Annotated in this window: 90 protein-coding genes, 7 tRNA genes and 1 riboswitch; of the genes, 54 read left to right on the forward strand and 43 right to left on the reverse strand. The window is 68.0% G+C overall.

Features of this window, described 5'->3' with window-relative positions:
* Nucleotides 1–827 precede the first annotated feature (827 nt).
* The 6 genes from pgl to tkt are packed head-to-tail and all read right to left on the reverse strand — an operon-like array spanning nt 828 to nt 9,274.
* Nucleotides 828–1,595: a 6-phosphogluconolactonase gene (gene pgl / locus ABD231_RS06890; protein WP_344146768.1), complete on the reverse strand. Its 768-nt coding sequence runs from the start codon at nt 1,593–1,595 to the stop codon at nt 828–830.
* A complete protein-coding gene (locus ABD231_RS06895) occupies nt 1,592–2,890 on the reverse strand; it encodes a glucose-6-phosphate dehydrogenase assembly protein OpcA (protein WP_344146771.1) in 1,299 nt (432 codons plus the stop codon). The genes pgl and ABD231_RS06895 overlap by 4 nt, the downstream gene beginning before the upstream one ends.
* Nucleotides 2,887–4,437 carry a glucose-6-phosphate dehydrogenase gene (zwf, locus tag ABD231_RS06900; protein WP_344146774.1) on the reverse strand — a complete coding sequence of 517 codons (1,551 nt, stop codon included), beginning with the start codon at nt 4,435–4,437 and terminating at the stop codon, nt 2,887–2,889. The genes ABD231_RS06895 and zwf overlap by 4 nt, the downstream gene beginning before the upstream one ends.
* A 23-nt stretch (nt 4,438–4,460) precedes the next feature.
* Nucleotides 4,461–6,038 (reverse strand): glucose-6-phosphate isomerase, encoded by a 1,578-nt coding sequence (locus ABD231_RS06905; protein WP_344146777.1) that lies wholly within the window; start codon nt 6,036–6,038, stop codon nt 4,461–4,463.
* Entirely contained in the window at nt 6,035–7,144 is a 1,110-nt protein-coding gene (tal, locus tag ABD231_RS06910) for a transaldolase (RefSeq protein ID WP_344146779.1), read from the reverse strand. Before tal ends, ABD231_RS06905 begins: the two co-directional genes overlap by 4 nt.
* A gap of 39 nt (nt 7,145–7,183) precedes the next feature.
* On the reverse strand, nt 7,184–9,274 hold the full coding sequence (gene tkt / locus ABD231_RS06915) for a transketolase (RefSeq protein ID WP_425554157.1): 2,091 nt from the start codon (nt 9,272–9,274) through the stop codon (nt 7,184–7,186).
* Nucleotides 9,275–9,571: 297 nt separating this feature from the next.
* On the opposite strand from tkt, the gene ABD231_RS06920 reads away from it, so the two are divergent.
* From ABD231_RS06920 to ABD231_RS06930, 3 genes are all read left to right on the forward strand, one after another.
* Complete coding sequence (locus tag ABD231_RS06920) at nt 9,572–10,543, forward strand: heme o synthase (protein ID WP_425554152.1); 972 nt, start codon at nt 9,572–9,574, stop codon at nt 10,541–10,543.
* 924 nt (nt 10,544–11,467) lie between these two features.
* Nucleotides 11,468–11,656 (forward strand): hypothetical protein, encoded by a 189-nt coding sequence (locus ABD231_RS06925; protein ID WP_344146785.1) that lies wholly within the window; start codon nt 11,468–11,470, stop codon nt 11,654–11,656.
* A 181-nt stretch (nt 11,657–11,837) separates the two neighbouring features.
* Nucleotides 11,838–12,845 carry a ScyD/ScyE family protein gene (locus ABD231_RS06930; protein WP_344146788.1) on the forward strand — a complete coding sequence of 336 codons (1,008 nt, stop codon included), beginning with the start codon at nt 11,838–11,840 and terminating at the stop codon, nt 12,843–12,845.
* On the opposite strand, the gene ABD231_RS06935 is transcribed toward ABD231_RS06930, so the two are convergent.
* Genes ABD231_RS06935 through ABD231_RS06945 form a run of 3 tightly spaced genes read right to left on the reverse strand, consistent with a single transcriptional unit; the run spans nt 12,838 to nt 15,279 of the window.
* Nucleotides 12,838–13,764, reverse strand: coding sequence for a COX15/CtaA family protein (locus ABD231_RS06935; protein WP_344147833.1), 927 nt, complete (start codon nt 13,762–13,764; stop codon nt 12,838–12,840). The genes ABD231_RS06930 and ABD231_RS06935 overlap by 8 nt on opposite strands.
* A 19-nt stretch (nt 13,765–13,783) precedes the next feature.
* Nucleotides 13,784–14,560, reverse strand: a complete 777-nt coding sequence (locus tag ABD231_RS06940; RefSeq protein ID WP_344146791.1) for an ABC transporter permease — start codon at nt 14,558–14,560, stop codon at nt 13,784–13,786.
* Nucleotides 14,557–15,279 carry an ABC transporter ATP-binding protein gene (locus ABD231_RS06945; RefSeq protein ID WP_344146794.1) on the reverse strand — a complete coding sequence of 241 codons (723 nt, stop codon included), beginning with the start codon at nt 15,277–15,279 and terminating at the stop codon, nt 14,557–14,559. The genes ABD231_RS06940 and ABD231_RS06945 overlap by 4 nt, the downstream gene beginning before the upstream one ends.
* 127 nt (nt 15,280–15,406) lie before the next feature.
* Here ABD231_RS06945 and ABD231_RS06950 point away from each other — a divergent pair, with 127 nt between their 5' ends.
* Genes ABD231_RS06950 through ABD231_RS06990 form a run of 9 tightly spaced genes read left to right on the forward strand, consistent with a single transcriptional unit; the run spans nt 15,407 to nt 22,614 of the window.
* Nucleotides 15,407–16,132: a helix-turn-helix transcriptional regulator gene (locus ABD231_RS06950; RefSeq protein ID WP_344146797.1), complete on the forward strand. Its 726-nt coding sequence runs from the start codon at nt 15,407–15,409 to the stop codon at nt 16,130–16,132.
* Entirely contained in the window at nt 16,129–17,541 is a 1,413-nt protein-coding gene (sufB, locus tag ABD231_RS06955; protein ID WP_344146800.1) for a Fe-S cluster assembly protein SufB, read from the forward strand. The genes ABD231_RS06950 and sufB overlap by 4 nt, the downstream gene beginning before the upstream one ends.
* On the forward strand, nt 17,541–18,740 hold the full coding sequence (gene sufD / locus ABD231_RS06960) for a Fe-S cluster assembly protein SufD (RefSeq protein ID WP_425554153.1): 1,200 nt from the start codon (nt 17,541–17,543) through the stop codon (nt 18,738–18,740). Before sufB ends, sufD begins: the two co-directional genes overlap by 1 nt.
* A complete protein-coding gene (locus ABD231_RS06965; protein WP_344146803.1) occupies nt 18,737–19,075 on the forward strand; it encodes a non-heme iron oxygenase ferredoxin subunit in 339 nt (112 codons plus the stop codon). Before sufD ends, ABD231_RS06965 begins: the two co-directional genes overlap by 4 nt.
* 41 nt (nt 19,076–19,116) lie before the next feature.
* Complete coding sequence (gene sufC, locus ABD231_RS06970; RefSeq protein ID WP_344146806.1) at nt 19,117–19,878, forward strand: Fe-S cluster assembly ATPase SufC; 762 nt, start codon at nt 19,117–19,119, stop codon at nt 19,876–19,878.
* Nucleotides 19,875–21,131: a cysteine desulfurase gene (locus tag ABD231_RS06975; RefSeq protein ID WP_344146809.1), complete on the forward strand. Its 1,257-nt coding sequence runs from the start codon at nt 19,875–19,877 to the stop codon at nt 21,129–21,131. Before sufC ends, ABD231_RS06975 begins: the two co-directional genes overlap by 4 nt.
* Nucleotide 21,132: 1 nt before the next feature.
* Complete coding sequence (sufU, locus tag ABD231_RS06980) at nt 21,133–21,591, forward strand: Fe-S cluster assembly sulfur transfer protein SufU (RefSeq protein WP_344146812.1); 459 nt, start codon at nt 21,133–21,135, stop codon at nt 21,589–21,591.
* Nucleotides 21,584–21,982 (forward strand): metal-sulfur cluster assembly factor, encoded by a 399-nt coding sequence (locus ABD231_RS06985; RefSeq protein WP_344146816.1) that lies wholly within the window; start codon nt 21,584–21,586, stop codon nt 21,980–21,982. Before sufU ends, ABD231_RS06985 begins: the two co-directional genes overlap by 8 nt.
* Complete coding sequence (locus ABD231_RS06990; protein WP_344146819.1) at nt 21,979–22,614, forward strand: acVLRF1 family peptidyl-tRNA hydrolase; 636 nt, start codon at nt 21,979–21,981, stop codon at nt 22,612–22,614. The genes ABD231_RS06985 and ABD231_RS06990 overlap by 4 nt, the downstream gene beginning before the upstream one ends.
* Here ABD231_RS06990 and ABD231_RS06995 read toward each other — a convergent pair.
* Together ABD231_RS06995 and ABD231_RS07000 are read right to left on the reverse strand one after the other, a co-directional pair.
* Nucleotides 22,590–23,156 (reverse strand): hypothetical protein, encoded by a 567-nt coding sequence (locus tag ABD231_RS06995; RefSeq protein WP_344146822.1) that lies wholly within the window; start codon nt 23,154–23,156, stop codon nt 22,590–22,592. The genes ABD231_RS06990 and ABD231_RS06995 overlap by 25 nt on opposite strands.
* 46 nt (nt 23,157–23,202) lie before the next feature.
* Nucleotides 23,203–30,051, reverse strand: coding sequence for a hypothetical protein (locus tag ABD231_RS07000; RefSeq protein WP_344146825.1), 6,849 nt, complete (start codon nt 30,049–30,051; stop codon nt 23,203–23,205).
* A gap of 116 nt (nt 30,052–30,167) precedes the next feature.
* Here ABD231_RS07000 and ABD231_RS07005 point away from each other — a divergent pair, with 116 nt between their 5' ends.
* The 13 genes from ABD231_RS07005 (at nt 30,168) to ABD231_RS07065 (ending at nt 42,010) form a co-directional block, all read left to right on the forward strand.
* The gene (locus ABD231_RS07005; RefSeq protein WP_344146828.1) at nt 30,168–30,620 is read left to right on the forward strand and encodes a hypothetical protein; all 453 of its coding nucleotides are present in this window, start codon (nt 30,168–30,170) and stop codon (nt 30,618–30,620) included.
* A gap of 52 nt (nt 30,621–30,672) precedes the next feature.
* Complete coding sequence (locus ABD231_RS07010; RefSeq protein ID WP_344146831.1) at nt 30,673–31,407, forward strand: hypothetical protein; 735 nt, start codon at nt 30,673–30,675, stop codon at nt 31,405–31,407.
* Nucleotides 31,407–32,201 carry a CpaE/TadZ family protein gene (locus tag ABD231_RS07015; protein WP_344146834.1) on the forward strand — a complete coding sequence of 265 codons (795 nt, stop codon included), beginning with the start codon at nt 31,407–31,409 and terminating at the stop codon, nt 32,199–32,201. The genes ABD231_RS07010 and ABD231_RS07015 overlap by 1 nt, the downstream gene beginning before the upstream one ends.
* Entirely contained in the window at nt 32,198–33,508 is a 1,311-nt protein-coding gene (locus tag ABD231_RS07020; RefSeq protein WP_344146837.1) for a TadA family conjugal transfer-associated ATPase, read from the forward strand. The genes ABD231_RS07015 and ABD231_RS07020 overlap by 4 nt, the downstream gene beginning before the upstream one ends.
* Entirely contained in the window at nt 33,456–34,409 is a 954-nt protein-coding gene (locus ABD231_RS07025) for a type II secretion system F family protein (RefSeq protein ID WP_344146840.1), read from the forward strand. The genes ABD231_RS07020 and ABD231_RS07025 overlap by 53 nt, the downstream gene beginning before the upstream one ends.
* Nucleotides 34,406–35,320, forward strand: coding sequence for a type II secretion system F family protein (locus ABD231_RS07030; protein WP_344146843.1), 915 nt, complete (start codon nt 34,406–34,408; stop codon nt 35,318–35,320). Before ABD231_RS07025 ends, ABD231_RS07030 begins: the two co-directional genes overlap by 4 nt.
* An 88-nt stretch (nt 35,321–35,408) precedes the next feature.
* Nucleotides 35,409–35,627, forward strand: a complete 219-nt coding sequence (locus ABD231_RS07035; protein WP_132405931.1) for a hypothetical protein — start codon at nt 35,409–35,411, stop codon at nt 35,625–35,627.
* Nucleotides 35,628–35,708: 81 nt separating this feature from the next.
* Nucleotides 35,709–36,083 carry a TadE family protein gene (locus ABD231_RS07040; protein ID WP_344146852.1) on the forward strand — a complete coding sequence of 125 codons (375 nt, stop codon included), beginning with the start codon at nt 35,709–35,711 and terminating at the stop codon, nt 36,081–36,083.
* A gap of 32 nt (nt 36,084–36,115) precedes the next feature.
* Nucleotides 36,116–36,511 carry a TadE/TadG family type IV pilus assembly protein gene (locus ABD231_RS07045; RefSeq protein WP_344146855.1) on the forward strand — a complete coding sequence of 132 codons (396 nt, stop codon included), beginning with the start codon at nt 36,116–36,118 and terminating at the stop codon, nt 36,509–36,511.
* A complete protein-coding gene (locus ABD231_RS07050; RefSeq protein WP_344146857.1) occupies nt 36,501–37,250 on the forward strand; it encodes a TadE/TadG family type IV pilus assembly protein in 750 nt (249 codons plus the stop codon). The genes ABD231_RS07045 and ABD231_RS07050 overlap by 11 nt, the downstream gene beginning before the upstream one ends.
* Nucleotides 37,251–37,276: 26 nt before the next feature.
* On the forward strand, nt 37,277–37,921 hold the full coding sequence (locus ABD231_RS07055) for a hypothetical protein (RefSeq protein ID WP_344146860.1): 645 nt from the start codon (nt 37,277–37,279) through the stop codon (nt 37,919–37,921).
* Nucleotides 37,922–38,029: 108 nt separating this feature from the next.
* Nucleotides 38,030–38,983: a hypothetical protein gene (locus ABD231_RS07060; RefSeq protein WP_344146863.1), complete on the forward strand. Its 954-nt coding sequence runs from the start codon at nt 38,030–38,032 to the stop codon at nt 38,981–38,983.
* A gap of 30 nt (nt 38,984–39,013) precedes the next feature.
* Nucleotides 39,014–42,010 (forward strand): AfsR/SARP family transcriptional regulator, encoded by a 2,997-nt coding sequence (locus tag ABD231_RS07065; RefSeq protein WP_344146866.1) that lies wholly within the window; start codon nt 39,014–39,016, stop codon nt 42,008–42,010.
* Between the two features lie 79 nt (nt 42,011–42,089).
* On the opposite strand, the gene ABD231_RS07070 is transcribed toward ABD231_RS07065, so the two are convergent.
* Complete coding sequence (locus tag ABD231_RS07070) at nt 42,090–42,557, reverse strand: hypothetical protein (RefSeq protein WP_344146869.1); 468 nt, start codon at nt 42,555–42,557, stop codon at nt 42,090–42,092.
* Nucleotides 42,557–43,456, reverse strand: a complete 900-nt coding sequence (gene ypfJ, locus ABD231_RS07075) for a KPN_02809 family neutral zinc metallopeptidase (protein ID WP_344146872.1) — start codon at nt 43,454–43,456, stop codon at nt 42,557–42,559. Before ypfJ ends, ABD231_RS07070 begins: the two co-directional genes overlap by 1 nt.
* Before the next feature lie 96 nt (nt 43,457–43,552).
* Between ypfJ and abc-f the strand changes: the two genes are divergently transcribed.
* Complete coding sequence (gene abc-f, locus ABD231_RS07080; RefSeq protein ID WP_344146874.1) at nt 43,553–45,151, forward strand: ribosomal protection-like ABC-F family protein; 1,599 nt, start codon at nt 43,553–43,555, stop codon at nt 45,149–45,151.
* Between the two features lie 24 nt (nt 45,152–45,175).
* Entirely contained in the window at nt 45,176–45,946 is a 771-nt protein-coding gene (locus ABD231_RS07085; RefSeq protein ID WP_344146877.1) for an enoyl-CoA hydratase/isomerase family protein, read from the forward strand.
* Nucleotides 45,947–45,949: 3 nt separating this feature from the next.
* On the opposite strand, the gene ABD231_RS07090 is transcribed toward ABD231_RS07085, so the two are convergent.
* The 3 genes from ABD231_RS07090 to ABD231_RS07100 are packed head-to-tail and all read right to left on the reverse strand — an operon-like array spanning nt 45,950 to nt 47,156.
* On the reverse strand, nt 45,950–46,387 hold the full coding sequence (locus ABD231_RS07090) for an SRPBCC family protein (RefSeq protein WP_344146880.1): 438 nt from the start codon (nt 46,385–46,387) through the stop codon (nt 45,950–45,952).
* A 5-nt stretch (nt 46,388–46,392) separates the two neighbouring features.
* Nucleotides 46,393–46,725 (reverse strand): ArsR/SmtB family transcription factor, encoded by a 333-nt coding sequence (locus tag ABD231_RS07095; protein WP_344146883.1) that lies wholly within the window; start codon nt 46,723–46,725, stop codon nt 46,393–46,395.
* On the reverse strand, nt 46,725–47,156 hold the full coding sequence (locus ABD231_RS07100; protein ID WP_344146885.1) for an SRPBCC domain-containing protein: 432 nt from the start codon (nt 47,154–47,156) through the stop codon (nt 46,725–46,727). Before ABD231_RS07100 ends, ABD231_RS07095 begins: the two co-directional genes overlap by 1 nt.
* 146 nt (nt 47,157–47,302) lie before the next feature.
* On the opposite strand from ABD231_RS07100, the gene ABD231_RS07105 reads away from it, so the two are divergent.
* Together ABD231_RS07105 and ABD231_RS07110 are read left to right on the forward strand one after the other, a co-directional pair.
* Entirely contained in the window at nt 47,303–49,180 is a 1,878-nt protein-coding gene (locus ABD231_RS07105) for an ABC transporter ATP-binding protein (protein ID WP_344147839.1), read from the forward strand.
* Between the two features lie 25 nt (nt 49,181–49,205).
* The gene (locus ABD231_RS07110) at nt 49,206–49,382 is read left to right on the forward strand and encodes a hypothetical protein (RefSeq protein WP_344146888.1); all 177 of its coding nucleotides are present in this window, start codon (nt 49,206–49,208) and stop codon (nt 49,380–49,382) included.
* Here ABD231_RS07110 and ABD231_RS07115 read toward each other — a convergent pair.
* The 4 genes from ABD231_RS07115 to ABD231_RS07130 form a co-directional block, all read right to left on the reverse strand.
* Entirely contained in the window at nt 49,379–49,882 is a 504-nt protein-coding gene (locus ABD231_RS07115) for a hypothetical protein (protein WP_344146891.1), read from the reverse strand. The two genes, ABD231_RS07110 and ABD231_RS07115, sit on opposite strands and share 4 nt — an antisense overlap.
* 64 nt (nt 49,883–49,946) lie before the next feature.
* Nucleotides 49,947–50,330, reverse strand: coding sequence for an undecaprenyl diphosphate synthase family protein (locus tag ABD231_RS07120; protein ID WP_344147842.1), 384 nt, complete (start codon nt 50,328–50,330; stop codon nt 49,947–49,949).
* Entirely contained in the window at nt 50,327–50,458 is a 132-nt protein-coding gene (locus ABD231_RS07125) for a hypothetical protein (RefSeq protein ID WP_344146894.1), read from the reverse strand. The genes ABD231_RS07120 and ABD231_RS07125 overlap by 4 nt, the downstream gene beginning before the upstream one ends.
* Nucleotides 50,458–51,534 carry an ATP-dependent DNA ligase gene (locus ABD231_RS07130; RefSeq protein ID WP_344146897.1) on the reverse strand — a complete coding sequence of 359 codons (1,077 nt, stop codon included), beginning with the start codon at nt 51,532–51,534 and terminating at the stop codon, nt 50,458–50,460. The genes ABD231_RS07125 and ABD231_RS07130 overlap by 1 nt, the downstream gene beginning before the upstream one ends.
* An 89-nt stretch (nt 51,535–51,623) precedes the next feature.
* Between ABD231_RS07130 and ABD231_RS07135 the strand changes: the two genes are divergently transcribed.
* From ABD231_RS07135 to ABD231_RS07145, 3 genes are read left to right on the forward strand one after another with little or no spacing between them, the layout of a single operon-like run.
* Nucleotides 51,624–52,328 (forward strand): hypothetical protein, encoded by a 705-nt coding sequence (locus ABD231_RS07135; RefSeq protein WP_344146900.1) that lies wholly within the window; start codon nt 51,624–51,626, stop codon nt 52,326–52,328.
* 56 nt (nt 52,329–52,384) lie between these two features.
* Entirely contained in the window at nt 52,385–52,972 is a 588-nt protein-coding gene (locus ABD231_RS07140) for an FHA domain-containing protein (RefSeq protein WP_344146903.1), read from the forward strand.
* Between the two features lie 17 nt (nt 52,973–52,989).
* Nucleotides 52,990–53,319, forward strand: a complete 330-nt coding sequence (locus ABD231_RS07145) for a YnfA family protein (RefSeq protein WP_344146906.1) — start codon at nt 52,990–52,992, stop codon at nt 53,317–53,319.
* Here the strand turns inward: ABD231_RS07145 and ABD231_RS07150 are convergent.
* Complete coding sequence (locus ABD231_RS07150; protein WP_344146909.1) at nt 53,316–54,296, reverse strand: LysR family transcriptional regulator; 981 nt, start codon at nt 54,294–54,296, stop codon at nt 53,316–53,318. The two genes, ABD231_RS07145 and ABD231_RS07150, sit on opposite strands and share 4 nt — an antisense overlap.
* A 199-nt stretch (nt 54,297–54,495) precedes the next feature.
* Here ABD231_RS07150 and ABD231_RS07155 point away from each other — a divergent pair, with 199 nt between their 5' ends.
* Nucleotides 54,496–57,810 (forward strand): M28 family peptidase, encoded by a 3,315-nt coding sequence (locus tag ABD231_RS07155; RefSeq protein WP_344146912.1) that lies wholly within the window; start codon nt 54,496–54,498, stop codon nt 57,808–57,810.
* Nucleotides 57,811–57,912: 102 nt separating this feature from the next.
* Here the strand turns inward: ABD231_RS07155 and ABD231_RS07160 are convergent, their stop codons facing one another.
* Nucleotides 57,913–58,947 (reverse strand): zinc-binding dehydrogenase, encoded by a 1,035-nt coding sequence (locus ABD231_RS07160; protein WP_344146915.1) that lies wholly within the window; start codon nt 58,945–58,947, stop codon nt 57,913–57,915.
* A 24-nt stretch (nt 58,948–58,971) separates the two neighbouring features.
* Entirely contained in the window at nt 58,972–59,898 is a 927-nt protein-coding gene (locus ABD231_RS07165; protein ID WP_344146918.1) for an aldo/keto reductase, read from the reverse strand.
* Between the two features lie 158 nt (nt 59,899–60,056).
* On the opposite strand from ABD231_RS07165, the gene ABD231_RS07170 reads away from it, so the two are divergent.
* From ABD231_RS07170 to ABD231_RS07190, 5 genes are all read left to right on the forward strand, one after another.
* Nucleotides 60,057–61,580 carry an HNH endonuclease signature motif containing protein gene (locus ABD231_RS07170; RefSeq protein ID WP_344146921.1) on the forward strand — a complete coding sequence of 508 codons (1,524 nt, stop codon included), beginning with the start codon at nt 60,057–60,059 and terminating at the stop codon, nt 61,578–61,580.
* Between the two features lie 320 nt (nt 61,581–61,900).
* Nucleotides 61,901–62,086, forward strand: a complete 186-nt coding sequence (locus ABD231_RS07175; protein ID WP_344146924.1) for a hypothetical protein — start codon at nt 61,901–61,903, stop codon at nt 62,084–62,086.
* Between the two features lie 1,397 nt (nt 62,087–63,483).
* Nucleotides 63,484–64,494: a cell division protein ZapE gene (zapE, locus tag ABD231_RS07180; protein WP_344146925.1), complete on the forward strand. Its 1,011-nt coding sequence runs from the start codon at nt 63,484–63,486 to the stop codon at nt 64,492–64,494.
* A 34-nt stretch (nt 64,495–64,528) separates the two neighbouring features.
* On the forward strand, nt 64,529–65,152 hold the full coding sequence (locus ABD231_RS07185; RefSeq protein ID WP_344146927.1) for a hypothetical protein: 624 nt from the start codon (nt 64,529–64,531) through the stop codon (nt 65,150–65,152).
* A gap of 14 nt (nt 65,153–65,166) precedes the next feature.
* Nucleotides 65,167–66,036 carry a PPK2 family polyphosphate kinase gene (locus tag ABD231_RS07190; RefSeq protein WP_344146929.1) on the forward strand — a complete coding sequence of 290 codons (870 nt, stop codon included), beginning with the start codon at nt 65,167–65,169 and terminating at the stop codon, nt 66,034–66,036.
* On the opposite strand, the gene ABD231_RS07195 is transcribed toward ABD231_RS07190, so the two are convergent.
* The 8 genes from ABD231_RS07195 to ABD231_RS07230 all read right to left on the reverse strand — a co-directional run bounded on the left by ABD231_RS07195 (nt 66,033) and on the right by ABD231_RS07230 (nt 74,916).
* Nucleotides 66,033–67,031 (reverse strand): Clp protease N-terminal domain-containing protein, encoded by a 999-nt coding sequence (locus tag ABD231_RS07195; RefSeq protein WP_344146933.1) that lies wholly within the window; start codon nt 67,029–67,031, stop codon nt 66,033–66,035. The two genes, ABD231_RS07190 and ABD231_RS07195, sit on opposite strands and share 4 nt — an antisense overlap.
* A complete protein-coding gene (locus ABD231_RS07200; RefSeq protein WP_344146936.1) occupies nt 67,031–67,258 on the reverse strand; it encodes a ribbon-helix-helix protein, CopG family in 228 nt (75 codons plus the stop codon). The genes ABD231_RS07195 and ABD231_RS07200 overlap by 1 nt, the downstream gene beginning before the upstream one ends.
* A 26-nt stretch (nt 67,259–67,284) precedes the next feature.
* Nucleotides 67,285–69,279, reverse strand: a complete 1,995-nt coding sequence (locus ABD231_RS07205) for a hypothetical protein (RefSeq protein ID WP_344146938.1) — start codon at nt 69,277–69,279, stop codon at nt 67,285–67,287.
* A 77-nt stretch (nt 69,280–69,356) separates the two neighbouring features.
* Nucleotides 69,357–70,136 carry a sirohydrochlorin chelatase gene (locus tag ABD231_RS07210; RefSeq protein ID WP_344146941.1) on the reverse strand — a complete coding sequence of 260 codons (780 nt, stop codon included), beginning with the start codon at nt 70,134–70,136 and terminating at the stop codon, nt 69,357–69,359.
* A complete protein-coding gene (locus ABD231_RS07215; RefSeq protein WP_344146944.1) occupies nt 70,133–71,434 on the reverse strand; it encodes a sulfate adenylyltransferase subunit 1 in 1,302 nt (433 codons plus the stop codon). Before ABD231_RS07215 ends, ABD231_RS07210 begins: the two co-directional genes overlap by 4 nt.
* Nucleotides 71,434–72,393 carry a sulfate adenylyltransferase subunit CysD gene (cysD, locus tag ABD231_RS07220; RefSeq protein WP_344146946.1) on the reverse strand — a complete coding sequence of 320 codons (960 nt, stop codon included), beginning with the start codon at nt 72,391–72,393 and terminating at the stop codon, nt 71,434–71,436. The genes ABD231_RS07215 and cysD overlap by 1 nt, the downstream gene beginning before the upstream one ends.
* Entirely contained in the window at nt 72,390–73,076 is a 687-nt protein-coding gene (locus tag ABD231_RS07225; RefSeq protein ID WP_344146949.1) for a phosphoadenylyl-sulfate reductase, read from the reverse strand. The genes cysD and ABD231_RS07225 overlap by 4 nt, the downstream gene beginning before the upstream one ends.
* Before the next feature lie 142 nt (nt 73,077–73,218).
* The gene (locus ABD231_RS07230) at nt 73,219–74,916 is read right to left on the reverse strand and encodes a nitrite/sulfite reductase (protein WP_344146952.1); all 1,698 of its coding nucleotides are present in this window, start codon (nt 74,914–74,916) and stop codon (nt 73,219–73,221) included.
* Nucleotides 74,917–75,298: 382 nt separating this feature from the next.
* On the opposite strand from ABD231_RS07230, the gene ABD231_RS07235 reads away from it, so the two are divergent.
* From ABD231_RS07235 to ABD231_RS07250, 4 genes are all read left to right on the forward strand, one after another.
* Nucleotides 75,299–75,859 (forward strand): winged helix-turn-helix domain-containing protein, encoded by a 561-nt coding sequence (locus tag ABD231_RS07235; protein WP_344146955.1) that lies wholly within the window; start codon nt 75,299–75,301, stop codon nt 75,857–75,859.
* A gap of 61 nt (nt 75,860–75,920) precedes the next feature.
* Entirely contained in the window at nt 75,921–77,765 is a 1,845-nt protein-coding gene (locus ABD231_RS07240; protein WP_344146957.1) for a glycoside hydrolase family 9 protein, read from the forward strand.
* A gap of 28 nt (nt 77,766–77,793) precedes the next feature.
* Nucleotides 77,794–78,150: an ACT domain-containing protein gene (locus tag ABD231_RS07245; protein WP_344146960.1), complete on the forward strand. Its 357-nt coding sequence runs from the start codon at nt 77,794–77,796 to the stop codon at nt 78,148–78,150.
* 253 nt (nt 78,151–78,403) lie between these two features.
* On the forward strand, nt 78,404–79,132 hold the full coding sequence (locus ABD231_RS07250; protein ID WP_344146963.1) for an alpha/beta fold hydrolase: 729 nt from the start codon (nt 78,404–78,406) through the stop codon (nt 79,130–79,132).
* Nucleotides 79,133–79,209: 77 nt separating this feature from the next.
* Here the strand turns inward: ABD231_RS07250 and ABD231_RS07255 are convergent, their stop codons facing one another.
* From ABD231_RS07255 to ABD231_RS07265, 3 genes are all read right to left on the reverse strand, one after another.
* Nucleotides 79,210–79,674, reverse strand: a complete 465-nt coding sequence (locus ABD231_RS07255) for a GbsR/MarR family transcriptional regulator (protein WP_344146966.1) — start codon at nt 79,672–79,674, stop codon at nt 79,210–79,212.
* 39 nt (nt 79,675–79,713) lie between these two features.
* On the reverse strand, nt 79,714–81,162 hold the full coding sequence (locus tag ABD231_RS07260) for a glycine hydroxymethyltransferase (protein WP_344146969.1): 1,449 nt from the start codon (nt 81,160–81,162) through the stop codon (nt 79,714–79,716).
* 26 nt (nt 81,163–81,188) lie between these two features.
* A riboswitch (ZMP/ZTP riboswitch) is annotated at nt 81,189–81,270 on the reverse strand.
* The gene (locus tag ABD231_RS07265; protein WP_344146972.1) at nt 81,268–83,133 is read right to left on the reverse strand and encodes an acyl-CoA dehydrogenase family protein; all 1,866 of its coding nucleotides are present in this window, start codon (nt 83,131–83,133) and stop codon (nt 81,268–81,270) included. Its footprint overlaps the riboswitch before it by 3 nt.
* Before the next feature lie 18 nt (nt 83,134–83,151).
* Here ABD231_RS07265 and ABD231_RS07270 point away from each other — a divergent pair, with 18 nt between their 5' ends.
* From ABD231_RS07270 to ABD231_RS07280, 3 genes are all read left to right on the forward strand, one after another.
* A complete protein-coding gene (locus ABD231_RS07270) occupies nt 83,152–84,396 on the forward strand; it encodes a YihY/virulence factor BrkB family protein (protein WP_344146975.1) in 1,245 nt (414 codons plus the stop codon).
* Between the two features lie 162 nt (nt 84,397–84,558).
* Nucleotides 84,559–85,623, forward strand: a complete 1,065-nt coding sequence (gene rsgA, locus ABD231_RS07275) for a ribosome small subunit-dependent GTPase A (protein ID WP_344146978.1) — start codon at nt 84,559–84,561, stop codon at nt 85,621–85,623.
* A gap of 19 nt (nt 85,624–85,642) precedes the next feature.
* The gene (locus ABD231_RS07280; protein ID WP_344146981.1) at nt 85,643–86,386 is read left to right on the forward strand and encodes an SDR family NAD(P)-dependent oxidoreductase; all 744 of its coding nucleotides are present in this window, start codon (nt 85,643–85,645) and stop codon (nt 86,384–86,386) included.
* 249 nt (nt 86,387–86,635) lie between these two features.
* Here the strand turns inward: ABD231_RS07280 and ABD231_RS07285 are convergent.
* The 6 genes from ABD231_RS07285 to ABD231_RS07310 all read right to left on the reverse strand — a co-directional run bounded on the left by ABD231_RS07285 (nt 86,636) and on the right by ABD231_RS07310 (nt 90,139).
* Nucleotides 86,636–86,707 (reverse strand) — tRNA-Val (locus ABD231_RS07285).
* A gap of 13 nt (nt 86,708–86,720) precedes the next feature.
* Nucleotides 86,721–86,791, reverse strand: a tRNA-Cys gene (locus ABD231_RS07290).
* Nucleotides 86,792–86,822: 31 nt separating this feature from the next.
* A tRNA-Gly gene (locus ABD231_RS07295) sits at nt 86,823–86,895 on the reverse strand.
* A 165-nt stretch (nt 86,896–87,060) separates the two neighbouring features.
* Complete coding sequence (locus tag ABD231_RS07300; RefSeq protein ID WP_344146984.1) at nt 87,061–87,753, reverse strand: ABC transporter permease; 693 nt, start codon at nt 87,751–87,753, stop codon at nt 87,061–87,063.
* Complete coding sequence (locus tag ABD231_RS07305) at nt 87,750–89,219, reverse strand: DUF1349 domain-containing protein (protein ID WP_344146987.1); 1,470 nt, start codon at nt 89,217–89,219, stop codon at nt 87,750–87,752. Before ABD231_RS07305 ends, ABD231_RS07300 begins: the two co-directional genes overlap by 4 nt.
* Nucleotides 89,216–90,139 carry an ATP-binding cassette domain-containing protein gene (locus ABD231_RS07310; protein ID WP_344146990.1) on the reverse strand — a complete coding sequence of 308 codons (924 nt, stop codon included), beginning with the start codon at nt 90,137–90,139 and terminating at the stop codon, nt 89,216–89,218. Before ABD231_RS07310 ends, ABD231_RS07305 begins: the two co-directional genes overlap by 4 nt.
* Before the next feature lie 184 nt (nt 90,140–90,323).
* On the opposite strand from ABD231_RS07310, the gene ABD231_RS07315 reads away from it, so the two are divergent.
* The 3 genes from ABD231_RS07315 to ABD231_RS07325 are packed head-to-tail and all read left to right on the forward strand — an operon-like array spanning nt 90,324 to nt 92,565.
* Nucleotides 90,324–90,986: a response regulator transcription factor gene (locus tag ABD231_RS07315; protein WP_344146993.1), complete on the forward strand. Its 663-nt coding sequence runs from the start codon at nt 90,324–90,326 to the stop codon at nt 90,984–90,986.
* A complete protein-coding gene (locus ABD231_RS07320; protein ID WP_344146996.1) occupies nt 90,983–92,125 on the forward strand; it encodes a sensor histidine kinase in 1,143 nt (380 codons plus the stop codon). The genes ABD231_RS07315 and ABD231_RS07320 overlap by 4 nt, the downstream gene beginning before the upstream one ends.
* Nucleotides 92,122–92,565, forward strand: coding sequence for a pyridoxamine 5'-phosphate oxidase family protein (locus ABD231_RS07325; RefSeq protein WP_344146999.1), 444 nt, complete (start codon nt 92,122–92,124; stop codon nt 92,563–92,565). Before ABD231_RS07320 ends, ABD231_RS07325 begins: the two co-directional genes overlap by 4 nt.
* Before the next feature lie 268 nt (nt 92,566–92,833).
* On the opposite strand, the gene ABD231_RS07330 is transcribed toward ABD231_RS07325, so the two are convergent.
* Nucleotides 92,834–92,905: transfer RNA gene (locus tag ABD231_RS07330), tRNA-Val, on the reverse strand.
* A gap of 130 nt (nt 92,906–93,035) precedes the next feature.
* Between ABD231_RS07330 and ABD231_RS07335 the strand changes: the two genes are divergently transcribed.
* Nucleotides 93,036–93,602, forward strand: coding sequence for a CGNR zinc finger domain-containing protein (locus ABD231_RS07335; RefSeq protein WP_344147002.1), 567 nt, complete (start codon nt 93,036–93,038; stop codon nt 93,600–93,602).
* Between the two features lie 142 nt (nt 93,603–93,744).
* Nucleotides 93,745–94,269 carry a hypothetical protein gene (locus ABD231_RS07340; RefSeq protein WP_344147005.1) on the forward strand — a complete coding sequence of 175 codons (525 nt, stop codon included), beginning with the start codon at nt 93,745–93,747 and terminating at the stop codon, nt 94,267–94,269.
* A gap of 3 nt (nt 94,270–94,272) precedes the next feature.
* On the opposite strand, the gene ABD231_RS07345 is transcribed toward ABD231_RS07340, so the two are convergent.
* A complete protein-coding gene (locus ABD231_RS07345; RefSeq protein ID WP_344147008.1) occupies nt 94,273–94,767 on the reverse strand; it encodes a MarR family winged helix-turn-helix transcriptional regulator in 495 nt (164 codons plus the stop codon).
* 98 nt (nt 94,768–94,865) lie between these two features.
* Here ABD231_RS07345 and ABD231_RS07350 point away from each other — a divergent pair, with 98 nt between their 5' ends.
* The gene (locus ABD231_RS07350) at nt 94,866–95,897 is read left to right on the forward strand and encodes an MBL fold metallo-hydrolase (protein ID WP_344147011.1); all 1,032 of its coding nucleotides are present in this window, start codon (nt 94,866–94,868) and stop codon (nt 95,895–95,897) included.
* On the opposite strand, the gene ABD231_RS07355 is transcribed toward ABD231_RS07350, so the two are convergent.
* A complete protein-coding gene (locus ABD231_RS07355) occupies nt 95,894–96,712 on the reverse strand; it encodes an aminotransferase class IV (RefSeq protein ID WP_344147014.1) in 819 nt (272 codons plus the stop codon). The two genes, ABD231_RS07350 and ABD231_RS07355, sit on opposite strands and share 4 nt — an antisense overlap.
* A 164-nt stretch (nt 96,713–96,876) precedes the next feature.
* On the opposite strand from ABD231_RS07355, the gene ABD231_RS07360 reads away from it, so the two are divergent.
* The 3 genes from ABD231_RS07360 (at nt 96,877) to ABD231_RS07370 (ending at nt 97,149) form a co-directional block, all read left to right on the forward strand.
* Nucleotides 96,877–96,949: transfer RNA gene (locus tag ABD231_RS07360), tRNA-Gly, on the forward strand.
* Nucleotides 96,950–96,983: 34 nt separating this feature from the next.
* Nucleotides 96,984–97,054, forward strand: a tRNA-Cys gene (locus tag ABD231_RS07365).
* Between the two features lie 23 nt (nt 97,055–97,077).
* Nucleotides 97,078–97,149, forward strand: a tRNA-Val gene (locus ABD231_RS07370).
* Nucleotides 97,150–97,859: the final 710 nt, after the last annotated feature.

The raw sequence follows: 97,859 nt of genomic DNA on the forward strand, positions 1-97,859 counted from the left end.
GATCCCATCAAAGACAGCGTCGTCAGTGCTCAAGCGAGTCATCCGCCAAGAGCCACAACCATCATCACTGTGCTCAAGGTGCGCCGGCCGGGGCAACCTTGAGCACGGTTCGACCGTTTGGGTGGGTGCCGGATGGTCGGTGGGTGCTCAAGGTGACTACCGGGCCCCCCGTTCTCGGGTCCTCGGGGATGTCTGGTGCGTTAGTCGGAGGAAAATCGGCGGCGCCTGGACCTCGAAAATCTTCCAGCTAACGCAAAGACTCGAGCCTCACGCACCTGAGCCATAGCCCGTCAGCCCAGGACAACGCGAGCCGCGGTTGCCGACCTCGCCATCCGGCTCAGCCACCCGCGTGGCCCGCTCTCTTGCTTTGTCGGCCGCCTTTGGCGGTCGAGTCGGGGGTACAGACCGAAAGGGACTCGGCCGGGGACGTGCGCTGTGGCTGATCGCCGCTTCCGGCCGACTAAAAAGAAAGCGTCGCTGGGCGCCGCGGTGGCTCGGCTGGATGGCGAGGTCGGTGACCGCGGCTCCAGGTCGTCCGGGGTTTCCGGGCTGTGGTTGCGGTGCGGGAAAGAGACCGGCTCCCGGCTGACCGTCCCCCTCGCGTGCCCGTGCTGTCGATCGCGCGTTGGGCGGTAACTATTTCGCGTATGGCACCCCAAAGTTGCCGGCTAACGCAACCACCGCGCTAACGTCCGAATATCCGGAGACCATGCGTGCGGTCGTTCGGACGTTGGCGGGGAGAGGTGATTAACGTCCGCCGATTCGGAGACCACGCGTGCGGTTCTTCGGACGTTGTGGCGGCGGGACTCTGGAATCCGGTGCGAGGGCTACTGGATTTGGGAGGCGGCTTGTTCGTCCAGGAGCCAGAGGGTGCGGTTGCGGCCTTTGGGGGCTGAGGCGGGGAGGGTGCTGGTTTCCTTGAGGGCTTCGGCTACTGCTTCGGCTTTGTCCTCGCCGGAGACTACGAACCAGACCTCGCGGGAGCGGTTGAGCGCCGGCACGGTGAGTGAGATGCGGGTCGGCGGCGGCTTGGGCGAGTCGTGGACGGCGACGGTGGTGACGTCGACGACCTCTAGCTGGGGGTAGCCGGGGAAGAGTGAGGCGACGTGACCGTCGGGGCCGACGCCTAGCATCAGTACGTCGAAGGCTGGTACTGCGCGGCCTTTGACGTCGCTGAGGGCTGAGATGGTGGCGGCGAGTTCGGTTGCGTAGACCTCGGCGGCAGCTTCGGGGGTTTGGCCGGTGTCCGCGGGCATCGGGTGCACGCGGGCTGGGTCGAAGTTGACGTGGTTCAGGAGTGCGTCGCGGGCCTGGGTCTCGTTGCGCTCGGGGTCGCCGGGCGGCAGGAAGCGCTCATCACCCCACCAGAACTCGACCCGCTGCCAGTCGATCGTCGCACTGGCAGGTGACTCGGCCACCGCACGGTAAATCGCAGCCGCGACCCGACCGCCGGTCAGCACTACCTGAGCCACCCGGCCGTTGCTCTGGGCATCGACCAGCGCGGTAACAAACCGAGCCGCCACCGCATGAGCCAACGCAGTCGCGTCCCGGTGAATCAGCAGCTCCGGGTCAATCACCCGCTCCGGCCCGCTCATGACCGCCCCGCCACACGCTTGCTGGCCGGCTTCTTCGCGACAGCCTTCTTGTACGCGCCCGACTCCGTCTTCTGGCCCGCAGCCGCCTTCTTCGCGGTTGCCTTCTTCGCCGTCGAGCGGGCGGCCGTCGAGCGAGTCGCGGTCGCACGCGCAGCTGACGACTTCGCCGTGCGCTTCGACGTCGCCTTCTTGGCGGCAGGCTTCTTAGCCGCAGCGTTCTTCGACGCGGCTACCTTCTTCGCGGGGGTGGCCTTCTTGCCGGCGGCGTGTGCCTCGAGCTCGGCTGACGCAGCCTTGCCGCCGACCGCAGCAGTCTTCGCGGCCGCCTTGCTCACGGCAGCTTGCGTGGAACGACGGTCGGCTTCGGTGACCTTCTTCGCCGAGGCGGGCATGTTCTCCCGTTCGACCATGCAGGCGAGCGTTTTCGCGTACACGTCGTCCGGGTCGAGCCGGCGCAATTCCTCGCTCAACAGCTCAGACGGCGTACGGCGCTTGAGTGCGACCGGACGATCCGGCGCACCGGGAATCGTGAACGTCGCGACCGAACCATCCGGGCGCGTCAGCGCGATCGGCCCCGACGACGTGAACATCCGTACGGCGGTGATGCCCGGCCCGCGCGAGTTCTTGTGTTCGACCGGGACGCCCAGCCGGCATTGCAGCCAGGCGGCCATCAGGTCGGCCGAGGGGTTGCCCTTGGCTGACACGACCTCGGCGGCCAGCACCTTCGTCGGGTACTGGTCCAGCGCAGCCGCCATCAGCGCGCGCCACGGCGTGAGCCGCGTCCACGCGAAGTCGGTGTCGCCAGGCGCATAGCCCTCGGCGCGCGCGGTGAAGTCAACGGAAGCACGCCGACCCGCGGCCGCGTCGGTGACGCGACGGCGAGCGAGGCGCCCCAGCGGGTCCTCGGCCGGGACCTTCGGTCCGCCACCCGGCCACCAGACGATGACGGGGGAGTCCGGCAGCAGCAGCGGCGTGATGACCGACTCGGGAACCCGGGCCAGCTCGCCGTGCAGCCGCAGCAGCACGGCCTCACCCGGAATGCCCTCGCCGACCCGGACCTCAGCATCCAGCCCGGCAGCCCCGCGCCCCGGCCGCAGGATCGCGACCAGAACTCGGGAGGGGTGCTCGCGCCCGGCTTCGTTCGCGGCCTTCATCGCGTCGTGGTGTGAGGCCTCGTCGACGACGACCACGATGGTGCCGACCATGCCCATGGCCGGGGAACCCGCGCTCCGGCGGGCCTTCAGCAGCGCGGACGCGATCTCGCTCGACGTCGTGCCGGTGAGGTCGATGATCATGGCCTTCTCCAAGCGCGTCCGTCGCGGGCGAGCATCTCGTGCGCAGAATCGGGTCCCCAGTCGCCGGACGCGTACTGCTCGGGCGTTCCGTGCGAGGCCCAGTAGTTGATCACCGGGTCGAGGATCTTCCAGCCCAGTTCGACCTCGGTGTGCTGCGGGAACAACGGCGGATCACCGAGCAGTACGTCGAGGATCAGCCGCTCGTACGCTTCGGGCGACGACTCGGTGAACGAACCGCCGTACTGGAAGTCCATGTTGACGTCGCGGATCTCCATCGACGTACCGGGCACCTTGGCGCCGAAGCGCATCGTGATGCCTTCGTCGGGCTGGATCCGCAGGACCAGGGCGTTCTGCCCCAGCTCCTCGGTTTCGGTCTTGGTGAACGGCAGGTGCGGGGCGCGCTTGAACATCACCGCAACCTCGGTCACGCGACGCCCGAGGCGCTTGCCGGTGCGCAGGTAGAACGGGACGCCGGCCCAGCGCCGGGTGTCCACGTCGACCCGCATCGCGGCGAAGGTCTCGGTCGCGGAGTGCGCCGGGATGCCGTCCTCTTGGAGGTATCCCTTGACCTTCGAACCACCGGCCCAGCCGGCCGCGTACTGACCGCGGGCGGTGTGCAGGTCGAGGCGATCGGGCAGTGTGACCGCCGCGAGCACCTTCTTCTTCTCCTGTCGCAGCGACCATGCGTCGAAGCTGACCGGCTCCTCCATCGCGACCAGTGCGAGCAACTGGAGGAGGTGGTTCTGGATCACGTCGCGGGCTGCGCCGATGCCGTCGTAGTACCCGGCCCGGCCGCCGATGCCGATGTCCTCGGCCATCGTGATCTGGACGTGGTCGACGTAGTGGCTGTTCCACACCGGCTCGAACATCGCGTTGGCGAACCGGAGGGCCAGCATGTTCTGGACGGTTTCCTTGCCCAGGTAGTGGTCGATCCGGAAGACCGCCTCCGGCGGGAAGACCGACTCGACCACACGGTTCAGCTCACGAGCACTCTGCAGGTCGTGACCGAACGGCTTCTCGATGACCACCCGGCGCCAGGAACCCGGCTTCTCCTCGGTCAGGCCGTGCTCGGACAACTGCTGCACGACCTGCGGGAACAGGCCCGGCGGGATGGACAGGTAGAACGCGTGGTTGCCACCCGTCCCACGGCTGATGTCCAGCTCGTCCACGGTCTCGCGCAGCCGCTTGAACGCCTCGTCGTCGGTGAGATCACCGGGCACGAACCGGAAGCCCTCGGCAAGCTGCTGCCAGACCTCCTCGCGGAACGGCGTCCGCGCGTGCTCCTTCACCGAGTCGTGCACGATCTGTGCGAAGTCCTGGTTGGTGAAGTCGCGCCGGGCGAACCCGACCAGTGCGAAACCCGGGGGCAGCAGCCCCCGGTTCGCCAGGTCGTAGACCGCCGGCATCAGCTTCTTGCGGGCCAGGTCGCCGGTGACACCGAAGATCACCAGGCTGCACGGCCCGGCGATCCGCGGCAGCCGCCGATCCTGCGGGTCGCGCAGCGGGTTCACCGGGCCGACCGGCCCTTCGTCGAGCTCAGCGGTCATCAGCCGCAAGCCTCCTGAGTTGCTTACTTCGTGAACAGAGAAAGAAGTTGCTGTACGCCGCTCGCCGGATCGGTCAGGTGGAGCCGCAGCACCGGCCGGCCGCGCTCGGCGAGGACGTTCGCGTCACCGGCTGCCTGAGCCGAGATCAACGTACCGAAGGTGAAGGGGCGATCCGGGATCTCCACGTCGGCCGGGTGCGCCGCCGTGATCTGCAGGAACACGCCTTCGGGGTGACCGCCCTTGTGGTACTGGCCGGTCGAGTGCAGGAACCGCGGTCCCCACCCGAACGTGACCGGGCGACCGGTCTTCCCGGCGATCGCCGGCCGAACACCAATGAGCGAAGCGTCGCGCTCCGAGTCCAGGTAAGCCATGACTGCGACGTACCCGACCTCGTCGAGCTGACCCAGCAGCGCGTCGACCGCGCCCTGCAGCGAGTCGACACCGTCGAGCAGACCCTCGGAACCGCGCACCTCGACGACACCGTCGGTGAAGGCGGCCTCCTCCGGCTCCGGCTGCGCGTCGAGCAGACCGCGAGCGGCCTTCTTCGCGCTCTCGACGTCCGGCTGGTCGAACGGGTCGATGCCCAGCAGGTAGCCGGCCACCGCCGTCGCCACCTCCCAGAGCAGGAACTGCCCGCCGAGCGAACCCGAGGTGAGAGCAGTCGGTACGCCGCTGGTCGGCTTGCCGGCCAGCAACGCGTTGGTCAGGTCGGCCGCCTCGCTGGTCAGCTCCGGAGCGCCAAGCTCGACGGCAACCGGCAGTACGCCGGTCCCGAGCTTGCCGGTGCTCTCGGCAATCAACTGCTCGGCCCAGTCCGGGAAGCCGACGATGTCGGACCCATCGGCCGTGATGATCGCCTTGTCGCGACCCTCGGACGCGGCGAGCACCGCACCCAGCCACAGGGCCGGGTTGTCCGTGGAGTCGGCCTGCAGAGAAGGCGCAGCCTCGGCGGCCTGCTCCAGCAGCTCGGCGATGTCCGCACCGGCGAGACCGGACGGCACCAGGCCGAACGCGGTCAGCGCGCTGTAGCGACCACCGACGTTCGGGTCGGCGAGGAACGTCTTGCGGTACCCCTCGTCGGCCGACAGCTTCTCGAACGGCGAACCGGGGTCCGTGACGACCACGATCCGCGACGCCGCGTCGATCCCGGCGTCGGTGAAGGCCTTCACGAACGTACGGCGGTGGCTGTCGGTCTCGACCGTGCCGCCGGACTTGCTGGACACGACGACGACCGTCTTCGACAGGTCACCGGCCAGCGCCCGAGCGACCACGCTCGGGTCGGTCGAATCCAGGACGACGAGGTCGACTCCCGCCGTACGGGTGATGACCTCAGGGGCCAGCGACGAGCCGCCCATGCCGGACAGGACGACGCGGTCGATGCCCTCGGCCCGCAATGCGGCCTGCAGGGCCTCGATCTCGACCAGCAGCGGCCGCGACGTCTCGTGCAGGTCCACCCAGCCGAGCCGGATCGAGGCCTCGGACTCGGCGTCCGGACCCCAGATCGTCGCGTCCTTCGCGGCGATCCGGGAGGCGATCTTGTCCTCGACGAGCTTGTTGACGACCTCGGTCCAGTCGCCGTTGTGAGTCGTTACACCAGTCACTTGGCCGCACCCTTCAGCGCCGCGGTGACGGTGTCCTGGAGCTCGGACCAGGATGCGTCGAACTTCGCGACGCCCTCGTCCTCGAGGATCTGCACGACCTCGTCGTACGAGATGCCCAGCTTCTCCAGGTCGTCGATCACCTTGCGGTCGCCCGCGTAGTCGCCGCGCACCGTGTCGCCGGTGACCTCGCTGTGCTCCTCGACCGCCTTGATGGTTGCCTCGGGCATCGTGTTGACGACGCCGTTGGTGACCAGGTTGTCGACGTACAGGGTGGGGGAGTACGACGGGTCCTTGACGCCGGTCGACGCCCACAGCGGGCGCTGCGGCTTGGCGCCGGCGGTCTCGATCTCGCGCCAGCGGTCGCTGGAGAAGATCTCCTCGTACGCCTCGAAGGCGAGCCGCGCGTTCGCGACCGCGGCCTTGCCCTTGAGGGCCTTTGCCTCGTCGGTGCCGATCGCTTCGAGCCGCTTGTCGATCTCGGTGTCGACGCGGCTGACGAAGAACGACGCCACGCTGGCCAGCTTGGTCACGTCGTGACCGTTCTCGATCGCCTGCTCGAGGCCGGACAGGAACGCGTCCGCAACGGCCTTGTAGCGCTCGAGGGAGAAGATCAGCGTCACGTTCACGCTGATCCCGGCGGCCAGCGTCGCGGTGATCGCGGGCAGACCCTCCTTGGTGGCGGGGATCTTCACGAACACGTTCTCGCGGCCGACGATCTCCCACAGCAGCTTGGCCTGCTCGATCGTGCCCGCGGTGTCCCGCGCCAGACCCGGCTCGACCTCGATCGAGACCCGGCCGTCCTGGCCGTCGGTGTCGTCGTAGATCGGCTTGAACAGGTCGGCGGCGTCACGGACGTCGCTGGTGGTGATCACCCGGATCGCCTCGTCGGTCGAGACGCCCTGGGCGGCGAGCTTGCCGACGGTCTCGGCGTACGCGTCGGCGTCCGAGATGGCTTTGGCGAAGATGGTCGGGTTCGTCGTCACCCCGACGACGTGCTTGTCCTCGATCAGGGCCCGCAGGCTGCCGCTGTTCAGCCGCTCACGGGACAGGTCGTCGAGCCAGATGGAGACACCCGCGTCGGCGAGTGCTTTCAAGCGATCGTTCATGTCCGATGCCTTCTTCCGGAATCTTCTGTTGTGAGGTTGTCAGGCTGCGTCGGCCGGACCGACCGGGCCGGACGAGGCACGCTTCGGCGGTACGCCGGGACCGGAGATACCGGCCGCCGTCGCGATGCTGTCCTTGGCCGCCTGGACGACAGCCTCGGTCGTGATGCCGAACTCGTCGTACAGGGTCTGGTAGGCGGCGGACGCGCCGTAGTGCTCGATGCTGACGCTGCGGCCGGCGTCGCCGACGACGGCGTGCCAGCTCTGGGCGATCCCGGCCTCGACCGAGACGCGGGCCCGTACGTCGGCTGGGATGACGGTCTCGCGGTAGGCGTCGTCCTGCTCGTCGAACCACTCGCGCGACGGCATCGACACGACCCGTGCGTTGATGCCCTGCTCGGCCAGCTTGGTGCGGGCCTCGACCGCGATCTGCAGCTCGGAGCCGGTGCCGATCAGCACGACGTCCGGCGTACCGTCGGTGTCGAGGAGCGTGTAGGCGCCCTTCTTCACGTTCTCGGTGGTCGCGTAGCCGTCGGTGCCGCGCGGGAAGGTCGGCACGTTCTGCCGGGTCAGCGCGAGGGCCGCCGGGCGGTCGGTGTGCTCGAGGACTGCCTCCCAGGCGGCGGCCGTCTCGTTGGCGTCACCGGGGCGGACGACATCCAGGCCCGGGATCGCGCGCAGCGCCGACAGGTGCTCGATCGGCTGGTGCGTCGGGCCGTCCTCGCCGAGACCGATCGAGTCGTGCGTCCAGACGTAGGTGACCGGCAACTTCATCAGCGCCGCCAGCCGGACGGACGGTCGCATGTAGTCCGAGAAGACGAGGAAGGTGCCGCCGTACGGGCGGGTGCCGCCGTGCTGGGCGATGCCGTTCAGGATGGCGCCCATGCCGTGCTCGCGGATGCCGAAGTGCAGGACGCGGCCGTACTCGTCGCCCTGGAAGGCTTCGGTCGAGTGCACCGCGGGGATGAACGACGGCTGACCCTTCGGGGTCGTGTTGTTCGAACCGGCGAGGTCGGCCGAGCCGCCCCACAGCTCCGGGAGCTCAGGCGCGAGCTTGGACAGGACCTCGCCGGAGGCGGCGCGGGTCGCGACACCCTTGGCGTCGGCGTCCCAGCTCGGCAGGGCGTCCTTCCAGCGGGCCGGAAGCTCACGCCGGCTCAACCGGTCGAACAGCACGGCCTGCTCCGGGGACGCAGCCTTCCACTTCTCGAACTCGGCGTTCCAGACGTCCTCGAGGGCCTGGCCGCGCTCGACGGCCTGGCGAGTGTGCGCGATGACCTCGTCGGCGACCTGGAAGTTCTGCTCCGGGTCCCAGCCGAGAATCTCCTTGGTGGCCGCGACCTCTTCGGCGCCGAGGGCGTTGCCGTGCACCTTGCCGGTGCCCTTCTTGGTCGCCGACGGCCAGCCGATGATCGTGCGCAGCTGGATGAAGCTCGGCTTGTCGGTGACCGCGTTGCCGGCCTCGATCGCGTCGTACAGGGCCTGGACGTCCTCGTCGTACCCGGTGCCGCCGTTGGTCCAGTCGACCGTGCGGACATCCCAGCCGTACGCCGCGTAGCGGGCCGCGACGTCCTCGGAGAACGCGATGTTGGTGTCGTCCTCGATGGAGATCTTGTTGTCGTCCCAGATCACCGTCAGGTTGCCGAGCTGCTGGTGACCGGCCAGCGACGACGCCTCGGACGAGACGCCCTCCTCCAGGTCACCGTCGGACGCGATCACGTAGATGTGGTGGTCGAACAGGCTCTCGCCCTTCGCGCTCTCGCGGTCGAACAGACCGCGCTCGCGGCGGGCCGCCATCGCCATCCCGACCGCGTTGCCGACACCCTGGCCGAGCGGGCCGGTGGTCGTCTCGACGCCGGGGGTGTGCCGGTACTCCGGGTGGCCGGGGGTCTTGCTGCCCCAGGTCCGCAGCGCCTTCAGGTCGTCGAGCTCCAGGCCGAAACCGGCCAGGTAGAGCTGGATGTACAGGGTCAGGCTCGAGTGCCCGGCCGACAGGACGAAGCGGTCGCGACCGGCCCAGTGCGGATCCGCGGGATTGTGCCGCATCACCTTCTGGAACAGCAGATACGCCGCCGGCGCCAGGCTCATCGCCGTACCGGGGTGGCCGTTGCCGACCTTCTCCACGGCGTCCATCGCGAGGACCCGCACGGTGTCAACCGCACGCTGGTCGAGCTCGGTCCATTCAAGCTTGGGGCTGGTCTTCTCCGTCACGCCGGCGGCGCTCCTCTCGATGGCTGTCACCACAGGTGCTGGTTCTCGGTCAGGAGCCTACTCGCCAGCACGTTTCAGGCGTCTCACAGATGAGCAACTCGGAGGTGAACGTCGTTGTTCCCGGACACACCCAGGGGGGTGGTCGGGCCCTCCTACGGGGCGTCGTAGACTGTCGAACCGTCAGCGCCGGTACCCCGGCGTCAACCTTCTGAGTTCGAGGTGTTCGTGACGGCCGTCGACCCGCGTCCAGCCGCGACGACGTCGTACCCGACGCCGCTGCCGGATCCATCTTCTGTGGTGTCTCCGTCGGTGCGCGACGTGGTGAAGGCGTACGTCGGGCTGACCAAGCCACGCATCATCGAGCTGCTGCTGATCACCACCGTGCCGGTGATGTTCCTGGCCGCCGGGGGAGTCCCCGGCCTGGGCGTCGTCGCCGCCACCCTGGTCGGCGGCATCCTCGCCTCCGGCAGCGCGAACACGATCAACTGCGTGCTCGACCGCGACATCGACGAGCAGATGCGCCGCACCCGCCGCCGGCCGTTGCCGCGGCACGCGGTCAGCCCCCGCTCGGCGACCATCTTCGGCGTCGTCCTCGGAGTGCTGGCCACGCTGGAGCTCGGCTTCTTCGTGAACTGGCTCTCGTCGATCCTCGCCCTGGTCGCGAACCTGTTCTACGTCTTCGGCTACACGATGATCCTGAAGCGCCGGACGGTGCAGAACATCGTCTGGGGCGGAATCGCGGGCTGTTTCCCCACCCTGATCGGCTGGACCGCAGTCACCAACTCGCTGGCCTGGACCCCGATCGTCCTGTTCGGCGTCGTCTTCTTCTGGACGCCGCCCCACACCTGGTCCCTCGCCATGCGGTACCGCGAGGACTACGCCTCGGTAGACGTCCCGATGCTCCCCGTCGTCGCCACCCCGGTCCAAACCGCCCGCCAGATCATGGCCTACTCGGTAGTGATGGTCCTCACCTCCATCGCCCTCTGGCCCGTAGCCGACACCGGCTTCGTCTACCCCGCAGCCGCCGTCGTTCTGGGCATCGTCTTCCTCCGCGAAGCCCGCAACCTCCTCCGGAGAGCCCACACCGGCGCCGACGGAGCAGCGCTCCGCCCCATGCGCCTCTTCCACTTCTCCAACATCTACCTAGCCCTCCTCTTCATCGCCGCCGCCATCGACCCGCTGCTGCGCTAAAGGACACCGCCTCCGGCGGCGACAGACCTTCTGGCGCCTCCGGCGCGGCGGCCCCAGGTGGTTCCGCCGACATGTGGTCGGGCGGACGTGCATCACCCACCAACCGGTGTTTTCGGCGCTCGCGTGTGATCAGGTGAGCGTGTGCCGCCGACATGCGGCGAGTTACTGGGTGATGGCGGTCCACCAGACCAGCCCGCCGGGTGACCACCCCGGCCTGGTCGGGACCACCCCCTTCCGGAGAGCGCCCCCCAACCCTGTCGATCGGGCTCACGGCGCCCCCACCCCCACAACCACGTGTCAGCTAGCCGCGTTGCACGCGACGCAGGAGCGGGCTGGAGCGGCAGCTGCCTGCGGATCAACGGTTGGGCGCAACTGCTTTTGCGGGGAAGCGGCGGCAGCCGCGTGAACGGGTGGGTGGGGCGCACGGGCGGAGTACGCGACGGAGGAGCGCGCGTGCCCGGAGCGAGGGGGTAATCGCGTGGGGCGGACCACCAGACCCCGGGCGACCCCAGCCCCCGGTGATCGGCCCCAGCACGCCCCCCACCTCCACAAGGACGTGTCAGCTAGCCGCGTTGCACGCGACGTAGGAGCGGGCTGGAGCGGCGGCTGCCTGCGAATGGACGGTTGGGCGCAACTGCTTTCGAGGGGAAGCGGCGGTAGCCGCGTGAATGGGCGGGTGGGGCGCACGGGCGGGAGCGCGCGTGCCCGGAGCGACGGGGCGGACCGCCCCCACTCACTTACTTGGGGGCGGTTGCGGGGTTCACGCTCAGCGGATCGTTCGGGCAGGGCTTGGGCGGGGGTTAGTGAGTGGGGCAGGTCCGCGATCGAGGCGAGGCGTCGGGGCAGGCGGAAGTTGAGGATGGTGACTTCGGGGTGTAACGCGGAGTAACACTGCTGACAACTGCGGGCGATAGCGTCCGGCGCGTGAGTTTTCTACCTCGCCGACGGGTGCGGCTGTGGTTCGGTCCGCATGTGCTTGCGGACTTCATCGGAGAGCCGGCTTCCGCTGACCGCCATGAGGCCGCGATGCGCCGCCGCTTCCCTGGCGTGCACATCACCAACGAGCCGTTGCGGACGGCGGATTGCAGTCCGACTGAGGTGAATCGCGTCTGAGTCGGCAGGCGACGGCGCAGAGTTATGCCCTTGTGGGCCTTGACCCCTGGGAGGTGTGGTGTTGCGATGTTGGGGTCTGTGGAGGGGCTCCGCGTCTGGGGAGACACAGATCTCAGGGGGTTACACAGTGGGGGCACGAACACGAATAGCCGCGATTGCGGCGCTTGCGTTGGCTGGGTCCATGCTGGTGGCGGGGCCGGCTGAGGCGGGCGGGGTACTGAAGCCTGTGGCAACGAATTTGAATGGTCCACGGGGTGTGGCGACGTATGGGCACAAGGTGATCTACGGCGTCACGGACGGTTCGGTGTATGCGACCGATGGTCACAAGACGTGGAAGCTGGGGCAGGTGCCGGGTGGGTTCCCGCCGGCGGTCGACACCAACCGGTGGGGTACGACGTATGCGCTGACCAGCGCGGGTGGTGAGCCGGGTCAGCCGATCCCGCCAGGTGGGGCGAGCCTGTTCCGGTTGCGGCCGGGGAAGTCGCCGGTCGTGGTGGCGAATATTGCGAAGTACCAGGCCAAGGACCCGGATCCGTACAACCTGGCCGATCCGCCGACCGAGTCGAACCCGTTCGGGGTGGCGGCGTTGAAGGACGGCACGGTTCTCGTGGCGGATGCTGCGGGCAACGACCTGTTGCGGGTGTGGCCGAATGGGAAGATCAAGACCGTGGCGCGGTTGAAGCCGCGAGTCGTGACGGTGCCGACTGGTCTGGGACCGGATGCGCCGCCGGCTGGGACGAAGATGCCGAGCGAGGCGGTCGCGACCTCGGTGACTGTCGGGTCGGACGGCTACTGGTACGTCGGTGAGCTCCGCGGCTTCCCGGCGACCAAGGGGACGTCGCAGATCTGGCGGATCAAGCCTGGCTCGGTGAACGCAGTATGCGACCCGGCGAAGCCGTGGAAGGGCAACTGCAAGCGGTACGCCGATGGGTACACGTCGATCGTGGATCTCGCCGGTGGGCCGCATGGCAAACTCGCCGTGGTCCAACTGGCTCGCGACAGCTGGTTGAAGTTCGAGATGGGTGGTTCGCCGATCGGGTCGCTCATCGTGCAGGACAAGTGGGGCCACCGGAAGGAACTTGCCCGCGGCAAGCTCAACCTGCCGGGTGGGGTCGCCTACAACCGTTGGGGCCAGCTCTTCGTGTCGTCGCCGGTCTTCGGACCAGGGGCGGTCTACAGGGTTAAGTAGCCGGCGTACCGCGTTCGCCGTACACAGCTGTGACGAGCGCGATCAGTAGTGCCGCGAAGAACATGTGAATGAGGACCAGCACCCAGGGCAGGTGGGTGAAGTACTGCGTGAAGCCCACCACGCCCTGGAGTAGCTCGGCCGCGAGAAGCCAGGACGCGAGCTTGCGCAGGGTGCGTGAGGTCGCCGTCACCCGGGTGGCGATCACGAGAGCGATCGTGATGCCGAGCAGCCCGAAGACCACGTCGGCGTGGAGCTGACTGATCAGCTCTTCGTCGAACCCGTTCCGGCCGGTGTCCGGATCGCCTGAGTGCGGCCCGGCGCCGGTGACGAGGGTGCCGACGGCAACGGCCAGCCAGACGGCCACCACGGATGCCGTGGCGAGCGCCCGGACGACCGGGGGAGTGTGCGGGTAAGGACTGGTTCGCGACCGGCGCATCATCGACACGGTCAGCGTGATGATGACCGGCGAGACCAGGAAGTGCGCCGACACGATCCACGGGTTCAGACCCGTGAGGACGCTCACACCGCCGATAACAGCCTGCAGCGGTACGCCGAGCGCCGCCGCCGTCGCCAGTCTCCGCAAGTCCCGGCGGATCGGCCGGTAGCGCATCACCGCGAGCCAGGTGCCGATCGCAACAATCGCGACCACGAACCCGAGCATCCGGTTGCCGAACTCGATCGCGCCATGCATCCCGAGCGCGGCATGCGGCACGTACGACGAGTCCGTGCACGACGGCCAGGTCGGGCAGCCGAGTCCGGAGCCGGTCAGCCGGACGAGACCGCCGGTGACCACGATGCCGATGTTGACGATCACCGAAGCCCAGCCCCAGCGCCGGACTGCGTCCAGGCTCGGCTCGGGCACCAGGCGCCAGAACCGGCCGACTGGTTCAGTCTGTTGGGGCGGAAGATCGGTCGTCATCACCGGCACACTCTAAAGGTCAGTCCCATCGGAAGGTTCGGGAGACCAGGTAGCCCAGGACTCCGGCCCATAGCGCGAGTGACAACGCGGCGGCCCAGGGGATGATCCCTTCGACCGTCGAGTTCGACAGACCGCTCGCCAGTGCCGCACTCGGCAGCAGCCGGACCACGCCCTGCATGGCCTCCGGATACTCGTCGACCGGCGTCATCACCGCGCCACCAGCGAGCAGCAACAGATAGAGCAGGTTCGCAGCTGCCAGCGTCGCCTCGGCCCGCAGCACACCGGCCATCAACAGACCGAGCGACGCGAACGCCGCCGTACCGCACAGAACAGTCAGTACGACGCCAACCACCGCATTAGCGCCACCCACCGGCTTCCAGCCCAGTGCGAACCCAGTCCCGATCAAAACGGCGAATTGGATCACCTGCACGATCAGCACCGCACCGATCTTCCCGGCAAGCAATCCGCCGCGTGAAAGCGGAGACGCCCCCAGCCGCTTGATCACGCCGTACCGGCGCTCAAAACCAGTAGCGATCGCCAGCGACGTGAACGACGACGACAGCACCGCAAGAGCAAGCACCCGCGGTACGGCGTCATCGATCGGCCGGCCGTCTCCGAGCGGCAGCCGGTTGCCCAGCCCCGTCGCGCCCAGCAACAGCAGCAGCCCAAGCGGAATGACCAGTGCGAGCAACAGTTGCTCACCGTTGCGAATCAGCAGCCGGAACTCCATCCGCGTGTGCGCCAGCACCTTGCGCGACCAGGGTGCGCTGCCCGGCTGGGGCGCATACGTCGTCATGAGTTCTCTCGCTTCGGTGCGGTCAGTTCGAGGTACACGTCCTCCAGCGACTTCGTGCCGTGCTCAGTCAGCGTGTCCGGCGTGCCAGAGGCGATCAGCTTCCCGGCCGCCATCACATGCACCTGGTCGGACAGCTGCTCGGCCTCGTCCATCGCATGCGTCGTCAGTACGACGGTCACCCCGTCATCCCGCAGGTCGCGGATCAGCTGCCAGATCTCGCGGCGCCCGTGCGGGTCGAGCCCGGTCGTCGGTTCGTCGAGGAACGCGATCTCCGGCCGCCCGACGATCGCCAGCGCGAGCGACAGCCGCTGCTTCTGCCCGCCTGACAACCGCCGGTACGGCGTCTTGCCGCAGGTACCGAGGTCCAGTCGCTCGACGAGCGTCGGCAGGTCCAGCGGGTGCGTGTGCAAAGCAGCGACGTACGTGAGCATCTCGAGCGCGCGGACGCCGGACCAGGCGCCGCCCTCCTGCAGCATCACGCCGATCCGCGGCATCAATTCGTCGTGGTCGGCGATCGGGTCCAGCCCGAGCACCCGGACGCGGCCGGAATCCGGTCGCCGGAACCCCTCGCAGCTCTCCACGGTCGTGGTCTTGCCCGCCCCGTTGGGGCCGAGCACAGACGTGACGGCGCCGCCGGTTACGGTGAGAGTGAGTCCGTCGACCGCGGCCTTCTCGCCGTACCGCACGACGAGGTTGTCGATCTCCACCGCGACTGGCACAACCGCAGCATAGAGAACAGGTAGACGTGACCTCGCTCACGCCCACCCCTGAACTTCAGCGGAGCGGCGTGAACCGGTTAGGGCAGCCTTATTTGAAGGGCACCCTGAATTACGCGACACTGATGTTGTGAAAACTTCCGCGACATCCGGAGCGGCGCCTGCCGGCACCGGCAGCGCGCGGGACGAGTCCACCCGGGACCGGGTCGCCCGGTCCATCTTGACCAACGGCCCGTCCAGCGCGGCAGTGCTGGCCGAGCGCCTCGAGCTGACGCCTGCCGCCGTCCGGCGGCACCTGGACCACCTGCTCGAGGAGGGTCTGGTCGAGTCCCGCGAGGAGCGCGTCTACGGCCCGCGCGGCCGCGGCCGCCCCGCGAAGGTCTTCGTGCTGACCGACTCCGGCCGGCACGCGTTCCACCAGGCGTACGACGACCTGGCGGCCACCGCGCTGCACTTCATCGCGGAGGCCGGCGGCGACGAGGCGGTGGCGGAGTTCGCCCGCCGTCGCGCCGTCGAGGTGGGACAGCGGTACCGGGAGCTGGTCGACGCGGCTCCCGAGAGTGACAAGGCGGAGGCGCTGGCCCAGGCGCTGACGGCGGACGGGTACGCCGCGTCCACCGCCGAGCGGGGCCACGGCGCTCAGCTCTGCCAGCACCATTGCCCGGTCGCGCACGTGGCCGAGCAGTTCCCCCAGCTGTGTGAGGCCGAGACCGAGGTGTTCGCCACCTTGCTCGGCCGGCACGTCCAGCGGCTGGCCACCATCGCCCACGGCGACGGTGTCTGTACGACGCACATCCCCGGGCCTGCCCCGGTTTCCTCTGTATCCGACGGCGAATCTGCGAGGACTGCACGATGACGCAAACCGCTCACCCCGAACTGGAAGGCCTCGGCAACTACCAGTACGGCTGGTCCGACTCCGACGCCGCCGGTGCGGTCGCCCAGCGCGGCATCAGCGCCGACGTGGTGCGTGGGATCTCGTCCCTGAAGAGCGAGCCCGAGTGGATGCTCGACCTGCGGCTGAAGGGCCTGAAGCTCTTCGACCGCAAGCCGATGCCGTCGTGGGGCGCCGATCTGTCCGGGATCGACTTCGACAACATCAAGTACTTCGTCCGGTCGACCGAGAAGCAGGCGACCAGCTGGGAAGAGCTGCCCGAGGACATCAAGAACACCTACGACAAGCTCGGTATCCCGGAGGCGGAGAAGCAGCGCCTGGTCGCCGGCGTCGCCGCGCAGTACGAGTCCGAGGTCGTCTACCACCAGATCCGTGAGGACCTGGAGGAGCAGGGTGTCATCTTCCTGGACACCGACACCGGCCTGAAGGAGTACCCGGAGCTCTTCCAGGAGTACTTCGGCTCGGTGATCCCGGTCGGCGACAACAAGTTCGCCGCGCTGAACACGGCGGTCTGGTCCGGCGGTTCGTTCATCTACGTGCCCAAGGGCGTCAAGGTGGACATCCCGCTGCAGGCCTACTTCCGGATCAACACCGAGAACATGGGCCAGTTCGAGCGGACGCTGATCATCGTCGACGAGGACGCCTACGTGCACTACGTCGAGGGCTGCACGGCGCCGATCTACAAGTCGGACTCGCTGCACTCCGCGGTCGTCGAGATCATCGTGAAGAAGGGCGCCCGCTGCCGCTACACGACGATCCAGAACTGGTCGAACAACGTCTACAACCTGGTCACCAAGCGCGCCACCTGTGAAGAGGGCGCGACGATGGAGTGGATCGACGGCAACATCGGTTCCAAGGTGACGATGAAGTACCCGGCCGTCTACCTGATGGGTGAGCACGCCAAGGGCGAGACCCTGTCGGTCGCGTTCGCGGGCGAGGGCCAGCACCAGGACGCCGGCTCGAAGATGGTGCACAACGCGCCGTACACGTCGAGCTCGATCGTGTCGAAGTCGGTGGCCCGCGGTGGCGGCCGGACGTCGTACCGGGGTCTGGTCGAGGTCGCGCCGGGTTCGCACCACAGCAAGTCCACGGTGCGCTGTGACGCGCTGCTGGTCGACACCATCAGCCGCTCCGACACCTACCCGTACGTCGACGTCCGCGAGGACGACGTGGCGATGGGGCACGAGGCGACCGTCTCCAAGGTCAGCGACGACCAGCTCTTCTACCTGATGAGCCGGGGGATGGCCGAGGACGAGGCGATGGCGATGATCGTCCGCGGCTTCATCGAGCCGATCGCCCGCGAGCTCCCGATGGAGTACGCGCTGGAACTCAACCGGCTCATCGAGCTGCAGATGGAAGGGGCCGTCGGCTGATGTCGACCGAAACTCTGGTTGCCACTGGCAACAAGGCGCACTCGCACGGGCCGGGCTCCCCGGTCCCGCTGCAGGCCCGGAGCGAACGGCCCACGTCGTACGACGTCGAGACCTTCCCGGCGCCCAATGGGCGCGAGGAGGAGTGGCGCTTCACCCCGGTGAAGGCGATCAAGTCGCTCTTCGAGGACGCCGAGAGCACCGAGACGCCGAAGATCGACGCCTCCGGCCCCGAGCAGGTCGCGATCGAGACCGTCGTCGCCGACGCGCTCAAGGTCCTCACCCCGCAGGACCGGCCGTCCGCGATCGCATGGAAGCGCTCGCCGTCCGCCCTGGCCGTTCGGATCCCGAACGAGGCCGAGCTGACCGAGCCGGTGCACGTGAACGTCGCGAGCCTCGGCGGCCGCGGCTACACGCACCTGATCGTCGAGGCCGGCCGGCACAGCCGCGCCCAGGTCATCATCGATCACACCGGTGCCGGTGAGCTGAGCAGCAACGTCGAGATCAAGGTCGGCGACGGCGCCGAGCTGCGCGTCGTGAGCATCCAGCAGGCCGACCACGAGTCGATCCACCTGGCCCAGCACGACGCGCTGGTCGGCCGGGACGCCCGCCTGCACCACGTCGTGGTGTCGCTCGGCGGCAAGGTCGTCCGGATCAACACCAACGTCCGGTACGCCGGTCCGGGCGGTGACGCCGAGTTGCTCGGGGTGTACTTCGCCGAGGGCGGTCAGCACCACGAGAACCGGCTGTTCGTCGACCACGAGGCCACGCACTGCAAGAGCAACGTGCTCTACAAGGGCGCGCTGGCCGGTGACAACGCCCGCTCGGTGTGGATCGGCGATGTGCTGATCCGGGCCGCGGCCGAGGGCACCGAGACCTTCGAACTGAACCGCAACCTGGTCCTGACCGAGGGCGCCCGCGCCGACTCGGTGCCGAACCTGGAGATCGAGACCGGCGAGATCGAGGGTGCGGGACACGCGTCCGCGACCGGCCGGTTCGACGACGAGCAGCTGTTCTACCTGCAGGCGCGCGGTATCCCCGAGGATGCGGCCCGCCGGCTGGTCGTGTCCGGCTTCTTCAACGACATCATCGGCAAGATCGGTGTCCCCGAGGTCGTCGACCACCTGCACGAGGTGATCGAAACCAAGCTGGCCCGTACGGCGGAACTCAGCGCCACCGCGAAGGCAGCACTCGGCCAGTGAGCGACAGCTTCGAGCGCGCCTGCGCCGCCGCCGACGTACCGGACGAGGGAGTCGTCTCGGTGGAGATCGGTGGCGTCGAGGTTGCGGTCATCAAGAGCGAAGGACAGTACTTCGCGGTGCGGGACGAGTGCTCGCACGCGCAGATCCAGCTGTCCGAGGGTGACGTCGGCGGATGCGAGATCGAGTGCTGGCTGCACGGATCCCGCTTCGACCTGCGCACCGGCGAGCCGACCAGCCTGCCGGCGTACGACCCGGTCCCGGTCTATCCGGTCCGCCTGGACGGCGCCGACGTACTCGTCGACGTGAAGAACCCCCTGAACCAGCCAAGCCTGTAATTGCATGGCCCTGTAGAAAACGACGGAGATAGAGAAACCTCATGGCGACACTCGAGATTCGCGACCTGCACGTGTCGGTCGACACCGAGAACGGCCCGAAGGAGATCCTGCGCGGCGTCGACCTGACCATCGCCGGTGGTCAGACGCACGCGATCATGGGCCCGAACGGTTCCGGCAAGTCCACGCTGGCGTACTCGATCGCCGGTCACCCGAAGTACAACGTCACCGGCGGCACCGTGACGCTGGACGGCGAGGACGTGCTGGACATGGCCGTCGACGAGCGCGCCCGGGCCGGCCTGTTCCTGGCCATGCAGTACCCGGTCGAGGTCCCCGGCGTGTCGGTGTCGAACTTCCTGCGCACCGCCAAGACCGCCATCGACGGCGAGGCCCCGAAGCTGCGCACCTGGGTCAAGGACGTCAACAAGGCGCTGGCCGACCTGGACATGGACGCCGACTTCGGCAACCGCAACGTCAACGAGGGCTTCTCCGGTGGTGAGAAGAAGCGCCACGAGATCGTCCAGCTGGAGCTGCTCGACCCGAAGATCGCGATCCTCGACGAGACCGACTCCGGCCTCGACATCGACGCGCTGAAGATCGTCTCCACCGGCGTCAACCGGTTCGCGGAGAAGGGTGACAAGGGCGTTCTGCTGATCACCCACTACACCCGGATCCTGCGCTACATCAAGCCGGACTTCGTGCACGTGTTCGTCGACGGCAAGGTCGCCGAAGAGGGCGGCGCCGAGCTGGCCGACGAGCTCGAGGCCAACGGCTACGAGCGCTTCCTGAAGGCAGCGGCCAAGTGACCGACGCCCGGACGTTCAGCAGTCCCTTGGACCTGCAGTCGGTCCGGGCGGACTTCCCCATCCTGTCGCGTGAGCTCGCGGGTGGGTTCCCGCTGGTCTACCTGGACTCGGCCAACTCTTCGCAGAAGCCGCGCCAGGTGGTCCAGGCGATCGAGGACCACTACCTGATCCACAACGCGAACGTCGCCCGCGCCATGCACCAACTCGGTGCGGAGGCCACAGCGGCGTACGAAGGTGGCCGGGACAAGGTCGCGGCCTTCATCGGCGCGACCAACCGGGACGAGATCGTCTTCACCAAGAACGCCTCCGAGGCGCTCAACCTGGCCGCGCACACCCTCGGCGCCGGGCTGAAGCCGGGCGATGTCGTGGTGATCTCCGAGATGGAGCACCACAGCAACATCGTCCCGTGGCAGCTGGCCTGTGAGCGCACCGGCGCGACGCTGAAGTGGTTCGGCGTCACCGAGGACGGTCGGCTCGACCTGTCGAATATCGACGAGCTGCTCACTGGGCAGACGAAGGTCGTCGCCCTGACCTGGGTCTCGAACGCGCTCGGCACGATCAACCCGATCGCCGACATCGCGGTCAAGGCGCACGCGGTCGGCGCGACCGTCGTCGTGGACGCCTCGCAGGCGGTGCCGCAGTTCCCGGTCGACGTCTCGACGCTGGGTGTGGACATCCTCGTCTTCACCGGGCACAAGGCGGTCGGCCCGACGGGTATCGGCGTGCTCTGGGGCCGGTACGACCTGCTCGCTGCGTTGCCGCCGTTCCTCGGTGGTGGCGAGATGATCGAGATCGTCCGGATGACCGGTTCGACCTACGCCGCGCCGCCGGCCCGGTTCGAAGCCGGTACGCCGCCGATCGCGCAGGCCGTCGGTCTCGGCGCGGCCCTGGACTACCTGTCCGGGATCGGGATGGACAAGATCGCGGCCCACGAGCACGCGATCGTGGAGTACGCGCTCGAGGGCCTGAAGACGGTCCCCGGGCTGAAGCTGCTCGGTCCGACCGATGCGGTCGACCACGGTGGTGCGATCAGCTTCGAGCTGGACGGCGTCCACCCGCACGATGTGTCGACGGTGCTGGATACGCGAGGCATCGCCGTACGGGCTGGTCACCACTGCGCGCGTCCGGTGCACGAGCGGTTCGGAATGCAATCGTCCACCAGAGCGTCTTTCTACCTGTACACGACTCCCGAGGAGGTCGACGCGCTCGTCGACGGACTCGGATTCGTCCGTAGCTTCTTCAAGGTGGACTGATATGCAGCTCGACAGCTTGTACCAGGAGATCATCCTGGACCACTACCGCACCCCGCATCACGCGGGGCTCGCGGACCCGTACGACGTGGAGGTGCACCACGTGAACCCGTCCTGCGGGGACGAGGTCACGCTTCGCGTCGAGCTCGACGGTGACACCGTCAAGGGCGTCACCCACCACAGCGTCGGCTGCTCGATCAGTCAGGCGGCCACGTCGGTGATGTCGGACCTGGTGATCGGCAAGCCGGTCGCCGAGGGGATGGCGACGTACGAGAAGTTCCTCGAGCTCATGCAGAGCCGGGGGAACATCGAGCCGGACGAAGAGGTTCTGGAGGACGGCGTCGCCTTCGCGGGCGTCGCGCAGTTCCCCGCCCGCGTGAAGTGTGCGTTGCTGGGCTGGTCGGCCTGGCGCGATGCCACCGCCCAGGCGCTGGCGGCCAACCAAGGAGTGAAGAATGTCTGACCAGACCGACGAGAAGATCGAGCTGCCCGAGGTCGACCTCGAAGCAGCCGCCGCGGCCCAGGCCGCCGGCCCCGGTACGACGCCGCCTCCGGTCGAGGACGTCACCGAGGCCCTCAAGGACGTCGTCGACCCCGAACTCGGGATCAACGTCGTCGACCTCGGCCTGATCTACGGCGTCACCGTCGACGACAGCTCCACGGCGATCATCGACATGACCCTGACGTCCGCGGCCTGCCCGCTGACCGACGTCATCGAGGACCAGACCCGGATGGCCCTCGAGGGCCTCGTCAACGACTTCCGCATCAACTGGGTCTGGATGCCCCCGTGGGGCCCGGAGAAGATCACCGACGACGGCCGCGACCAGCTGCGGGCGCTCGGCTTCAACGTGTGAGCAGAGTAGTAACAGTCGCGCCGGAGCGGTTGGATCGGTGGTTGACCGGCTTTGGTGAACGGCACGGCGACGTCTCGTTCGACGTAGCACCGCATCAGGTGACGGTGTCTGCGGCGGACGGGGCGGTTGCCGTGGTGAGTGTGCCCTTCCAGCCTCTCGTGGACTTGAGCCGCGAGGGGCTGGTTGCGCATGTGCTGGGGGAGCACCGGCTCGGGCTACTGCTGGTACGGCGGGGTGGGTACGGCGCGGGGGTTTTCGTCGGGCCGAAGCTGGTGGACTCGAAGGTCGGGTCACGCCATGTGCAGGGGACGACGAAAGCCGGTGGATGGTCGCAGCAGCGGTTCGCGCGGCGGCGTGACAACCAGGCGCGGGAGGCGTTCGCGGCGGCGACTGAGGTCGCCGTACGGATTCTGGCCGGGGCTCGGCTGGACGCGTTGGTGTGTGGGGGAGACCGGCGGGCGATCGAGACCGTGCTCGAGGATCCGCGGCTGAAGGACATCGCGAAGCTGGTGCGGCCGCCGTTTCTCGGGGTGGCGGATCCGAAGCAGAAGGTTCTGGAGGCTGCCGGGGTCGATGCGCGCGCGATCCGGATCGAGCTGACCGAACCTCAGGACGACGACGGGCCGTCGTAGAGCGCGCGGAAGTCCGACAGCGTGCCTTCGTAGTACTGCAGGTCGTCGAAGAGCTTGGCGCGGTGCACCAGCTGCGGGCTGTCGGCGAGCGCCTGCCGGCCGAAGTCCGACCAGATCGCCGAATCCGGCACCTGATCCGCATCCTCGGGCAAGAACTTCAACGCCTCGCGTACGGCGTAAGCGGCGTACTCCCAGTTGAGCTCGACGACCGACCGGTCCTGGCCGGGCTGCCCGGTGTAGGCCATGTCGGCGGTCAGCGCCCGGCGGGCGAACGTCGACGCCAGCACCGCCCACTGAGCCGCGTCGATCAGGGTGGAGACGCCCAGCCCGAACGGCACGCCGATCGTGCGGGAAGCCTCCTCACTCTCGTACGGGATCTCGATGTCGCCCGACGGTGAGGCATAGGTCCAGGCGGTCTCGCCCTGGGTGATGTTGACACCAGGTTGCAGGTCCGGCGGCGGTACCGCAGGCGCGGCCGTGTCGGCTGCGGTCTGCACGCTGGTGTAGACCTGTGCCTCGATCAGGGTCCTGGCAGTCAGCATCAGTTCCCGCGCTCCTGTTCGCTAGTTCGCATGCACACTACCGTGCTCATGGCCCGGAGATCGCCGGTCCCTGACCGGTCGGTGACATCGCCCGTGCGGCTGTCGTGGCGGCAGCCGGCTGGGTGGGCGGCGGTGCCACACCGGGGTTGAACTGCTGGGCCGTCGACCCGTAGTCGAGACCTTTCAACATGCTGGCCGGTACGCCGTTCTGGACCAGAGCGTCGGCGGTCTTCGCGGCGAAGTCGTCGTTCGGGCCCATCGTGTTGTACAGCTCGCGAAGGTCGACGCGCCCCTGAGCCATCAGGGCGATCCGGCCGTCGAGACTGCCGAGTGCCGAACCGAAGCCGCCGTCGCCCACCCCCGCCAGTCGCGCAGTACCGTCGCCCGGGTTGTAGACCGCGAGATAGAGCTGCTCGTTGTCGTCGCGGTCGCGCACCGACACCAGCAGGGTCTGCCGCTGCTGCTGTGCCTGGGCCAGCGCTGTCACCAGTGGTCGATAGGGCTCGTGTACTTCGTTGCCGTTGGCATCTGTCGTCGTCTCGGACGCCTCGATATCGGGCCGGCCGAGTCCCTCCGGGGTGATCATCAGCCGGGCATCGGCGAGTGCGGCGTCGACGCTCGCGCCGGACTCCATCGCCTTCAGGGCGTCGAGGAACTCGTGCTTGAGCATCTTGACGTAGAACTGGCCACGCGCGGCGTCCGGAATCTCCCTGCTCCGCTTGGTTTTCGGCGTGCCTTGTCCGTTGTCGCGCAACTGGTCGATGCCGACGTCGTAGCTCACCGGGATCCGGACCGTGACGACCTCGCCCTCCTCGAACTTGCTCGTCTCCAGCCGGGTGCCATAGGCGTCGGAGGCCTGCTCCTTCACCTGCTCGCCGACTGAGCCGCCGACACTGACCGGACCGCCACCCACGCCCGCATTCACCGTGCCGGGACCGACGTGGCTCCCGGAGCTGCTCGAGCGAGCTGCGGTCTCGCGCCGCGAGACCGCGCCGGTCTGCGCGTCACCGATCGGATCCTCGACCAGCTGGAGGCCGGTCTTGTGGGCCTTGATCGTGACGCCGATCGTGGTCTGGCCGTTGCCGCGAGCAACCATCGGCGGCAGTCGCAGACCGTCGTCGCTGATCAGCTCGTGGAAGTACGCCTTCATGGCCGTGGCCTTGAGATGACCCTCCAGCGCGCCGCGGTGCTCGGCGAACCCGGCCGGGCCGAGCACCCGGGGATCACTCAGCTCCGCGTCCAGGACGTCGTACAACTGGTTGGTCCGCTCGTCGCCCAGGCCATACGGCTGGGTGCTCTCGACGACGGCGCTCTCGGTGATCCTGATCGGCCGGTGCTCGGGCTGGTCGGCGAGTTGCGGACGGGTACCGGGTTCCTTGAGCAGCTTCTTCGGGACGAGCAAGGTGAGCTCGGCCTGCAGTTGCCGCGGGGTGGCGGTGATCGAGACCTGGTCCGGCTTCGTCCGGTCCAGCTTCCAGCGCGCACTCGTGAGGGCGGCGGCACCGGCATTCTGGATGCGGGTGACCCTCGAGGTGTAGACGATCGACCGCTTCACTTCGGCCATGTCGAAGTGCCCGGTGCGGTCGACATTCACGTCCTGCTCGCTGCTGCCGGCCCCGGTGGTGCGGACGCGCTCGACCTTGCCGCCGACGTTGCCCGAGTCCCCGGCTGCCGCGCTACCGCCGACCTCTGCGGAGTACGCCGTACTGTGGCCGATCGACCGATCCTGGCTGTGATGGCGGTAGGCCTGGTCGAGACCGATCGCCTCGACACCGGAGATCTCGGGCGTGCCGTCGACCGTGTACTCACCGATCATCTCGGCGGTGAGCTGGACCTCGTAGAGATCCGGGCGCTGCTGTCCCTCGATCGGCACCTCGATCGTGGCGACGAAGCCACGCGCGCCGAGCATGTTCTCGAGCTCGCCCTGATGGGCGTCCGCGGCCAGGTTGACCCGTAGCGCCGGGGCGAGCAGCTTGCTCTCGGTCAGTACGCCGGGCGCGATCTCCTCGAACTGCGGCCGGACGAGCTCGAAGAGGTCCACCGGTTCGCCGTCCGGACCGAGCACGGTGAGCTGGTCGATCTGCGCCGACGCGATGCTGTCCTGGTACGCCGGTCCTGGGTCGACCGCGCGGCGCTGAGCGGACAGTTTCTCGATGGCGAGCAGGCGCTCCTCGACCGTCGCGGTCTGGTTGGTCGTCGGCATTCCGGCGTTCTCGAACACCTTCGCGGCCAGCTGCTCGTGGTCGTGCTCGGCGGCCAGCCCGGTGGTGACGCCGGCTCGGTCGAGCTCGTACCGGCGGAGGAAGCCCATCGCGGTCTGCGGGTCCATCGTCACGCGGTCGTGCAGGTAGCGCTCGGCGACGTCGGCCACGACCGGCAGCGGCAGATCGAGCTCCCGTTTCGCGTAGAGCGCGAGAGCGCGGCGCTCAGCCATCGCCTTCTGCGCAAGGCCGTCATCGAGCTGGACGGTCTGGACGACGGCGCCGGAGGAGTCGAGGATGTCGGCCTCGAGCTCGTAGCGTTCGAGGAACTCGTAGTGCGTTCCGGTGTTGACCAGCAGCCACTCCTGGCCGGTCGCCCGGCTCACGGTCGTGGACTGCGAAGACCCGGCGTTCCGGCCGATGGAGCCCGAGCCGGCCGCCGACGACGCGTCGGCATCGGTCTGCCCGCCGCCGCCCTCGGCGCCCAGCCCGCCCCCGGTCGACGTACCGGAGGTGAACGACGCGTCGGTCAGGGTGAGGTTGATATTCGCGGTGTTCTGCTGGTTGACCGCCAGGAAGGTCTGGCTGACCGCGCGGCCGCGCAGGACGACCTTGTACTGCTGGGCCAGGGCGCTGCGGTCCGCGATCGCCTCGGCCGGGTTCGCCGGCGGTGGTGTGATCACCATCGGGACCTCGAGGTTGCCGTTCATCCAGTCCGGATTCGCGACGAGGCTGTCCGAGGAGAAGGCGGCGTGCAGTTGCGCGACGGCGCTGGAGTCGGCCCGGAACGCGGCGACCTCGGTGAAGATCTGGTCGGCCGGGTTCGCCGCGTCGACGGCGACGGCGATCGACGCGCGGACCGCGTTCGCGTGCGGCGCTTTCGGCTGCGCCTCGATCACCGGCGCTTCGGCGCGCGTCAGGGACTGCTCGTAGTACAGGTCGACCGAACCGGGGACGTCGGCGATGGGCTTCTCCAGCCCGCGGTCGGTGCGCTCCGCGAACGTGATCCGGACGCCCTGCTCGATCTTGTCGAGCGGCTCGGTGCTCTCGGCGAGCACGACCCGGTTGACCCGGCGGCCGGACGCGGTGGTGATGCTGCGGCCGACTGCGTTCCGGTTGAGCTTGGCCCCGAACCGGCTCGTCAGCCCGCTCTGCCCTTCATCGGGCCCATCGCCGACAGCAGCTCCGGCCGAGAGCGGCAGGGCGGTCGACCTCGTCGTACTGCGACTGGTGGCGTCCGAGGTGATGCCGAGCCGCACCACGTTGCGCGCAGACGTCGTACCGCGTCCGGTCTGGTCGTCGAAGTCCTGCACGACGCCCAGGCGGAAGTGGCGGTAGTGCGGTGCCCGGCCGGTGCTCTGATCGACCAGAGTGACCGGCAGACCGCCTTGGCAGGCTTGGTTGATGCCCGCCTGGATGCGGTGGTCATCCACGTTGTCGATGATCCGCTGGTAGTTCGCGAGCTGACCAGCTCGCCGCAGCGGATCCTTCGGCAGCGCGTCCCACCGCGGTTTGTGCTTCGCGTCGAGGGGCGGCACAAGGCCCATCTCACTCAGCTTCGTCAGGGCCTCCCGCTGAGCCTGCTCGGCGCCTTGCAGGTTCTCGGCGAGCGCCTTGCCTGGGCCGCGCAGCTGGTTCGGTCCGGCGCCCAGCCACGGCGGTACGATCTGCGGGCCGGTCGGGGGTTCGGCATCGCCGCGCAGCAGCAGTCGGTCGTCCTGGTCGAACCGCAGGCTGCCGTCGTCCTCCCGCCGTACGGCGTCTGCTGAGGCAGGCCCCCCGGCCCGCAGCAGGTCGTTCTCGGTGACCCGGATTCGCGCCTCGCAGGTGTCTGCCACCACGATCGGCGCGGCCTCGCGGTCGGAGATCTTCCGCAGGGTCGCCCGGACCTCGAAGTCGACGATGACGCCCTGCGTCGGGCCGCGGTCGCGATGAACCACCGGAGTGATGGCAGTGGAGCTGACGTTCTGGCCGCCGGAGCGGCTGACACTGCGCCCAGCGGACGCATTGGGTACGCCGAACGCCGTCACGCCGGCCGTCGCGGTCATCGACGTGCCGTAGGACTCGGAGGCGTTCACTCCGGAGAAGTCGACCTCGACGCCCTCCTTGCCCACCTCGGTGCTGGGCTCGCCGCTGAGCGTCGCGGTGCTCCACACCGGCTCGATCTCGATGGTCAGCTCGTACTCCGACCGCCCGTCGACCGAGATCGGCCGCGTGAGCCCACCGGGCTTGGTGAATTGGTGCAGCAGCCGGCTGGTGTCACGGGTGACCATCACGTTGAGGTGGTCGTACGCGACCCGGTCTAGGCCGTCCTCTCGATCCCGCAGCTGCTTGGCCAGGCGGTCGCTGATGTCCTGTACGCCGTTGATCCGGGTGACGGTGTGCGGCGGGAACTCCGGACTGCACTCGTCCGCCCGGCCCAGCTGCTCCAGCGTCACGATCTCCGTGGGCGCCTTGACGGTGTAGGCGCTGGAGATCCAGGTGAGGTGCTCACCCGCGTCCACCGCCTCGACCGGCGACCAGTCCGCCATAGGGGAGCTGCGGTACTCGACCAGCCACTTGCCCTGCGACCGGTAGAGCAGGGACTCTCCGTGCGCGTCGTCGACCTCGCCTTCCTGCTCATGCGTCGACAGACCGGACGACTGGGTGAAGGACTGTCCGCGGTTCACGTCCGCCCGGGGTGCGGCGACCTGGCCGGCGGTGTGGACCGCGCTGCCGGGAGTCGCCAGCGCCATCACCGGCTGCAGATTCACACCGAACGACGTACTGCTCGAGTGGGTGTTCGACGTACCGAGGCCTTGGCCGCCGGCGCCGATCCAGCCGTTCATCTGCTGGGCCAGGTCGTGGTCGCGGTCGACGACCTCGGTGAGGTCGGTCCGCTCGAACCGCAGCCGGACCTGACCGACCTTCTTGATGTCGTCGTCAGCGGCGCCACCGCCGACCGGGATCACCAAGCCGTCGTCCGACATCAGCAGCCGGTACTCGGCGGTCGGGATCGGGCGGGGTGCATTCGGGTCGAGCCCGTGCGGTCCGCCGCGCTCCTGGATGATGCGGTTGATGTCAGCGACCGGAGCGAGCAGGGGCTCGCCGGTGGGTACGCCGGTCTCCAGCAGCTCGGGAGCCGGTAGGGCTCGCGCGCTGGCGGCTTCGTAGATCTCGACCCGGTCGGTCGCCTCGTCGGCTAGCGCGGTGAGCTGCGCTTGGGGCGACCCGGCGTCGATCGCGGTGAGCAGGTCGCGGTAGCCGGACAGGGCGTGAGCGGCGTCCTCAGCCACCTGCCGGTATCCGCTCGCGAGCTCGGTGTGTCGAGCTGCTTTGTTGCCTGCAGCAACCGCCTGGACGCGGAAGACACGAGCCCGTTCGGCGGCTCCGAGATCTTTGAGCGCTTGTTCGGTGACGGCCTTGCCTTCGAGATCGGCCGCGTCAGCGGTGGCCGCCACCGCCGTCGACACCTTGGTATCGGCCTGCACTGTGAAGCCGGCGACGGCTGTCTCGAGCTCGTCGATCTGGCGGACGACCTGCTCGCGCAGTGCGGCGGGGGAGTTCGGTGTGGTTGATTCGGTCAGCAGTCGTTCTGCCGCGTGGCCTAGCTCGATCGCATCCGGCGCCGACCGGGCTTCGGTCGACCAGGGCAGCTCAGGCAGCGCACCACCGCGGCGCTTGAGGGCGCCGGCCAGACCTTCGATCTCGGTGCGGATCTCCGCCTTGCTGCGGGTGCCGTTCGGATCGCGCCACTCCTTGGCGAGCAGTTGGTACGTCGCATAGTCCGCGCGGGTCCGGATGTCGCGCTGCTCCACGCCGAAGCGGGCTCGCAGCCGGGCGAACATGCCGGTGGGCTCGGGAGTGGCGAGCTGCTGGGTCAACTGGCTGATTTGGTGCGTCCAGACCTGAGCGAGCTGCCCGTCGGCCACGGTGGGCGAGATCCGCAGTACATGCGGGTCTTCCGCCGTACCGGCTGCTGTGCGGCCTTGAGCGAGCAGGGTGCCGACTGTGCGGTCGACCTCGACGCGCACGTACTGCGAGCCGTCGATCACTGCGAGTCCGGGGCCGGCGAGTGTGGGCGCGTCAGGCAGTTGTCCGAGGGCTGCCAGCGCGGAGTCGGGAGTCAACGCGGGTGCGTCGGCCGGGCGGCTGGTGGTGCCGGTGGCGCGGGTCAGGAAGCGGCGGCGATGGAGGCGGTGCTGCGGCGGTGTCACGGCGGCCGGCGTACCGAGACTGCGTGCGGTCTGGCTGATCGCGGCGGCACCGGAGACAGCCGCAGTGAGCGAGGGCGGCCTGTTGGCGGCGGGGAGCGCGGCTAGTCGGGTAGCGGCTTCGGGGGAGGTCTGGGCGGCACTGCGCAGGGCGACGCGCAGCATGGCGCGGGCCTCGTCGTGACGCGATTGGTCCAGTCCGGGCACTGTGAGCAGCCGGTCGAGCGCAGCGGCAGCGCCGAGGCCGGGCTGCTCGTCACGGTTCCGGGACCGTGCGGCACCGAGCAGCGCTACCGCCTCGGCCAGCATCCGGTCGTCGTGCACCTTGTCACTGGCCCGGCTTGCGAGGTACGTCTGCAGGTCGGCAGTGACCCGCGCCGGGAGGACGTCGTACCGGCTGGTCAGCCAGACGCTGCCGTCACGGAGCGGGACAGCAGTGGGCCAGGCGATTCCCAATGCGGTGGAAATCGCCGTCCGGGCACGGCTCTGCGGGTCGGGCACCACACCTCCGAAGGGTCGTCTGGCCGGGACGCTAGCAAACTTTCGGTTACTCGCCAGCTACTCGAAGCACCCGTTCTGTTAACGATTTACGCCTGTCGGCCTCCTAGGATCGACGCATGACCGAGCAGTTGGGATCCTCCGGGTGGACAGTGACCGAAGCGCGCGGAGTGATCGCGCAACTGCGGCACGTCGCCACCGAAGGCCCTGAGTACGACGGCGTCGAGCTCTTCCTCGCCTTGTCCGAGTACCTGGACCAGCTGTACGGCGGCCACGGCTTCGACGTCCTGCTGGTGGATCCGGAGCGCGCTGCGCTCGCCGGGGCAATTAGTGAGCAACGCTCACGACGCGCCGGAGCTGGAGAGCGGCTGGAACAGCCGGTGAACTCTGCTGTCACGCTGGCTGAGGGCCGTGCGCTCGCAGGTGCACTGGAGAGCGCAGAGGGCTGGCAACACCAGCTAGGACTGGCCTTACACGCGCTCTACACCTACCTAGACCAGTTGTACGGCGGACCGGGCGCATTCACCGAGCTTTTGACCTCTGAGGAGCGCAACCGGGTCGCGAGCGGGTAACAGCCCGCACCAGTTGGCGAGGATGGCACCTGGATGCCATTACGGTAGGCGCGTGAGTCTCTCGTCCTCCACGCGTACTCCTGCCCCCAACGCCCGCGGTACGGGCCGGCCGGCGGGCGGTGGTACGAACCGCCTCCCGAACAGCCGAGAGCGCCGCCCGGCCCTGGCCGCCTTGGCGGTGATCCTGATCCTGCTCGGCGCCGCCGGCTCCGCCCTCATCGCTCTGAACAGCGGCAACCGCGAGGGCTACGTCGCCATCAGCGCGGACAAGCTTCCACCGGGTCACAAGCTCGTCGAGAAGGACCTGTCCAACGGTGACCTGGCCGGTGCGACCGATGCGCTGATCAAGTGGTCCGACCGGAGCAAGTACCTCGGCCAGTACACGACCACCTGGCTGTACCAGGACCAGTACCTCACGCCGAAAAACCTGTCCCCCGATGCGCCGACCCCGAGCGGCGGGGCGCAGGTCGGGGTCGTACTCGACGCCGGTCGGGCCCCCTCCGACGGTCTGGGCGTGGGCGACGTCGTACAGGTGGTGCGGGTGCCGACTGCGAACCAGGACAGCGTCGGTCCGGCCACGCTCGTCTCCGCTGCTGTGGTGACGGCCTCTGCCGGCGGCGTCGTCGCTGAGAAGGGCTCCACGGTCAACACGCTGAACGTCAGCATCCTGGTCCCGACCGGCAAGGCGACCGCAGTCGCCGCTGCGGCGGCCTCGAAGACGCTGGTTCTGGTCAAGCTCAACCCGGCGACCAAGCCCGACGTACCGCGCACCAACGGGGACGGCTGATGGCACTCGTAGCTCTTGCGAGTGCCAAGGGATCTCCCGGTGTCACCACTGCCGCTCTGGTGCTGGGAGCGCTCTGGCCGCGGCAGGTGCTGCTGGCTGAGTGTGACCCATCCGGTAGTGACGTAGCGATCCGAATGACCGCACCTGGTGGTACTCCGCTCAACTCCGACCGCGGTCTGGTCAGTCTGGCCGCTGCGAGCCGCAAGGGCCTTGGTGACGAGGTCATCCACGCTCACAGCCAGCAGCTCGACGGTGGGCTCGACGTACTGCTCGGTGTGCGTTCGCCCGAGCAGGTCGGCGGCATGGGCGGTCTGTGGCATCCCCTGGGCATCACGTTCAACCAGCTGCAGCAAGCCGACGTACTGGCTGACTGTGGACGCATCGGCGCCACCTCGCCGCAGCTGCCGGTCATCCAGTCCGCACGGCTCATCGTGATGGTCTGTACGGCGACTGGTTCGTCCGTGGCGCACCTGCGGGAGCGAATGGGCGCACTGGTGCACCACGTCGACGCACAGCTCGGTGTGATCGTCGTAGCAGACCCGAAGCGTCGTGACGGCGTGAAGCAGGTGTGGTCCGTGCTGGACGCCATGTCGGTGCCGGTGCGGAACAGGTGGCACCTGGCCTACGACCCGGTCGGTGCGGCGTTCTTCGACGGACGCGGACACGGCCGACTCGAGAAGACTCAGCTGATCCGGTCAGCGACCGACATCACCGCCGAGATGGCCGCACTGGTCGCCGCACCGCACGACTTCGACATGGCCCAAGCCGCCTTCCCTTTGCAGGGTGAGCGATGACGGCTGATCAGGAACTGGTCCGCCGCCTGCGTTCTCAGGTGGCCGACCGGCTGAACGAGCAGCGCCGCCGGGACCAGGTGAACGGCGTACCGCCGATGAGCGCCGAGGACGAGCGTGAGTACGCCCGGTCGCTGATCGTGCAGGTGCTGGAGGACCACGCCCGCTACGAGCTGGCCGAGGGCCGGACGCCGCCGACTCCGGATGACGACGCGCAGATCGCCGGTGCCATTCACTCGGCGCTGTTCGGGGTCGGGCGGCTGCAGCCGCTGATCGACGACCCTGAGGTCGAGAACATCGACATCAACGGTTGCGACCAGGTCTTCGTCCAGTACGGCGACGGTCGCGAGGAGATGCCCGGTCCGGTCGCCGAGAGCGATGAGGAACTGGTCGAGCTGATCCAGGTGCTGGCCGCCCACGCGGGTCTGACCAGCCGCCCGTTCGACTCTGCGAACCCGCAGCTCGACCTGCGCCTGCCGGACGGCTCGCGACTGTCCGCCGTGATGGGCGTGACGTCGCGTCCCGCGGTCTCGATCCGGCGTGCACGACTTGGCCGGGTGTTCCTGCGCGACTTGGTGGCCAATGGCACCTTCTCCGATGACGTCGGTCAGTTCCTGCGCGCCGCCGTACTGGCTCGGAAGAACATCATGATCGCCGGAGCGACGAACTCCGGGAAGACCACGATGCTGCGTGCGCTCGCCAACGAGATCGCCCCGCACGAGCGGCTGATCACCGTAGAGCGCTCTCTGGAGCTCGGTCTCGGTGAGTTCAAGGAGCTGCACCCGAACGTGGTCGCGTTCGAGGAGCGGCTGCCGAACTCCGAAGGCGTCGGCGCAGTTCCGATGGCCGACCTGGTTCGCCGTTCGCTGCGCATGAACCCGTCGCGCGTCATCGTCGGTGAGGTGCTCGGTGACGAGATCGTCACGATGCTGAACGCGATGAGCCAGGGCAACGACGGCTCGCTGTCGACGATCCACTCGAACAGCTCGATGGAAGTGTTCAACCGGATCAGCACCTACGCCATCCAGGCGACCGAGCGGCTGCCGATGGAGGCGACCCAGATGCTGATCGCGGGTGCCCTCGACTTCGTGGTCTTCGTACGCAAGCAGAATGACTACCAGCACGGCGGCGGCCTGAGCCGGTACGTCGAGAGCATCCGCGAGGTCACCGGTTGGGACGGCCGGGTGCTGTCCGGCGAAGTCTTCGCTCCCGGACCGGACGGCCGGGCCGCGGCACACGCTCCGATCGCCTGCATGGATGAGCTCGAGTACTACGGGTACCAGCCCGTCGTACACGGAACGTGGGCGTGACGAGATGAGCGACGAGACCCTGTTGGCCCTACTCTGCGGAGCGGTTGTCGGTGGCGCGGTTCTGCTGCTGATCGTCGCGATCCGCGGTACCGAACCGCGCGACGAGACCCCGTCGATGTTCCGCCGTGGCGGGAACGCGGACAGCCGGAAGAACCTGATCCGACTCGGCGTCGGGGTTGGCGTCGGCCTCGTCGTACTGGCGGTGACGCGTTGGCTGGTGCTTGCTGCTGCGCTTGGTCTGCTGGCTGCGTTGGCCGATCGCTTCTTCGGTGGTACCGGTGAGGAGCGGCGAGCCATCGAGCGGCTCGAGGCGTTGGCCACCTGGACCGAGGCGCTGCGCGACACCATCGCAGGCGCGGTCGGTCTGGAGCAGGCCATCCCCGCGACCGCGGTGAACGCGGCCCCCGCGATCAAGCCCGGCCTGAACCTGCTGGTCGACCGGCTGCGGATCCGCGAACCGTTGCCCTCGGCACTTATGCGGTTCGCCGACGACCTGGACGACCCGTCCGCCGACCTGATCGTGGCGGCCCTGGTACTGAACGCGCGGCTGCGTGGTCCCGGTCTGCGCGAGGTGCTCAGTGCGCTGGCCGACTCGGCCCGCGAGGAGCTCGACGTACGGCGAAAGGTCGCAGCCGAACGGCGGTCGACGCGGCGCTCGGTGCAGGTGGTCGTCGCGATCACGCTGCTCGTCGCGGCCGCGCTGGTGTTGTTCAACCCGACGTACGTGGCGCCGTACACGAGCTTCATCGGGCAGTTCGTGCTCTTCATCGTGATCGCGCTCTACGCGGTCGGCCTGGTCTGGCTGCGGCGCCTGGCGAAGATCGAGGTACCGGAGCGGTTCCTGATCGGTGGCACGCAGAAGCGTTCGGGCGAGGAACGGATGGAGGTGGTGGGCGGATGATGTGGGCCTTCTTCACCGGTGCGCTGGTGGGACTCGGCGCGTACCTGTTGGTGCGGATGCTGATCCGGCCGCGGGCCAACGTGCTCTCGACGATCGCGCGGATCGACGCCGGTCGCGGCGGTGGCGGTGCCACCACGAGCGCCGCGGGAGAGCGCGTTCTCGGCGGTCTCGACAAGGCGCGGCACACGCTCGGCCAGCGGCTCGAGGCCGAGGCGAACGCGCGCGGCTGGGCCTTCGGCAAGCTGCGCCGCGACCTCGCGGTGATGAACCAGCCGTTCGCCGCGATGCTGGCCACCAAGGTGTTCTTCGCGCTCGGCGCGATGATCTTCATCCCGTTCGTGCTGTTCGCGTTCACCGCGCTCGGCTTCGGCGCACCCGGTGCGACACCGGCCATCGTCACACTGGCCGCGATGGCCTTCGCGTTCTTCCTGCCGGACCTGGCACTGCGCCAGGAGGCGGAGGCGCGGCGGCGGGACTTCCGGCACGTGGTCGGCAGCTTCCTCGACCTGGTCGCGATGAACCTGGCCGGCGGCCGCGGTCTGCCCGAGGCGCTGATGACGGCCTCCACCATCGGCGACCACTGGGCGATGGCACGGATCCGGCAGGCGCTGGCCAACGCGCGCCTGATCGGCATCACGCCGTGGGACGCGATGGCCCGCCTGGGTGAGGACCTGGGCGTCGAGGAACTGCGGGACCTGGCGTCGGCGCTCGCGCTGGCCGGTGACGAGGGCGCGAAGATCCGCGCCTCGCTGCTGGCCCGGGCCGCGTCGCTGCGCCGCAAAGAGCTTGCCGATGTGGAAGGCAAGGCGGGTGAGCGGTCGCAGTCGATGCTGGTCGCCCAGCTGGTGATGTGCGCGGCGTTCATGCTGTTCCTCGGATTCCCGGCCGGGATCGCGATCCTGGGCAGCTGAAAGCGGGTAGGGATCCGTTCGGCGGAACTGTCCGTCGTACCAGGCATACTGAGGCCAGCCCCGGCCTCATGAGTTGGAAGGCATGCGAATGAACACCGAACTGCAGTTCTGGCGGGCGATGACCGGTTACGCCGTCGCCCGGGCGCACGCCCAGCGGGCGCGGGCCAAGCAGGGCCGCACGGAGCTCGGCGCCTCCGCACTGGAGTGGGCCATCATCTCGGCGATCCTGGTCGCGGCCGCGCTGGCCATCGGCCTCGTGGTGCGGCGTGTCATCGACAAGCGCACCGGCGAGATCGAGAACGGCTGACCCATGGTGCCGGTCCGCCCCCCGACCGCCGCGCGCGCCCGCCGGCGCCTCAGACGCAGGTCCGAGCGTGGGGCGAGCTCGTTGGAGCTCGCCATCCTCGCGCCGACGATCATGGCGCTGATCTTCGTCTCGATCCAGACGGCGCTCTACCTGTACGGCCGCTCGGTCGCGCTGAACGCCGCCCAGGAAGGCGTTTCCCGGCTGCGGCTGGTGCAGCCGCCGGTGTACAGCCCGGCGGTGGGGGAGAAGGTCCGGGTCGACATCGAGTCGTACGTCAACCAGCTGGCCGGCACGACACTGCAGAACGCGACGGTGGCCTCACCGGCGTACAACAACCCTCCTGGCATGGTCTCGTTCACTGTCAGCGGTGACACCGTCTCCCTGGTCCCCGGGCTCGAGTTGCACGTGGAGCGGACGGCGACCGGGCCGATCGAGCAGTTCGAGGCCGACAAGTGAGGCGGCCTCAGGCTCGTGGAGAGCGGGGCACGATGGCGCTCGAGATGGTGGTGCTCGCGCCGATCCTGCTGCTCCTCTTCATGTTCCTGCTCGCCGCCGGCCGCTACTTCCAGACCACAGCCCTGGCCGAGTCCGCCGCCCGCGACGGCGCCCGGGCCGCCAGCATGTCCCGCTCCCAGACCGACGCCCAGGCCCGCGTCAACGACGCCGTCACCCGCACCATGGGCCAGGCCGTCAAGTCCTGCAAGGAGTCCGCCACCGGCGTCATCACCACCACCCTCGCCGCCGGCACCCCCCTGTCCGTCGAGGTCACCTGCACCATCGACTACCGCGACCTGAGCTTCCTGGGCCTGGGCGGCGACACCACCATCACCAAACGCTTCACCTCCAGCGTGGACCCGTACCGAGGAGTCCGCGATGGCTCCTGACAACCACCGCTCCCGCATCGTCGACTTCTTCCGCATCGATGCCCCCGGCAACCATCGTGTCTTCCCCCACGGCGCCCTCAGCCCTGCAGTCGCCATCCTCGCGGTGATGATCTTCACCCTGGCCGGCCTCGTCATCGACGGCGGCCGCCAGCTAGGCGCCCGCTCCCGAGCCGTCGGCTACGCCCAAGAAGCCGCCCGCGTAGGCGCCGCCACCATCCAGCTCAACACCGCCGAAGCCAAGATCGACACGGCCAAAGCCGCCATCGCCATCGCCGACTTCTGCGCCCAGGTCTCCTCCAACGACCCCACCGTCACCTCCTGCGCCCCCACCAAACTCACCACCGACCAGGTCGACATCGCCGTAGGCATAGCCAACAAAACAACCTTCCTGGGCCTCATCGGCAAATCCACCCTAAAATCCACCGGCACCGGCACCGCCCACGCCGAACAGGGTGTCCTGGAGAACGACGACAGCCCGACCATTCCGCCGATCTTCGTCACCCGGACGCCGGGCGGCCCGGGGTGGTCGATCTCGACCACGGCGGTCCCGCCGACGATCGACGTACCGTGTCCGCCGAAGTGGACGATCGGATCGCCGACACCGATCTGGACGCTGGACCCGATCCCGTTCCCGGCCTCTTGCACGCCGAGCATCACGGCGACCCCGAGTCCGACCGACGGCGAGCAGAGCTCGAGGCCTCCGTCCACCACCAAGACGCCGCCCACCACCCAACGATGACTCCCGTGATCCGAAGGAAACCCACCGTGCGAACAGTTGTGTTGCCGACAGCCGTACTGGCTGGTGCTGTGCTGCTGGCGGGGTGCGGCGGTGCCGATAACGATGGCGGCCGTCCGGTGCCGGTCGACGGCGGATCGAGCAGCTCGACGACTGCGGGTACGCCGTCGGCGCCGGCCTCCAACCCGACGAATGCCACCTCGGAGCCGGTCCAGCCCACCAGCGCCCCGCCGAAGAAGGCCCAGGTGATCATGGTTCCAGGGAACTTCGCGGGGAATCCGGCCGTCCAAGGGCTCGTGCAGAGCTACCCGCTGTACTTCCAGGCACTGGTCAGCAAGGACGACACCGTCCTGCGGACCAAGTTCCCGTTGTTCTTCTACTCGGACACATCCCAGGAGATCCTCGACGCGCAGGCTCAGGGATGGGTGATGAAGCCACCGGGCAGCGTGGTGGTGCGCGGCGTACAGAACCAACCGAACGGCACCATCCGGGTGACTACGTGCCGCTCGCAGAGAACTCATTACTGGGACCCGCGAGCGAACAAGTGGACGGTGGTGGCGCCGAACGGGTCACCGCAGGTGATCGACATGATCAAAACGGGACTGGGGTGGCGGCCGTACAAGCTGGCGCCGTCGAAGGGCGTCAAGTGCGCAGGAGTGCAGTATCCGGCCTAGACCAGAACGACTGAATTCACATATCGAACAGGTGACGGCATACCGGACAACGGGCACTATGCACCTGGACGTAGATAATCTGCGGTGAGACTAGCCTGGGGAGTGAGGATGCGTAACCGAGTGAGTCGCGGACTGGTCGCGCTGGGCGGTGTGTTCGCTCTGCTGATGGCCTTTCCCGCCTCGACCGCGACCGCGGACACCATCCAGACCGGCAACAACGTCTGCAGCATGTACGTGAACTCGTTCGGATTCGGTGCTTTCTGCAGCTCCGGCGCGGCGTACTTCCCGACGAACGGCGCGCCGCCGCCCACCTGGCGCCAGAAGCTGAACGGCCAGATCTTCATTCCGTGCCGGGATTTCCCGGTTCCGGACGGGATCAGCCTGCCGAAGGCGCCGCGGGGCAAGCACTGGGTGCTCCGCCTCTCGATCAAGGACTACGACCTGGACACGGTGAACGGTGGCCGGAACGCTCACCTGGAGCGTGCCATTGTCCCGATCAACGACGACGAAGCGAATCAGTGCCCCGAACGCGACTACATGAAGCAGTTCTGGTGGCAGTTCGGTGACAGCTATCCGGATCCCATCCTGCAGGTCAAGCCGACGTACACGCCGCGCGTCAACGTGCCGGCGTACTTCGCTCTGACGCCGGACAGCGCGATCGTCCAGAAGACCGATCCCCGGAAGATCCCCGCGGACCAGATCAACGGTGGACTGTACGACGCGACGCACAACCTGATCATGCGTGGCCTGGTCGTCGAGATGAAGGTCGATCCGGGTGACGGCTCGAAGCCGTTCACGTGCCCGATGGGGATCTCACCGTTCGAGGATCCTGACGGGTATGACGAGACCAGCGACCCGTACACCCAGCTGAGCACGTGCAAACACATCTACAAGAAGTCGAGTGCGAGTCAGCCCGACCAGATGTACACAGTCAAGCTGACCATCACCTGGGAGGTCTCCTACTGGGTGAACCCCGCCACGCAGTGGCAGCCGATCGGCAGGGCGAACGTCGAAGCTGTGCAGCGGTTGCCTGTGCAGGAAGTGCAGGCTATCGGTGGGTGACGTGGTGGGGACGGGGACGGAGGAGCGAGCATGGTGAAGACCGGTGAGCCGGTTCGGTCGGCGCGGTTGCCGCAGCAGCGGTCGGCCAGTCCGGGTGCGGATCGGCTGAAGGGGTTCGTGGCGCTGCTGGCGATCGTGGCGATCGTTGGTGGGGTGCCTTATGTGCTCCTGCGCTTCTTCGGGACGCCGTGGCCGGACCAGATGCCGAAGTGGAACGTGCTGTTCGACGAGCTCGACATCCGGGCGGTGCTCGGGATCTTCGCGTTCATCATCTGGGTGGCGTGGCTGCATTTCGTGGTCTGCCTGCTGGTCGAGGCCGTGTCCGAGATTCGAGGGCATGGGTTGTCACCACGGATCCCCCTCGGCGGTGGTTCGCAGACACTAGCTCGCCGGCTGATCTCCACCGTCGTACTGATCGCCGGCGCGGCCAGCGTGAGCCTTCCGGTTGCCAGCGCCGTCACCACCAGCCCGGGCACGGTTCCGACTTCGGTTTCCGTCGTCCAAGGCGGTGAGCACGAGTCCGGTTCCTCGTTCCGGCAGACCGAGCAGCGGAGCAGCGTGCTCTCCGGTTCTGCGCAGCAGGGGACGAAGACGACTACCGGCGTACGGACGAACAACGACCAGAAGGGTCAGGTCGTCAAGTACACGGAGGTCCGGCCGCCGCATGGGCGGAACTACGACTGCCTGTGGGATATCGCCGAGCGGTATCTGGGTGAGGGTCGGCGGTACAAGGAGATCTACGACCTCAACAAGAACAAGCTGCAGCCGGACGGCCGCCGCCTCACCAACCCGGATCTGATCATGCCGGGCTGGCAGGTGCGCCTGCCCGCGGACGCCAAGGGCGCCGGCGTGCACACGGTTCGGGTGAACATCGACCAGCCCGGCAAGACCCAGGAGGTCAAGCCGACGGTCAAGCCCACCAAGACGGTGACGAAGACGAACCCGGTGGTCAAGCCCACCAAGGTCGCGACCCCTGAGCAGGGTGGTCGTTGGGCCGAGCAGGGGATCGAGCCCGGCTCGGGCGTCACGATCGGCAGCGTCGCGGGCGACCCGGGTGCAAAGAACATCAAGCCGGGCGACCCGAACACGGGGACGCCCGCGCACGACCCGAAGGTGGGGGAGTCCCAGCCGGGCGACCCGGCCGCGGGTGGTACCAAGGTGCCCGAGGTTGTGCCGGTTGCGGCTGACCAGGGCTTCGACCTGACGCAGGCCGGCATCTACGGCTTCGGTGGGACTCTGCTTGCCGCCGGTCTCGCGCTGGCGCTGAAGCGCCGCCGGGGCTGGGCGCAGGGGCCGGGTCCGAAGGCGGCCGGTCACCGGCAGACCGAGGTCGGTCTGCGGCTGGCTTCCGACATCCCGACCGCGCAGTTCGTGGACGCCGCACTGCGTCAGCTCGGCGCGGACATGGCCAAGTCCCAGCGACCGATGCCGAAGGTCGTCGCCGCCCTGGTGACGACGAGCGCGCTCACGCTGGTTCTCGACCCGTACGAGGCGCAGGCTGCGCCTCCTGGCCCCTGGCAGGCGATTGCCGAGGGCACCCGCTGGACGCTGCGCCGCGCCTACGCCCCGACCGGTGAGATCACCGCGCCGGCGCCGTACCCGACGCTCGTCACCATCGGTCAGAACGCCGACGGTGCGACCGTGCTCGTCGACCTCGACACCGCGAACGGCATCGTCAGCTTCGGTGGCGTCAACTCCGCCGCGCGCGACGTGGTCGGTTCGCTGGCCGTCGAGCTCGCGACGAACCTCTGGTCCGAGGGTGCGCACGTGAGTATGGTCGGGTTCGGTGACGACCTGTCGTCGCTGGCTCCCGGCCGCCTGAGCTACTGGGTCCGGCTCGACGCCGCGCTCGCCGAGGTGAGCCGCCGTACCGACGCCCAGGTCCAGGCCTGCGAACGGCGGAACGTCGCCTCGGTCGCCGAGGCCCGGACTGCTCACCCGGACTCGGTGTTGTGGGGTGCGGAGATCATCTTCGTCTCGGCCCCGCCGTCGGCCGAGGAGCAGGACCTGCTGAACCGGCTCGCCGGGGACCAGAAGCGTGGCATCGCGGTCGTCGTGGTCGGCGACGTGATGAACTCGCCGTGGCGGTTCGTCGTCGACGAGAAGAACCAGGCCGTCTGCCGCCTGCTCGGCCTCGAGGTCGAGGCACACACGGTCACGCCGGAGCAGGTCAGCGAGCTGGTCGCCCTCTTCGACGCCGCCGAGTCGGACGCGCTCGACAAGCGCCGTACCGAGCAGAACATGCCGGCGTACGAGTTCTCGACCACCGACCTGAGCCTGCCCGCGCCGGTCGAGGTCGACCTGCTCGGCCCGGTCGAGGTGGACGCCCGCGGCCCCATCGACGACGGCCGTGTCACGCTCTCCACCGAGATCATCGCCTTCCTGGCCAGCCAGGACTACGGCGTCCACCCGAACGTGCTGGCCGGCGCCATCTGGCCCCGTGGCATCAGCGACGAACTGCGTGACTCCGCCCTGGAGCACACCCGCCGCTGGGTCGGCAACGACGCCATGTACGCCGACGAGTCCGGCCGCTGGATGCTGAACCGCAGCATCGTCCGCGTCGACTGGGACGTCTTCCGCACCCTGGCCAAGCAGTCGACGATGCAAGAGGACCCGAGAGCAGCCCTCTCCACCGCCCTCAGCCTCGTCCACGGCCCCGCCTGGGCGGACATCCCAGCCGGCCGCTACTCCTGGCTGGCCGCCTCCGGCATCGAACGCCGCATGGTCGAGGCAGTGGTCGACGCAGCCCTCAAGCTCGCCGAAGCCTCCCTCACCCACAACGACGGCCAAACCGCCCGCACAGCCCTCCAAACCGGCCTCAGCTTCTCCCCGGCCTCCGAGGACCTCTGGCGAGCCACCCTCCGCCTGGCCGCCCACTTCGGCTCCACCCAGGACGTCACCAACGTAGCCACCCAGCTCTACGCCGCCCTCTCCAAACACGGCGGCCCCCGAGGCCCGGAGTCCGAAACCGACGCCCTGGTCGACGAACTCCTCCCCGGCTACCACCGCCCCGCCCAGGTCGCCTGACCCAGCAAACCGAACCGCCCTGCACCACTCGGTGCAGGGCGGTTTCCTTTGCCTGGTACGGCGTCCTGGCGTACCCAGCTCAGATGTGGGCGCGGATCTGACGGACTGGGTGGCCGAGGGCGGTTGCGAGGGTTGCTAGTTCGGTGGAGGTGAAGGATTCGCGGTCGGCGTTCCAGATGGCTAGCTCGAAGCGGGCGAAGCCGCAGGGTTCGTCGAAGTGGAGGGCGTCGAGGGTGGTTGCGGCGGCGCAGCACGGGGTTGTGGTGGCGAGGGTTGTGAAGGTGGGGCCGAGGTTTCGTTCCAGTACGTCGGCCCACCACTGGAGGTCGATCGCGGCCGCGCAGAGTGGGCAGGTGATGGTCTCGAGGCACTCGCCGGGGTCGATCGCGGTGAGGGCGTCGTACCAGGTGGCTTCGACGCGGACGTCGGTGCCGTTCGGGATGCGGGGTGAGAGTTCGGTCGCGAGCGCGGCCAAGCGGTCGGCGGCGGCCTGGTCGGGCTGCCAGTTCGGGTCGGCCGGGATGACCGACAGGATGTCGTCGCTCACTACAGAGTGCTGGCGGACCAGGTGTCGCAGGCGGTCATGTCGCCGGAGTCCAGGCCGGTCTTGAACCAGCGCATGCGTTGTTCGGCGGTGCCGTGGCTGAAGGACTCGGGGTTGACCTGGCCTTGGGTTTTGGACTGGATGCGGTCGTCGCCGACGGAGGCGGCGGCGTCGAGGCCGCGGGTGATGTCGTCCTCGGTGAGTTCGAGGATGAAGGGTTTGCCGTTCTTGTTCGGGACCGTGGTGGCGTGGTTGGTCCAGATGCCGGCCAGACAGTCGGCTTGGAGCTCGGAGCGGACGGAGTCCGAGGTGGGGCCGGTGCGGGTCTTGATGCGGCCGAGGATGCCGTAGAGGTTCTGGATGTGGTGGCCGTACTCGTGGGCGATCACATAGGCCTCGGCGAAGTCGCCGCCTTGGGCGCCGAGCTCGGTCTCGAGGGTCTTGAAGAAGCCGAGCTCCAGGTAGACGCGCTTGTCGGGCGGGCAGTAGAAGGGGCCGACCGCGCTGGTGGCGGGGCCGCAGCCGGTGCTGACCTGGCCTTCGAAGACGCGCATGGGGGCGGGAATGTACTTCTTGCCGCGGCGGGGGAGTTCGGTGGACCAGAAGCCCTCGATGGAGTTCTGGTCGGCCACGAAGCGGCAGTCCTTGCTCGTGGTGACGTTCTTGCAGGCGTTCAGGCTGCCGGGGCCGGTGTTCTGGCTGGTGGGTTCGCCGGTGCCGTCGCTGCCGAGGCCGGGGATACCGCCGTTCAGCAGGACGATGACGACCAGCAGAATCAGGCCGCCGATGCCGCCGCCGACCGGAATCATCCCGCCGGGGAGCCCGCCGCCGCGTCCACCGCCACTGCCGCGGGTGTCCTCGATACCGCTGGTATCGAGATCCGCGTCCGGATTGAATTTCACAGCACATACACTAGTCCTCAGAGCGAGGGTTGTTGCCGTGTCGTGACTCCGCGCCGCCGACCGCTACTTCGACCCCTGAGGACACCTGCCACCGCGATGATTACTGCTTCCAATCTCGAGGTACGCGTTGGTGCTCGTCAGTTGCTCTCCCCGGCGTCGTTCCGGGTGGGGCCGGGCGACAAGGTCGGGCTGGTCGGGCGGAACGGCGCCGGTAAGACGACGTTGACCAAGATCCTGGCCGGTGAGGGGTTGCCGGCGAGTGGGTCGGTGACGAAGTCGGGCGAGATCGGATATCTGCCGCAGGACCCGCGGACGGGCGATCTCGACGTACTGGCGCGGGACCGGATTCTGTCGGCTCGTGGGCTGGACGAGGTCGTCCACCGGATGCGCAGCGCGGAGAAGTCGATGGCCAGCGCGGACGAGAAGACGCGCGCGAAGGGGATGCGGCGCTACGAGCGGGCCGAGGCCGAGCTGCATGCGGCCGGCGGGTACGCCGCTGAGTCGGAGGCCGCTCGGATCGCGGCGAACCTGGGCCTGCCGGATCGCGTACTCGGGCAGCCGCTCGGCACGTTGTCGGGTGGTCAGCGGCGGCGGGTCGAGCTGGCGCGGATCCTGTTCGCGCAGGCGGAGACGCTGCTGCTCGACGAGCCGACCAACCACCTCGACGCGGACTCGATCGTCTGGCTGCGCGACTTCCTGAAGTCGTACGCCGGTGGCGTGATCATGATCAGCCACGATGTGAACCTGCTCGAGGAGACGGTCACCCGGGTCTTCCACCTGGATGCGAACCGGGCCGAGATCGACGTCTACAACGTCGGCTGGAAGGTCTACCTGACGCAGCGCGAGCAGGACGAGCGCCGTCGTAAGCGGGAGCGCTCGAACGCCGAGAAGAAGGCCAGCCAGCTGGTCGACCAGGCGAACAAGATGCGCGCCAAGGCGACCAAGGCCACGGCTGCGCAGCAGATGCTGAAGCGTGCCGAGCAGTTGATGTCGGGGCTCGAGGACGAGCGTCGTTCCGACCGCGTCGCGAAGATCGCGTTCCCGTCGCCGGCGCCGTGCGGCAAGACGCCGTTGATGGCGAAGGAGCTGTCGAAGTCCTACGGCTCGCTGGAGATTTTCACCGACGTCGACCTGGCGATCGACCGCGGTTCGCGCGTCGTCGTACTGGGGCTGAACGGTGCCGGCAAGACCACGCTGCTGCGGGTGCTGTCCGGGATCGAGAAGTCGGACACCGGCGAGGTGATCGACGGCCACGGCCTCAAGCTCGGGTACTACGCCCAGGAGCACGAGACCCTGGACGTGAACCGGACGGTCATCGAGAACATGAAGACCGCCGCCCCGGATCTCAACGAGACCCAGGCGCGCAGCGTGCTCGGCGCGTTCCTGTTCTCGGGCGATGACGCCGACAAGCCGGCCAGTGTGCTGTCCGGTGGTGAGAAGACCCGGCTCGCGCTCGCCACGCTGGTCGTCTCGGCGGCCAACGTCCTGCTCCTCGACGAGCCCACCAACAACCTCGACCCTGCCTCGCGTGAAGAGGTCCTGAACGCGATCCGCTCGTACAAGGGCGCGATCGTGCTGGTCACCCACGACGAGGGCGCGGTCCAGGCGCTGGAGCCGGAGCGGGTGCTGCTGCTCCCGGACGGTGTCGAGGACCTCTGGACCAACGACTACGCCGATCTGGTCTCGCTCGCTTAATTACTATCCAGTAATGTACGGCGCATGACTGATCTCGGACTGCGGTTCTCGGTGGATGGCCCGGTGGCGCGCGTCGTACTGGACCGGCCGGAGGTGCGCAACGCGCAGACCCCGGCGATGTGGCGTGCGCTGGCCGATTTCGGCCGGTCGCTGCCGGACGACGTCCGCGTGGTCGTGCTGTCGGGGGAGGGCCAGTCGTTCTCGGCGGGTCTGGACCGGCGACTCATCATGGGTGAGAACGACCAGGGCGAGGAGCCGCTGCTCAGCCTCGGCGCGAAGCCGACCGAGGAGGTCTACGAGATCGTCGCCGAGTTCCAGGCCGGCTTCTCCTGGCTGCGGAACCCGAACATCATCAGCATCGCGGCCGTCCAGGGCCACGCGGTCGGCGCCGGTTTCCAGCTCGCGCTCGCCTGTGACCTGCGCGTTCTCACGCCGGACGCGAAGTTCAGCATGCGTGAGCCGGCGCTCGGGCTGGTGCCTGACCTCGGTGGCACGCAGCCGCTGGTCCAGCTCGTCGGGTACTCGAGGGCCCTCGAGATTTGCGCGACCACCCGCTGGGTCGAGGCGGCTGAGGCGAAGGAGATCGGCCTCGCGAACATCGTCGTACCGGCTGAGGAGCTCGCCGGGACCGTCAAGGACCTGACCGACGCCGTCCTGACGCCGCTCGCCGGTGCGGTCCGGGAGACGAAGGCACTGCTACTCGGTGCCGCCGATCGCCCGTACGCCGATCAGCTCAAGGCCGAAGGCGCTGCGCAGGAGCGTCGGCTCAAGGAGCTCCTGGCCGCCTTCGGCTAAGCCTCAGTGCCAGTTGCTGACCTGTACGTCGTTCGGCGCGGGCTCGCCCGTGCCGGTCTCGACGAGGTGCTTCAGGCTCATCAGGAACGTCGCCCACTTCGTGCTGCAGTGGTACATGAACGGGACGACCTCCCGCCAACCCTCGTGGCGGAACATGATGATCGCGAAGTCGTCCTCCTGGTGGAGGTCGAAGCGGACGTGCGTGCCGATCCATTCCTCCGGACCGTCGACGACCTCCCAGCGCACCAGCTTGCCGGGCTCGGTTTCCACGACCTTCATGTCGAATCCGCCGGCCTCGCCGAAGCGGAACTGGATGGCGCCGTCGGCGGTGACCTTGGTGTCCAAGGTCCACCAGGCGGCGAGCCCGTCGATGGTGTCGAGGGCCTTGTAGACGTCGTCGACCGAACCGACCACGCCGACTCTGTGCAGGATGTCCACCATGTGCGTTACCTCTTTCGGGTCTGTTGGATGGTTTCCGCCATCCGCTTGATGCGTTGCAGGCGACCGTCCCAGGCATCGCGGACGGTCGAGAGTTGCGCTACCGCGCGGGCCAGTTGGTCTTCGTCGACCGTGTAGACGCGTTCGCGTCCGGCGGTCGTGGCATGCACGAGACCAATACGTTCCAGTACGCCGAGATGCTTCGCGACTGCCTGTCGGGTGACCGGCAATCGGTCGCTGAGCGAGGTCGCCGTACCGCCGCCGGAGGCCAGCAGGAGGTCGAGCATCTCCCGCCGGGTCGGGTCGCCGATGGCGGACCACAGCTCGTTGTCGACGGCCATTACGCGCCGGCAACCCGCGCGGCGTACGGCGTCAGCCGGGGCAGGAAGTAGTCCCAGCCGCTCGTGTGGTCCTTGAACTCGTCGTCGGAGCGACCGGCTTCGTCGAACCCGGTCTCGGCGAACCGCAGCAGCGTGCCGTCGCCGTCCGGGATCAGATCGAAGGTCGCGAGCAGCGAGTTGGCCGCACTGGCCGCCTCGTCCACGGGGTGCGCCCAGCGGAACGAGAACCGCCGCGGCGGGTCGGCCTCGACGACGGTCAGCGGTACGACGTTGTCCGCGCCGAACGAGACGGTGCCGACCGAACCGGGGGAGGCCTTCACGTCGGCCTCGTCCGGCCACCACTCGCGGAGGTGCTCCGGCGTACTGATCACCTCGTAGACGACCTCCGGGGAGGCGTCGATCCGGAGTTCACGTGTAATGCTTCGCGTCATCGGTTCCACCGTTTCTTTCGCAACCTTTTGTTGCATATGACTCTAGGGGAACCGACGGCAATGCGCAACCGTTGGTTGCAGGTCGGAAGAACCGCGCGACCTGAAGTGTTGTGCAGGTTCAACAGGGAGGAGTCCGGATGTCGGGCATGGGCGGCGGGATGCCGATGGGTGGCGCCAGCTGGCGGCGGATGGACTCGTCGGTCAAGGACCAGAAGCTGGCCAAGGGGACGTTGCGGCGGATCGCCGCGTTCGCGAAGCCGTACAAGTGGCAGATCACGCTGTTCCTGCTGCTGGTGATCGTGGCGGCGGTCCTGGTGATCGCCTCGCCACTGCTGTTCAAGAAGATCGTGGACGACGGGATCATCAAGGGGAACGGCGGTCTGGTGACCGCGCTCGCCCTCGTGGTCGCCGGGCTCGCGGTGGTCGAGGCGGCGCTCGGGCTGATGCAGCGCTGGTTCTCGGCGCGGATCGGTGAAGGCCTCATCTTCGACCTGCGCACCAAGGTGTTCGCGCATGTCCAGCGGATGCCGGTCGCCTTCTTCACCCGGACGCAGACCGGTGCGCTGGTCTCGCGGCTGAACAACGACGTGATCGGCGCTCAGCAGGCCTTCACCTCAACACTGTCAGGCGTGGTCTCGAACGTGATCAGCCTGATCCTCGTCGTCGGCGCGATGCTCGTGCTGAGCTGGCAGCTGACCCTGGTCGCGATCCTGTTGCTGCCGGTGTTCCTGATCCCGGCGCGCATCCTCGGCCGGCGGTTGGCCGCGATGACGCGCGAGCAGATGAACCTGAACGCCGCGATGTCGACCTCGATGACCGAGCGGTTCAGCGTCGGCGGTGCGCTGCTCGTGACGCTCTTCGGACAGCCCTCGATCGAGAACCGCGAGTTCGGTCAGCGCGCTGGTCAGGTGCGCGATCTCGGGATCCGGATCGCGATGCTCGGCCGGGTGTTCTTCACCGCGCTGACGCTGGTCGCGGCGCTGGCCACAGCCCTCGTGTACGGCGTCGGTGGCAACCTGGCCGTCCGTCAGACCCTGACCGTTGGGACCCTGCTCGCGCTGGTTGCGTTGCTCGGCCGTCTGTACGGTCCGCTGACCGCGTTGTCGAATGTCCGCGTCGATGTGATGACCGCGTTGGTCTCCTTCGAGCGCGTCTTCGAGGTGCTCGATCTGGAGCCGATGATCCGCGACGCTGCGGACGCTCGCGACCTGCCGAAGGACGCAGCCAGTGTCGAGTTCGACCATGTCGCGTTCGCTTATCCGACGGCCGAAGAGGTGTCCCTCGCGAGCCTCGAATCGGTCGCCGTCCTCGACAAGCGCGTCTCGGCTCAGGTGCTGGAGGACGTGAACTTCGTCGTACAGCCTGGTCAGATGGTCGCGCTCGTCGGCCCGTCTGGTGCCGGCAAGACCACGATCACGAACCTGGTCGCCCGCCTGTACGACGTCAGCGGGGGAGCCGTGCGGATCGGGGGAGCCGACGTACGGGATGTGACGCTGCAGTCGCTGCACGATCGGATCGGATATGTCACGCAGGACGCGCACATGTTCCACGACACGATCCGCGCGAACCTGATCTACGCCAAGCCGGATGCGACCGACGAGGAGATGATCGAGGCGTTGCGATCGGCGCAGGTGTGGGACCTGGTCGACTCGCTGCCGGACGGCCTGGACACGGTCGTCGGGGATCGCGGTCACCGGTTGTCCGGTGGTGAGCGGCAGCGGCTGGCGATTGCCCGGTTGTTGCTGAAGGCACCGCAGATCGTCGTACTGGATGAGGCGACGGCACACCTGGATTCGGAGTCCGAGGTGCATGTTCAGCAAGCGCTCGACACAGCGCTCGAAGGCCGGACGTCATTGGTGATCGCGCACCGGTTGTCGACGGTTCGCAACGCCGACCTGATCCTGGTCGTTGACCACGGCAACATCGTCGAACGCGGCACGCACGAACAACTGCTCACGCGCAACGGCGAGTACGCCGATCTGTATCACACCCAGTTCGCGGAGACCGCGCTACCGTTGACCTGACGCGTCAGGAACGGGAGGCAGCTGCGTGATCAAGCTGGCGCTTGTCCTCGTTGCGGGGTACGCGGGCTACAAGGTCGCCTACCACTCCGAAGACGGTGAGCACTACGGCAAGGTCGGCGACCGCGTACTCCGCACGTCGCTGTCCTTGCTGATCGGCGCACTGGCCGCGGGGATCACCTACGCAGCCCTCCTGAACCACTAAGAGGCGTTCTCCTTCTGCGACGAGTGCTCAAGCAGATGCAGCACCGGAACCTTGAGATGCCGGCGAGCCGAGTTGGTCCAGTCCAAATGGAAGAACTCCGCCACCACATGCGGCCGCGTCAGGATCACAACCTCCTGACCCTTCGCCGCATCCACAGTCGCGATCAACGCATCGATCGGCCGCTCATGCGAGATCCCGCCCTCAGCCGTCTTCCCAAGATCACGCAGCCGCTGCACACTTCGGCCGCTGCATCCCTTGGCCTCACTGTCGATCGCCTTCTGCGCCTCCGCCAGATCCTGCCGCTGAGTAGCCAGCCCCGGCCCATACAAGTCGGCCGTCCCCAGCGCACTGATCGAAGCTTCCACCCCCGCCTCGGCGTTGTGACACGGCACCAGCACGTGGTACTTCACCTGATCAGGCATGTCCTCGTGCAGTTCGACCACACGCTTGGCGTCCGGCTCCGAGAGTTCCTGTTCCACGAGCAGTACGACGTCATACATCGCGCACCTCCGGTCACTACCAGTCGGTATGCACCCATAGTGCCCCCACTAGCCACCCACATGCTCAACTGGATCGTTCTAGAACTCGCTGACCGTACGTCCGGAGCGCCCGCAGCAGGTCGATCTCGCGAAACGCCGGCCAGTTGAGGTCGCAGAACTCGATATCTGACCGGGTCGCCTGCCACAGCAGGAAGTCCGACATCCGCAGCTCGCCACTGGTCCGGATCACCAGATCCGGGTCGGGCAGACCGGGCACGTAGAGGTGCCGGCTGATGTCCTCCTCGGTCAGCTCCGCAGCCACCTCAGACAGCTCGCGACCTGACGCTGCGGCCTCGTCCAGTACGCCGCGGACCGCATCGACCATCTCGAGTCGGCCGCTGTAGCCGATGGCAATCGTCAGATCGCCGGCGTCGTGGCGATCCCGGGTGGCCTCGACGGCCTCCTTCAGCGCGCGGGCAGTCGAATCCGGGAGGAGATCCGGTTGCCGTCCATGACGATCGCGACGTGCTGCGGCTGGGGGAGGCCGGCGAGTTGGCGGCGCAGTTTGTGGGTGTAGAGGCGGTAGAGAAGGTTCATCAGCTGGTCGCGCTCGTCAGTACGTCGGCCAGGTCGAACTTGAGGGGTTCTTCGAGTTGTTCGTAGGTGCAGGACTCGGGGGTGCGGTCGGGGCGCCAGCGGACGAACTGGGCGGTGTGGCGGAAGCGGACGCCTTCCATGTGGTCGTAGCGGACCTCGACTACGCGCTCGGGGCGGAGGGGTGTGAAGGAGAGGTCCTTGCCGGCTTGCCAGCGGCTGCCTTCGGCGTTGCGTGGGGTTCGGGTGCCTTCCTCCTGCTTGGCCCAAGCCCAGGGGTGGTCGTCGAAGGTGGTGACGAGTTCCTGCATCTCGACGAAGAGTTCCTTGCGGCGTTCGAGGGGGAAGGCGCCGATGACGCCGACGCTTGCCAACGTGCCGTCCTCGTTGTAGAGGCCGAGTAGTAGCGAACCGATGCGGTCGGGACCGCTCTTGTGGAGGCGGTAGCCGGCGACGACGCAGTCCGCCGTACGCTCGGGCTTGATCTTGAACATGGTCCGCTTGTCCGGCAGGTAGAGGCCGTCGAGCGGTTTCGCGATCAGCCCGTCCAGCCCGGCGCCCTCGAACTGTTCGAACCACTGGCCGGCCGTGTCGTGGTCGGTGGTGGCGGGCGTGATGTGGATCGGTTCCTTCGCATCGGCGAGCGCCTCCAGCAACGCAGTACGGCGTTCGCTGAACGGGCGCTCGGTGTAGTCGTCGTCGCCGAGCGCCAGCAGGTCGAAGGCGACGAAGCGGGCCGGCGTCTTCTCGGACAGCATGTTCACCCGGCTCGCGGCGGGATGGATCCGCTGTTGCAGCACCTCGAAGTCGAGGCGGTCGCCGGACTCGCCGATCACCACGATCTCGCCGTCGATCGCGCAGCGCTCCGGCAGGTTCGCCTTGATCGCCTCGACGAGCTCGGGGAAGTACCGCGTCATCGGCTTCTCGTTGCGGCTGCCGATCTCCACCTCGTCACCGTCGCGGAAGATGATCGAGCGGAACCCGTCCCACTTGGGTTCGTAGCTCAGCTCCCCGCGCGGGATCCCCTTCACGGGTTTCGCGAGCATCGGCTTCACCGGCGGCATCACAGGCAGGTCCATGTGGCCATTCTCACCTATGCCCAACTCCATTGGTCTCCGATGCGTCTCACCCGGTGAAGGCAAATGTTGACCAACTCGGGAGGTTGATCATGCGCATCAAAGGTCAGAAGAAGCTCCTCGGGACGGCTGCCGCACTCGCTGTGACCGTGCCGTTCGTCCTCGGTGGCGCCGCTCCGGCGACCGCTGCGACGGCCTGCGGCAAGTCCGTGGCGAACGTCGACGCCGTGACGTACGCCGATCGTCTCGTCCGCGCGTGGGGTAGCGGCGAACAGGCCGCCACGTCCTGCTACGCCAGTACGGCGACCGCCCGCGCACTGAACGCACAGGCGACTCCGGGCGGTGTCCACTGGCGCCGTGTCGGCACTCAAGGCGCTGCCGGGACGATCTACGTGACGTACCACGACGACGCGCGCGGCGGGAACCTCACTGTCGGCGTACAGAATGTCGGCCTGCGCGGATCGGGCGGCTGGCACGCCGCGACGAGCGCGCGGTTCGTCGGTGAACCGAAGGCGTGGGGTCCGGTGCAGTGGTCCGACAACCTGATCCGCGCCTGGGGTCGCGGTGACACGAAGTGGATGGCGTACTACGGAACCCCGAATGTCACCAAGGCACTGACGAAGATCTCGAAGACCGGCGGCTCGTCGTGGCGCCGGATCGCGGCTGATGCCGGGGCCGGTTCGACGTACGTCACCTATCGGAACGACGCCACCGGCCACCGCCTCGTCGTCGGCGTGTCGAACATCGGACTGAGCCAGGGCGACGCCCACGCGGCCGATCGGGTCCAGTACAAGTAAGGCGCGACCCGCGAGGTCTGTGGACAGTGAGCCGATCGCCGTCGACAATTTCGTCTATGGGTCCGCTCCCGCTGGTGAACACGCGTCCTTCCGACGCGGAGCGCGATCGCGCGCTCGCGGTCCTGCGGGAGGGCGCCGGCTCCGGGCGGTTGTCGCACGACACGTTCATCCGCCGGATGAACTTCGTCCTGCGCGCCCAGAGCCGCGGTGAGCTCGATTCGGTCCTGACCGATCTACCCCGCCCCGAACCTCGCATCGCCGGCTGGATGCGCACCACGCGCACCCGGCTGGCGCGGGTCAACGTCTGGCGCCGCCTCGAGGACGTCCTCGGGATCCCGCTGGCGAAGCGCGAACTCCCCGCCGTACCGATCCAGAACCTCGCCCTACCCCCAGCCGGTACGCCGACGGTCCGCATCGGCCGCGGTCCCGGCGCGACCCTCCGCCTCGCCGACCTCTCCGTCTCCCGCTACCACGCCGAACTCCGCCACGTCGGCGACGGCTGGATGATCCGCGACCTCGGCTCGATGAACGGCACCGAACACAACGGCCGCCGCATCACCACCCCCGTCCGTGTCCGCCCCGGCGACCACCTCCGCTTCGGCGCCATCACCTTCACCCTCACCTGGACCGACGAACCCGAATAGTCCTTTAGCGTGGGCACATGGTGCGCTCGGTGGGACTGTTCGTGCTGGCGGCGCTGGCTGAGATCGGTGGAGCCTGGCTGATCTGGCAGGGCTGGCGTGAGCATCGAGGGTTGTGGTGGATCGCTGGGGGAGTCGTTGCCTTGGGCGCCTATGGGTTCGTGGCGACGTTCCAGCCCGATCCGAACTTCGGCCGGATCCTCGCGGCGTACGGCGGCGTGTTCGTGGCTGGGTCGTTGGCGTGGGGGATGGTGGTCGACAAGTTCCGGCCGGATCGGTGGGATCTGGCCGGCGCGGCGATCTGTCTGGTGGGAGTCGCGGTCATCATGTACGCGCCGCGCAGCAGCTAGACCGGAGGTTCGATGACGGTCGGGTGGGCGTCGGGGTGGGTGGTCCACCAGGCGCGGGCGGCGGCGTTCTCTGCGATGGTCTCGCGGTAGGTGTCGATGAAGGTTCGGTGGACCGCGTTGACGGTTTCCTGGCTTACCTTGTCTACGCGCCAGCGGAGGGTGCGGCGCCAGGAGAGGGGTTGGCCGGTCAGCGGTTTCACGATCGTGCGGGGGAGTTCCCGGACGGTGGGTGCGCAGAGGCAGATGCCGCGGCCGGCGCCGATGAGCTGCTCGATCTCGGTCGTGTCGAGGTTTCCGTACCGGAACTGCGGAGTGAATCCGGCGTCCTCACAGACCTCGCGAAGATAGGCGAGTTCGCCGTCCTCCTTGCCGGCCGGTGGGCAGATCCAGACATCGTCGGCCAGGTCGGCGAGCTTGACCTCGTCGATGCCGGCCAGGTGGTGATCGGCGGGGAGCGCGATCCCGAACGGTTCCGGGTAGACCATCAGCTGCTCGCGGATCCCCGGCGGGCACGGCGGCGCGTACGCGTCCTCGGCGCGCCCGATCATCGCGATGTCGAGAACGTCGGCGGCCAGCAGCTCGGTCAGTACGGCGCTCGAGGAATCCACCTGAGTCGCGATCTCGCGATCGGAGAGCGCTCTCTCCAACCGCGACAGCCAGGCCCCGAACATCACCGTGCGCGATGATCCGAGCCGCAGCGTTCCGGATCCGGAGGTATAACGCCGGCTCGATCCGATCAGCTCGTCCATGTCCGCGAGCATCGCCCGCGACCGGCTCAGCACGTGCTTCCCCAGGGGAGTCGGTACGACGCCGGTCGACCCGCGCTCGAACAGGGATCCGCCGACCGCCTCCTCGATGCGGTGCAGCTGGGCGGTCAGCGACGGTTGCGAGACACCCAGTGCGGCGGCGGCCTTGGAGACGCTGCCCGTGTCCGCAAGGCGGCAGACCACGCGCAGATGGCGAAGTTCGAGCTCCATAGCGGCGAGGTTATGCCCTGCTGGGATATCACAGCCATCACGTAGAGGTGTCAATGTCATCGGACAGAGGACACCGGCCGTTCACCTGCCCGCCCTGCCGGAACCGGCGTCCTCCTCATTCCGCCACCGGCCGGCCCGGACTGCAGCCCCAGCGGCCGGTGGCGGGGTCTCCGCCCCCATCTAGTGAGGACGTGTCCCAGTGAAACGCACTGCCCTGCGTACGGCGACGGTCGGAGGCGTGCTCAGTCTCGCGCTTCTGACCACCGCCGTTGTCACTACCAAGCTCCCGTCGGCCGACGCCGATGCGAGCGTCGCGCCGAAGCCCGATCCAAGGGCCGCCGCGATCCGCACCGCCGACCGCCTGGTCGAGGGCCGGGCCGCCGAGCTGAAAGCCGGTTCTGGGGACCGGTTCATCCGTCAGCAGGACATCAGCACCCCGTGGGGTCTGCAGTACGTCGCCTACCAGCGCACGTACCAGGACCTGGCCGTGATCGGCGGCGACTTCGTCGTCACCACCGATGCCGCCGGCAACGCCAAGGGCATCACCGTCGCCCAGCAGCAGCCGATCTCGCTCGACCGCACCCCCACGGTCTCGAAGGCTGCTGCCCGCAAGGCGGCGCTGAAGACGCTCCAGAAGGCCGACGCGGTTCCTGGTGAGCCGACGCTGGTCGTCTACGCCGGTGGCGCCAAGCCCGTGCTCGCCTGGGAGGCCCGCGTCCAGGGCCGCGACCACGGTGAGGCGACCCGCCAGAAGGTGTACGTCGACGCGCGCACCGGCAAGGTCGTGCACACGATCGAGGAGAGCGCGGCCGGCACCGGTACCGGGATCTGGAACGGTTCGAACCTGACCATCGGTACGACGCAGTCCGGTTCGACGTACACGATGGTGGACCCGGCGCGCCCGTCGCTGCGATGCGGCAACCAGTCGAACGGCACGACGTTCTCCGGCCCGGACGACACCTGGGGCAGTACGTCGAAGACCGACCGCGAGGCCGGTTGCGTCGATGTCATGAACACCGCCGCCGGTGAGTGGGATCTGCTGAAGAACTGGTACGGGCGCAACGGCCTGGACAACCAGGGCAAGTGGGCCGACGCACTCGTCGGGCTCGGTGACATCAACGCCTACTGGGGTTCGCAGTACAACCCCGACGGTGTCGTCTTCGGCTACAACAACGCGAACAACTGGATCACCGGTATCGACGTGGTCGCCCATGAGTACGGTCACGGGCTGGACGCGAACACCCCCGGCGGGATCTCCGGGCACCCGTCGCAGGAGTCGGTCGCGGACATCTGGGGAGCGCTCACCGAGGCGTATCTCAACAACCCGAACGACGCTCCCGACTACGAGGTCGGCGAGCGGATCAACCTGCAGGGCAACGGCCCGATCCGCTACATGTACCAGCCGTCGAAGGTCTCCGGGCACCCGGACTGCAACTCCAGCAGTCTGCCGAGCTCGGTGCACGCCGCGGCCGGTCCGATGAACCACTGGTTCTACTTGCTTGCCGAGGGCACCAATCCCGGTAATGGCAACCCGACCAGCCCTACCTGTAACAACACCACGCTGACCGGCATCGGGATCAAGGACGCCGGCAAGATCTTCTACAACGCAATGCTGTCGAAGACGTCCGGCATGACGTACGGCAAGTGGCGCTCGGTCACGCTGAATGCCGCGAAGAACCTGGACAGCAGCTGTGCCTGGCACGGCAAGGTCAAGGCAGCCTGGGACGCCGTGTCGGTCCCGGCCCAGTCCGGCGAGGCCACCTGCGCCCCGAGCGGTAACGACTTCACCATGTCCGTCTCGCCCGCGAGCGGCACCGTGAAGCCCGGAGAGAGCGCTTCCGCAACGGTGAACACCGTGATCGGCAGCGGCTCGGCGCAGTCGGTCCAGCTGAGCGCGTCCGGTCTGCCGTCCGGCGCGACCGCGTCGTTCGACCCGGCCTCGATCCAGTCCGGAAACTCGTCGACGCTGAAGATCAGCACGACGTCGAGTACGCCGGAAGGTTCGTACGACATCCGCATCACTGGTGATGGTGCGAACGTCGACCGAACTGCGACGTACCGGCTGACCGTCGGCGGATCCGCCCCGCCCGCCGGCGTGCCGAACATCGACGTCGAGAAGGTGAAGGCTCACCTGCAGGCGTTGCAGACAGCAGCGGACAACAACGGCGGCAACCGGCGGGCCGGCAGCGCGGGCTACACCGCGTCGGTCAGCTACATCGAGGGCAAGCTGCGCGATGCCGGGTACACGGTGGCCAAGCAGCGGTGCACGAACTGCCAGTACCCGTCGGACAACCTGATCGCCGACTACCCCGGTGGTGACGCGAACCAGGTGATCATGCTCGGTGCGCACCTGGACAGCGTGAGCGCCGGTCCGGGCAGCAACGACAACGGTTCGGGATCGGCAGCGATCCTCGAGGTCGCGCTTGCGCTCGCACAGCAGCAGCCGACGCTGGTCAAGCACGTCCGGTTCGGTTGGTGGACCGATGAGGAGCAGGGCCTGAACGGCTCGGAGTTCTACGTCGGCCAGCTGTCGTCGGCTGACAAGTCGAAGATCAAGGCCTACCTGAACTTCGACATGGTCGCCTCCACGAACGCGGGCTACTTCGTCAACAACATCACCACGGACACCGGCAAGGTGCTGAAGGCGTTCTACGACGGGCTGAACCTGGCTCCCGAGGAGAACACCGAAGGTGCGGGACGCTCGGACGACGCGTCCTTCAAGAATGCCGGGATCCCGACCAGCGGTGTCGCCGCCGGGGCCAGTGCCCGCAAGACAACTGCGCAGGCACAGAAGTGGGGCGGCACCGCTGGCTCGGCCTACGACCCCTGCTACCACGCGGCCTGCGACAAGTACCCGGCGAACATCGCGGCGACCGTGCTCGACCGCAGTGCCGACGCGGCGGCGTACGGGTTGTGGAAGCTGGCTGTCGGCGAACCGCCGACCGGGAGTGACTTCAGCCTGAGCCTCGACCCGGCCAGCGGTTCGGTTGCCCCGGGCAACTCGGTGCAGACGACCGTGAAGACGGCCACCACGAGTGGTGACCCGCAGTCGGTGCAGCTGGCCGCGAGCGGCCTGCCGAGCGGGGTGACCGCGACATTCTCGCCGACCAGCGTGACGTCGGGCTCGTCGTCGACGCTGACGATCGCCGCGTCGTCGTCGACGGCAGCCGGCTCGTACGACGTCGTGGTCAAGGGGACCGGCGCGGTCAGCCACGAGTCGACGTACCGGCTGACGGTGACCGGCTCGCAGACCGGCACCGTGACGGTGGAGAACCCGGGGAGCCAGTTCGGATTCGTCGGCTGGCAGGCCTTCCCGCTGCAGCTGCGGGGAACCTCGAGCGCCGGCCTGCCGATCACCTTCACCGCCACCGGCCTGCCGCCCGGCCTGACGATCAGCTCGTCCGGCTCGGTCACCGGGATGCCGACCACCCGCGGCACCTACTCGGTTACCGCGACCGGCAAGGACTCCAGCGGCGCAAGCGGAAAGGCGACCTTCAGCTACACCATCTATTAACAGGCTGGGCCGCGGAGGAACCCACCAGGTCTTCCGCGGCCCGACGCCCACACCGCGCGGCCTTCTCCTGATGAGGTGGGAGAAGGCCCCGGTGTCGGCGGATCAAGGCAGGAGAACGACCTTGCCCACGGTCCGCCGTTCTTCGAGCGCCCGGTGAGCGGACGACGCCTCGGAGAGCGGGAACGTGGTCGAGAGCGCTCTCCAGCGGCCCTCGACGGTCTCGTCGAGGGCCGCCTTCTCGAATTCCCGAAGCCGGCTGCGGATATCACCGAGCGCGGCCGTGACCGAGACGCCGCGGGAGGACAACTCAGGGGAGTCCTCCGGCAGCGGATCGCCGCCTGACCAACCGAACGTCAGCACCCGCCCGCCGTCCGCGATCAGCTCCAAGGCCTGCCGCCCACTCTCACCCGCAACCCCGTCAAGCATCACGGTCACCGGCCGATGGGGACTGTTGGGGGCGGCCGCCGCATTCCCCGTCGGTTCGTGCCCCGCCGGCTCGTGCCCCGCCGTGAGATCAGCTCGGAGAGCGCTCACCCACTCCGGATCCCGGTAGTCGGCGACATAGTGGGCCCCTAGATCACGGACCAGCTGCACCTTGGCCGGTCCACCCGCGACGCCGATCACCGTTGCCCCGACATTGCGCGCAGCCTGAATCAGGTACGCGCCGATCCCACCCGCCGCCGAAGTCACCAGCACGACGTCGTCGGGGGAGAGCGCTGCCTGCGCGAGGATCCCCGCCGTCGTGCGCCCGGTCCCGATCGCCGCCACCGCCTGTACGCCGTCCACGTGATCAGGCAGCTCGTACAGCGACTCCACCTTCGCGACCGCAAGTTCGGCGTACCCGCCCGGCACCATCCCGAGATGGACCACCACCCGCTTACCGACCCACCCGCCGTCAACCTCCGGCCCGACCTCCCGCACAACCCCGGCGATCTCCCGCCCCGGAATCGTCGGCAACTCCGGCGCCGAGAAGGCGGTCCCCTCGAAGTTGCCCTCCCGCAGAAACGTGTCGAGCAAGTGCACCCCGGCCGCCTCGACCTGGATCAACACCATCCCCGGACCCGGTACCGGATCCGGTGCCTCTTCATACCGCAGGTTCTCGGCCGGCCCGAACGCATGCAACTGAATCGTCTTCATGGCCGAGAAGCTATGACCTCAACTTCACTTGAGGTCAAGCCAGTACTGCGGATCCGGCAGCAGCGCGTCCAGCCGATCGACAAGCTCTTGCGGGAGCTCGGCTTCCAACGCGGTGAGGAGCGCGTCGACGCGAGCGGGCTTGGTAATGCCGACGACCGTGCCGGTGATGTTCGGGTTGTCCACCGAATGGCGCAGCGCCGCGGTAGCCAGGTCCAGCCCATGATCGCGGCACGCCGCATCCATCTCAGCGACAGCCTTCAGTACGGCGTCAGGCGCATCGCGGTAGCCGTACTTGGTCGCGCCCTGGGGGTTCGCGAGAATGCCGCCGCCGTAGATCGCCGCGTTCACCACCGCGAGATCATCAGAGAGCGCTCTCTGATGTAGCTCAGCCGCGGAGTGGTCAACCAGGCTCCAGCGGTTGTGAACCAGGAGAACCTCGAAACCGCCGAGGTCGAGATAGCGGCCGAGTTCGGTGGTGTTGCCGCCTGCCAGGCCGACGTGGCCGATCTCGCCGTCGGCGCGAAGCTGCATCAAGGTGTCGACCGCGTCGCGCATCGAGTCGAAGTCGTGGAACTCGGGGTCGTGCAGGTAGACCAGCGGCAGGTCGTCGAGCCCGAGACGTTCCTTGCTCTCGGCAACGCTGGCCCGGACCCGCGCCCCCGAGTAGTCGGAACCACGCGCGTCCACCTTGGTCGCGACCAGGAACCCGTCCGGGAGGCCGCCGTACTGGCGGATGGCCTGGCCGATGCGGCGTTCGCTCTCGCCGTCGCTGTAGCCGTTCGAGGTGTCGATCCAGGTGATCGGGCTGTCGAAGATCCGCAGGATGACTTCGATCGCCTGCTCCGCCGAGACGTCGTACCCGAAGACGGCGGGCATACTGCCCAGCCCGCTGCCCCCGGCGCAAACAGAAGAGACGGTCAATCCGGTGCTGCCGAGTGGTCGTAGGTCCATGCCATCGACCCTACGACCAGGGCGCGTCGCCAAGAGTTTCGAGGGTGGTGCGTGGGCAAGTTGAGCCCACAACCAGCCCCCAAGCAGCCCACATATTCCTTGTAAATAAGGGGTTCTGAGCTCGAAAACTGTCGGTGGCCGTGTCTAAGCTGTTGGGTATGGAGATGTTGGCGATGCCCCCGGTGTACACGCAGAGCAGCAGCGAACTGCTGTCGCGCTTGGACACCTTGAAGGCCGCCAAAGCCCTGATCGAAACCGACGAACTCCAAGTGCTCGCCCGCCTCGACGAGATGGGCGCCGCGGCCGAGCTCGGTGCCCGCGACACCGTGGAGCTGGTCTCGGAACGGTACCGGATCGACCGTGCCGAGGTCCGCAAAGACCTCACCTTCACCAGCGCCCTGCGCAAGTACCCGGCGGTGACCGCCGCCCTCCCCGACCCGTCGGATCCGGCGCGGCCCGCAGTGGTGTCACCCGAGCAGGCCAAGGTCATCGTCAAGACCTTGGAGAAAGCCCCCGCGACCGTCCCGGTCGAGACCCTGACGGTCGCCGAGGAGCAGATGGTCGAAGCGGCCCGGATCACCAACCCCCGCGAACTCACCCGGTTCGGGCACAAGGTGCTGTCTACTTTGGACACTGATGGCCCGGAGCCGGCCGAGGACCAGGCGCGTGCGAAAGAGTACCTGCGGCTACGGCCCACCGAAGACGGCGTCAAGATCTCCGGGTTCGTGGCCGGCGCCTATGCCGAACTCCTCAAGACCCAGCTCCACACCCTGTCCAAGCCCCACAAGACCGTCGACGGTGAACGCGACCCCCGTACGGCCGACCAACGCGGCGCCGACGCGCTGAAGATCATCCTGGACCGCGCCGCAGGCAACCCCGACTCACCCGGCGTCCCGCACCTGACAGTCACCATCGACTTCGAAGACCTCAAAGCCTCACTGGCCGCCGCCCCAGCCGCCCTCGGCGGCACAGCCGACACCCGTGCGGCCGACGGGCGTGGCGGGGTGGGTGAGTTGGTGTTCGGCGGGAACCTGTCCGCCGGTGCGGTGCGGCTGCTGGCCTGTGACGCGGCGGTGCTGCCGATCGTGCTGGGCGGTGATTCGCAACCGTTGGATGTGGGCCGCGAGCAACGCTTCGTCAACCGCTACATCCGCCGTGCATTGAACAAACGTGACAAAGGCTGCGTGGTCTGCAAGGCACCACCGTGGATGTGTCACGCCCACCACCTCATCCACTGGGCCGCCGGAGGTCCCACCAGCCTGCAGAATCTCGCGTTGCTGTGCGCGGTCCACCACCGCGCCGTCCACGACGGCCAATGGGCACTGTCGATCACCACGGACGGCGTCCAGGTCACCCGCCCGTCATGGGCCGACCCGCCCCGCACCGATCCCGCCGCACTCGCTGAGGTGATCGGCTGGGTGACCCCTGTCTCCAGGCCCGACGCCAGTGACAGCGATGCCGGTCGGGGCGGTGTCATCAGTGCCACTGCCGACTGGAGTGGCCACGGCGGTGTCACCAGCAGCCCGACTCATGAGCAGCCGGACCGGCTCCCGCCCGCTAGCACCCTCCCCAACCCCGCACTGGCCGCTGCCCGTGAGGCCCTCCGGACTTGGCTCACCGCAGTGGCACCCAACTACACCGACCCCTGGGGCACCAACGCCACCCCCACAGCCGGCCCGTAAACCCCACCATCCGGTCCACCAACACCACCCGTCCATCACCCCACCGCGGCAGCCGGTCCCCAGACCGGCCCGCGGACCTATCCACGCCCACTACCTACCCGCCGCAACCGCCACAGCTGAGGCCACCGCCCACACCACCGGATCCACCGCCATCCCCGTGATTTCCAAGCAGCACCTACACCGATGAGTCAGCCGCAGGCCACCTGATCCCCTGTCCCCGGGGCAGCAACCATGGCGCTGGGTCAGTTGCAGGCCACCTGATCCCCTGGTCCCCGCGCCAGCAACCACAACAGTGGGTCAGCCGCAGGCCGCCTGATCCCGTGGCAGCAACCACAGCCCGTCAGCCACAGACGACGCAGGCACTGGTCACCCGCAGCAACCATCCGGCTCAGCCACCGGATCGCCCAGCCACCCTGCTTTTGGTCGGCCGCAGCGGCGATCAACCACCGCGCACGTCGTCGGCCGAGCTGATGCTCGGCTGTGCCACCCAACCGGATCAGCTGTAAGTCACCTGGTCCTGGGGCAGCAACCACAGCCCGTCAGCCTCAGACGACGCAGACACCGGTCGCCGGCAGCAACCATCCGGCTCAGCCACCGGATCGCCCAGCCACCCTGCTTTTGGTCGGCCGCAGCGGCGATCAACCACCGCGCACGTCGTCGGCCGAGCTGATGCTCGGCTGCGCCACCCAACCGGACCAGCCGTAAGCCACCTCGTCCCGGGGCAGCAACCACAACGGCAGGTGAACTGCAGGCCACCTGGTCCTGGGGCGGCAACTACAGCGATGGTCAGCCGCAAGCCACCTGATCTCCGCGGCAGCAACCACAGCCCGTCGGCCCCAGGCGAGGGAGACGCTGGTTGCCGGCAGCAACCATCCGGCTCAGCCACCGGATCGCCCAGCCACCCTGCTTTTGGTCGGCCGCAGCGGCGATCAACCACCGCGCACGTCGTCGGCCGAGTCCACGCCTGGCTGTGCCAGCCATCCGGATCATCCGTAAGCCACGTGATCCTGGGCAGCAGCTACCGCGGTGGGCCAGCCGCAACCCACCTGATGCCGCGGCGGCAACTACGGCGGTGGGTCAGCTGCACGTCGCCTGATCCCGTAGGCGGCAACCACAGCCCGTCAGCCCCAGACGACGCACGCACTGGTCGCCGGCAGCAACCATCCGGCTCAGCCACCGGATCGCCCAGCCATCCTGCTTTTAGCCGGCCGCACCGGTGAGCAACCACCGCAAACGTCAGCGGCCGAGTCCACGCCGGCAGCACCTCCGTCGACGGGTCAGCCGCAGGTCACGTGATCAACGGGGCAGCAACGGCAGCGGTGGGTCACCTGCACCCCACCTGGGTCTCGGGTCAGCAACTGCAGCGGTGGGTCAGCCGCAAGCCACCTGATCGGCCATCGCCCGGGAGTGGCAAGGCCTGGGGTGCTGCCGATCCGGTTCCCAACCCGCCCACTGGTGGCCGGAGACAGGAAATGGTGGCTTGAGACCTGGAGGAGCAGGTCTCCGGCCCTCAGTTGGTGTCTCCCGCCACCAGTGGTGGCCGGGGCTCGAGAAGCAAGACGCGCCGGTGGCGACGGACGGACGGAGGCTGCGCGCAGCACCTCAGCGGTTGACGACCGCGGGTGTCGTCGTCCTCCGGAGGCCGCTGTCAGTTGAGGGGCCATGCGTTCGAACTGATCCTTCTCCGCTCGAATCGTGAGGGGAGAAGGGTGGCGGTTATCCGGGAAGACTTCCTCGGCTTGGGATGGGATGGGTCAGGTTCTAGGCCTCGCTACTGGCGGCAGCAACTCCGGCGGTGGGCGAGCGGGAGCGGAGGTGTAGTGGTCAGAGGCGGCCGGTGCGCTCGACGTCATGGCCGTGGGCAGTTCCGTTGGGGGCTGGTTGGCGCACTAGGGTTGGCGGCATGGTGATTCGGCTGAGTGAGCGGTGGCCGGAGGTCAGCTCGGATCGGCTGCTCTCCGAGTGCGTGCCGCCGCCTCGATTCGCCGACGCGCGGTTCGCGACGTATCGGCCGAATCCGGAGGAGCCCTCGCAGGCCGAGGCGCTCGGCGTACTGATCGAGCGTTCCGAACAGTTGGCTCAGCCGCGGCAGTCGCCGTCATTGTGGTCCCGGTTGCGTGGTCGTGCGCCTGACCCAGGCAAGCCCGGGGTCTACCTCGACGGCGGGTTCGGGGTCGGCAAGACGCATCTGCTTGCGTCGCTGTGGCACGAGGCGGCCGGGCCGAAGATGTACTGCACGTTTGTCGAGCTCACCAACCTCGTCGGCGCGCTCGGACTTCGCGCGGCCGTCGAGGCGCTGTCGTCGTACCGGCTGATCTGCATCGACGAGTTCGAGCTCGACGATCCCGGCGACACGATGCTGATCACGCGGCTGCTCGGTCAGCTCGTCGCCGCCGGTGTCCAGCTCGCCGCGACCTCGAACACGCTGCCCGACAAGCTGGGGGAGGGGCGGTTCCAGGCGGTCGACTTCCTCCGCGAGATCCAGGCGCTGGCCGCGAACTTCGACGTACGGCGGATCGACGGCCCCGACTACCGCCATCGCGGCCTGCCGGAAGCACCCGAGCCGTGGAGCGACGAGCGCGTCGAGCAGACGGCGGCCGAGCGGCCGTCGACGTCGTGCGATCACTTCGTCGACCTGCATCATCACCTGGCCGAGCTGCACCCGAGCAAGTACGGCGCTCTGCTCGACGGCGTGCAGGCGGTTGCGATCACCGACATCCGGCCGCTCGACGACGAGAACGTCGCGTTGCGGATGGTGGTGCTGGCTGACCGCATGTACGACCGGGATCTGCCGTTGCTGGCGAGCGGCGTACCGCTTGATCAGCTGTTCTCGGCGGCCATGCTCAAGGGTGGGTACCGGAAGAAGTACTTACGGGCTTTGTCTCGATTGATCGCATTGTCACGCACGTCCTGAGACGCTGAACCCCCGGACGTGCTTCGCTGAAAGCATGCTCAAGAACCGCGTCCTGCTCTCGTCCGCGCTGCTCGTGCTGGGCTTGATCCTGCTCGCCGTCGGCGGCTTCATCCAGTTCCACGACGTCAGCGGCTTCGGCTGGGAGCAGTGGAACCGGCCGCTCGGGTACGTCGCGGCCGTGCTCGGCATCGCGGCGGTGATCGCCGCCTGGCCGTTGCCGAAGGCCCGCACTACGCTCGGGATCGAGCTGGCCGTGCTCAGCGGGCTCGTGATCTTGCTGGGGCTCGCGAACACCGGCTTCCGGTTCATCTGGGTCCGGGAAGAGTTCGAGATGGTGGCTTTCGAGTTCATCCTCTTCCTGCTCGCGGTCGTCCTGGTCGCCACCGCGCGAGCGGCGCGCACCGGAGCGGGCGGGTGGCTGCGGCTGGTCGGCTACCTCCTCGGTACGACGGTGCTGGTGTACGGCACTTTCCTCGTCGGGGTCGAGTACTACGACCGGACCATGTGTGGCAGTGAGGACTCCGGCGACTGCCTGGCCGTGCTGGGCGCGCTGTTCTGGGCGGGAGGTGCGATCGTGGTCTGCGTGATCGCGATCGCCGTGATCGAGGGCGTGTTGTGGCGACGCCGTCATCCTTCCCGGGTACCGCAGCACCGATAGGGCAGGATGGGTGGATGGCGAAGCAGAAGAAGGCGAAAGCAGGGGAGGCCGGGGGGCTGCTCGAGCAGCTGCGAGTCCCTGCGGGCCCGGTGGATCTGACCACGTATGACCCGCGGGCGACGACGGGATTCGTCGGCGCCAAGGACGACGGCAAGGCCGCGCTGGAATCGCTCGGCGCCGAGGTGTCCGACTGGCAGGAGCGGTTGTTCGCCGAGGGCCGCAAGGGCGGTCAGCGCAGCGTGCTGCTGGTACTGCAAGGGATGGACACGTCCGGCAAGGGCGGTGTGATCCGCCATGGCGCCGGGCTGATGGACCCGCAGGGCCTGAAGATCACCTCGTTCAAGGCGCCGACGCCGGCCGAGAAGCGCCGCGGGTTCCTCTGGCGGATCCGCCAGGCCGTCCCCGGGCACGGGATGATCGGCATCTTCGACCGCTCGCACTACGAGGACGTGCTGATTGCGCGCGTCCGCAACCTGGTCGCGCCGAACGTGTGGGATCGGCGCTACGACCAGATCAACGAGTTCGAGGCCGAGCTAGCCGAGAGCGGTGTCACGCTGCTGAAGTGCTACCTGCACATCTCGCCCGACGAACAGAAGGTCCGGCTCGAGGAGCGCCTCGACAACCCGACCAAGCACTGGAAGTACAACCCCGGCGACGTCGACGAGCGGCAGCTCTGGCCGGACTACATGGACGCGTACCACGCGGCGATCGAGCGCTGTAACAGCGAGCAGTCGCCGTGGTTCGTGATCCCCAGCGACCGCAAGTGGTACCGCAACTGGGCCGTCACCACCTTGCTCCTGGAGACGCTGAAGGGCCTGGACCCGCAGTGGCCGGCCGCCGACTTCGACGTCGCCAAGGAGAAGAAGCGCCTCGCGGCGACCTAGAGATCCGGGTCGATGTCGTTCTTGCGGAGCAGGTCGCGCAGCTTGGCGACCTGCTCGTGCAGCCGCTCGTTCTCGTCGAGGACCGCGTGCAGCTCGGCGATCAGGTGATGCCTGCGCCCGTACGTCGTCCAGTCCGGATCGCCGGCCACCATTGCCTCGACCGCCGTGCGCGAGCGCTTTCGCCGGTCGATGCGCTGTTCGGTGAGGCTGCGGACGGCGTCGATCTCCACGCCGAGCCGGGACAGGACTTGAGCGGCGACGCCATCGGTGTCCTTGAGTAGTCCGAGCAGGAGATGCTCGGTGTCGATGTCCTCCGAACCCAGGCGCCGCGCTTCCAGGTAGGAGTCCTCGAGAGTCGCCTTGGCGCGCGGCGTGAACGGGACGAACCCGTCTGGCGAGCGTTGACCGCGGCCGACGATCTCGAGCACGAGCTCACGCACCGCGGAGGCGCTGGTCGCGGCCAGTAGCTTCGAGGCACCGCCCTCAGCCGTTCCGATCAGCCCGAGCAGTACGTGCTCGGTGCCGATGTAGCTGTGGTTGAGCTGCCGTGCTTCTTCCTGCGCGACGATGACCACCTTGCGCGCCAACTCCGTGAACCGTTCGTACATACCGACCCGCCTCCCCATCCAGTCATCGAACTCATCAAGTCGCTCGCGGACGAAATCCGCGACCCCAGTCGCGTCACCTGCGGCGATCCGGTCCAGCACCTCGTCGACCTCAGCCACGGGTTCGAGTCGGAGGTCTGCGTGATTCAGTGCGGTGAACTGCAGCACGACCGCCACCGCCACCACCCGGTTCGCGCCGTCGAACGGCCGATCGCTGACCAGCCCGGCCAGCAGTACCGCGGATGCCTCGGCCAGCCCGCCAGTACGCCGTACGTCGGACAAGACGCGCTGAACCGTGTCAAGGTTGGTCCGGCGAACCGCCTCGTCGGATTCGCAGCGCAACACGCGTGCGGCGACCGCGAGGACGTCGTACAAGTCGAGGTACCGCATCAGTCATCTCCGCGCAGGCGGCGCAGAGACTCCTCGTGCCGGGACAGGTTCTCCTCGAGCAACCGGCTGAAGCCGCTGTCGGTGCGGCGCCGATCGACCAGCTCGGCGATCGCCTCGCGCGCCACGTCCGACACCGACCGTCCCTCGACCGCCGCCACCGTCTGCAGATGGTCAGCCAGCTCCGGGTCGAGCCGGAGCAGGATGTTCTTGGTCGCCTCTTTCGCCATGGCTACCAAGATAGCGTGATATCACGCTATCGCAAGGTCTCGGATCCTCGATCGTGGCGGCAGGCGGCGACCCGGGCCGCGACCGCGGCCGCCGCGGGAGCATCCTGGGCGGGTTTCGCCGAGCCGGCCGGGGCGACACCGCTGTGCGCGGCGAGTAGGGACTGGTAGAGCGCCTTGGCGTCCGAGCTGCCGTACTGCGCTTCGAGTTGGGTGATCAACGACTTCGCAGGCTCGGCCGCTCCCTCCGCACCCATCGCGGTTTCGATCGCTCGCTTCACGTGGAAGACCTCGGGCTCTGGAACGAGGCCGGGCAGCTTACTGTCGGCGTACAGGTCCGCGGCCGCCCGCTCCCATTGACGCTCGCGCACAGGTCCGGGCTCGTGCTGAATGGTTGCTTCCGGCGCCACCCCGCGTGCTAGTCGCGACTGGTACAGAGCTTCCGCGGTCGGGCTGCCGTAGAGCTTCTCGAACGACTCCATCGCGTAGACGCCGGCCTGGAACGCCTGCGTCCCACGCAGCGCGCTGAGCTCACGCGTCTGCTGCACGTTGCCGCGTCCGGTGTTCTCGTCCAGCCAGGCGAAATGCGTCCGCATCGCCTCGCCGATCTCACGCTTCACGAAACCGACGTCAGCGTCGGGGACGAGGTCGGGAAGCTTGCTGGTCTCGTACAGTTGGTCGACCAACTCGTCCCACTGACCGCGCGGCGAGGCCGCCGCCTGCCGTCGCAACGCCTCCCGATCCATCCCGGTCCGGCCGTCGACGCCTTGGCTCATCGCGCGCGCGGCCGGCGCGAAGGACTCGTAGGTTTCACCCGACTCGACCTCAAGGATGCCCGGGGCAACCTTGTCGAGACCGGTCTCCTTGATGAAGTCGTTCAGGTACGCGCTGTTGAACGCCTCGACGAACCCTTCCTCGGCCCACCGCAACCACTTGCGATCACCGAACGGAGCCGCCGACAAGGCGTAGTCGTCCTTGTCCGGTATGGCGAAGTGCGCGTTCTCATGCAGTACGACGCCAATCGCCCACCGGAATCGGCGCAGCGTCTGCTCGTCGTGCTGCTGCCCAGGATTGGCGAACATCTCCCGCAGGTGCTGTACGACGAACTTGTTGTGCAGGTGCATCCGGCCGTCCCACGCGGCGATGCCACCGGCACTCTTGGTCTCGTCCAGCGCCTGGTTGTGCGCGGACTGACCGGCCCGGGTGATCTTCAGTACGGCGGCCTTCGCATCCTCCTTGAGGAACGCCATCAACGCCGGGTTGTCGTACTCCTTCCGCATCGCCGCCAGCTCGGTGTCGAGCGCGCGGATCGCCTGCTCCCCGTGCGCCTGGCAGGCGGCGAACACCTTGACGGGATCGTCACCGCTGACACCGCCGACCCGGTCGAGGTGATCGCGAACGACCTGCTCGGACCGGAGGATCGTCACGTGCTGGGAGTGCAGCGGGACCAGGAACCCCAGCTCCTGACTCTCGTACCAGAGCTTGCTGGCCCACTCGAGCTTCAGATGCGGCGGGCGCCGGTGAATCTCCTCGGCGATCCGCTCGGTGCGCCACTTCCAGTTGGTTGCCAGGGCGCCGACGTAACCGACGGCGGCGGCTGTCTCCCGGGTGTACTCGGGGTCAGCCTTGGCTTCCTTGAGTCCGGGCACGACCTGTTCCAGACCGAGCCGGTCGATGAAGTCGTCGACGTTCCAGGCCGCCCAGAGCTCGGACGTGCCGCGGTCGAGGACCTTCGCCCAGGTGTGATCCGCGATGGCGTCGGCGCGCTCCTGGTCATAGCCCGCCCGCGTGAGCAGTCGGCTGTGCTCACGCAGCAATGACTGAAGCGCCCCGCGGTAGCGCGTCAGCGACGCGGGATCCGACTGCGGGTTCTCGAACATCTCGCGCAGAGCCTGCATGCGCTCCGGGGCGAGGTCGATCGAACTCTCGGTCCAGCGTGAGCTCTTCGCCCACTTGTCCATGGCAACGGTCGTGCCGGCGGCCAGACGCATCAACGCGTCGAAGGACCTGACGGACTCGGACACTGGGTGCACCTCCGGAAGCTGCGGCTCGGCGACGACTCAACCGCCGTGCGAAACCGTAGCTCCCGGAGGGGCCAGTACTACGCGGACTGCACGAGCACCGGGCGCGGTGCCGGGGCCAGCGTGAGCAGGTCGAGACCAGCAACGCCGTACCGGAGGAGGACCAGGCGTGCGACCTCGGCGCTGACGCCGAGCGGCCGGGAGACCGCGACCGCGCCCGCCTTGCGGGACGTGGATTCCGCGCGGTCCGGCAGCACGCCGGGAGCGAGGAACAGCGAGCCGACCGCGACGTGCCGACGGCCCTCGAGCCGCCACTGCAGGACGGCCTCGGCCGGTGACGGGGTCGCGGCGCACACGAACGCGGCGGTGACCGGCAGCTTGTGCCGCTGACCCCACAGGCGTGCCAGGCGGGTCACGCTGGCGTTGGCCTGGGAGTCGCTGGAACCGGCCGCGGCCAGGACGAGCGCGTCGAGCTCGCGCACCCGGCCGTCCTTGAGCTCGGCACGCATCCGGCGGTCGAGGACGTCGAGCAGCGAGTCGTCGTACCCGAGCACGTCGGAGGCGATGATCCGCAGGTTCGGGAACCGGCTGCGCGACTCGTCGATCACGGCCGGTACGTCGACCCGGGCGTGGAAGGCGGACGACATCAGCAGCGGCAGGACGACGACCTCTTCGACACCCTCGGCGGCGAGCTTGCCGATCACCTGGTACGGCGTGGGCGGGCAGTGGTCGAGGAAGGAGGCTTCGATCCGCAGGTCGTCACGCAGCTCGCGCAGGCACTTCACGAGCGAGTGGACGGTGGCGGCCGAGCGCGGGTCGCGGCTGCCGTGGGCGAGGATCACGAGAGCTGGAGCAGTCACAGCAGTTCCCCTTCTTCGTCGTCGATCATGCCGGCTGCGAGCGTCCATCCGTCGTGGGCGTCGATCAGCAGGAAGGATCCAGTGATGTTGTTACTGGAGTACGGGTCGGCGGCGAGCGGTGCGGCGATTTTGAGCTGCACCTTGCCGATGTCGTTCAGGTCGAGCCCGGCGGCGTCGATGACGCCGAGTCCCTTGAAATCCAACGCCGTCAGATCGAGCACCCCGGCGATCTTGGTGACGATCGCCTGAGCCGTTGTGGTGGTGTGTTTGATCAGCAGCCGGGCACCCACGGTCAGTGGGCGTTCGGACAGCCAGGCCACGGTCGCGGCCAGTTCCCGGCGGGTGCCGGGGGAGGAGTCAGCCGCAACGATGACCGAACCGCGGGCGACGTCGAGGTTGTCGGCGAGCCTTACCGTGACGGCTTCCCCGGCGACCGCGCTCGGCCGTTCGGCGACTGCGGTCGCGGTGGCGGATACGACTGGGCGGTCGATGCCGGCAACCGTCGTACGGCGTCCTGCCGGCAGCACGATGACCGGGTCGCCGACCGAAACGGTGCCGGAGGCAACAGTTCCGGAGTAGCCGCGGTAGTCGCGGTACTCGTCGTCGGTCTGCGGGCGGATCACGTACTGGACCGGGAACCGCAGCGGGCGACCGGAGATGTCCGACCGGCCGGTTGCGTTCTCGAGGACCTCGAGCAGGGTCGGACCGGCGTACCAGGCCGTCTGCTCGGAGTGCGTGACGATGTTGTCGCCGACCAGGGCCGAGACCGGGATGGTCTTGAGGTCCGCGATGCCGAGCTGGTCGGCGAGCTGCCCGACCTCCTTGGCGATGCCGGTGTAGACGGCCTCGTCGTAGTTGACCAGGTCGATCTTGTTGACCGCGAGGACCACGTGCGGGACGCGCAGCAGGCCCATCACGGCGAGGTGCCGGCGGGTCTGCTCCAGTACGCCGTGCCGTGCATCGACGAGGATGATCACGACATCCGCGGTCGAGGCTCCGGTGACGGTGTTGCGCGTGTACTGGACGTGTCCGGGGCAGTCGGCCAGGATGAACGATCGCTTGTCTGTGGCGAAGTAGCGGTAGGCGACGTCGATCGTGATGCCTTGTTCGCGCTCAGCCCGGAGACCGTCGGTGAGCAGGGCGAAGTCGAAGTCACCACCGCGGGCTTCGGAGACCGTCTTCACGTGCGCGATCTGGTCGGCGAGGATCGCCTTGCAGTCGTGCAGCAGCCGGCCGACCAGGGTGGACTTGCCGTCATCGACCGAGCCGGCCGTGGCTAGACGGAGAAGAGTGCTCATCAGAAGTACCCCTCTCGTTTGCGGTCTTCCATGGCGGCTTCGCTGGCGCGGTCGTCGGCGCGAGTGGCGCCGCGTTCGGTGATGGTGCTCGCCGCGACCTCGATGACCACGTCGGCCGGGGTCGTTGCGGTGGAGGCGACGGCTCCGGTGCAGGACATGTCGCCGACGGTGCGGTACCTCACCGTGCGTTCGGTGACGGACTCGCCGGCCCGGGGCTGCGAGTAGGGGCCGACGGCAAGCAGCATGCCGTCGCGCTCGAACACGTCCCGCTCGTGGGCGTAGTAGATGCTCGGGAGCGGGATGTTCTCGCGGGCGATGTAGTTCCAGACGTCGAGCTCGGTCCAGTTCGACAGCGGGAACACCCGGACGTGCTCGCCGGGCTTGTGCTTGCCGTTGTAGAGCGACCAGAGTTCGGGCCGCTGGTTCCGGGGGTCCCACTGGCCGAACTCGTCGCGCAGGCTGAAGATGCGTTCCTTGGCCCGGGCGCGTTCCTCGTCGCGGCGACCGCCACCGAACACCGCGTCGAAGCGGTGCTCGTTGATTGCGTCCAGCAACGGAACCGTCTGGAGCTGGTTGCGGGTGCCGTCGTTGCGCTCACGCAGCCGACCGTCGGCGATGTAGTCCTCGACCTTGGCAACCTCGAGTCGCAGGCCTAGTTGAGCCACGGTGTTGTCGCGGTAGTCCAGGACCTCGGGGAAGTTGTGCCCGGTGTCGACGTGCAGGAGCGTGAAGGGGACTCCGGCAGGTGCGAAGGCCTTGCGGGCCAAGTGCAGCATGACGATCGAGTCTTTGCCGCCTGAGAACAGGATGACCGGACGCTCGAACTCCGCTGCCACCTCACGGAACACGAAGATGGACTCGCTCTCGAGTGCGTCCAGCTCGGTCACCGTGTGCGTACTCAGGGGAGCCTCCAATGACCGGGGCGGTGGGGCGGGGAAGGTATCCAGAACAGTGGTCATGTGTGGAGCCCGCATTCGACCTTGCCCGTGCCGGACCAGCGGCCGGAACGGGGGTCCTCACCGGGGGCGACGCGTTGGGTGCACGGTTCGCAGCCGATCGACGGGTAGCCGTCGTACTGGAGCAGGTTGACCAGTACGCCGTTGTCGGTGATGTAGGAGTCCAGGTCCTCCTGCGTCCACGGGGCGATCGGGTTGAGCTTCACCATGTCGCGCTTCTCGTCGTACTCGACGAGGGGAGTGTTCGCGCGGGTCGGCGCCTCCTCGCGGCGGATGCCGGTGACCCAGGCCTTGTAGTGGGACAGGTGCCGGTTCAGCGGCTCGACTTTGCGGAGTGCGCAGCACTTGTCCGGCTGGCGCTCGTACAACTTCTCGCCGTACTCGGCGTCCTGCTCGGCGACCGTCTGCAGCGGAGTGCCGTTGATCAGGTTGATTGGCAGCATCGACGCCACTGCGTCCCGGGTGCCGATCGTCTCGACGAAGTGGTAGCCGGTGTCGAGGAACAGTACGTCGACACCAGGAGCCGCCTCGGCCGCCAGGTGGGGGAGTGCCCCGTCCGCCATCGACGCGGTCACCACCAGGTCGTCCCCGAAGGTCTCCCGCGCCCACGCCAGCACTTCCTGCGGCGAGGCGTCCGCTAGTCGTTCATTCGCCTCTTCGGCGATTGTCTTGAGGTCTGTACTCATTCCACGTTCACCCGTAAACCGATCATCTTGAGCTGGAACACCCGTGCACACGGCCGGCACTCCCACGCGCCGTGCCCTTCCTCCGATGGCCGGAGGTCCTCATCCCCGCAGTACGGGCAGTAAAGAGGTGCAGCGCGCTCGCTCATGTCAACGCCTCCTGATCAGCTCGGGTGGCCCACTGGGCGAATCGCTCGCCCTCGTTGCGCTCCTTCAGGTAGTTCTGGGTGACGCGCTCGACGTAGTCGGTGAGGTCGTCGGACGTCACCTTGTGACCGCGCAGCTTGCGGCCGAAGCCGGCGTCCAGGCCGAGCCCGCCGCCGAGGTGCACCTGGTAGCCGGGGACCTGGTTGCCGTCGGCATCGAGGACCAGCTGGCCCTTGAGACCGATGTCGGCGACCTGGATCCGGGCGCAGGAGTTCGGGCAGCCGTTCACGTTCACGGTGATCGGTACGTCGAGGTCGGGAATCCGCTCCTCGAGTTCGTCGATCAGCTGGGCCGCGCGGGCCTTGGTCTCGACGATCGCGAGTTTGCAGAACTCGATCCCGGTGCAGGCCATCGTGTTCCGCCGCCAGGCCGACGGCCGCGCCTGGAAGCCGAGAGCCGCCAGCTCGGTGACGAGCGACTCGACCTTCGACTCCTCGACGTCGAGCACGATCAGCTTCTGCTGGGCGGTGGTCCGGATCCGGTCCGAGCCGTGCGCCGCGACGACATCCGCGACCTTGGCGAGCTTCTCGCCGGACACGCGACCGACGACCGGCGCGACACCGACGAAGTACTTGCCGTCCTTCTGCTTGTGGACGCCGACGTGGTCACCCTGGACGGCGGGGATCTCCGGCGCCGGGCCGTCGATCAGTTTCCGCTTGAGGTACTTCTCCTCGAGCACCTCACGGAACTTCTCGATACCCCAGTCCGCGACCAGGAACTTGATCCGCGCGCGGGTCCGCAGCCGGCGGTAACCGTAGTCGCGGTAGATGCTGCAGATACCCCACCAGGCTTCGTGCACCTCGTCGAGCGGAACCCAGGCGCCGAGACGCTGGGCGAGCATCGGGTTGGTCGACAGACCGCCGCCGACCCAGACGTCGAAACCCGGGCCGTGCTCGGGGTGCACGACGCCGACGAACGCGATGTCGTTCACCTCCGGTACGACGTCGTGCGACGGGTGCCCGGTCATCGCGGTCTTGAACTTCCGCGGCAGGTTCGAGAACTCCGTCGTACCGATGTACTTCTCGACGATGTCGTCGATGGCCGGCGTCGGGTCGATGATCTCGTCGGCCGCGATCCCGGCGACCGGGCTGGAGATGATCACCCGGGGCACGTCACCGCAGGCCTCGGTCGTGTAGAGGCCGACGGCCTCCAGCTTGTTCCAGATCGCCGGGATGTCCTCGACCCGGATCCAGTGCAGCTGGATGTTCTGCCGGTCGGTGATGTCCGCGGTGTCGCGGGCATAGGTCGTGGAGATCTCGGCGATCACCCGAAGCTGCTCAGTGCTGAGCTGGCCGCCCTCGATCCGGACCCGGAGCATGAAGTACTTGTCGTCCAGCTCTTCGGGCTCCAGGGTCGCGGTCTTACCGCCGTCGATCCCCGGCTTGCGCTGGGTGTACAGACCCCACCAGCGGAAGCGGCCGCGCAGGTCGGCCGGGTCGATCGAGTCGAACCCGCGGTGCGCGTACACGTTCTCGATCCGGGCCCGGACGTTCAGGCCGTCGTCGTTCTTCTTGTTCTCTTCGTTCTTGTTCAGGGGTTCGCGGTAGCCGAGCGCCCACTGACCTTCACCCTTGCCCTTACGGGGGCGGGCGGGCTTGCGGGTGGTACCGGCCTGCGGTGAGGAGACGCCAGTCATCCGGAACGGTGTCCTTGTCCTAGAGACAGGTGCGTCCGCGGGGGCCTAGCTCGAAGCGTCGTCGATTCGACCTGGTCTGCGCGGTGCGCACCCAGCTGATGTTTCGAGCGGGGTGGCTGTCAGAGCATCGAAGGACGACAGATGGCGCTGCGCATCCGCCCGAGGTCGACATGAATCCGACCTACGAGGTGAGTTGAGCGGGCAGCGAGCATGTCAACAAGAGTCAGCGTGAACGGCTGACAAATCAACTCCCAATCCTGCATCGCGAGACGCGATCTCACGATGTGGCTATCCCGACCAGTCTGGTGTGTTTTGATTCCCGCCTGAAACACGCTGAGCAATGAAGCTTGTACAAGATATCTTGTCTAATTACCCTGGACTCATGTCGCCGAAAAAGACCCGTTCGCCCGGAGCCTCCCGAGTGCAGGCCGTGGATCACCCGCTACGACGCCGGCTGCTGGACATCCTCGCAGTCGACGGACCGTCCACCGTGTCGGTGCTCGCTGCGCGGACAGGGGAGATGGTCGGGAACATCAGTCACCACCTCAAGGTGCTGGCCACCGCGGGGGTGATCGAGGAGGTCCCCGAGCTGGCCAAGGACCGGCGCGAACGGTGGTGGAAGAGCGCCTGGTCGTCGTACTCGTGGCGCGTCGGTGACGACGAGCCGGGTGCGGAGCTGATCGGCGGGGTGGCCGAGGAGAGCAACGTCACCTACCGCGCCGGCAAGATCCGCGACTGGGTCGCCAAGCGTCCGGAGTACGGCGCGGCGTGGGGTGCGGCGGAGTTGTCCATCGACGTCTGGTTGCGGCTCACGCCCGAGCGGCTGACCGAGCTGCGCGAGCGGATGCAGGAGGTCCTCGAGGAGTACGTCGACAACCCGTCGACCGAACCCGAGGCCGAACCGGTGTACGTCTTCGCCCAGGGGGTGCCGGCGCAGCCCTGACCTCTGTACATTTCCTCGGATCAACAGGAAACTTTCCTAACTGTTGATGGAGGAGGCTGCGGTGAAGGCGATACGCCGGGTGGGATCGGTTGTGGTGGCGGGCGGCTTGGTGCTGGGCCTGGTCGGCCCGGTCGAGGCCGCGACCGGGGGCGCGGTTCGGGTCAATCAGCTCGGGTACGGCGCCTTCGACGGAAAGTCGGCGTACGTGCTGAGCGAGGGCGCGGTGACCGGGAAGTCCTTCTCGGTCGTCGACAGCCGGGGTCGTCGGGTGCTGACCGGCAAGGTTGGCGCCGAACTGGGGGAGTGGAACGCGAAGTACCAGCACGTCTCGCAGGTGGACCTGACCCGGCTGTGGGTGCCGGGGACGTATCGGGTCGAGGTGCCTGGGGTCGCGTCGTCACCCGCGTTCGTCGTGCGGGCCGACGGGGATGCGCTGGCGACGTCGGCGAAGGACAAGGCGGTGAACTTCTTCACCGAGCAGCGCGACGGGGCGAACGTCGTACCGGGGTCCCTCGGTCGGCAGCCGGCACATCTGACGGATCGGGCGGCGCAGGTGTACGAGACGCCGACGTTCGTCAATCCCGACACCGATCAGACGGTCGGTGAGCTGCAGCGGGTCGGTGGTCCGGTCGATGTCGAGGGTGGCTGGTACGACGCGGGCGACTACCTCAAGTTCACGCACATCGCGGCGTACTCGGAATCGTTGCTGTGGGCATCGGCCCGGGACGCGCGGCGGCCGGATCGCAAGGTGACGAACGAGGCTCGGCATGGGCTGAAGTGGCTGGACAAGATGTGGGACGAGAAGTCGAAGACGCTCTACATCCAGGTCGGCGTCGGAACCGGCAACGCCGAGGGCACGTTCATCGGTGACCACGACATCTGGCGACTGCCCGAGGCGGACGACCACCTGACTTCACCTGCCGAACGGCACCTGCGCAATCGGCCGGTGTTCCGCGCGGCGGACCCTGGGCAGCTGATCAGCCCGAACCTGGCCGGTCGGACGGCGGCCGCGTTTGCTTTGGCAGCACAGGTCGAGGCGCGGACGGACCGTCGCCTCGCGCGCAAGCACCTGGAGACCGCCGCCCAGATCTTCGCCCAGGCCAAGACCACTAATGTCGGTCAGTTGGTGACGTCGTTGCCGTTTGCGTTCTACCCCGAATCCGCCTGGCGCGACGACCTTGAGCTGGGTGCGGCCGAGCTGGCTCTGGCAGCGCAGCGGCTGGGCGATCGCCGGGCCGCCGGTTGGGTGCGACAGGCGTCGTACTGGGCCGGTCAGTACCTGGAGCACGAGGCGGGTGGCGACACGCTCAACCTGTACGACGTGAGTGCGCTCGCGCACGCGGATCTGATCCGGGCGGCGCGATCCGACCGTGCACTGGTTGCCAAGCTGAGTGCTGACTTGCGAGCTCAGCTGGCGATCGGGACCACGCGAGCCGCACAGGACCCGTTCCGGGCGGGCGCGCAGTACGACAATTTTGACGCCGTACCGCACACCTTTGGGCTGGCAGCGACTGCGCGGTTGTATCGGCAGGTGACCGGCGAACGTCGGTACGACACCTTCGGTGCTCAGCAGATCGACTGGGCCTTCGGCGCCAACGCGTGGGGCGTGTCGTTCATGGTCGGCGTCGGCTCGAACGCCGGTCAGTGCCCGCACCACCAGATCGGCAACATCCTCGGCCGCCAGGTCGTCGGCGCCGTCGTCAACGGCCCGAACTCCGCCGACCTGTTCGAGGAAGGCCTCGGCGATCACCTCGACGGTATGAACGCCTGCCCGGCAAACGGCGTCGACCAGTACGCCGAGTTCACCGGCCGCGGCTCACGCTACGTCGACGACGTCCGCTCCTGGCAAGCGTCCGAACCCGCCGACGACTTCGCCGCCATCGCCGTCTACGCCCTCACCCGCTAGCGGCCTGCGGCCGGGGGAGACTAACCCCATGCAAGCCCAAACCCTGACCCTCCTCCGGCCGCGCTTCACCATCACCCACGTCACCGACGGCGTACCCCCAATCCCCACCGGCGATTGGTGGGCCATGTCCCGAACCCCCGCCGGCACCACCGTGATCGCCGAGTCCGCCGACGCGGCCGACCCCTGGCGAGCCTTCTACAACAACGAACCCCACGCCCTGGACCAGCCCGGCATGCTAGCCGCCATCGTGCACCCGTTGGCCGCCGCCGGCCTGTCCGTCTGCGCCGCCTCCACCTACCAAGCCGACCTCGTCCTAGTCGCCGAATCCGACCTAGACGCAGCCATTGCCACCCTCCAATCCGCCGGCCACACGATCGTCACCTAGTGGGGCTGGACCCACCCGGATGGTGGGGGAAGGTTGGTGGTGTGCGCATCGGCCGACCGACCAAACTCGCTGCATGCCCCCTTCTCGCAGAGCTTTCATCCTGTTCACTGCCGCCGCTGCTACCGGTGTGACAACCGCCGGTGCCTCGGGCACGGCACGGGCGTCCTCGTTGCCAGGGCTCACGCCGCTGCGGATCCGCACTCGCTCAGGGACCTTCGACGCCGTCGCCACGGGTCCGCGGCACGGTCGGAAAGTGCTGTTGCTACATGGCTTTCCGGCGTTTGGCGTCGACTGGGAGCACCAGTTGCTCGGGCTGGCCGCGGCCGGCTATCGGGCGGTAGCACCCGACCAGCGCGGCTACTCACCGGGGGTGCGGCCGACCAGGGTCGCGGACTACCACCTGGATCACCCGGTCGCAGACGTTCGTGCGATCGCCGACTCCCTGGGCTGGGGCCGATTCGACCTGGTCGGACATGACTGGGGTGCCGCGGTCGCGTGGGTCGCTGCTGCGAAGTACTCCCGGCGCGTGCGGTCGCTGACGGCGGTGTCCGTGCCGCATCTCGGTGCCTTCGCCGAGGCGTTGCGGACCGATCCGGTTCAGCAGGAGGCCTCCAAGTACATGAACTTCTTCCGACAACCGGCTCCGATTCCCGAGAACGTCATTCTCGCCGGCGGACCGCCCACACTGCCCGCGAAGTACCTCGAGAGGTTTTCGCAGCCAGGTGCGCTGACCGCTGCGCTCAACTGGTACCGGGCCAACGACTTCACCGGCTACGAGCAGAAGATCACGATCCCGACGCTGTTCATCGCCAGCACGAAGGACCCGGCAGTCGCACCCTCGGGCGTCCACGCCACCAAGAACTGGGTCACCGGCCCCTACCGCCTCGAGATCCTCGATAACATCGGCCACAACATCCCAACCGAAGCCGCCGAAGCCACCACCACCCTCCTCCTCGAACACCTCACCTCGGTGTGCCCATAACCGAAACAGTTAGGCTGCGGCGGTGCTGAGTGCGGGGGCGATTGCGGCTGGAGTTCGGGCGGGCGAGCCGTCAGCGCCTAGCCTGGGTTTTTGGCTCGCCAGTCCTTCATTGTCTGCTCGAGATCACCGTGCACGAAGGTGAAGAACTCGGCCGCTTCGGACAGCCGGCGGCCGACAGTGGTGTCGGCGCCGAACAGGGCCGCGCCGTACGCGCTGCTGGCGGCCCATTCGGTCAGGGCCTGATTGCGGCGTTCGAGGATCGCGGCGAACACATCCTCGCGAATCCGGTAGTGATCCTTGCGCGAACCCGGCATCCGCTCCCGGGAGATGAACGACATCTGGATCAGCTGCCGGACCGCGCCGGATACCGCAGGCTGGCTGATCTGCAACGTCTCGGCCAGCTCAGCCGCGGTCATCGTTCCGTTCGGGCTGACGAGCATCCGGCCCATCACCCGGGCCGACATCGTCGGCACCCCGCTGTTGGCCATCACCCCGGCGAAGCGTTCGACGTACTGACTGACTTCATCCGGGGTGGGCGCCATGATTGAACCTTACATTAATCAGAAGTTTCTGATTGTTTGTCAGCTGAGCTCGAGACCCGGGTACAGCGGGTGCTTGTCGAGGATCTCCGCCGAGGCCGCGCGGGTCTTGTCGGCGACCCCATCGGCCAGCACGTACTTGGCCTTCGAGGGGGCACCGGCCGCCGTCGTGGTGGGCGTGGTCGAGGACAGTACGTCGACGATCAACTCGGCCACCCGATCGAACTCGTCGGCGCCGAATCCGCGCGTGGTCAGCGCCGGCGTACCGATCCGGACACCCGAGGTGTACCAGGCGCCGTTCGGGTCGCGGGGGACCGCGTTGCGGTTGGTGACGATGCCCGCGTCGAGCAGCGCGGACTCGGCCTGCCGGCCGGTGATGCCGTACGACGAGACGTCCAGCAGGACCAGGTGGTTCTCGGTACCGTCGGTGACGAGCTTGACGCCACGCTTCATCAGACCCTCGGCGAGGGTGACGGCGTTGTCGGCGACGGCCTGCGCGTAGGTCTGGAACTCTGGCTGGCGGGCCTCGGCGAGCGCGACCGCCTTGGCGGCCATCGTCTGGCTGAGCGGACCACCGAGCACCATCGGGCAACCACGGTCGACCGACTCGGCGTACTCCGGCTGGCACAGCACCATGCCGCCACGCGGGCCGCGCAGCGACTTGTGCGTGGTCGTCGTGGTGACGTGCGCGTGCGGGACCGGGTCGAAGTCGCCGGTGAAGACCTTGCCTGCGACCAGACCGGCGAAGTGCGCCATGTCGACCATCAGGGTCGCACCGACCTCGTCGGCGATCTCACGCATCTTGGCGAAGTTCACCTTGCGCGGGTACGCCGAGTAGCCGGCGATCAGGATGAGCGGCTTGAACTCACGGGCCTTGCGGGCGACCTCGTCGTAGTCGAGGAGGCCGGTCTCGGGGTCGGTGCCGTAGGAGTGCTGGTTGAACATCTTGCCGGAGATGTTCGGGCGGAAGCCGTGCGTCAGGTGGCCGCCGGCGTCCAGCGACATGCCGAGCATCTTCTGGTCGCCGAGCGCCTTGCGCAGCTTGTCCCAGTCCTCGTCGGACAGGTCGTTGACGTGCTTCGCACCGACCTCGGCCAGCGCCGGGGACTCGATCCGCTGCGCCAGGATCGCCCAGAAGGCGACCAGGTTGGCGTCGATCCCGGAGTGCGGCTGGACGTAGGCGTGCGGCGCGCCGAACAGCTCGCGCGCGTGGTCGGCCGCGGTCTGCTCGACGGTGTCGACGTTCTGGCAGCCGGCGTAGAAGCGGTGCCCGACGGTGCCCTCGGCGTACTTGTCCGAGAGCCAGTTGCCCATCGTCAGCAGGGTGGCGGGGGAGGCGTAGTTCTCGCTCGCGATCAGCTTCAGCGAGGAGCGCTGGTCGGTCAGCTCGGCCTTGATCGCACCGGCGATCGTCGGCTCGACGGAGGCGATCACCTCGAGCGCGTTCTGGTACGCGGCCGACGCCTTGGCAGCATCGAAGGGTTGAGTCATCGTTGTCTCCTGCAGGTTGCAGTGGTTCGAGGCACCCAGGCGCACGGTGCCAACGCTTTTCGCTCCCCGGTGGTACTCCACCTCAGCGCGCCAGTCGCGACGCACTCACCCTATCGTGCGCTCGACGATCTCCCGGAACGGTGTCGTGCGTGGCAGCGTCCCAAACACGCCACCCCAGTCCCCAGCCAGCCGCGACGCCACAAACGCATCCGCCATCGCCGGCGTCGAGTACCGCACCAGCAACGATCCCTGCAGACACAACGCCATTCTCGCCGCCAACCTGCGCGCCCCCGCCTCGGCCCCCTCAACATCCGCCAACGCCTGCAGTACGTCGTTCACCGCCGCATCCAGCCGGTTGTCGGCCCCCTGCGCCGCCCCCACCTCCACCAGCCAAGCCTCCAACGACTCCGGCCGCCGAAGCGCCCGCAGTACATCCAGCGCATTCACATTCCCCGACCCCTCCCAAATCGAGTTCAAAGGCGACTCCCGGAACAGCAGCGGCAACCCCGACTCCTCCACAAACCCGTTCCCGCCCAAACACTCCAACGCCTCCGCCACCACAAACGAAGTCCGCTTACAAACCCAAAACTTCGCCAACGGCAGCCCGATCCGCCTGAACGCCGCTTCCTGTTCGGGGCTAACGGGTCCGGCTGCGCCGGCCCGCTGGGAAGGATGGATGCCGAGCCCGGGCCCATCGCCCCGGGTGTGCGCCGCCGCTGCGCGCCGCTCCGCCTCCGACCAGCCACCGGGTCCGGCTGCGCCGGCCTGCTGGGAGGGAAGGGGGCCGAGCCCAGCCCCATCCCCGTGGGTGTGCGCAGCCGCGCCTCGCTCCGCCTCGGAGTGGGCTTGGGGGCGGCTCTCATCCCCATCACCACGTGTGGTGGACGCATCCGCGGCTGCTGCCAATCGCATTGCTAGAGCGGTTGCTGCCTCGCTCTCCAGGGCTAGGTCGGCTAGGACGTTGAGCATGGCTGGTTTGTCGGACAGGAGGCTGCCGAAGGCTGAGCGGTGGTGGGTGTGCCAGGTGGCTTCGACGAGGGCTCGGCGTTGGAGGGCGGCGGAGCCCAGGACGCAGTCGAGGCGGGTGGCGGCGACCATTTCGATGATGGTGCGGACGCCGGCGCCTTCGTCGCCGAGGCGGTAGCCGACGGTGCTGTGGAACTCGACTTCGCTGGAGGCGTTCGAGCGGTTGCCGAGTTTGTCTTTCAGACGCTGGAGAGCAAACGTGTTTCGGTTGCCGTCAGCAAGTACCCGGGGGACGACGAAACAGCTCAGCCCGTCCGGCGCCTGAGCCAGCACGAGGAACACATCGACCTGCGGCGCCGAACAGAACCACTTGTGCCCGTCGAGCAGGTACTCACCGTCCCCACCAGCAGGCGTCGCGGTCGTCAGGTTCGCCCGCACATCGGAACCACCCTGCTTCTCGGTCATCCCCATCCCGGCCAGCGCGCCGCGCTTGGCTGCCCCGGGCAACCGTCGTACGTCGTACTCGGTCGAAGCGAGCCGTGGAATCCACTCGGCCGCCAGCCGCTCGTCCGCGCGCAGCGCCGGGACCGCGGCGTACGTCATCGAGATCGGGCAGCCGTGCCCAGGCTCGACCTGCGACCACACGTAGAACCCCGCCGCGCGCGTCAGATGCGGGGAAGGTCCGGAACTCGTCCACGGCGCGGCCTGCAGTCCGAAGCCGACGGCTTTCTCCATCAGCCAGTGCCACGACGGGTGGAAGTCGACCTCGTCGACCCGGTTCCCGTACCGGTCGTGGGTGCGCAGAACCGGTGGATTCTGGTTCGCCGGGAGCGCGTGAGAGAGCGCTTCCTCCGATCCCGCCACCGCTCCGACCCGGACCAGACCGGGGTCCGCCGCCAGGTCGCCGTACGGCCGCAAAGCGTCACCGAGGGCAGCATCTGAGGTGAAGAAGTTCACCCCCTGCAGTGGGGGAGCCTGATTCGTTACCGCGAAAGGGTCCGCCATATCAGTACGGTAAGCGGTATGGCACGTTCAGGGGCAGGGCCCGCGAGTGGGAGCTCGGTCTCCTTGGCATGGGTCCGCAAGATCCCCTCGACGATCTGGAAGCTGCTCACCCAGACGGTCGGCGAGTGTCTGCGCTACCGCGTCACCGGCCTGGCCGCCGAGGGAGCATTCTTCGCGATCCTCTCGCTGCCACCGCTGATCTTCGGGCTGGCCGGCAGCCTCGGATACATCGCCGACCGCTGGCTGAACGTCGTCCAGATCGCGCAGATCAAGCTCGAGATCGCGGAGCTCGCCGCGAGAGCGCTCACCGACGACTCCGTGAACAGCGTCATCGTGCCGACCCTGGACAAGGTCCTGAACGGCGGCCGTCCGGACGTCATCTCGATCGGTTTCGTGCTCGCCCTGTGGTCGGGCAGCCGCGCGCTGAACGTCTTCGTCGACACCATCACGATCATGTACGGGATGGGCGGCAAGCGCGGTATCGTCCGGACCCGCGCGCTCTCCTTCAGCCTGTACAGCATCGCCCTGGTGATCGGCGTCATCGTGCTCCCGCTGGTCCTGGCCGGGCCCGAGGCGGTGGACCAACTCCTCCCACCCCGCCTCGACTTCCTGAACCAGCTGTACTGGCCGGTCGTCACGATCCTCTCCGCAGGCTTCTTGAACACGCTCTACCACGTGTCCGTGCCGGTTCGGACGCCGTGGGTCTCCGACCTGCCCGGCGCGTTCCTGGCGCTGTCGATCTGGATCCTGGGTAGCTTCGTGCTCCGCTGGATCCTGCAGAGCACCGTCGGCGGTACGTCGATCTACGGTCCGCTCGCGGCACCGATCGCCGTACTGATGTGGCTGTACATGACCACGATCGCCGTACTGATCGGTGCTGCGCTGAACGCGGTCGTGAACCGCCTCTGGCCGGCCAAGACCCGCGAGCCCGCGCTGCCGAAGTTCGCCGATGACGACGACGAGGTCGAGGTCGAGCCGGTGATGAAGGCCGAACCGGATCCGCATCACCACGACGAGCCGGATCACGCGGTGCCGGTGCCGGATCAGCAGCGGCCCGAGTTCGAGCGGCCGGAGCTGGCGGTCGCGCGCCGGATTGAGCGACTCTCCGAACGCGAGCCGGCGAAGACACCGGCCGCCGACACCGAGCCCGAGCCCGAGCCGCCGAAGCCGAAGCCCGAGACCGCGCCCAAGGCGGAGGCGGCACCGGAGCCCGCGCCGGCTGTGACCGAAAATCCGGTGCGCACGACGAATCGGACGACATAGGCTGGTCGCGTCGCGATCACCGGTCCTCGATCAGGACCCGCAGGAACTGGAAGGGAGGCGTCCCCACCATGAGCCACTTATCGGCCTATCGCCGGGCCGTTGTCTCCCGTTCTGTCCGTCCGCTGAGCTGACCTCGCGGCCGGACCTTCCGAAAGGTTCGTCATGTCCGTGACACTGCAGGCTCTGGGACTCGACAGTTCCACGGCCGAGTTCTTCGAATCCGTCCCGGCCGAGCTGGTGCCGGGGCGAGTCGCCCGGGTCGACAAGGGCCTGGCGACAGTTCTCACCGAGGACGGACCGGTCCGCGCCACGTGGTCCGGTGGGCTCCTCGGCGCGATCGCCGGTGACGCCCACGCAGCGCCCTGCACAGGGGACTGGGCGGTGCTCCGCCATTGGCCGGACGACCGCATCACCGTCGAGTCGCTGGCACCACGCCGTACGGCGATCGTCCGCGCCGAAGTCAGCGGTACGTCGGAAGGCCAGCTGCTGGCCGCGAATGTCGACGTGATCGCGATCGTCGTCGGTCTCCACCCCGAGCCGAACATCGGCCGGATCGAACGCTTCCTCACGCTGGCGTGGGAGAGTGGTGCCCGGCCGGTCGTCGTACTGACGAAGGCCGACCTGGTCGGTGACGCCGACGCCGTGGCCGAGGATGTCGCGGCGGCCGCGCCCGGGGCCGACGTACTGGTGTGTAGTACTGCGACCGGTGTCGGTATGGATTCCGTGCGCGAGCTGGTCGCGGGGGACGCGACGCTGGCGCTGCTCGGGTCGAGTGGCGCGGGCAAGTCGTCGCTGGTCAACGCGCTGGCCGGTGTGGAGCTGCTGGATGTCCAGGAGATCCGCGAGGACGGCAAGGGCCGACACACCTCGGTACGGCGGGAGCTCGTCGTCCTGCCGGCTGGTGGCGTGGTGATCGACACGCCGGGGCTGCGGGGGATCGGTCTGCAGGAGTCGGGTGAAGGGCTCGCGGCCGCGTTCCCGGATGTGACTGCGCTGGCTGAGAACTGCCGGTTCAAGGACTGTTCGCACGATGGCGAACCGGGGTGTGCGGTGAAGGCGGCACTCGAGGACGGGACGCTGCCGTACCGGCGCTACGAGAGCTGGGTGCAGCTGCGCAAGGAGGCGGCGTACATGGCGCGGCGCTCGGATGCGCGGGCACGCCAGTTGGCGAAGAAGGAGTGGGTGCGGGCGAGCAAGTCCTACCGCCGGGACATCAAGCCGCGTTAGGTCCTGACATGATCGTTGTATGGATCGTGCCGTTCTGATCACCGGTGCCTCACGCGGCATCGGTGCCGCCACCGCCCACGCCTTCGCCGCCGACGGCGACCGGGTCGCCGTCCACTACAGCTCGTCCCGCGAGTCCGCCTCGAAGGTGTTAGCCGCTCTGCCAGGCAGCGGGCATGTCATGGTCCACGCCGACCTGGCCGATCCGGACGCCGTACAGACGATGGTCGACGAGGCCGCGGCCGGGTTGGGGCGCATCGACGTACTGGTCAACAACGCCGGCGTCTACCACCCGCACCGGATCCGCGAAACGACGTACGAGGAATGGCAGCAGGCCTGGACCGACACCCTCGCCGTCAACCTGCTCGGCCCCGCCAACGCCACCTGGTGCGCAGTCCGCCACATGCCCCGCGGCGGCCGCATCATCAACGTTTCTTCACGAGGCGCCTTCCGCGACGAACCGAACCAACCAGCGTACGGCGCCTCGAAGGCCGCCATCGTCTCGTTCACCCAGTCCCTAGCCAGAGCCCTAGGCCCCGAAGGCATAGCCGTCACCGCCATCGCCCCCGGCTGGACCACCACCGACATGGCCGCCGAAAACCTAGCCGGCGAAGGCCTCAACCGCCGCAGCCAAGAAAGCCCCCTAGACCGAGTAGCCGCCCCCACCGAAGTAGCCGCCGCCATCTTGTACTTGGCCAGCCCCGCCGCCGAATTCGCCACCGGCACCATCCTCGACTTCAACGGCGCCTCCCACCTAAGGATGTAGCAACGCAACCCCCCACCGCGGAACCGCACGAGCACACGTCGACCCGAGCGCGGAACCCTCCAAGCCCACCGCAACCCCAGCGCGGAACCGTACCAGCGCGCCCCAGCCGTAGCCGCCGATGCGAAGCGAGGCGACGGGGGGTGCGGGTGGCGAAGCCCCCGCCCGCGGCAAGCGAAGCGCAGCCGCACAAACGACGAAGGCGAGGCGGCGAGCGCTGTTAAGCGCCGCACACCTCGCCTATCGACTTCGTGGACGATACTGGGATCGAACCAGTGACCTCTTCCGTGTCAGGGAAGCGCGCTACCGCTGCGCCAATCGTCCAAGATTCTCTTCGAGGTGGAGACGGGATTCGAACCCGTGTACACGGCTTTGCAGGCCGTTGCCTCGCCTCTCGGCCACTCCACCGTGCAGAGTGAGGCCCCTAGGACCATCTCCGAGCGGACGACCGGGCTCGAACCGGCGACCTTAACCTTGGCAAGGTTACGCTCTACCAACTGAGCTACGTCCGCACTACGACCGGTTTGGTGTTCTCCGGCGTGAGCAGAACAGTAGCGCACTTTTTCGCTCCGCCAAAACCGGATTCTCACGCCTGAAAACCACCTCATCCGTCACACAAGCACCACCCTTTCTGTCCACTCAACACGCCGTCGAAACCCCTGCTTTTCGTCACTGCGCTACGAGTCGCGGAGACGCAGCAGCAGCCCGCCGACCAGCAGAGCCAGGCCGGCCCAGACCACCGTCACGCCGAGACCGCCTGTCATCGGTGCGAGCTTCTCGAGCCGGCGTTGCCAGTCCGGATCGCTGATGGTCTGGGCGATGATCGGGACGATGTAGAGCAGGCCGAGAACGCCCCCGATGCTGGCGGCGGAGTCGCGTACGGCGGTGGCGACACCGAGGCTCAGCAAGCCGATCAGGACCAGGTAGCAGACCGCTTCACCGATCGCGCGCAGTGTGCCGAGCGAGAGCGCCTGGTCGCCGACGAAGGGCAGGACCTGTCGCCCGGCGACATACGACCCGATGACGGCAACCGTCGCGGCGAGCGCCACCACTCCGCTGAGGATCACGGCCTTGGCCACGAAGAGCGTCGTACGGAGGGGAATCGCGGTGAGACTGATACGAACCATCCCCGAGCTGTACTCGCCGCTGATGACCAGCACACCGAGTACGGCGACCAGCGCCTGCCCGAGGTAGATGCCGCTGACGGTGAGCCTCATGGTGTCGCCGCCACAGCCAGCCGCGGTGCAACTCACCACGGACGTCGCCACTGCGCCCAGGGCCACGGTCACCGCGACGGTTCCCACTAGGAGCCACAGCGGGCCGGCGACAGTTCGCAGCTTGGTCCATTCGCCGTGCAGCGCGAGCCTCATGCGTCCCTCCGATGGAGAAGCAGAGCAGCCACGGCCAGGCTGACCGCGGTGTATCCGGCCAGTACGGCGACGCCGGCCCATGGCGTCAGCGGGTAGTACCCGTAGTAGGGCGTGTAGTTGCTGGCGACCTGGTCGTACGGGACGAGCGTCTGCTGAACCGCGAAGGCTGCTCCCGGTGTCACCGTGGCTACCACCTTCGACACAGCGGCCGGCACGAAGGGGATGGCGATCAAGAGGTAGGGGAGCACGATGGCCACGACGACCGTCGTGACCGCGGCCGCGCTGTGCCGGACGATGGCGCCGACGGACACCGCGAGGACCGACGCGGTCGCGAGCAAGGCCGCCGTCCCGAGCTCCACCCGCAGCTCGGTCCAGAACGACACCGGAAAGATGTAGACGCCGTTGACCCGGGCGAGCCGCTCGCCGAGCGGCGCCGCGAGAACCGCTCCCGCGAACCCGGCCACGAAGGTAACCACCCACACCACGATCGCCTTGGCCATCAGGACCCGACTCCGCCTCGGACTCGCGGCCAGGGTGAGGTGGATCATCGCGCTCCGGTATTCGTCGGTGACGAACAGCGCACTCACGACGATCACTGCGATCAGCGCCGCGAAAGTCCCGGTCAGGAGGTCTCGCAGGTGGCCGCCAGTTGGCAGGCTGTCGCGCACAGCCGGGGCTATGTCACCGGCACCAGTGACCGTGACGTGCCCATCGGCAGTTGTGAACGAGCCTGCGGCGTTGGCTGGATAGCCGGCGAAAGTGGGGGACTCGGCTCCCACCTGATCACCCGCCCAGGTGCCGCCGGCCCAGCCTCCCTGAACGCGGAGATTCCCGAAGGTCGCTGTGGTCACGGTCCCGGCTGTGCCCCCGCCTCCTACGGCCGGCGGCGAGGCGACGAACAATCCCACCTGTGCGCTGGACCCGGCCAGCTGCGCGGTGCCCACCTTGTTCCAGTTCGTGCCGTCAGCGGAGGCATATCCGGTAATCACGTCACCAGAACGGTCCAGCCGCAGCCACCGTGCAGACGCTGCGGAGCCAGGGCCAGCAGTGTCGTTGACATAGCTGTCCTGCATTCGCACGCCATGTTCGCCGGTCAGCATGATCGCGACGTACGGCGATCCCGGCTTGGTGTCTGCCTTGACGATGAGACCGGCTTTCGCCCATGGCACGCTGCCGGGCCGCAATGTCTCCGGCCCCTCCGGGACACTGCTCTTGAGCGCGGCGACGGAGACGGTGATGCTGCCGTCGCCGGTGATCGGCTGGTGCACGAAATAGAAGCTGTCGGTGACCGGCCCGCCGTACGGTCCGATCGGAACGGGCGGCGCACCCTTCTGGCTGCCGCTGAGGCCGGCGAGCAGGGCGAACATCACCATCATCAGTGCGGCCGCGACCATGCCAGTCACCCAGCCCCGGACCGTGCGGAACTTGGTCCACTCCGCGTGCAGCAACTCGCGGAAGGAGATCACCGCGGTACCTCGGCACGGAACTCGACGGCGCTGCGCGTGAGCTCGAGATAGGCCTGTTCGAGCGTCGCGCGATGTGCCGACACTTCGGAGAAGGGCACCCCGCTGCCGTTCAGCAGCGTGACGATGTGATTCGGGGCGATGCCGGTAGCCGTGACGGTGTCGTGGCTCGGAGCAGCGACAACAGCGCCGGCGCCGGACAGTACGGCGGTCGCTGCCGCCGTGGCGGTGGTCCGTACGGCGACGCGGTTCCTGGACGCGGTTGCGATGAGGTCGGCCACGCTGCTGTCGGCGAGGACTTTGCCGCGCCCGACCGCCACCAGGTGATCGGCGGTGTCCTGCAACTCGCTCATCAGATGGCTGGACACCAAGACGCTGCGGCCCTGCGCACCCAGCGAGCGCAGGAATCCACGCATCCAGACGATGCCCTCGGGGTCCATGCCGTTGAAGGGTTCGTCGAGCATGATGATCGGCGGGTCGCCCAGGAGGGCCGCCGCAATCCCGAGCCGCTGCCGCATGCCGAGTGAGTAGCCACCCGTCTTGCGCCTGGCCGCCGGAGTCAGGCCGACTTGCTCGATGACCTCGTCGACCCGCCGTACCGGCAGGCCCTGTGAATGCGCGAGCCACAGCAAGTGGTTGCGGGCGGTCCGCGCAGGGTGCAGCGCCCCTGCATCCAGCAACGAACCGGCATGCTTCAGTGGGTGCCGAAGGCTGCGGTAGGGCCGGCCGTCGATCAGCGCGGTGCCCTCATCGACGGCGTCGAGGCCGAGGATGACCCGCATGGTGGTGGACTTCCCGGCGCCGTTCGGTCCGACGAAGCCGGTCACCAGCCCGGAGCGGACGGCGAACGACATACCGTCGAGTGCCTGCGTCCCGCCGTACCGCTTCCGCAGACCGGCCACGACGATCCCATGGGCGCTCATCGCGGCGAGTTCATGGTTCGGAATGGATTCATGCCGACGGTTCTACGTGGCGTCCGGTTTCAGCACGGTCGCATTCGCTGCGACCCGGCTGCGACCTGGGATCTGACATCGTGAAGCCATGGCATCTCGACCGATTGGCCGGTTTCCGCTGCACTGCCCGTACGACGGCGTGCGGTGAGCGGCGATGAGGGTACTTGTCGTCGAGGACTTCGAGGTCCTGGCCCGTTCCATTGGAACCGGGTTGCGCCGCGAGGGCATGGCTGTCGACGTCGTGCTGGATGGAACCGCCGCCCTCGACCGCCTAGCCGACACCCGGTACGACGTGGTGGTCCTCGACCGCGATCTGCCCGGTGTCCCCGGAGACGAGGTCTGCCGGCAACTCGCCCGGGGGCGCTCCGAGACCCGGATCCTGATGCTCACCGCCTCCGGCACGATCGAGGATCGCGTGGACGGACTCGGACTCGGTGCTGATGACTACCTGCCCAAACCGTTCGCGTTCGCCGAACTGGTCGCCCGCATCCGCGCGCTGGCTCGCCGTACCGGCCCGCCGCTCCCGCCCACGCTGGCCTGGGCCGACCTCACGCTCGACCCGGCCCGCCGTACCGCATCTCGGGCCGGCCGGCGGCTCGAGTTGAGTGCCAAGGAGTTCGCACTCCTGGAATGCCTGCTCGCCGCACCCGGCCTGGTGATCTCCGCCGAGGACCTGCTCGAACGCGTCTGGGACGAGGCCGCGGACCCCTTCAGCAGTGCCGTCAAGCACACCATGCACCGCCTGCGAGCCAAGCTCGGCGATCCGCCGGTGATCCGGACCATCCGCGAAGGCGGCTACTGCATCGGACCGTCATGACGCCGCCGCGGCGCGGCCGGAAGTCCCTGCAGAAACGCCTCGCGCTCGCCTACGCAACCGGCATCTATGCCGCCGGGGTCGTAGTGCTCGCGTCCGTCGTCGTCCCGCTAGCCGGGGTCCAGTCCGTGACATCCGAGGGCCAAGCCTCGTCGGGCGCCATCACCGGAACCGGCAGCGGCATCACCCTGCCGCAGCTCTTGGTGGGCTCAGCCGCTGCCCTGATCGTTCTGATCCCGGTGGCCTTCGCTCTCGGGTGGATCGTCGCCGGCCGCTTCCTGCGTCCACTGCGGTCCATCACTGCCGCTGCCCGAGTCATCTCGACCGGCGACCTCCACCGACGCCTCGACCTCGGCGAACCCACCGACGAGCTGACAGAACTCGGCCAAACCCTCGACGAGTTGTTCGCCCGCCTCCAGGCCGCCTTCGACGCGCAACGCCACTTCGTAGCCAACGCCTCCCACGAGCTACGTACCCCGCTCGCCGGCCTACGCACCCTGCTAGAAGTCGCCCTCGCCGACCCCGACGCCGCCACAGACTCCCTGCGCTCCACCTGCCAAGAAGCCCTCGCCCTAGGCCACCACCAGGAACGCATCGTCGAGGCACTACTAGTCCTAGCCACCAGCGAACGCGGACTCTCCCGCCAAGACCCCGTCGACCTCGCACAAATCACCGAACGAGTACTGGCCACCCGCCACCACCAAGCAACCGCGAGAGGCATCGACCTAGCCGCAAACCTCTCGCCCGCCCCCACCGCCGGCGACCCCCACCTGATCGAAAGCCTCATCGCCAACCTCATCGACAACGCCATCCGCCACAACCACCCCAACGGCCAAATAACCATCACCACCCAAACCGCCGCCCCCCACACCACCTTCACCATCACCAACACCGGCCCAGTCGTCCCCCACGACGACCTCAACCGCCTCTTCCGCCCCTTCCAAAAACACCCCACCAACCGTCAAAACCACCCCGACGGCCACGGCCTAGGCCTAGCCATAGTCAACGCCGTAGCCCAAGCCCACCAAGCACCCCTGACAACCATCGCCCACCCCGAAGGCGGCCTCTCCATAGCCATCCAGTTCGCCCACACCGATGTGCCTACCGACGTGTCCACGCCCCGTGAAACCGTACCGACATGACCGCAACAGCCCCCCGCCCCCTAGCCACCCGCAAACGCGACACCCTCCACCGCCTAGAACACGACGTCGACGCCTGGGTAGCCACCGCCAGCCCCAACGGCACGCCGTACCTAATGCCCCTCTCCTTCCTCTGGAACGGCACCCACCTCTACCTAGCCACCGCCACCACCAACCCCACCGCCAAAAACCTCCAACTGAACCCGCACCTCCAACTAACCCTCGGCACCCTCCGAGACGTAGTCCACATCACCGCCACCACCGACCCCACCCAACCAACCCCCGCCGAAGCCCAAGCCTTCGCCACCAAAGCAGGCTTCGACCCCCGCCCCCTCCCCAACTACCCCTTCATCCGCGCAACCCCCACCAAAATCCAAGCCTGGCAAGAAGCCAACGAACTAAAAGACAGAACCTTGATGACCAACAGCACCTGGCGAATCTGACCGACCGCCGGCCCTGGGAAGCGCACATCAGCCATCGCCGGAACCGTGCAAACGCGCCCCAGCCGCAGCGCGGAACCGAGCGAGCGCACCCCAGCCCCAGCGCCGAACCGGGGGAGCGCGCCGCAACCGTCGCCGCCGAAGCGAAGCGAGGCGAACGGGGGGTGCGGGTGGCGAAGCCCCCGCCCGCGGCAAGCGAAGCGCAGCCGCACAAACGACGAAGGCGACCCGGTCCCCGCTTTCCGGGGACACGAGTCGCCTATCGACTTCGTGGGCGATACTGGGTTCGAACCAGTGACCTCTTCGGTGTGAACGAAGCGCGCTACCACTGCGCCAATCGCCCAGGCGTGGTGCGTGTTGCTGGTGTTGCCTGGTGGGGTCTTGCGGGTGAAACCTTAGCGCATGATGCGGCGACGTTCTAATCGGGGCGGGCTACTCTTGGGCCAGGACGGAGACCCCGTCACGTTGGAGACGTGATTGTGACTTTCTCGCACGACACCGAGCAGGCGCTCGGCACGCTGGTCCGGATGGTGAACACGCTGCCCGGGCCGAACAGCCAGGTCGACACGATGGGGACCTTGGAGGAGCTGGAGAAGTTCGTCCAGGAGCGGGAGTTCAGCGCGGTCGGGATCCTGACCGACAAGGACTTGGCCGATGTCCGGGATCTGCGGCCGTTGTTCGCGCCGGTGTTCACGACGGATTCGGATGCGACGGCGGCGGCGATGATCAACGCGATCATTGCCCGCGGTACGACGACGCCGCGGCTGACGAACCATGACGGGCACCCGTGGCACATCCACTATTCGCGGGACGGTTCGTCGCTGGCGTGCCGGATCACGGTGGAGTGCGGGATCGCGCTGGCGCAGGTGATCTCGGCCGGCGAGCGCGAGCGACTCCGCCGCTGTGAGGCGCCGGATTGCGACGATGCCTTGATCGACCTCTCACGCAACCGCTCGAAGCGCTACTGCGACGCCCGCACCTGCGGCAACCGCCTGCACGTAGCCGCCTACCGCGAACGCCGCAAAGCCTCGGGGGAGTAGCCCTGCCCTTAAGGGCCGAGACTCTCACCCCGCATCGCGCCTGAGCCGCCCTGCCGTCCGACGCTGCCCGCTAACAGGATCAACTCCGAGAGAGTTGGTCCGGCGGACGGAGCGGCAGATGGTACGACGGTTGTGGCGGCGGTTGACGGTGGTCGTGGGAGTGGTGATCGGCGCCTTGGTCGCGTCGACAGGCGTCGCGTCGGCCGGCGTGCTCCCGAGTTGGTACTCCTTTGTGAAGAACGGGGAGACTGGCAACTGCCTCGGATCGAGCAGCGACATCTGGCTGCTGCAAGGTGCCTGCAACGGGGACGACTTTTCTCAGGCCTTGTTCCTGCAGGAGCGGAATGATGGTTCCTACGAGATGCTGATCGGGGCGCACGGCGTCACGCTGTGTCTGAGTGCTGTCCTTGGAAAGTCCGGCGAGGGTTACCCGGCACGTTTTGACCCTTGCGAAGAGGACCAGGTCGACCAGCAATGGCTGGTCGCTGGCACGCCGCAGTCATTTGTGTTCCTTTCGAAGAGCACGCTCCAGTACCTGATGGTCAATCCGGCCGATGCCTATGCTCGCTTGTACACGGATCCGACCGTGGTGTGGCCGGGGAGCTATGCCGGTATTTGGTGTCTCTGGGACCGATTGGGCGGCACTCCGCAGCGCTGCCGGCGTTGAAGGTCAGGCGGGGCGCTCTCGGAGGGCCGTCATGGTTTTGCTGGTGAGGCCGAGGCGGGCTGCTAGGGCGTCGGCGGCCTTGCTGAGGCCGGCGAATTCTTCGGCGGTCAGTGGGTCGACGAAGAACTTGCGGACGAGGTCTACGTGGTCGGGGGCGGACTCGCGGAGTTTGGTCCAGCCGGCTTCGGTGAGGGCGGCGATGATGCCTCGGTCGTCGGTGGTGCAGGGGCGGCGGCTGACCAGGCCTGCTTTTTCGAGTTGGGTGACCTGGTAGCTGAGGCCGCTTTTTGAGGTGAGGGCTACGCCGGCCAGCTCGGTCATGCGGAGTTCGCCGTTGGGGGCGTTGGACAGCCGCGCGAGCACTTCGTACTGCGGGTGTGAGAGCCCGGCGTTGTCCTTCAACTGTTGTTCGACCTGCTGGTTGAGCAGGGTCGCGATGCCCAGGAATGTCCGCCAGGTGCGCAGCTCCCGATCGGTGAGCCCGTGTCCATCCGCCATGTGACTCATCCTATCGAATGATTGTTCAAATTCGAACTAGGCGTTATCGTCGATCAGGTAGTTCTAATTTGAACGACTATCGAGAAGGCGAGCAGATCATGAGTGAGGTCACGAGTGCCCCGTCCCGCCGGGGCCTGCTGAAGCTGGGTGCCGCGGTCGGCGCCGCGAGCGTCGTACTGGGTAGTGAGTCCGCGACAGCAGCCGGTACGGCGGCGCCCGCGCAACCCAAGTTCGTACCGCTCCCGGCTGACGCGAAGCCGCTGCCGATGGGGCCGGACGGGTATCGCCTCGATCGGATCGGGCCCGAGATGTACGCCGTCACTGCCGGTGGAACGCAGGCGGCCTTCGTGGTCAGCAACCGTGGTGTCATCCTGCTCGACGCGCCGCCCGCGCTGGCGAAGGCGTTGCCGGCCGCGATCAGCAAAGTGACCAGCAAGCGGGTCACGCACCTCGTCTACAGCCACCATCACGCGGACCACATCGCGGGAGCGGCGGCCTTCGGCGATGTCATCCGGATCGCGCACGCCGATACCGCCCGGCTGATCCGCGCGGAGCGCGACAAGACCCGGCCGATGCCGACCCGCACCTTCACCGACCGGTACTCGCTGACCGTCGGCAACCAGCACCTCGAGCTGAGCTACCCAGGGGTCAACCACGAGGCCGGCAACATCATCGTGCACGCGCCGCGGCAACGGGCCGCGCTGATGATCGACGTCGTACTGCCTGGCTGGTCGCCGTTCAGTGCGTGGGGGACCGCGGACAGCGTGCCCGGTGTGCTGCGGGCGCATGACGTGCTCGCCAAGCTCGACATCGACACGTTTGTCGGCGGGCACGTGCACCGGCTCGGTACGCCGAAGGACATCAAGGTGTCGCGCGAATTCACCTACGACCTCTGGAACGAGACCCGCAAGGCCGTTGCCGCGACCCCGTCCGCGCCGTTCTTCGGGCAGGTCGAAGCCGGCCACAACTGGGCCGCGTTCAAGCTTTGGTACAACGCGGTCGCGGACAAGGTGGAGCCGGTCATCTATCGCAAGTGGCTGCACCGCCTGGCCGGTGTCGACGTCTTCACCCGCGAGAACATCGTCACCGTCGCCACCTCGCAGATGCTCGACGCGCCGAAGGACCTTTAGGGGTTGAGATCCTCGAGCGAACGATCCGCGAAGATCTTCACGACCTGGGCGGTGATCGAGCCCGGCGCGGCCAGCTCACGGTCGTCGACCCGATGGATGCCCTGGACGTCGCGGGTCGTCGATGTGAGGAAGATCTCGTCGGCCTCGAAAAGCTTGTCCATCGGTACGTCGCGCTCGGTCGCGCCGAACCACTCGATGACGAGCGCCCGCGTCACCCCGGCCAGTGCGCCCGACTCCAGGGTCGGGGTCACCAGCTCACCGTCGTACACGCAGAAGATGTTCGAGCCGGTGCCTTCGCAGAGCGCGCCGGCGGTGTTCGCGAAGATCGCCTCGCTGCCGCCGCGCTCCTTGGCATAGGCGAGCGCGCGGACGTTCTCGGCGTACGACGTGGTCTTCAGACCGGCGACCGCGCTGCGCTCGTTGCGGGTCCACGGGACCGTGATGATCGCCGAGACCGGCGACGGCGGCTGGATGGCCTGGGAGGCGATCACGATCGTCGGTCCGGTCGTCCCGCGATCGGAGGAGAGCGGCGAGACGCCACCGGTGAAGGTGATCCGCAGTCGGCCGAACGCGATGCCCGGATCCGCCGCGATGACCTCGGCGATGCCGGCCTCGACGCGCGCCACGTCGGGCGTGGGTAAACCGAGACCGGTCGCGGAACGGACCAGCCGCTCCAGATGCCGCCGTACGGCGAACGGTCGCCCGTCGACGATCTTGATCGTCTCGAACACCCCGTCACCTGTCGTCAGCCCGTGGTCGAGCGCGGGAACCGTCGCCAGTTCACCGCCGAGCTCGCCGTTCACCCAGATCCGCATGTGCCGCTCCTTCCACGGAACACCTTAGTGCTAAGGCGATTCGGGTCCCGTTGGTGACCGGCAGGTGACGGTACGTCGTCCTGCGGGGGACCCCCGATTTTTGAACTGAGGGCGGGATGGGCTAATGTTCTTCTCGCGCCGGGGAACACCAAACCGGTCGTAGTGCGGACGTAGCTCAGTTGGTAGAGCGTAACCTTGCCAAGGTTAAGGTCGCCGGTTCGAGCCCGGTCGTCCGCTCGGAGATGGTTTTGACGGACCAAGCTGTGTGCTTGGTGGAGTGGCCGAGAGGCGAGGCAACGGCCTGCAAAGCCGTGTACACGGGTTCGAATCCCGTCTCCACCTCGAAGAACTTCAGGTTCTTTTATGGACGATTGGCGCAGCGGTAGCGCGCTTCCCTGACACGGAAGAGGTCACTGGTTCGATCCCAGTATCGTCCACGAAGTCGATAGGCGACTCGTGTCCCCGGAAAGGGACCGGGTCGCCTTCGTCGTTTGTGCGGCTGCGCTTCGCTTGCCGCGGGCGGGGGCTTCGCCACCCGCACCCCCTGCGCCTCGCTTCGCATCGGCGGCTACGGCTGGGGCGCGCTTGTACGGTTCCGCGCTGGGGTTGACGTGCGCTTGCACGGTCCGCGGTGGGGTTGAGGTGGGCTCGGACGGCTCGGCGCTCGGGTTGACGTGTGCTTGTGCCCCGGTGGGGCTGGGGTGGGCTGCGCGGTGTCCGGCGTGGGGTGAGGGCGCTTGTGTGGGTCCGCGTTGGGACTGGGGAGAGTGGTGGGCCTTGGAGGCTCATCTTCTTCCCCGCACCGGCTGACCACGGGCGACTGTCGAAGTCGGGGCGGGTTCTTTGACAGCAACCGGAGCCCGTTAGCCACAGGAAGTCGGGGGCGGGTGCTTTGGCGGCAACCGAAGCCCGTCGACCACAGGCGGCGTTCACGTGGGCGCTGAGCGCACCATCCGGCTCAGCCACCGCGTTGCTCTGCCATCCAGTGTGTAAGCCGGCCGCGGCGGCGAGGACCGGCAGATTCCTGCTCGGCCGGATGGCTGCGGGCGGGTTGGCGCGCTTTGCGGTCGATCGCTGCCACGGAGCGGCAGGAGGACTCCGTGAACCTGGAGGGTGCGGGTCTACCTGGGGGAGGGGGCCGGTTGGG

The organism is Kribbella yunnanensis (assembly GCF_039529655.1).
GTDB lineage: Bacteria > Actinomycetota > Actinomycetes > Propionibacteriales > Kribbellaceae > Kribbella > Kribbella yunnanensis.

What these genes read in the sequence shown, in the direction of transcription:
- pgl (WP_344146768.1), bottom strand. Translation starts at nt 1,595, where the DNA reads ATGAGCGGGCCGGAGCGGGTGATTGACCCGGAGCTGCTGATTCACCGG.
- ABD231_RS06895 (WP_344146771.1), bottom strand. Translation starts at nt 2,890, where the DNA reads ATGATCATCGACCTCACCGGCACGACGTCGAGCGAGATCGCGTCCGCG.
- zwf (WP_344146774.1), bottom strand. Translation starts at nt 4,437, where the DNA reads ATGACCGCTGAGCTCGACGAAGGGCCGGTCGGCCCGGTGAACCCGCTG.
- tal (WP_344146779.1), bottom strand. Translation starts at nt 7,144, where the DNA reads ATGAACGATCGCTTGAAAGCACTCGCCGACGCGGGTGTCTCCATCTGG.
- tkt (WP_425554157.1), bottom strand. Translation starts at nt 9,274, where the DNA reads ATGGACGCCGTGGAGAAGGTCGGCAACGGCCACCCCGGTACGGCGATG.
- ABD231_RS06930 (WP_344146788.1), top strand. Translation starts at nt 11,838, where the DNA reads ATGCTGGTGGCGGGGCCGGCTGAGGCGGGCGGGGTACTGAAGCCTGTG.
- ABD231_RS06935 (WP_344147833.1), bottom strand. Translation starts at nt 13,764, where the DNA reads ATGACGACCGATCTTCCGCCCCAACAGACTGAACCAGTCGGCCGGTTC.
- ABD231_RS06940 (WP_344146791.1), bottom strand. Translation starts at nt 14,560, where the DNA reads ATGACGACGTATGCGCCCCAGCCGGGCAGCGCACCCTGGTCGCGCAAG.
- sufB (WP_344146800.1), top strand. Translation starts at nt 16,129, where the DNA reads ATGACGCAAACCGCTCACCCCGAACTGGAAGGCCTCGGCAACTACCAG.
- sufD (WP_425554153.1), top strand. Translation starts at nt 17,541, where the DNA reads ATGTCGACCGAAACTCTGGTTGCCACTGGCAACAAGGCGCACTCGCAC.
- sufC (WP_344146806.1), top strand. Translation starts at nt 19,117, where the DNA reads ATGGCGACACTCGAGATTCGCGACCTGCACGTGTCGGTCGACACCGAG.
- sufU (WP_344146812.1), top strand. Translation starts at nt 21,133, where the DNA reads ATGCAGCTCGACAGCTTGTACCAGGAGATCATCCTGGACCACTACCGC.
- ABD231_RS06985 (WP_344146816.1), top strand. Translation starts at nt 21,584, where the DNA reads ATGTCTGACCAGACCGACGAGAAGATCGAGCTGCCCGAGGTCGACCTC.
- ABD231_RS06995 (WP_344146822.1), bottom strand. Translation starts at nt 23,156, where the DNA reads ATGCTGACTGCCAGGACCCTGATCGAGGCACAGGTCTACACCAGCGTG.
- ABD231_RS07005 (WP_344146828.1), top strand. Translation starts at nt 30,168, where the DNA reads ATGACCGAGCAGTTGGGATCCTCCGGGTGGACAGTGACCGAAGCGCGC.
- ABD231_RS07015 (WP_344146834.1), top strand. Translation starts at nt 31,407, where the DNA reads ATGGCACTCGTAGCTCTTGCGAGTGCCAAGGGATCTCCCGGTGTCACC.
- ABD231_RS07020 (WP_344146837.1), top strand. Translation starts at nt 32,198, where the DNA reads ATGACGGCTGATCAGGAACTGGTCCGCCGCCTGCGTTCTCAGGTGGCC.
- ABD231_RS07025 (WP_344146840.1), top strand. Translation starts at nt 33,456, where the DNA reads ATGAGCTCGAGTACTACGGGTACCAGCCCGTCGTACACGGAACGTGGG.
- ABD231_RS07030 (WP_344146843.1), top strand. Translation starts at nt 34,406, where the DNA reads ATGATGTGGGCCTTCTTCACCGGTGCGCTGGTGGGACTCGGCGCGTAC.
- ABD231_RS07035 (WP_132405931.1), top strand. Translation starts at nt 35,409, where the DNA reads ATGAACACCGAACTGCAGTTCTGGCGGGCGATGACCGGTTACGCCGTC.
- ABD231_RS07045 (WP_344146855.1), top strand. Translation starts at nt 36,116, where the DNA reads ATGGCGCTCGAGATGGTGGTGCTCGCGCCGATCCTGCTGCTCCTCTTC.
- ABD231_RS07050 (WP_344146857.1), top strand. Translation starts at nt 36,501, where the DNA reads ATGGCTCCTGACAACCACCGCTCCCGCATCGTCGACTTCTTCCGCATC.
- ABD231_RS07060 (WP_344146863.1), top strand. Translation starts at nt 38,030, where the DNA reads ATGCGTAACCGAGTGAGTCGCGGACTGGTCGCGCTGGGCGGTGTGTTC.
- ABD231_RS07065 (WP_344146866.1), top strand. Translation starts at nt 39,014, where the DNA reads ATGGTGAAGACCGGTGAGCCGGTTCGGTCGGCGCGGTTGCCGCAGCAG.
- abc-f (WP_344146874.1), top strand. Translation starts at nt 43,553, where the DNA reads ATGATTACTGCTTCCAATCTCGAGGTACGCGTTGGTGCTCGTCAGTTG.
- ABD231_RS07085 (WP_344146877.1), top strand. Translation starts at nt 45,176, where the DNA reads ATGACTGATCTCGGACTGCGGTTCTCGGTGGATGGCCCGGTGGCGCGC.
- ABD231_RS07090 (WP_344146880.1), bottom strand. Translation starts at nt 46,387, where the DNA reads ATGGTGGACATCCTGCACAGAGTCGGCGTGGTCGGTTCGGTCGACGAC.
- ABD231_RS07095 (WP_344146883.1), bottom strand. Translation starts at nt 46,725, where the DNA reads ATGGCCGTCGACAACGAGCTGTGGTCCGCCATCGGCGACCCGACCCGG.
- ABD231_RS07100 (WP_344146885.1), bottom strand. Translation starts at nt 47,156, where the DNA reads ATGACGCGAAGCATTACACGTGAACTCCGGATCGACGCCTCCCCGGAG.
- ABD231_RS07105 (WP_344147839.1), top strand. Translation starts at nt 47,303, where the DNA reads ATGGGCGGCGGGATGCCGATGGGTGGCGCCAGCTGGCGGCGGATGGAC.
- ABD231_RS07115 (WP_344146891.1), bottom strand. Translation starts at nt 49,882, where the DNA reads ATGTATGACGTCGTACTGCTCGTGGAACAGGAACTCTCGGAGCCGGAC.
- ABD231_RS07125 (WP_344146894.1), bottom strand. Translation starts at nt 50,458, where the DNA reads ATGAACCTTCTCTACCGCCTCTACACCCACAAACTGCGCCGCCAACTC.
- ABD231_RS07130 (WP_344146897.1), bottom strand. Translation starts at nt 51,534, where the DNA reads ATGGACCTGCCTGTGATGCCGCCGGTGAAGCCGATGCTCGCGAAACCC.
- ABD231_RS07135 (WP_344146900.1), top strand. Translation starts at nt 51,624, where the DNA reads ATGCGCATCAAAGGTCAGAAGAAGCTCCTCGGGACGGCTGCCGCACTC.
- ABD231_RS07140 (WP_344146903.1), top strand. Translation starts at nt 52,385, where the DNA reads ATGGGTCCGCTCCCGCTGGTGAACACGCGTCCTTCCGACGCGGAGCGC.
- ABD231_RS07145 (WP_344146906.1), top strand. Translation starts at nt 52,990, where the DNA reads ATGGTGCGCTCGGTGGGACTGTTCGTGCTGGCGGCGCTGGCTGAGATC.
- ABD231_RS07150 (WP_344146909.1), bottom strand. Translation starts at nt 54,296, where the DNA reads ATGGAGCTCGAACTTCGCCATCTGCGCGTGGTCTGCCGCCTTGCGGAC.
- ABD231_RS07160 (WP_344146915.1), bottom strand. Translation starts at nt 58,947, where the DNA reads ATGAAGACGATTCAGTTGCATGCGTTCGGGCCGGCCGAGAACCTGCGG.
- ABD231_RS07165 (WP_344146918.1), bottom strand. Translation starts at nt 59,898, where the DNA reads ATGGACCTACGACCACTCGGCAGCACCGGATTGACCGTCTCTTCTGTT.
- ABD231_RS07170 (WP_344146921.1), top strand. Translation starts at nt 60,057, where the DNA reads ATGGAGATGTTGGCGATGCCCCCGGTGTACACGCAGAGCAGCAGCGAA.
- zapE (WP_344146925.1), top strand. Translation starts at nt 63,484, where the DNA reads ATGGTGATTCGGCTGAGTGAGCGGTGGCCGGAGGTCAGCTCGGATCGG.
- ABD231_RS07185 (WP_344146927.1), top strand. Translation starts at nt 64,529, where the DNA reads ATGCTCAAGAACCGCGTCCTGCTCTCGTCCGCGCTGCTCGTGCTGGGC.
- ABD231_RS07190 (WP_344146929.1), top strand. Translation starts at nt 65,167, where the DNA reads ATGGCGAAGCAGAAGAAGGCGAAAGCAGGGGAGGCCGGGGGGCTGCTC.
- ABD231_RS07195 (WP_344146933.1), bottom strand. Translation starts at nt 67,031, where the DNA reads ATGCGGTACCTCGACTTGTACGACGTCCTCGCGGTCGCCGCACGCGTG.
- ABD231_RS07200 (WP_344146936.1), bottom strand. Translation starts at nt 67,258, where the DNA reads ATGGCGAAAGAGGCGACCAAGAACATCCTGCTCCGGCTCGACCCGGAG.
- ABD231_RS07215 (WP_344146944.1), bottom strand. Translation starts at nt 71,434, where the DNA reads ATGAGCACTCTTCTCCGTCTAGCCACGGCCGGCTCGGTCGATGACGGC.
- cysD (WP_344146946.1), bottom strand. Translation starts at nt 72,393, where the DNA reads ATGACCACTGTTCTGGATACCTTCCCCGCCCCACCGCCCCGGTCATTG.
- ABD231_RS07225 (WP_344146949.1), bottom strand. Translation starts at nt 73,076, where the DNA reads ATGAGTACAGACCTCAAGACAATCGCCGAAGAGGCGAATGAACGACTA.
- ABD231_RS07230 (WP_344146952.1), bottom strand. Translation starts at nt 74,916, where the DNA reads ATGACTGGCGTCTCCTCACCGCAGGCCGGTACCACCCGCAAGCCCGCC.
- ABD231_RS07235 (WP_344146955.1), top strand. Translation starts at nt 75,299, where the DNA reads ATGTCGCCGAAAAAGACCCGTTCGCCCGGAGCCTCCCGAGTGCAGGCC.
- ABD231_RS07245 (WP_344146960.1), top strand. Translation starts at nt 77,794, where the DNA reads ATGCAAGCCCAAACCCTGACCCTCCTCCGGCCGCGCTTCACCATCACC.
- ABD231_RS07255 (WP_344146966.1), bottom strand. Translation starts at nt 79,674, where the DNA reads ATGGCGCCCACCCCGGATGAAGTCAGTCAGTACGTCGAACGCTTCGCC.
- ABD231_RS07260 (WP_344146969.1), bottom strand. Translation starts at nt 81,162, where the DNA reads ATGACTCAACCCTTCGATGCTGCCAAGGCGTCGGCCGCGTACCAGAAC.
- ABD231_RS07265 (WP_344146972.1), bottom strand. Translation starts at nt 83,133, where the DNA reads ATGGCGGACCCTTTCGCGGTAACGAATCAGGCTCCCCCACTGCAGGGG.
- ABD231_RS07270 (WP_344146975.1), top strand. Translation starts at nt 83,152, where the DNA reads ATGGCACGTTCAGGGGCAGGGCCCGCGAGTGGGAGCTCGGTCTCCTTG.
- rsgA (WP_344146978.1), top strand. Translation starts at nt 84,559, where the DNA reads ATGTCCGTGACACTGCAGGCTCTGGGACTCGACAGTTCCACGGCCGAG.
- ABD231_RS07280 (WP_344146981.1), top strand. Translation starts at nt 85,643, where the DNA reads ATGGATCGTGCCGTTCTGATCACCGGTGCCTCACGCGGCATCGGTGCC.
- ABD231_RS07300 (WP_344146984.1), bottom strand. Translation starts at nt 87,753, where the DNA reads ATGAGGCTCGCGCTGCACGGCGAATGGACCAAGCTGCGAACTGTCGCC.
- ABD231_RS07310 (WP_344146990.1), bottom strand. Translation starts at nt 90,139, where the DNA reads ATGAGCGCCCATGGGATCGTCGTGGCCGGTCTGCGGAAGCGGTACGGC.
- ABD231_RS07315 (WP_344146993.1), top strand. Translation starts at nt 90,324, where the DNA reads ATGAGGGTACTTGTCGTCGAGGACTTCGAGGTCCTGGCCCGTTCCATT.
- ABD231_RS07320 (WP_344146996.1), top strand. Translation starts at nt 90,983, where the DNA reads ATGACGCCGCCGCGGCGCGGCCGGAAGTCCCTGCAGAAACGCCTCGCG.
- ABD231_RS07325 (WP_344146999.1), top strand. Translation starts at nt 92,122, where the DNA reads ATGACCGCAACAGCCCCCCGCCCCCTAGCCACCCGCAAACGCGACACC.
- ABD231_RS07345 (WP_344147008.1), bottom strand. Translation starts at nt 94,767, where the DNA reads ATGGCGGATGGACACGGGCTCACCGATCGGGAGCTGCGCACCTGGCGG.
- ABD231_RS07350 (WP_344147011.1), top strand. Translation starts at nt 94,866, where the DNA reads ATGAGTGAGGTCACGAGTGCCCCGTCCCGCCGGGGCCTGCTGAAGCTG.
- ABD231_RS07355 (WP_344147014.1), bottom strand. Translation starts at nt 96,712, where the DNA reads ATGCGGATCTGGGTGAACGGCGAGCTCGGCGGTGAACTGGCGACGGTT.